103 protein-coding genes, 3 tRNA genes and 1 pseudogene (1 of these 107 only partly in view) are annotated in these 114171 nt (G+C 70.5%); 62 read left to right on the forward strand and 45 right to left on the reverse strand.

Annotated elements, in window-relative coordinates; all coding sequences use genetic code 11:
* Positions 1-182: 182 nt before the first annotated feature.
* Positions 183-1937, reverse strand: a complete 1755-nt coding sequence (gene thiC / locus ACZ61E_RS16790; protein ID WP_469700375.1) for a phosphomethylpyrimidine synthase ThiC — start codon at positions 1935-1937, stop codon at positions 183-185.
* A gap of 211 nt (positions 1938-2148) precedes the next feature.
* Between thiC and ACZ61E_RS16795 the strand changes: the two genes are divergently transcribed.
* Positions 2149-3546 carry a YibE/F family protein gene (locus tag ACZ61E_RS16795; protein WP_469700376.1) on the forward strand — a complete coding sequence of 466 codons (1398 nt, stop codon included), beginning with the start codon at positions 2149-2151 and terminating at the stop codon, positions 3544-3546.
* Positions 3547-3597: 51 nt separating this feature from the next.
* Here ACZ61E_RS16795 and ACZ61E_RS16800 read toward each other — a convergent pair whose 3' ends face one another.
* The 4 genes from ACZ61E_RS16800 to ACZ61E_RS16815 all read right to left on the reverse strand — a co-directional run bounded on the left by ACZ61E_RS16800 (position 3598) and on the right by ACZ61E_RS16815 (position 6001).
* The gene (locus ACZ61E_RS16800) at positions 3598-4032 is read right to left on the reverse strand and encodes an SsgA family sporulation/cell division regulator (RefSeq protein WP_469700377.1); all 435 of its coding nucleotides are present in this window, start codon (positions 4030-4032) and stop codon (positions 3598-3600) included.
* 152 nt (positions 4033-4184) lie between these two features.
* Positions 4185-4961, reverse strand: a complete 777-nt coding sequence (locus ACZ61E_RS16805) for an IclR family transcriptional regulator (protein WP_469700378.1) — start codon at positions 4959-4961, stop codon at positions 4185-4187.
* Between the two features lie 343 nt (positions 4962-5304).
* Positions 5305-5520, reverse strand: a complete 216-nt coding sequence (locus ACZ61E_RS16810) for a DUF5326 family protein (protein WP_469700379.1) — start codon at positions 5518-5520, stop codon at positions 5305-5307.
* A 163-nt stretch (positions 5521-5683) separates the two neighbouring features.
* Complete coding sequence (locus tag ACZ61E_RS16815) at positions 5684-6001, reverse strand: cupin domain-containing protein (RefSeq protein ID WP_469700380.1); 318 nt, start codon at positions 5999-6001, stop codon at positions 5684-5686.
* A 14-nt stretch (positions 6002-6015) separates the two neighbouring features.
* Between ACZ61E_RS16815 and ACZ61E_RS16820 the strand changes: the two genes are divergently transcribed.
* The 4 genes from ACZ61E_RS16820 to ACZ61E_RS16835 all read left to right on the forward strand — a co-directional run bounded on the left by ACZ61E_RS16820 (position 6016) and on the right by ACZ61E_RS16835 (position 9218).
* Complete coding sequence (locus tag ACZ61E_RS16820) at positions 6016-6393, forward strand: phage holin family protein (protein ID WP_469700381.1); 378 nt, start codon at positions 6016-6018, stop codon at positions 6391-6393.
* Between the two features lie 15 nt (positions 6394-6408).
* Positions 6409-7563 carry a cystathionine gamma-lyase gene (locus tag ACZ61E_RS16825; RefSeq protein ID WP_469700382.1) on the forward strand — a complete coding sequence of 385 codons (1155 nt, stop codon included), beginning with the start codon at positions 6409-6411 and terminating at the stop codon, positions 7561-7563.
* A gap of 229 nt (positions 7564-7792) precedes the next feature.
* Positions 7793-8686 carry a LysR family transcriptional regulator gene (locus ACZ61E_RS16830; RefSeq protein ID WP_469700383.1) on the forward strand — a complete coding sequence of 298 codons (894 nt, stop codon included), beginning with the start codon at positions 7793-7795 and terminating at the stop codon, positions 8684-8686.
* Positions 8687-8738: 52 nt separating this feature from the next.
* Positions 8739-9218: an NUDIX domain-containing protein gene (locus ACZ61E_RS16835; RefSeq protein WP_469700384.1), complete on the forward strand. Its 480-nt coding sequence runs from the start codon at positions 8739-8741 to the stop codon at positions 9216-9218.
* Positions 9219-9232: 14 nt separating this feature from the next.
* On the opposite strand, the gene ACZ61E_RS16840 is transcribed toward ACZ61E_RS16835, so the two are convergent.
* Complete coding sequence (locus ACZ61E_RS16840; protein WP_469700385.1) at positions 9233-9910, reverse strand: HAD family hydrolase; 678 nt, start codon at positions 9908-9910, stop codon at positions 9233-9235.
* A gap of 76 nt (positions 9911-9986) precedes the next feature.
* Between ACZ61E_RS16840 and ACZ61E_RS16845 the strand changes: the two genes are divergently transcribed.
* From ACZ61E_RS16845 to ACZ61E_RS16855, 3 genes and pseudogenes are all read left to right on the forward strand, one after another.
* Positions 9987-10526: a DUF2269 domain-containing protein gene (locus tag ACZ61E_RS16845; protein ID WP_469700386.1), complete on the forward strand. Its 540-nt coding sequence runs from the start codon at positions 9987-9989 to the stop codon at positions 10524-10526.
* A 3-nt stretch (positions 10527-10529) separates the two neighbouring features.
* Positions 10530-10685, forward strand: a pseudogene (locus ACZ61E_RS16850) (MarR family transcriptional regulator); the annotation flags it as partial.
* Positions 10686-10695: 10 nt separating this feature from the next.
* Positions 10696-11160 carry a GNAT family N-acetyltransferase gene (locus tag ACZ61E_RS16855; protein ID WP_469700387.1) on the forward strand — a complete coding sequence of 155 codons (465 nt, stop codon included), beginning with the start codon at positions 10696-10698 and terminating at the stop codon, positions 11158-11160.
* Positions 11161-11226: 66 nt separating this feature from the next.
* Here the strand turns inward: ACZ61E_RS16855 and ACZ61E_RS16860 are convergent, their stop codons facing one another.
* The gene (locus tag ACZ61E_RS16860) at positions 11227-12603 is read right to left on the reverse strand and encodes a serine hydrolase domain-containing protein (RefSeq protein WP_469700388.1); all 1377 of its coding nucleotides are present in this window, start codon (positions 12601-12603) and stop codon (positions 11227-11229) included.
* A 198-nt stretch (positions 12604-12801) separates the two neighbouring features.
* On the opposite strand from ACZ61E_RS16860, the gene ACZ61E_RS16865 reads away from it, so the two are divergent.
* The 3 genes from ACZ61E_RS16865 to ACZ61E_RS16875 all read left to right on the forward strand — a co-directional run bounded on the left by ACZ61E_RS16865 (position 12802) and on the right by ACZ61E_RS16875 (position 16191).
* On the forward strand, positions 12802-14097 hold the full coding sequence (locus ACZ61E_RS16865) for a DUF418 domain-containing protein (RefSeq protein WP_469700389.1): 1296 nt from the start codon (positions 12802-12804) through the stop codon (positions 14095-14097).
* A gap of 535 nt (positions 14098-14632) precedes the next feature.
* Positions 14633-15040: a YciI family protein gene (locus tag ACZ61E_RS16870; protein ID WP_469700390.1), complete on the forward strand. Its 408-nt coding sequence runs from the start codon at positions 14633-14635 to the stop codon at positions 15038-15040.
* Positions 15041-15045: 5 nt separating this feature from the next.
* Entirely contained in the window at positions 15046-16191 is a 1146-nt protein-coding gene (locus ACZ61E_RS16875; RefSeq protein ID WP_469700483.1) for an RNA polymerase sigma factor, read from the forward strand.
* A 63-nt stretch (positions 16192-16254) separates the two neighbouring features.
* Here the strand turns inward: ACZ61E_RS16875 and dnaB are convergent, their stop codons facing one another.
* Entirely contained in the window at positions 16255-17733 is a 1479-nt protein-coding gene (gene dnaB, locus ACZ61E_RS16880) for a replicative DNA helicase (RefSeq protein WP_078076239.1), read from the reverse strand.
* A 423-nt stretch (positions 17734-18156) separates the two neighbouring features.
* Here dnaB and ACZ61E_RS16885 point away from each other — a divergent pair, with 423 nt between their 5' ends.
* Entirely contained in the window at positions 18157-19566 is a 1410-nt protein-coding gene (locus ACZ61E_RS16885) for an MATE family efflux transporter (RefSeq protein WP_469700391.1), read from the forward strand.
* A 136-nt stretch (positions 19567-19702) separates the two neighbouring features.
* Here the strand turns inward: ACZ61E_RS16885 and rplI are convergent, their stop codons facing one another.
* The 4 genes from rplI to rpsF all read right to left on the reverse strand — a co-directional run bounded on the left by rplI (position 19703) and on the right by rpsF (position 21410).
* The gene (gene rplI / locus ACZ61E_RS16890) at positions 19703-20149 is read right to left on the reverse strand and encodes a 50S ribosomal protein L9 (protein WP_385051519.1); all 447 of its coding nucleotides are present in this window, start codon (positions 20147-20149) and stop codon (positions 19703-19705) included.
* 18 nt (positions 20150-20167) lie between these two features.
* On the reverse strand, positions 20168-20404 hold the full coding sequence (gene rpsR / locus ACZ61E_RS16895) for a 30S ribosomal protein S18 (protein ID WP_003967857.1): 237 nt from the start codon (positions 20402-20404) through the stop codon (positions 20168-20170).
* 42 nt (positions 20405-20446) lie between these two features.
* Positions 20447-21046, reverse strand: coding sequence for a single-stranded DNA-binding protein (locus tag ACZ61E_RS16900; RefSeq protein ID WP_469700392.1), 600 nt, complete (start codon positions 21044-21046; stop codon positions 20447-20449).
* Between the two features lie 73 nt (positions 21047-21119).
* Positions 21120-21410 carry a 30S ribosomal protein S6 gene (gene rpsF, locus ACZ61E_RS16905; protein WP_023540278.1) on the reverse strand — a complete coding sequence of 97 codons (291 nt, stop codon included), beginning with the start codon at positions 21408-21410 and terminating at the stop codon, positions 21120-21122.
* 272 nt (positions 21411-21682) lie between these two features.
* Here rpsF and ACZ61E_RS16910 point away from each other — a divergent pair, with 272 nt between their 5' ends.
* The 3 genes from ACZ61E_RS16910 to ACZ61E_RS16920 all read left to right on the forward strand — a co-directional run bounded on the left by ACZ61E_RS16910 (position 21683) and on the right by ACZ61E_RS16920 (position 24410).
* On the forward strand, positions 21683-22015 hold the full coding sequence (locus ACZ61E_RS16910) for a hypothetical protein (RefSeq protein ID WP_469700393.1): 333 nt from the start codon (positions 21683-21685) through the stop codon (positions 22013-22015).
* Positions 22016-22123: 108 nt separating this feature from the next.
* Positions 22124-23242, forward strand: coding sequence for a lipid II:glycine glycyltransferase FemX (locus ACZ61E_RS16915; protein WP_469700394.1), 1119 nt, complete (start codon positions 22124-22126; stop codon positions 23240-23242).
* Positions 23243-23378: 136 nt separating this feature from the next.
* Positions 23379-24410 carry an alanine racemase gene (locus ACZ61E_RS16920; protein ID WP_469700395.1) on the forward strand — a complete coding sequence of 344 codons (1032 nt, stop codon included), beginning with the start codon at positions 23379-23381 and terminating at the stop codon, positions 24408-24410.
* 268 nt (positions 24411-24678) lie between these two features.
* Here ACZ61E_RS16920 and ACZ61E_RS16925 read toward each other — a convergent pair whose 3' ends face one another.
* On the reverse strand, positions 24679-26175 hold the full coding sequence (locus tag ACZ61E_RS16925; protein WP_469700396.1) for a glycosyltransferase family 87 protein: 1497 nt from the start codon (positions 26173-26175) through the stop codon (positions 24679-24681).
* 180 nt (positions 26176-26355) lie between these two features.
* Positions 26356-29055: a transglycosylase domain-containing protein gene (locus ACZ61E_RS16930; RefSeq protein ID WP_469700397.1), complete on the reverse strand. Its 2700-nt coding sequence runs from the start codon at positions 29053-29055 to the stop codon at positions 26356-26358.
* 359 nt (positions 29056-29414) lie between these two features.
* Here ACZ61E_RS16930 and ACZ61E_RS16935 point away from each other — a divergent pair, with 359 nt between their 5' ends.
* The 3 genes from ACZ61E_RS16935 to ACZ61E_RS16945 all read left to right on the forward strand — a co-directional run bounded on the left by ACZ61E_RS16935 (position 29415) and on the right by ACZ61E_RS16945 (position 32729).
* A complete protein-coding gene (locus tag ACZ61E_RS16935) occupies positions 29415-30173 on the forward strand; it encodes a PadR family transcriptional regulator (protein WP_469700398.1) in 759 nt (252 codons plus the stop codon).
* 61 nt (positions 30174-30234) lie between these two features.
* Positions 30235-31317, forward strand: a complete 1083-nt coding sequence (locus tag ACZ61E_RS16940; protein WP_469700399.1) for an inositol-3-phosphate synthase — start codon at positions 30235-30237, stop codon at positions 31315-31317.
* A 140-nt stretch (positions 31318-31457) separates the two neighbouring features.
* Positions 31458-32729 (forward strand): MFS transporter, encoded by a 1272-nt coding sequence (locus ACZ61E_RS16945; RefSeq protein ID WP_469700400.1) that lies wholly within the window; start codon positions 31458-31460, stop codon positions 32727-32729.
* 128 nt (positions 32730-32857) lie between these two features.
* On the opposite strand, the gene ACZ61E_RS16950 is transcribed toward ACZ61E_RS16945, so the two are convergent.
* Positions 32858-34324: a CCA tRNA nucleotidyltransferase gene (locus ACZ61E_RS16950; protein ID WP_469700401.1), complete on the reverse strand. Its 1467-nt coding sequence runs from the start codon at positions 34322-34324 to the stop codon at positions 32858-32860.
* Positions 34325-34524: 200 nt separating this feature from the next.
* On the opposite strand from ACZ61E_RS16950, the gene ACZ61E_RS16955 reads away from it, so the two are divergent.
* The 7 genes from ACZ61E_RS16955 (at position 34525) to trxA (ending at position 44574) form a co-directional block, all read left to right on the forward strand.
* A complete protein-coding gene (locus ACZ61E_RS16955; RefSeq protein WP_469700402.1) occupies positions 34525-37089 on the forward strand; it encodes a DUF6049 family protein in 2565 nt (854 codons plus the stop codon).
* Positions 37090-37135: 46 nt separating this feature from the next.
* Positions 37136-39376, forward strand: coding sequence for a murein biosynthesis integral membrane protein MurJ (gene murJ, locus ACZ61E_RS16960; RefSeq protein WP_469700403.1), 2241 nt, complete (start codon positions 37136-37138; stop codon positions 39374-39376).
* 118 nt (positions 39377-39494) lie between these two features.
* Positions 39495-41276: a protein kinase family protein gene (locus ACZ61E_RS16965; protein WP_469700404.1), complete on the forward strand. Its 1782-nt coding sequence runs from the start codon at positions 39495-39497 to the stop codon at positions 41274-41276.
* Positions 41277-41304: 28 nt separating this feature from the next.
* A complete protein-coding gene (gene sigM / locus ACZ61E_RS16970) occupies positions 41305-42090 on the forward strand; it encodes an RNA polymerase sigma factor SigM (RefSeq protein WP_469700405.1) in 786 nt (261 codons plus the stop codon).
* On the forward strand, positions 42087-43100 hold the full coding sequence (locus ACZ61E_RS16975) for an anti-sigma factor family protein (protein WP_469700406.1): 1014 nt from the start codon (positions 42087-42089) through the stop codon (positions 43098-43100). Before sigM ends, ACZ61E_RS16975 begins: the two co-directional genes overlap by 4 nt.
* Positions 43101-43226: 126 nt before the next feature.
* The gene (trxB, locus tag ACZ61E_RS16980) at positions 43227-44201 is read left to right on the forward strand and encodes a thioredoxin-disulfide reductase (RefSeq protein WP_469700407.1); all 975 of its coding nucleotides are present in this window, start codon (positions 43227-43229) and stop codon (positions 44199-44201) included.
* 43 nt (positions 44202-44244) lie between these two features.
* Positions 44245-44574 carry a thioredoxin gene (gene trxA, locus ACZ61E_RS16985; protein WP_469700408.1) on the forward strand — a complete coding sequence of 110 codons (330 nt, stop codon included), beginning with the start codon at positions 44245-44247 and terminating at the stop codon, positions 44572-44574.
* A 119-nt stretch (positions 44575-44693) separates the two neighbouring features.
* On the opposite strand, the gene ACZ61E_RS16990 is transcribed toward trxA, so the two are convergent.
* From ACZ61E_RS16990 to rpmH, 9 genes are all read right to left on the reverse strand, one after another.
* Positions 44694-45311: a GNAT family N-acetyltransferase gene (locus tag ACZ61E_RS16990; protein WP_469700409.1), complete on the reverse strand. Its 618-nt coding sequence runs from the start codon at positions 45309-45311 to the stop codon at positions 44694-44696.
* 304 nt (positions 45312-45615) lie between these two features.
* Entirely contained in the window at positions 45616-46758 is a 1143-nt protein-coding gene (locus ACZ61E_RS16995) for a ParB/RepB/Spo0J family partition protein (protein ID WP_469700410.1), read from the reverse strand.
* Positions 46755-47831, reverse strand: a complete 1077-nt coding sequence (locus ACZ61E_RS17000; protein WP_164251810.1) for a ParA family protein — start codon at positions 47829-47831, stop codon at positions 46755-46757. The genes ACZ61E_RS16995 and ACZ61E_RS17000 overlap by 4 nt, the downstream gene beginning before the upstream one ends.
* 270 nt (positions 47832-48101) lie before the next feature.
* Complete coding sequence (rsmG, locus tag ACZ61E_RS17005; RefSeq protein WP_469700411.1) at positions 48102-48818, reverse strand: 16S rRNA (guanine(527)-N(7))-methyltransferase RsmG; 717 nt, start codon at positions 48816-48818, stop codon at positions 48102-48104.
* 110 nt (positions 48819-48928) lie between these two features.
* Complete coding sequence (locus ACZ61E_RS17010; protein WP_469700412.1) at positions 48929-49441, reverse strand: Jag family protein; 513 nt, start codon at positions 49439-49441, stop codon at positions 48929-48931.
* A gap of 62 nt (positions 49442-49503) precedes the next feature.
* A complete protein-coding gene (gene yidC, locus ACZ61E_RS17015) occupies positions 49504-50769 on the reverse strand; it encodes a membrane protein insertase YidC (RefSeq protein ID WP_469700413.1) in 1266 nt (421 codons plus the stop codon).
* A 3-nt stretch (positions 50770-50772) separates the two neighbouring features.
* The gene (yidD, locus tag ACZ61E_RS17020; RefSeq protein WP_147873162.1) at positions 50773-51138 is read right to left on the reverse strand and encodes a membrane protein insertion efficiency factor YidD; all 366 of its coding nucleotides are present in this window, start codon (positions 51136-51138) and stop codon (positions 50773-50775) included.
* The gene (gene rnpA, locus ACZ61E_RS17025; protein WP_469700414.1) at positions 51135-51506 is read right to left on the reverse strand and encodes a ribonuclease P protein component; all 372 of its coding nucleotides are present in this window, start codon (positions 51504-51506) and stop codon (positions 51135-51137) included. Before rnpA ends, yidD begins: the two co-directional genes overlap by 4 nt.
* Positions 51507-51524: 18 nt before the next feature.
* Complete coding sequence (rpmH, locus tag ACZ61E_RS17030) at positions 51525-51662, reverse strand: 50S ribosomal protein L34 (protein WP_014047156.1); 138 nt, start codon at positions 51660-51662, stop codon at positions 51525-51527.
* A 360-nt stretch (positions 51663-52022) separates the two neighbouring features.
* Here rpmH and dnaA point away from each other — a divergent pair, with 360 nt between their 5' ends.
* The 11 genes from dnaA (at position 52023) to ACZ61E_RS17085 (ending at position 66936) form a co-directional block, all read left to right on the forward strand.
* Positions 52023-53831 (forward strand): chromosomal replication initiator protein DnaA, encoded by a 1809-nt coding sequence (gene dnaA, locus ACZ61E_RS17035; RefSeq protein ID WP_469700415.1) that lies wholly within the window; start codon positions 52023-52025, stop codon positions 53829-53831.
* Positions 53832-54720: 889 nt separating this feature from the next.
* Positions 54721-55851 (forward strand): DNA polymerase III subunit beta, encoded by a 1131-nt coding sequence (dnaN, locus tag ACZ61E_RS17040; RefSeq protein ID WP_078079617.1) that lies wholly within the window; start codon positions 54721-54723, stop codon positions 55849-55851.
* Between the two features lie 167 nt (positions 55852-56018).
* Entirely contained in the window at positions 56019-56954 is a 936-nt protein-coding gene (gnd, locus tag ACZ61E_RS17045) for a phosphogluconate dehydrogenase (NAD(+)-dependent, decarboxylating) (RefSeq protein ID WP_469700416.1), read from the forward strand.
* Positions 56955-57003: 49 nt separating this feature from the next.
* Positions 57004-58140 (forward strand): DNA replication/repair protein RecF, encoded by a 1137-nt coding sequence (gene recF / locus ACZ61E_RS17050; RefSeq protein ID WP_469700417.1) that lies wholly within the window; start codon positions 57004-57006, stop codon positions 58138-58140.
* The gene (locus tag ACZ61E_RS17055; protein WP_469700418.1) at positions 58137-58778 is read left to right on the forward strand and encodes a DciA family protein; all 642 of its coding nucleotides are present in this window, start codon (positions 58137-58139) and stop codon (positions 58776-58778) included. The genes recF and ACZ61E_RS17055 overlap by 4 nt, the downstream gene beginning before the upstream one ends.
* Before the next feature lie 573 nt (positions 58779-59351).
* Positions 59352-61430 (forward strand): DNA topoisomerase (ATP-hydrolyzing) subunit B, encoded by a 2079-nt coding sequence (gene gyrB / locus ACZ61E_RS17060; RefSeq protein WP_469700419.1) that lies wholly within the window; start codon positions 59352-59354, stop codon positions 61428-61430.
* 53 nt (positions 61431-61483) lie between these two features.
* Positions 61484-64111 (forward strand): DNA gyrase subunit A, encoded by a 2628-nt coding sequence (gyrA, locus tag ACZ61E_RS17065; protein WP_469700420.1) that lies wholly within the window; start codon positions 61484-61486, stop codon positions 64109-64111.
* Positions 64112-64199: 88 nt separating this feature from the next.
* Entirely contained in the window at positions 64200-64859 is a 660-nt protein-coding gene (locus tag ACZ61E_RS17070; protein ID WP_469700421.1) for a DUF3566 domain-containing protein, read from the forward strand.
* 116 nt (positions 64860-64975) lie between these two features.
* Positions 64976-65049: transfer RNA gene (locus ACZ61E_RS17075), tRNA-Ile, on the forward strand.
* A gap of 181 nt (positions 65050-65230) precedes the next feature.
* On the forward strand, positions 65231-65365 hold the full coding sequence (locus ACZ61E_RS17080; protein WP_003958712.1) for a DLW-39 family protein: 135 nt from the start codon (positions 65231-65233) through the stop codon (positions 65363-65365).
* A gap of 248 nt (positions 65366-65613) precedes the next feature.
* Positions 65614-66936 (forward strand): hypothetical protein, encoded by a 1323-nt coding sequence (locus tag ACZ61E_RS17085; protein WP_469700422.1) that lies wholly within the window; start codon positions 65614-65616, stop codon positions 66934-66936.
* A gap of 38 nt (positions 66937-66974) precedes the next feature.
* Here the strand turns inward: ACZ61E_RS17085 and ACZ61E_RS17090 are convergent, their stop codons facing one another.
* Both ACZ61E_RS17090 and ACZ61E_RS17095 read right to left on the reverse strand, forming a co-directional pair.
* Positions 66975-68513, reverse strand: coding sequence for a serine/threonine-protein kinase (locus tag ACZ61E_RS17090; protein WP_469700423.1), 1539 nt, complete (start codon positions 68511-68513; stop codon positions 66975-66977).
* An 88-nt stretch (positions 68514-68601) separates the two neighbouring features.
* The gene (locus ACZ61E_RS17095) at positions 68602-69150 is read right to left on the reverse strand and encodes a helix-turn-helix domain-containing protein (RefSeq protein ID WP_078076203.1); all 549 of its coding nucleotides are present in this window, start codon (positions 69148-69150) and stop codon (positions 68602-68604) included.
* Between the two features lie 180 nt (positions 69151-69330).
* Here ACZ61E_RS17095 and ACZ61E_RS17100 point away from each other — a divergent pair.
* Positions 69331-69403: transfer RNA gene (locus ACZ61E_RS17100), tRNA-Ala, on the forward strand.
* Between the two features lie 308 nt (positions 69404-69711).
* On the opposite strand, the gene ACZ61E_RS17105 is transcribed toward ACZ61E_RS17100, so the two are convergent.
* Positions 69712-70338, reverse strand: a complete 627-nt coding sequence (locus tag ACZ61E_RS17105) for a TetR/AcrR family transcriptional regulator (RefSeq protein ID WP_469700424.1) — start codon at positions 70336-70338, stop codon at positions 69712-69714.
* A 226-nt stretch (positions 70339-70564) separates the two neighbouring features.
* On the opposite strand from ACZ61E_RS17105, the gene ACZ61E_RS17110 reads away from it, so the two are divergent.
* On the forward strand, positions 70565-70963 hold the full coding sequence (locus tag ACZ61E_RS17110) for a DUF6344 domain-containing protein (protein WP_469700425.1): 399 nt from the start codon (positions 70565-70567) through the stop codon (positions 70961-70963).
* A gap of 360 nt (positions 70964-71323) precedes the next feature.
* Here ACZ61E_RS17110 and ACZ61E_RS17115 read toward each other — a convergent pair whose 3' ends face one another.
* Positions 71324-72007 (reverse strand): DUF5324 family protein, encoded by a 684-nt coding sequence (locus ACZ61E_RS17115; protein ID WP_469700426.1) that lies wholly within the window; start codon positions 72005-72007, stop codon positions 71324-71326.
* Positions 72008-72292: 285 nt separating this feature from the next.
* Between ACZ61E_RS17115 and ACZ61E_RS17120 the strand changes: the two genes are divergently transcribed.
* Complete coding sequence (locus ACZ61E_RS17120; RefSeq protein ID WP_469700427.1) at positions 72293-72820, forward strand: peptidylprolyl isomerase; 528 nt, start codon at positions 72293-72295, stop codon at positions 72818-72820.
* A 136-nt stretch (positions 72821-72956) separates the two neighbouring features.
* Positions 72957-73850 carry a rhomboid family intramembrane serine protease gene (locus ACZ61E_RS17125; protein ID WP_469700428.1) on the forward strand — a complete coding sequence of 298 codons (894 nt, stop codon included), beginning with the start codon at positions 72957-72959 and terminating at the stop codon, positions 73848-73850.
* A 293-nt stretch (positions 73851-74143) separates the two neighbouring features.
* On the opposite strand, the gene crgA is transcribed toward ACZ61E_RS17125, so the two are convergent.
* Complete coding sequence (gene crgA, locus ACZ61E_RS17130) at positions 74144-74401, reverse strand: cell division protein CrgA (protein ID WP_147873271.1); 258 nt, start codon at positions 74399-74401, stop codon at positions 74144-74146.
* Between the two features lie 142 nt (positions 74402-74543).
* Between crgA and ACZ61E_RS17135 the strand changes: the two genes are divergently transcribed.
* From ACZ61E_RS17135 to ACZ61E_RS17155, 5 genes are all read left to right on the forward strand, one after another.
* Positions 74544-75311, forward strand: coding sequence for a DUF881 domain-containing protein (locus ACZ61E_RS17135; protein ID WP_469700429.1), 768 nt, complete (start codon positions 74544-74546; stop codon positions 75309-75311).
* 191 nt (positions 75312-75502) lie between these two features.
* Positions 75503-75679: a hypothetical protein gene (locus ACZ61E_RS17140; RefSeq protein WP_469700430.1), complete on the forward strand. Its 177-nt coding sequence runs from the start codon at positions 75503-75505 to the stop codon at positions 75677-75679.
* Positions 75676-76317, forward strand: a complete 642-nt coding sequence (locus ACZ61E_RS17145; protein WP_469700431.1) for an aminodeoxychorismate/anthranilate synthase component II — start codon at positions 75676-75678, stop codon at positions 76315-76317. Before ACZ61E_RS17140 ends, ACZ61E_RS17145 begins: the two co-directional genes overlap by 4 nt.
* On the forward strand, positions 76314-77753 hold the full coding sequence (locus ACZ61E_RS17150; protein ID WP_469700432.1) for a class E sortase: 1440 nt from the start codon (positions 76314-76316) through the stop codon (positions 77751-77753). Before ACZ61E_RS17145 ends, ACZ61E_RS17150 begins: the two co-directional genes overlap by 4 nt.
* A gap of 283 nt (positions 77754-78036) precedes the next feature.
* Entirely contained in the window at positions 78037-78696 is a 660-nt protein-coding gene (locus ACZ61E_RS17155; RefSeq protein WP_469700484.1) for a class E sortase, read from the forward strand.
* A 117-nt stretch (positions 78697-78813) separates the two neighbouring features.
* On the opposite strand, the gene pknB is transcribed toward ACZ61E_RS17155, so the two are convergent.
* The 6 genes from pknB to ACZ61E_RS17185 all read right to left on the reverse strand — a co-directional run bounded on the left by pknB (position 78814) and on the right by ACZ61E_RS17185 (position 87038).
* Entirely contained in the window at positions 78814-80826 is a 2013-nt protein-coding gene (pknB, locus tag ACZ61E_RS17160) for a Stk1 family PASTA domain-containing Ser/Thr kinase (protein ID WP_469700433.1), read from the reverse strand.
* A gap of 283 nt (positions 80827-81109) precedes the next feature.
* Positions 81110-82570: a peptidoglycan D,D-transpeptidase FtsI family protein gene (locus ACZ61E_RS17165; RefSeq protein ID WP_469700434.1), complete on the reverse strand. Its 1461-nt coding sequence runs from the start codon at positions 82568-82570 to the stop codon at positions 81110-81112.
* Complete coding sequence (locus ACZ61E_RS17170; RefSeq protein ID WP_469700435.1) at positions 82567-83976, reverse strand: FtsW/RodA/SpoVE family cell cycle protein; 1410 nt, start codon at positions 83974-83976, stop codon at positions 82567-82569. The genes ACZ61E_RS17165 and ACZ61E_RS17170 overlap by 4 nt, the downstream gene beginning before the upstream one ends.
* A 25-nt stretch (positions 83977-84001) precedes the next feature.
* Positions 84002-85528, reverse strand: a complete 1527-nt coding sequence (locus ACZ61E_RS17175) for a Stp1/IreP family PP2C-type Ser/Thr phosphatase (protein ID WP_469700436.1) — start codon at positions 85526-85528, stop codon at positions 84002-84004.
* A gap of 138 nt (positions 85529-85666) precedes the next feature.
* Entirely contained in the window at positions 85667-86182 is a 516-nt protein-coding gene (locus ACZ61E_RS17180; RefSeq protein WP_078076186.1) for an FHA domain-containing protein FhaB/FipA, read from the reverse strand.
* A gap of 10 nt (positions 86183-86192) precedes the next feature.
* The gene (locus ACZ61E_RS17185) at positions 86193-87038 is read right to left on the reverse strand and encodes an FhaA domain-containing protein (protein WP_469700437.1); all 846 of its coding nucleotides are present in this window, start codon (positions 87036-87038) and stop codon (positions 86193-86195) included.
* Between the two features lie 315 nt (positions 87039-87353).
* On the opposite strand from ACZ61E_RS17185, the gene ACZ61E_RS17190 reads away from it, so the two are divergent.
* Positions 87354-87440 (forward strand) — tRNA-Leu (locus ACZ61E_RS17190).
* Positions 87441-87756: 316 nt separating this feature from the next.
* Here the strand turns inward: ACZ61E_RS17190 and ACZ61E_RS17195 are convergent.
* Positions 87757-88371, reverse strand: coding sequence for an FMN-dependent NADH-azoreductase (locus tag ACZ61E_RS17195; RefSeq protein ID WP_469700438.1), 615 nt, complete (start codon positions 88369-88371; stop codon positions 87757-87759).
* A gap of 143 nt (positions 88372-88514) precedes the next feature.
* Between ACZ61E_RS17195 and ACZ61E_RS17200 the strand changes: the two genes are divergently transcribed.
* The 4 genes from ACZ61E_RS17200 to ACZ61E_RS17215 all read left to right on the forward strand — a co-directional run bounded on the left by ACZ61E_RS17200 (position 88515) and on the right by ACZ61E_RS17215 (position 92193).
* Positions 88515-88868 carry a winged helix-turn-helix transcriptional regulator gene (locus ACZ61E_RS17200; RefSeq protein ID WP_469700439.1) on the forward strand — a complete coding sequence of 118 codons (354 nt, stop codon included), beginning with the start codon at positions 88515-88517 and terminating at the stop codon, positions 88866-88868.
* Between the two features lie 192 nt (positions 88869-89060).
* Positions 89061-90521: a DUF2252 domain-containing protein gene (locus tag ACZ61E_RS17205; protein ID WP_469700440.1), complete on the forward strand. Its 1461-nt coding sequence runs from the start codon at positions 89061-89063 to the stop codon at positions 90519-90521.
* A gap of 70 nt (positions 90522-90591) precedes the next feature.
* Positions 90592-91527: a hypothetical protein gene (locus ACZ61E_RS17210; RefSeq protein WP_469700441.1), complete on the forward strand. Its 936-nt coding sequence runs from the start codon at positions 90592-90594 to the stop codon at positions 91525-91527.
* A 321-nt stretch (positions 91528-91848) separates the two neighbouring features.
* A complete protein-coding gene (locus ACZ61E_RS17215; protein WP_469700442.1) occupies positions 91849-92193 on the forward strand; it encodes a rhodanese-like domain-containing protein in 345 nt (114 codons plus the stop codon).
* A gap of 51 nt (positions 92194-92244) precedes the next feature.
* Here the strand turns inward: ACZ61E_RS17215 and paaE are convergent, their stop codons facing one another.
* From paaE to paaA, 5 genes are read right to left on the reverse strand one after another with little or no spacing between them, the layout of a single operon-like run.
* Positions 92245-93309, reverse strand: coding sequence for a 1,2-phenylacetyl-CoA epoxidase subunit PaaE (gene paaE, locus ACZ61E_RS17220; RefSeq protein ID WP_469700443.1), 1065 nt, complete (start codon positions 93307-93309; stop codon positions 92245-92247).
* Positions 93310-93816, reverse strand: a complete 507-nt coding sequence (gene paaD / locus ACZ61E_RS17225) for a 1,2-phenylacetyl-CoA epoxidase subunit PaaD (protein ID WP_469700444.1) — start codon at positions 93814-93816, stop codon at positions 93310-93312.
* Positions 93810-94571 (reverse strand): 1,2-phenylacetyl-CoA epoxidase subunit PaaC, encoded by a 762-nt coding sequence (paaC, locus tag ACZ61E_RS17230; RefSeq protein WP_469700445.1) that lies wholly within the window; start codon positions 94569-94571, stop codon positions 93810-93812. Before paaC ends, paaD begins: the two co-directional genes overlap by 7 nt.
* Positions 94568-94858 carry a 1,2-phenylacetyl-CoA epoxidase subunit PaaB gene (paaB, locus tag ACZ61E_RS17235; protein ID WP_469700446.1) on the reverse strand — a complete coding sequence of 97 codons (291 nt, stop codon included), beginning with the start codon at positions 94856-94858 and terminating at the stop codon, positions 94568-94570. The genes paaC and paaB overlap by 4 nt, the downstream gene beginning before the upstream one ends.
* Positions 94855-95877, reverse strand: coding sequence for a 1,2-phenylacetyl-CoA epoxidase subunit PaaA (paaA, locus tag ACZ61E_RS17240; RefSeq protein ID WP_469700447.1), 1023 nt, complete (start codon positions 95875-95877; stop codon positions 94855-94857). Before paaA ends, paaB begins: the two co-directional genes overlap by 4 nt.
* A gap of 114 nt (positions 95878-95991) precedes the next feature.
* On the opposite strand from paaA, the gene ACZ61E_RS17245 reads away from it, so the two are divergent.
* The 3 genes from ACZ61E_RS17245 to ACZ61E_RS17255 are packed head-to-tail and all read left to right on the forward strand — an operon-like array spanning position 95992 to position 98823.
* The gene (locus ACZ61E_RS17245; protein ID WP_469700448.1) at positions 95992-96747 is read left to right on the forward strand and encodes a DUF5819 family protein; all 756 of its coding nucleotides are present in this window, start codon (positions 95992-95994) and stop codon (positions 96745-96747) included.
* Complete coding sequence (locus ACZ61E_RS17250; RefSeq protein ID WP_469700449.1) at positions 96744-98036, forward strand: HTTM domain-containing protein; 1293 nt, start codon at positions 96744-96746, stop codon at positions 98034-98036. The genes ACZ61E_RS17245 and ACZ61E_RS17250 overlap by 4 nt, the downstream gene beginning before the upstream one ends.
* Before the next feature lie 34 nt (positions 98037-98070).
* Positions 98071-98823: a TrmH family RNA methyltransferase gene (locus ACZ61E_RS17255; protein WP_469700450.1), complete on the forward strand. Its 753-nt coding sequence runs from the start codon at positions 98071-98073 to the stop codon at positions 98821-98823.
* A 53-nt stretch (positions 98824-98876) separates the two neighbouring features.
* On the opposite strand, the gene paaN is transcribed toward ACZ61E_RS17255, so the two are convergent.
* Positions 98877-100586, reverse strand: a complete 1710-nt coding sequence (gene paaN / locus ACZ61E_RS17260) for a phenylacetic acid degradation protein PaaN (RefSeq protein ID WP_469700451.1) — start codon at positions 100584-100586, stop codon at positions 98877-98879.
* A 243-nt stretch (positions 100587-100829) separates the two neighbouring features.
* Between paaN and ACZ61E_RS17265 the strand changes: the two genes are divergently transcribed.
* Together ACZ61E_RS17265 and ACZ61E_RS17270 are read left to right on the forward strand one after the other, a co-directional pair.
* Entirely contained in the window at positions 100830-102362 is a 1533-nt protein-coding gene (locus tag ACZ61E_RS17265; RefSeq protein ID WP_469700452.1) for a 3-hydroxyacyl-CoA dehydrogenase, read from the forward strand.
* Positions 102359-102955, forward strand: coding sequence for a TetR/AcrR family transcriptional regulator (locus ACZ61E_RS17270; RefSeq protein ID WP_469700453.1), 597 nt, complete (start codon positions 102359-102361; stop codon positions 102953-102955). Before ACZ61E_RS17265 ends, ACZ61E_RS17270 begins: the two co-directional genes overlap by 4 nt.
* A gap of 45 nt (positions 102956-103000) precedes the next feature.
* Here the strand turns inward: ACZ61E_RS17270 and ACZ61E_RS17275 are convergent, their stop codons facing one another.
* Entirely contained in the window at positions 103001-103513 is a 513-nt protein-coding gene (locus ACZ61E_RS17275) for an Lrp/AsnC family transcriptional regulator (protein WP_469700454.1), read from the reverse strand.
* 175 nt (positions 103514-103688) lie between these two features.
* Between ACZ61E_RS17275 and pdhA the strand changes: the two genes are divergently transcribed.
* The 7 genes from pdhA to ACZ61E_RS17310 all read left to right on the forward strand — a co-directional run bounded on the left by pdhA (position 103689) and on the right by ACZ61E_RS17310 (position 112095).
* Complete coding sequence (gene pdhA, locus ACZ61E_RS17280) at positions 103689-104870, forward strand: pyruvate dehydrogenase (acetyl-transferring) E1 component subunit alpha (RefSeq protein ID WP_469700455.1); 1182 nt, start codon at positions 103689-103691, stop codon at positions 104868-104870.
* Positions 104867-105898 carry an alpha-ketoacid dehydrogenase subunit beta gene (locus ACZ61E_RS17285; protein WP_469700456.1) on the forward strand — a complete coding sequence of 344 codons (1032 nt, stop codon included), beginning with the start codon at positions 104867-104869 and terminating at the stop codon, positions 105896-105898. The genes pdhA and ACZ61E_RS17285 overlap by 4 nt, the downstream gene beginning before the upstream one ends.
* Entirely contained in the window at positions 105898-107349 is a 1452-nt protein-coding gene (locus ACZ61E_RS17290; protein ID WP_469700457.1) for a dihydrolipoamide acetyltransferase family protein, read from the forward strand. Before ACZ61E_RS17285 ends, ACZ61E_RS17290 begins: the two co-directional genes overlap by 1 nt.
* A gap of 126 nt (positions 107350-107475) precedes the next feature.
* Positions 107476-108432, forward strand: a complete 957-nt coding sequence (locus tag ACZ61E_RS17295) for a DUF6457 domain-containing protein (protein WP_469700458.1) — start codon at positions 107476-107478, stop codon at positions 108430-108432.
* Positions 108429-109937 carry a molybdopterin molybdotransferase MoeA gene (locus ACZ61E_RS17300; RefSeq protein WP_469700459.1) on the forward strand — a complete coding sequence of 503 codons (1509 nt, stop codon included), beginning with the start codon at positions 108429-108431 and terminating at the stop codon, positions 109935-109937. The genes ACZ61E_RS17295 and ACZ61E_RS17300 overlap by 4 nt, the downstream gene beginning before the upstream one ends.
* Positions 109938-109957: 20 nt before the next feature.
* Complete coding sequence (locus ACZ61E_RS17305) at positions 109958-111013, forward strand: potassium channel family protein (RefSeq protein WP_469700485.1); 1056 nt, start codon at positions 109958-109960, stop codon at positions 111011-111013.
* A gap of 95 nt (positions 111014-111108) precedes the next feature.
* On the forward strand, positions 111109-112095 hold the full coding sequence (locus ACZ61E_RS17310; protein ID WP_469700460.1) for an NAD(P)H-quinone oxidoreductase: 987 nt from the start codon (positions 111109-111111) through the stop codon (positions 112093-112095).
* 331 nt (positions 112096-112426) lie between these two features.
* Here ACZ61E_RS17310 and ACZ61E_RS17315 read toward each other — a convergent pair whose 3' ends face one another.
* Together ACZ61E_RS17315 and ACZ61E_RS17320 are read right to left on the reverse strand one after the other, a co-directional pair.
* Positions 112427-112981, reverse strand: coding sequence for a bacterial proteasome activator family protein (locus ACZ61E_RS17315; protein WP_147873304.1), 555 nt, complete (start codon positions 112979-112981; stop codon positions 112427-112429).
* 111 nt (positions 112982-113092) lie between these two features.
* A protein-coding gene (locus tag ACZ61E_RS17320; protein WP_469700461.1) for an FtsX-like permease family protein crosses the window boundary here: on the reverse strand, positions 113093-114171 show its 3' end. The gene runs 1873 nt beyond the window's last position; 1079 of the gene's 2952 nt are visible here — the last part of the coding sequence; the start codon falls outside the window, past its right edge; its stop codon occupies positions 113093-113095.

A 114171-nucleotide genomic window follows, 5' to 3' on the forward strand; every position in this document is an offset into this window, starting at 1 on the left:
CGCGGACGAGATCGCCAACGGCCTGACCGAGAAGGTCGGCGAGATCCTCAGCGGCGAGTAATCCACACCACCACCGAGCAGGGCAGGCCGCTTCCGTCCCCGGCCAGGATGGAACCGGACCTGCCCCGCTCGCGTTCCCCGACCCGGTGCCCTCACGGGACCGTCGGGAGACGCGACGCGCGTCAGTCCGCGATCGGCAGGTACACGCGGTTGCCGTTTGCCGCGAACTCCTGTGACTTGGCCGCCATGCCCGCCTCGATCTCCTCTCGCGAACCGCCGTGGTCACGACGGATGTCGTGGGAGATCCGCATCGAACAGAACTTCGGCCCGCACATCGAGCAGAAATGCGCGGTCTTCGCCGGCTCCGCCGGCAGTGTCTCGTCGTGGAACTCCCGTGCCGTGTCCGGGTCGAGCGCCAGGTTGAACTGGTCCTCCCAGCGGAATTCGAACCTCGCGTCCGACAGCGCGTCGTCCCATTCCCGCGCCCCCGGATGGCCCTTGGCCAGATCCGCCGCGTGCGCCGCGATCTTGTACGTGATGACGCCGGTCTTCACGTCGTCGCGGTTGGGCAGCCCCAGGTGTTCCTTGGGCGTCACGTAGCAGAGCATCGCCGTGCCCCACCAGGCGATCATCGCGGCACCGATGGCGGAGGTGATGTGGTCGTACGCCGGGGCGACATCCGTCGTCAGCGGGCCGAGCGTGTAGAACGGCGCCTCCTCGCAGATCTCCTGCTGGAGGTCGATGTTCTCCTTGATCTTGTGCATCGGGACATGGCCCGGCCCCTCGATCATGGTCTGCACGTTGTGCCGCTTGGCGACGGTGTTCAGCTCGCCGAGCGTGCGCAGCTCCGCGAACTGCGCCTCGTCGTTGGCGTCGGCGATCGAGCCCGGCCGCAGACCGTCGCCGAGGGAGTACGTCACGTCGTACGACGCGAGGATCTCGCACAGCTCCTCGAAGTTCTCGTACAGGAACGACTCCTGATGGTGCGCCAGGCACCACGCCGCCATGATCGAGCCGCCGCGCGAGACGATGCCGGTCTTGCGGCGGGCCGTGAGCGGCACGTAGCGCAGCAGCACGCCCGCGTGGACGGTCATGTAGTCCACGCCCTGCTCGGCCTGTTCGATGACCGTGTCCTTGTAGATCTCCCAGGTCAGCTCCTCGGCCCTGCCGTCGACCTTCTCCAGCGCCTGGTAGAGCGGCACGGTGCCGATCGGGACCGGGGAGTTGCGCAGCACCCACTCGCGGGTGGTGTGGATGTTGCGGCCGGTGGAGAGGTCCATGACCGTGTCGGCGCCCCATTTGGTGGCCCAGGTCATCTTGTCGACCTCCTCCTCGATGGAGGAAGTGACCGCGGAGTTGCCGATGTTGGCGTTGACCTTCACCAGGAACCGCTTGCCGATGATCATCGGTTCGATCTCGGGGTGGTTGACGTTGGCCGGCAGTACGGCGCGGCCCGCGGCGATCTCGTCGCGCACGACCTCGGGCGGGACGCTCTCCCGGAGGGCGACGTACTCCATCTCCGGGGTGATGTCGCCCCGCCGCGCGTACGCGAGTTGGGTGACCGCCTGCCCGTCGCGGCCCCGGCGCGGCTGGCGCGGGCGGCCGGGGAAGACCGCGTCGAGATTGCGGAGGCCACCGCGCGGCGAGGTGTGCTTGAGGCCGTCGTCCTCGGGGCGCACCGGGCGGCCCGCGTACTCCTCGGTGTCGCCGCGGCCGATGATCCAGTTCTCCCGGAGCGGTGCGAGACCGCGCCGTACGTCGGTTTCGACGGTGGGGTCGGTGTACGGCCCCGACGTGTCGTACAGCGTCACGTCGTCGCCGTTGGTGAGGTGCACCTGCCGGACCGGCACCCGGAGGTCGGGGCGCGATCCTTCCACGTATCCCTTGTGCCAGCCGATGGCTCGTGCGGCAGGCGTGCGTGCGTCCTGAACGGTCATATGAGACCTACTCCCTACGCCGGCATTACCCGGTAACAGGTTCGGCGGTCGACGCAGCTCAGGGATCATCCGGGGAAGCCCCGGAACTCCACAGTCAGCGTCCTCTCAGCCCGGTGCTCCGAGCTCCCGCGTGTGTAAAGGCACCACCACGCTAACGCGATGCCGGGCGTGCTGAACAGAGGGCCCCCGCCGTTCTTGCGATGATCGGTCGGTGACCTCACCCCAGCAGACACCCGATACACACGGCCACTCGCACAGCCACGGGCCGGCCGCGCCGGTCTCCAAGCACCTGCGCAAGGTGATCGCCGCGGTGCTGATTCCCTTCGCCACGGCCGTCCTCGTCGGACTCGTCGTGCTGTGGCCGGGCGGCGCCCCGGCGCACGAGCGCACCGGTGTCGGCTTCGACCGGCAGACCGAGCAGGGGCAGGTGGTGAAGATCGAGCAGATCGACTGCAAGGACGTGAACGCCGCTCAGGTCCCGCCGACGGGCGACACGACGACGCCGCAGGGGCGTGAGGCGCAGCGCGCGCAGACCGGGGACTGCGCGAAGGCCACGGTCGAGGTGACGACCGGCAAGGACAAGGGGCGCAGGTTCGTCGAGATCGTCCAGCCGGACGCGCCGAGGCAGTTTCACGTGAAACAGGGCGTTGTGGTGGCATACGCCCCCGACGCGCCCCGGGATCTCCAGTACTCGGTCACGGACGTGGACCGTACGACGCCGATGGCGCTGCTGGCCGGGATCTTCGCGCTCGCGGTGGTCGTGGTGGGACGGCTGCGCGGGCTGATGGCCCTGATCGCGCTGGTCATCTCGTTCGCCGTACTGACGCTGTTCATCCTCCCGGCGATTCTCCAGGGCTCCAATCCGCTGATCGTCGCGGTCGTCGGCTCCAGCGCGATCATGCTGCTCGCGCTGTATCTGTGCCACGGACTGACGGCCCGTACGTCCGTCGCCGTGCTCGGCACGCTCATCTCGCTGCTGCTGATCGGGCTGCTGGGCTCGCTGTTCATCGGCTGGGCGAGTCTGACGGGCAACACGGACGACAACACCGGGCTGATCCACGGGCTCTATCCGGAGATCGACATGAGCGGTCTGCTGCTGGCGGGTGTCATCATCGGATCGCTCGGTGTGCTGGACGATGTGACGGTCACCCAGACGTCCGCGGTCTGGGAGCTGCGCCAGGCCAATCCCGACATGGGGCCGCGCGCCCTCTACCGGGCGGGCATCCGGATCGGGCGCGACCACATCGCGTCCGTGGTCAACACGCTCGTACTGGCTTACGCGGGCGCCGCGCTGCCGCTGCTGCTGCTCTTCTCGATCGCCGAGTCCAGTGTGGCGACGGTGGCCAACAGCGAGCTGGTGGCCCAGGAGATCGTACGGACCCTGGTCGGGTCGATCGGACTGGTCGCGTCGGTGCCGGTGACCACGGCGCTGGCGGCCCTCGTGGTGTCGGCCGACCGGCCGGGGGTGCCGGAGGGGGGCGGGGTGCCGCGGACGGCGACGGGAGCGCCGTCGGGGCCACCCACGGGGCCGCTGCCGAAGGCGCCTTCCGGGCGGCCGTTCGGGGGCCTGCGGACGCGGGGCGGAGGCGGGCGGCGCCGCAAGGCGTAGCCCTCCGCCCGGAGGGATGCCGGAATCAGCCGCTCCTCGGCGGATCCGCGGTCAGCCCGCGTTCTCCTCGGCCAGGATGCGCCCCAGCGTCTCCTCCAGGTTGGTCTCGAAGTGCCCGAGCGTCATCTCCTGGCCGAGTGGGACCAGCCGGTCCGTACGGTCGAGGAAGGCCACCAGCGGGGGTGCGCTGACCCGGAACAGGGCGTGTTCGGCGCCGACCTGGAGCCTGATGTGGACATCGGAGAGCTCTTCGGGCTCGGTCGGTGAGATGTACACGTCACCGTCGCCACTGGGTTCGTTGATGCCGTCGACCAGCAGCTCGCGGCCGAAGGCCCAGGTGACCGGGGCGTCGCCGGGCAGATGGAACGTCATGCGCACCGCGTAGGGGTCCGTCGTCTCGTAACGGAGTTCCACGGGAATTCGGAATGAGAGCTCTTCGGAGACAAGGAAACTCATCAGGACTTCGGCCTGAACCAACTCGCGCATCATGTACCCCGCAGTTGACGACGGAAAGTTACGGAGAGTAAGAAATTCAGAGGGGTTTCGGGGGTTTAGTGGGTGAAACGTCCGATATAGGTGCCCCTTGATCCTCTTCTTAATCGTCCAACACGCAGTTACGGATCACAAGGAGTGATATTTCAGATACTGATAGAGAATTCCAGCGAGCCGCTCAAGTTTCCGATCTCTTTGCAAAGTCGTTCGACATTGGGAAGCAGTTCTGCCTCCTGGTGCAGCGGCACCGACGTCGCGAGCGCCGCGATCGTCCGTCCGTACGGGACGGGTACGGCGGCGCAGACCTGGCCGAGCACGTACTCCTGCCGCTCCAGGAAGGGCCCCGTACGCCCCCTGGCACCGAGGCGCGACAGCAGTGCGCGCCGGTCCGCCACCGAGTAGGGGGTGAGCCGGCCCACCGGATACCGGTCCAGATGGTCCTGGCGGGCGGCGTCGTCGAGCTGGCCCAGCAGACACTGGCCGATCGCGTGCGCGTGCCCGGTCGCACGGAAATCCGCCCATTCGGCGACGGCGGGCGCGGCAGGGCTGTCGGCGACCGCGACGATCTCGATCTCGCCCTCGCGGTAGATCGCGAAATAGACGGGTGCCCCGATCAGATCGCGGCAGTACTCCATCGACTCGGCCATGGTGCGGCGGGCCCCGCCGGTCACCGGGCCTTCGCCGCTCACCAGGCGGTCCACCGCCTCCCCGAGGAAGAACACACCCTTCTCACGGCGCAGATAGCCCTCGTGGGTCAGGGTGCGCAGCAGGTGATAGGCGGTGGGGAGGGGGATGCCGGCCTCACGGGCGAGCTGTTTCGCCGGGGCCCCGTTCGGATGGGCGCCGGCCGACTCCAGCAGACGCAGCGCGCGCCGTACCGAACCGATCAGGGTAGGGGCAGCTGACGTGCTCGCTGTGGCCAAAGGTCACCCCCGGGCGTACCGACGGGCGTGCGCCCGCTCGCGGGGGCCGCCCCCGCGCCTGTCACACCTCCGGGGACCCGAGACAGAGTCTGAGGCCCGGCGCCGGGAACTCACACAATGCATTGGTCAGAACGACCGGCGACGCTGGTTTCGAAGGAGGTGGCAGAGGCTTGCCACTCTAATGGCAGCCTCTGAGGTGGGAGTGGTTTCGTCTCCGCCTTTCCCCCGCGCGGGCTAACGGCCGGGGCGGGGGCGCCCCCGGCGGGGACGGAACGGCGGCGGAACGACAGTACGACGGTACGGCGCGGTACGGCGGTCGAGGAGGGCGCGGAGGGCGCGCGGGCTACCAGCCGCCTCGCGAGGACGACGATGTGAACTTCCGCACCCCGTAGACGAGCCCACCGATCAGGGCCACCAGGATCAGCAGCTTGAAGAGCACTCCGATCACGAATCCGACCACGCTCGCGATCAGCCCGCCGAACACGACGAGCACGACCACGGGCAACGCGATCCACTTCACCCACCAGGGCATTCCCGCGACAATCTCCCGTACCGCCATCGTCCCTACCTCGTTCCGTGAGTACCTGAAGCACGCAGAAGCGTGAATACGTGATGAGCGTTCCCGCTGCTTCCGATGCTAGAGCGGCGCGGGGCGGAGCGGAGGGCCCCGCGGCCCTGGAACTCCCCTGATCCGACCCTGACGCGACCGTGAGGGTCCGGCCTCACCCCTCCGGAGGGGAGAAGACGACCATGACCCGCAGGTCCTCGGTGATGTGGTGGAACTTGTGCGGCTGGCCGGCGGGCACGTAGACGACGCTGCCCCGCCCGACCTGCGTCGTCTCCATGCCCACGGTGATCGCAGCGCGCCCGCTCACGACGAAGTAGACCTCGTCCTGGCTGTGCGGCTGCTGCGGGTCGATGGTGCCGGCGTCGAGTGCGTACAGGCCGACGGACATATTCCGTTCCCGTACAAACTGCAGATACGCCCCGTCGTTGGCGGCACGTTCCGCCTCCAGCTCGTCCAGTCGGAATGCCTTCATGCCACGATCTCACCATGAAGAATTTCGTAGTCAAGACGATCGCCAACGCCGGAGCACTGGCCGTGGCGATCTGGCTGATCAATGACATCACCCTGACCGGCGACAGCACCGGCAAGAAGGTGCTGGCGCTGGTGATAGTGGCGCTGATCTTCGGAGTGGTGAACGTCGTCGTCAAGCCCGTGGTGCAGCTGCTGACACTGCCGCTGTTCATCGTCACCCTGGGTCTGTTCACTCTGGTCGTGAACGCGCTGATGCTGATGCTGACCTCCTGGTTCGCCGACAAGCTCGATCTGAGCTTCCATGTCGACGGCTTCTGGACGGCGGTGCTCGGCGGACTCATCATCTCGATCGTTTCGTGGGCGCTGAACGTCGTGCTCCCCGACGAGGACTGATCCCTCTTGGATCCCGTGAACCCCAGGAACGCCGTGGAGCCCGCGGACAGCGGCCCCGGGGACGGCACCCGCGCCGTCCGGGCCGGGCTGCCCGACCCGGTGAAGTACGAACCGACCATGCCGGGCCCCGTGTTCGCCGCCCACTTCCATCTGCCGGGCGAGCCGACGGGCCCGTACACCTACGGCCGCGACACCAATCCGACGTGGACCCATCTGGAACGTGCCATCGGCGAGCTGGAGGCCCCCGGCCGACGCGTCGAGACCGTCGCGTTCGCCTCCGGGATGGCCGCGATCTCGGCGGTGCTCTTCTCCCAGCTGCGCACCGGCGACGCGGTCGTCCTGCCGGACGACGGCTATCAGGCGCTGCCGCTGCTGCGGGAGCAGCTCACGGCGTACGGCATCGAGGTACGGACAGCGCCCACCGCCGGCGACGCGCAGCTCGGTGTGCTGGCCGGTGCCCGGCTGCTGTGGATCGAGACCCCGTCCAACCCCGGGCTCGACGTCTGTGACATCCGCCGGCTGGTGCGGGCCGCGCACGACCAGGGCACTCTCGTCGCCGTGGACAACACACTCGCCACACCGCTGGGCCAGCGACCCCTGGAACTCGGCGCCGACTTCTCCGTGGCCAGCGACACCAAGGGCACGACAGGGCACGGCGACATCCTCCTGGGCCATGTGACCTGCGAGGATCCCGAGCTTGCCGCGGGTGTCCGCCGCTGGCGCAAGATCGCCGGGGCCATCCCCGGACCGATGGAGGCATGGCTCGCCCACCGCTCGCTGTCCACGCTCCAGCTGCGTGTCGACCGCCAGTGCGCGACCGCGCTGCTGCTGGCGCGGGCGCTGGCCGGACGCGCCGATGTGAGCGGGCTGCGGTATCCGGGGCTGCCCGACGACCCCTCGCACGCCCTCGCGTCGGCGCAGATGCGGCGGTACGGGTGCGTGGTGTCGTTCGTCCTGCCGGACCGCGACCACGCCGAGCGGTTCCTGGACGGGCTGCGGCTGGTGGACGACGCGACGAGCTTCGGCGGTCTGCGCTCGACCGCGGAACGGCGGGGGCGGTGGGGCGGCGACGCGGTGCCGGAGGGCTTCGTCCGGTTCTCCGTGGGCGCCGAGGACCCCGACGACCTCCTCGCCGATGTCCTGCGCGCCTTGGCGGAAGCCGCCGGCTGAACCGGCAGGCGGGACCCGGCGGAACGGACGGTCCGAGCCTCCCCCCTCGTGGCTCGGGCCGTCCACGGGTTCCCGCATCGCGAAGAACCACCACAACAAGGCTAGTTGACTCTGCGTCAGTGTCCAATCACAGTAGCGACAGCCGCCTATCGACTTATTTATAGTTGGACGTTCCGGCGACCGGCCCAGGGACGGGTCCGGACGGGGCCGGAAGTTGAGGAGGGCTGCCATGGACCTGGCCCTGCTGCGTACGTTCGTCACCGTTCACCGCGCCGGATCGTTCACCCGCGCCGCCGCCCTCCTCGGGCTCTCCCAGCCCGCGGTCACCGGCCAGATACGCACGCTGGAGCGCCAGTTGGGGCGCCCGCTGTTCCTGCGCCAGGCCCGTGGCGTCACCCCCACCACCATGGGGGACGAGCTCGCCCACCGTGCCGCGCCCCACCTCGACGCCCTGGTCGAGATCACCGAGACCGGTCTCGACGAGGAGTCCGGCGTACGGACGCTCCATCTCGCCGGGCCGCCGGAGTTCACCTCCGTACGCGCCCTGCCCGCGCTCACCTCCCTGATCAGCCAGGGGCTCGCCCTCCGCGCCTCCTTCTTCGCCGACGCCGAGGAACTCCTGGACGGCCTCGCCGCCGGACACCACGACCTCGCCATCGTCACCGCGCGGCCGCGCGGCGGACTGCTCACCTCGACCCCGCTCTGCGACGAGGAGCACATCCTGGTCGCCTCGCCGCGCTGGGCGGCGCGGCTGGGCCACGACGTGCTGCGCGAGGGTCATGTGCTCCTGGAGCAGCTTCCGGTGGTGGAGGTCCACGAGTCGCTGCCCCTCGTCTCGCGCTACTGGGCGTCGGTCTTCGACTCACGGCCGGCCGCCGCGGGCGCCGTCATCGCACCCGACCTGCGCGCCGTCCTGGAGAGCGCGGCGGCGGGCGCCGGGCTGGCCGTACTGCCCCGCTACCTCTGCGAAGCGGCGCTGGAACGCGGGGAGATAGTCGCTCTCTACGATCCGCCGGTGCCCCCGCTGCGGACGTACTTCCTCGCCGTACGGACCGGCACACTGGCCCTTCCGCACATCGCGCGGGCGCACGAATGGCTGCTGCGTGCTTCGGTCGACTGGTGACGGCGCGCCCCGGGGGAGTTTCGGCACGGCCGTATCGGGCCACGCTCTCTCCATGACCGAACGGCCCGTGGTCAAGCGCACCGCACGCGCCATCCTGCTGGACGGCGACCAGCTCGTCCTGATCAAGCGCACCAAACCGGGTGTGGATCCCTACTGGCTGACGCCCGGCGGCGGGGTGGAGCCCGACGACGCGACCGTCGTGGCCGCGCTCCACCGCGAGGTCGACGAGGAGCTCGGCGCCAAGATCACCGATGTCGTGCCCTGCTTCGTCGACACCGTCGAGCACATCGCGGACGGCGGTGTCACCGGCGTGAAGGTGCAGCACTTCTTCGTCTGCCGGCTCGAATCGCTGGACCCGTCACTGCGGCACGGGCCGGAGGTGGAGGAGCCCTGCGGGGAGTACGAGATCGTCCGGGTGCCGTTCAGCCGGGTCGGGATCGCCGCCGTCCATCTCGTACCGCTGTCGCTGCGGCACTATCTGGACGGCAACATCGAGGGCGTACGGGCGATGCACGCGCCCGACCTGGGCTGACGCGCCGGTCGCTGTCAGCTGTGCGGGCGCGGGCGGGTGCCCAGCAGGTCGAACGCCTCGCGCAGATCGCCGCCCCGGTAGGTGTGCGTGGCGAGCCCGGCCAGATGGTGGTCCGCGTTCACCGCCACGGCGCGGGGGACGGAAGCGAAGATCGCCGCGTCGGACATGGAGTCCCCGAAGGCGACACAGTCACCGAGCCGGACACCGAACCGCGCGCACAGCTCGTTCGCGATCCGGACCTTGGCCGCCGTGTCGAGAATCCCCGTCCGGTCCACCGGCCCGGTGAACGGCAGGGCCGGCCAGCGTGAGCCATGGGTGGCGTGCGCTCCCCACGGCAGCAGCCGCTCGACGAAGAAGTCCGGCGACAGCGTGATCACGGCGCAGTAGTCGCCGCGCGCACGGATGTCCGCCCAGACCTCGCGGATACCGGCCAGCCACGGCGCCCCCTCGAAGGCCGTCTCGACCTGTGCGGTGGTCAGCTCGGCCCACAGCTCCCTGGCCCGGACGGCGAACTCGTCCGGGGCGAGCCCGGCGGTCAGGAACTCACGCTCCAGCTCCGCGATCTCGGCACCCACACCGAGCTGCCGGGAGATCTCCACGGCGGCGGCCGATCCCCGGATCAACGTGCCGTCGAGATCGAACAGATACAGCGTGCGCGGGCGTTCCTGGGCGTTCTCACCGGGGCTCTCCATGTACGCCGAGGTTAGTACGGGCGGTTACTCCCGCCGTCGGACGCCCTCCGCCACGGATCGCGGCACCGTGTTTCACGTGAAACCACTCAAGCGGCCCGTCCGCCGGGCACTCCTCGCCGTCCATGTCGCCGTCTCCGTGAGCTGGCTGGGCCTCACCCTCGGTCTGCTCGCACTCGGTATCACCGCGTACACCACCGGGGACGTCTCACTCACCGAGGCGTCCTACCGTGCGATGAAGGTGTTCGCCGACTGGCTGCTCGCGCCCATTGTCGTGATCACTCTTGTCAGCGGGCTGGTGCTCTCCCTGGGAACGCCCTGGGGACTGGCCCGGTACCACTGGGTCTGGATCAAGTTCTGGCTCACGCTGGTCACCGGCGCGGCCACGGTCTTCGCGCTGCGGCCGGGGATCGGACAGGCTGCCGGGAGCGGCGGTGTGCCCGACATCAGCCTCGTCGCCGCGCCGTCGGTGGCGACCGGCGCGTATCTCTTCATGACCGTCGTCTCGGTACTCAAGCCCTGGGGGCTGACGCGCCGGGGCCGGCGGGTGCGGGCTGCCTCGACCGGGAAACGCGCGGGGCGCGGGGCCGCGGAGAAGCGCCTCAGCACCTCCGCGTGACGGCTCCGGCTTCTCGCCGAGGCGCGGCCGGCCAACGACACCGCGCTGCGAGAGGCCCTGGACACGGACACGGCGGCCGATCCGGGGCCGGGGCCGCTGGTCAGGGCCGTGGAGGAGTTGCGCGCACCCGCGCGGCCGGCCCCGTCGCGACCGGCGTAATCTGCGAGCCATGAGCGATCTACGCATACGGTCGGCCGACGCCGGTGACCTGCCCGAGATCGTGGCGATGCTCGCCGACGATCCGCTGGGCGCGGCACGCGAGTCGCCGGACGACCTCACCCCGTACCGCAGGGCCTTCGCACGGCTCGCCGACGACCCGAATCAGTACCAGGTCGTCGCCGAGCGCGACGGGCGCGTCGTCGGCACGCTCCAACTGACGATCATCGCGGGCATCTCGCGCCGGGGCGCCACGCGGTCGGTCATCGAGGGCGTACGCGTACACGCCGACGAGCGGGGTTCCGACCTCGGCACCCGGCTGATCCGGTGGGCCATCGACGAATCCGGGCGCCAGGGCTGCCAGTTGGTCCAGCTCACGTCCGACGCGACGCGCAAGGACGCCCGGCGCTTCTACGAGCGGCTCGGGTTCACCGCGTCCCACGTGGGCTTCAAGATGAGCCTGGAGACCGAGGGCTGAGGCGACGGACGGCCGCCACATGCGCCCACGCCGGGGCCGGCCGTACGCACGGTTTCACGTGAAACGTCACAGACCGCGCCAGCCCCGCTCGTCCACTCCGCCCGGGACCACGTCCCCCGGCTCGTAGGGCTCGCGGGTGTAGACGAAGGAGCCCAGATCGAGATGGCTCACCCGGCCGTCCGGGCGTCGGACGGCCTTCAGCGTCTCCCCCGTGTAGTAGCCGTCGAGCCCCTGCCACGTACCGTCCGCGCGGGCCACGAACCGGGAGCGCCGTCCGGCGTCGCGCAGCGGCGCGAGGTCCAGTCCGCGGTCCGCCGTCAGGCGCAGGACGTACGGGGTCGCTCCCCAGTACCAGGGACCCGTCAGCTCCAGCAGCGACGGATCGACCTCGGGAAGGGGCCGCCACGGCTCGGGGACACGGGGCTCCGCCTCAGCGACGATATTGATGAGTTCGGCGGCGACGACACCGGTGAGCGGGCCCGAGGTGGCGTTGGCAAGCGCGACGGCGACCAGTCCGTCCTCGACGCTCACCCAGAGCGCGGCGACGAAGCCGGGCAGCGAACCCGTGTGCCCGGCGTAGGTACGGCCGCCCCCGTGGACGAGCTGCACACCGAGCCCGTAACCGCCGCCCCACTGACCGCTCTCGGGAGGCGTGGCGGGAGTCCGGGCCTCCTGTACGGACGCGGCGCTCAGGACCCGGTCGTCTCCCCCGGCGAGGAACGCCCCGAAACGGCAGAGGTCGTCCGCCGTCGACCAGAGCTGGCCCGCCGGGGCCATCAGGCCGAGGTCCTCGGCGGGTTCGGGCAGGATCACGTCCGCCCAGGGATGCACGGCCCAGCCACCGGCCGCCGGGGCGACGGGCCGGGTGGTCGTGCGGCCCATCGACAGCGGCTCCAGGATCTCCCGCCGCAGCACCTCCTCCCAGGGCGCCCCGCGCAGCGCCTCGATCAGTGAACCGAGCAGGGTGTAGCCGGGGTTGGAGTAGTGGTACAGCCGGCCGGCGGGGTGCAGCACCGGGTTCTCGCCGAGCACATCGGCGAGTTCGGGCCGCGTCGTGCCGGGTGTGCGCTCCCACCAGGGGGCCGGCGCCTCGGCCGCCAGCCCCGCCGCGTGGCCCAGGAGCTGGCCGATGGTGACCTTGCCGACCCCGGTGCCGGGCAGATGCCTCTCCAGCGGGTCGGCCAGATCGAGCAGGCCCTCGTCGCGCAGCCGCAGCACCAGTACGGCGGTGAAGCACTTGGTGATCGAGCCGATCCGGTACTGGGTGTCCGCGTCCGGCTCATGACCGTCCACCCCGCCGCGTCCGCCGGACCAGACCGTGTGCCCGTCGCGCGCGACCGCGGCCACGAGCGAGGGGGCGCGCCCTTCGGACTGCGCGGTGGCGACGCGGTGCAGAAGGGCCCGTCGCGTACTGGGGAGGAGTTCTTCGAACGGTGAGGTCATGGTCCACATCTACCGGTCGCGCCCCGCGCCGTCGACCATATTCGGCAACCGGGCCTCCGCCGGCGGAGCCCCCGCCCGGAGCGCGGCACCGCCACTACTTTGGTCGGCCCGGCGGTGACGACGAGCCATACCTTGGGCGGAAACGGCTGTACAGAAGGCGGGTTACCGGCCCCGGAGCCCGTTCCTAGCGTTGGGGGCATGACAGCCGAGACGACGCAGGAGACCGGGCCGGACCCCGAGCCGGCGACCACCACCGGCCCCCCGGCCGTGGCCCCTCGCGGGGCCGTACGGCCTTCGGAACGAGCTCTCGCGCCGGATCTCGCACGCGGACTCATGCTGCTGTTCATCGTGCTGTCGAACACCGCGTTCCATCTGTGGGCGTCGCGGTACGGCCCCTCCGGCTGGCAGCCCGTGAACGGGGGCCCGCTCGACCGGGCCGTCCAGTTCACCATGATCACCGTGCTGGACCTGCGGGTCTATCCGCTCTTCGCGTTCCTCTTCGGCTACGGGATGACGCAGCTGTTCCTCCGTCAGAAGGCCGCGGGAACCGCCGAGCGCGATGTCGTCAGGATCCTGCGCCGGCGCAGTCTGCTGCTGATCGTCATCGGCCTGCTGCACGCCGCACTGCTGATGGCGGGTGACATCGTCGGCTACTACGGACTGTTGAGCCTCGCCCTCGGCCCGCTCTTCCTCCGGCGCGGCGACCGCGCGCTGATGTGGTGGATGGGGATCGGAGCGGCGCTGATGGTGCTCAGCGCCGCGCAGCCGATGGTGACCGTGCTGCTCCAGGGCGATCTGGGCGCCGTCGGCGACGCCGGCGCGGAGCCGGGCGCGGAGGCGTACGCGGCGGGCGAGGAGAGCTGGCTCGCCGCCGCCGGCACCCGCGTGGCCACCGGGGCGTTCGTCACCTTCGTCGCCGCACCCGCGTCCCTGATCGGCGGCGCCTACCTCGTCTTCCTGCTCGGCTTCTGGGCGGCACGGCGCCGGATCCTGGAGGAGCCCGGCCGGCACCTGCGGCTGCTGCGCAGGACCGCGCTCATCGGCATCCCGGTGGGCTGGCTCGGCGGGCTGCCCGCCGCACTGGCGCACATCGGCGCGATCGACGTCCCCGCCGACGCGCAGAGCGAGTCGGGCGTCCTCACCGCGCTCAGGGACATCACCGGCGGCGCCGCCGGGCTCGGGTACGTCGCCGCGGTCGCCCTGTTCGCGCACTGGTGGACCCGCAGATCAGGCCGCCGCGGCGCACGCGCCGTCGGCGCCGTCTCCGCGGTGGGCAGGCGCTCGCTGTCCTGCTATCTCGCACACTCCCTGATCTTCGCCCCGCTGCTGGCGGCGTGGGGCCTCGGGCTCGGCGAGCACCTGACGAGCGCCACGGTGGCGCTCGTGGCCGTCGGGGTCTGGCTGGTCACGGTCGCGGGGGCGTACGCCCTGGAACGCGCCGGGCACCGCGGGCCGGCGGAGACGCTGCTACGCCGGCTGATGTACCGGCCCTGAGCGGCGGCGGGGGTCTGGTGCGTGAACGCAGGGCGGAGGAGGGAGGCATGGCGGAGGCATGCCTCCCTCCTCCGCCGCCAACGCGGCGAGCGTGCGTGCCGGGGCACGCGAGCCCGGCAAGATCCACACGACAGGCCCCAGGGGCGTCCGCGGAGTAGCCCCGTCCGCCGAGCGGGGCCAGGGCCCTCGGAGCGAGGCCCGCGACGTCTGGCGCGGTGCACCGAAGGTGCCGGAGTGGCCGGCCTCCTACCGGAGCTACGTATCGGGCGCACTCGGCCGGATCCGACCACGCCGGGGCCCCTCCCGTCCCCTCTTCGGGTCTACGGGGAGATGCTCCGTGCCGGGCGTCACGTGGCCGGGCGGCACTTCGCGGACGTCCCTGGCGCCCGATGCACAGCGCCTTTCCGGCGGACCCTCGGGGATTCGAAGTCCGCCGGAAACTTTTTCGCGGCAGGATGTCGAGAACCCCGACGCGGCTCCGTCCCAGGGATGAACGCGGCCACACTGGGCCGTACAGCACCGAGGAGAACCGATCATGGCCAAGTACCTGCTGCTCAAGCACTACCGGGGCGCTCCGGCCGCGGTCAACGACGTGCCGATGAACGAGTGGGAGCCGGAGGAGGTCGTGGCCCACGTGCAGTACATGCGTGACTTCGCCACCCGGCTCGAAGGCACCGGCGAGTTCGTCGACGGCCAGGCGCTCTCCGAGGAGGGCACATTCGTCCGCTACGACGGCGAGGGACGGCCGCCGGTCACCGACGGCCCGTTCGCGGAGACCAAGGACCTCATCGCGGGCTGGATGGTGATCGACGTCGAGACCTACGAGCGGGCGCTCGAACTGGCCGCCGAGCTGTCCGCGGCTCCGGGCGCCGGCGGGAAGCCCATCCACGAATGGCTCGAACTGCGCCCGTTCCTCGGCGAGCCCCCGACCGTCACGGAGTGACGCACATGGACGAGGCGCTGCTGCGCGCCCTCACCCCCGCGGTGATCGGGGTCCTCGTCCGGCGCGGAGCGGACTTCGCGTCGGCCGAGGACGCCGTGCAGGACGCCCTGGTCGAGGCCCTGCGCGTCTGGCCGGACGACCCGCCCCGCGACCCCAGGGGCTGGCTGGTCACCGTGGCCTGGCGCAAGTTCCTCGACACCGCCCGCGCCGAGACCTCACGACGGCACCGCGAGGAGCGCGTCGAGAGCGAGCCCGCCCCCGGCGCGGGCGAGGCGGTGGACGACACGCTCCAGCTGTACTTCCGGTGCGCCCACCCGTCCCTGACACCGGCCTCGGCCGTCGCGCTCACGCTGCGCGCGGTCGGCGGCCTGACCACACGCCAGATCGCGCGGGCCTACCTCGTGCCGGAGGCGACCATGGCCCAGCGCATCAGCCGGGCCAAGCGGACCGTCTCCGGCGTCCGGTTCGACCGGCCCGGTGACATCGCCACCGTGCTGCGGGTGCTCTATCTGGTCTTCAACGAGGGCTACTCCGGCGACGTCGACCTCGCCGGCGAGGCGATCCGGCTCACCCGTCAGCTCGCGGCCGGGATCCACCACGAGGAGGTCGCCGGCCTGCTCGCGCTCATGCTGCTCCACCACGCCCGCCGCCGGGCACGGACCGGCCCCGACGGCAGGCTGGTACCTCTCGCGGAGCAGGACCGGGAGCTGTGGGACACGCGTCTGATCGCCGAGGGCGTCGACGTGCTCCAGGCGGCCCTCGCCCGCGACCGGCTGGGCGAGTTCCAGGCCCAGGCCGCCGTCGCCGCGCTGCACGCCGATGCCCGGTCGGCCGAGGAGACCGACTGGGTGCAGATCGTGGAGTGGTACGACGAACTGGTGCGGCTCACCGACAACCCGGTGGCCCGTCTCAACCGGGCCGTCGCGGTCGGCGAGGCGGACGGCGCGCGGGCCGGTCTCGCCGCCCTGGCGGAACTCGACCCCGCCCTGCCCCGCCACACCGCCGTCGCGGCGTATCTGCACGAGCGTGACGGTGCCCCGGAGACGGCGGCCCGCCTCTACGCCGAGGCCGCCCGATCGGCGACCAGCCTGCCGGAGCGCGACCACCTCACGCGCCAGGCCGCCCGGCTCAACGCGATGCTGCGCGGCTGAGCTCCCGCGGTGCCGAGCGGGCGCGGAGGGCTGCGCGGGCGCGCCCCTGCGCGGCCGGGTCGCTCAGGTCTGTGCCATGTCCACGAAGCGTGAGTAGTGGCCCTGGAACGCCACCGTGATCGTCGCCGTCGGGCCGTTACGGTGCTTGGCCACGATCAGGTCCGCCTCGCCCGCGCGGGGTGACTCCTTCTCGTACGCGTCCTCGCGGTGGAGCAGCACCACCATGTCCGCGTCCTGCTCGATGGAGCCCGACTCACGCAGGTCGGAGACCATCGGCTTCTTGTCCGTACGCTGCTCGGGGCCACGGTTCAGCTGGGAGAGCGCGATCACCGGCAGCTCCAGCTCCTTCGCCAGCAGCTTGAGGTTTCGCGACATGTCCGAGACCTCCTGCTGGCGGCTCTCCGCGCGCTTCGAACCGCCGGACTGCATCAGCTGGAGGTAGTCGATGACCACCAGCTTCAGTCCGTTGCGCTGCTTGAGCCGACGGCACTTGGCGCGGATCTCCATCATCGACAGGTTCGGCGAGTCGTCGATGTACAGCGGCGCCTGCGAGACGTCCGGCATCCGGCGGGCCAGCCGTGTCCAGTCCTCGTCCGTCATCGTCCCGGAACGCATGTGGTGCAGCGCCACCCGCGCCTCCGCCGAGAGCAGGCGCATCGCGATCTCGTTGCGCCCCATCTCCAGGGAGAAGATGACGCTCGGCAGGTTGTTCTTGATGGAGGCCGCGCGCGCGAAGTCCAGCGCGAGCGTCGACTTTCCCATGGCGGGACGGGCCGCGATGACGATCATCTGGCCGGGGTGCAGCCCGTTGGTGAGCGAGTCGAAGTCCGTGAACCCCGTCGGCACACCCGTCATCTCACCGCTGCGTGAACCGATCGCCTCGATCTCGTCGAGCGCGCCCTCCATGATGTCGCCGAGGGGCAGGTAGTCCTCGCTGGTGCGCTGCTCGGTGACCGCGTAGATCTCGGCCTGGGCGGAGTTGACGATCTCGTCGACGTCGCCGTCCGCCGCGTATCCCATCTGTGTGATCTTGGTACCGGCCTCGACGAGACGGCGCAGCACCGCGCGCTCGTGCACGATCTCCGCGTAGTACGACGCGTTCGCCGCCGTCGGCACCGACTGGACCAGCGTGTGCAGATAGGAGGCTCCGCCGACCCGGGTGATCTCACCGCGCTTGGTCAGCTCGGCGGCCACCGTGATGGGGTCAGCCGGCTCGCCCTTCGCGTACAGATCGAGGATCGCCTGGAAGACCGTCTCGTGCGCGGGGCGGTAGAAGTCGTGGCCCTTGATGATCTCCACGACGTCGGCGATGGCGTCCTTGGAGAGCAACATGCCGCCGAGGACGGACTGTTCGGCGTCCAGGTCCTGGGGAGGCACGCGCTCGAAACCGGGGGATCCGCCGTCCCACGCGGCGTTGTCCCTGCCGCGCTCGTGCTGCTCGTCGCGGCCCCTTCCCTCACCTCGGCGCTGGCGGGAGACCGGCAGACGATCACCGGGACCGGCTTCGGTCCAGGGGTCGTCCAATGGCTCGGGGATGCTCATCCGGCCACCTCCTCCCGTCCGCTGAGCGGACCTCGCCGTGCCACTCTTTCTACGGCACGACACTGACAAATCGAGTGGCCTGACTCCGGTTCCGGCGCGTCGGACGTCGGTCCACGGTAGGCCCGCCGGGACCGTCCGCCAATCTGGTTATCCACAGGCCATGTGGACGAAGGACCATATGCTGTGGAGAACTCCGGCGAACCTGTGCACGGACCGGGGGACAGCACTGTGGACAACCTCGCGCCGCCTCCACCACACCAGCTCTGAGCTGGGCTTTCTCCATCCACCGGCTGTGGGGGAGAAAAACTTTCCAAGCTGGTCCAAGATCCGAGCAAACGGCGCACAGCAGTGCCCGGATCTCCTCGGCAAGTAAGGATCACAGTCGCGTTGCATCTCTTACCTGTGGAAGATTAGATTGAGCGCATGAAACAGGTCCCCACGGCATCCGGTCCCGGCTCCGACAGCGGTCGGGGCGGCGACCCCGGCGACCGGCTCGACAAGGGACCGGACACGGGTGCCAAGGCCGCCCGGCGGCGTCACGACCGCGAGATCATCGCCCTCGCCGTGCCCGCCTTCGGCGCCCTGGTCGCCGAGCCGCTCTTCCTGATGGTCGACAGCGCGATCGTCGGCCATCTCGGCACTCCGCAGCTCGCCGGACTGGCGATCGCGGCGGCCCTGCTGGGCACGGCCGTCAGCGTGTTCGTCTTCCTCGCCTACGCCACCACGGCGGCCGTCGCGCGCCGCGTCGGCGCGGGTGATCTTCAGGCCGCCATCCGGCAGGGCATGGACGGGATCTGGCTCGCCCTGCTGCTGGGCGCCGCCGTCATCGCCGTCACCCTCCCCCTGGCGCCCTGGTTCGTCGATGTCTTCGGCGCATCGGAGACCGCCGCCCCGTACGCGATCACCTATCTGCGCATCTCCAGCCTCGGTATCCCCGCGATGCTGGTCGTCCTGGCGGCTACCGGCGTCCTGCGCGGTCTCCAGGACACCCGGACCCCGCTGTACGTCGCCATCGGCGGCTTCGGCGCCAACGCCGTCCTCAACGTGGTGCTCGTCTACGGGGCCGGCCTCGGCATCGCCGGTTCCGCCTGGGGCACCGTCATGGCGCAGTTCGGCATGGCCGCGGCCTATCTGGTGGTCGTCGTACGAGGGGCACGCCGCCACGGGGCCTCGCTCCGGCCCGACGCCGCCGGGATACGAGCCAGCGCCCACGCGGGCGTCCCCCTGCTGGTCCGTACGCTCTCCCTGCGCGCGGTCCTGATGATCGCCACCGCTGTCGCGGCCCGTCTCGGTGACGCCGAGGTCGCCGCGCACCAGATCATCCTGTCGCTGTGGAGCCTGATGGCCTTCGCGCTCGACGCCATCGCCATCGCCGGGCAGGCGATCATCGGCCGTTATCTGGGCGCGAACGACCCCCGGGGCGCCAGGGACGTCTGCCGCCGCATGGTGCAGTGGGGTGTGGTCTCCGGCGTGGGGCTCGGGGTGCTCATCGTGCTGGCGCGCCCGATGTTCATCCCGCTGTTCACCGGCGATCAGCTGGTCCAGGACACCCTGCTGCCCGCCCTTCTGGTGGTGGCGGTCACCCAGCCGGTGTCGGGCATCGTCTTCGTACTGGACGGTGTGCTGATGGGCGCGGGCGACGGTCCCTATCTGGCGAAGGCGATGGTGGTGACCCTGGCCGTCTTCGCGCCGGTCGCCCTGCTGGTACCGGTGCTCGGAGGCGGACTCACCGCCCTGTGGTGGGCCATGACGCTGATGATGGCGGTCCGCATGGTGACGCTGTGGCTGCGCACCCGGTCCGGCCACTGGCTGGTCACGGGCGCCACGCGCTGACCGGGGAGTCAGGGCGCCCCGCGTTTCACGTGAAACAGCACGGAGAAACGCCATCGCCGGACGGGCCTGAGCCCGTCCGGCGATGGCGGACGAAACGGCTGCCGGGCGGACCCGGTCAACCAGTCGGGTCAGAACCCTAGGCGGGCACGACCTCGACGCCGAACTTCGCGGCGACCTCGGGGTGCAGACGCACGGACACCTGGTGCGAGCCCAGGGTCTTGATCGGCGAACCGAGCTCGATACGGCGCTTGTCGACCTCCGGACCACCGGCGGACTTGATCGCCGAAGCGAGGTCGGCCGGGGTGACGGAGCCGAAGAGACGGCCGGCGTCGCCGGAGCGAACAGCCAGACGCACCTTCACACCTTCGATGCGGGCCTTGATCTCGTTGGCCTGCTCGATGGTGGCGATCTCGTGGATCTTGCGAGCACGACGAATCTGCTCGACGTCCTTCTCGCCGCCCTTGGTCCAGCGGATCGCGAAACCACGCGGGACCAGGTAGTTGCGGGCGTACCCGTCCTTGACGTCGACGACGTCGCCGGCGGCACCGAGGCCGGAGACCTCGTGAGTGAGGATGATCTTCATGATTAGGTCACCCTCCCCTTATCGCGCGGTGGACGTGTAGGGCAGCAGCGCCATCTCACGGCTGTTCTTGACTGCCGTGGCGACGTCACGCTGGTGCTGCGTGCAGTTGCCGGTGACGCGGCGGGCACGGATCTTGCCACGGTCGGAAATGAACTTCCGCAGCATGTTCGTGTCCTTGTAGTCCACGTACTGGGTCTTGTCCTTGCAGAACGCGCAGACCTTCTTCTTAGGCTTGCGCACAGGCGGCTTCGCCATGGTGTTTCTCCTGTGTGATCAAGAAAGTGGGAGCGAGCTGCCCTAGAAGGGCGGCTCGTCCGAGTAGCCGCCGCCGGAACCGCCGGAGCTTCCGCCCCAGCCGCCTCCGTTGCCTCCGCCACCCTGCTGCTGGCCGCCGGCCGGCGCGCTGGTCGCCCAGGGGTCGTCGGCGGATGCTCCGCCGCCGCCCTGCTGGCCACCACCGGGGCCGCCGCCCCAGTTGCCGCCGCCCTGCTGCTGACCGCCGCCACCGCCGTAACCGCCCTGGGCACCACGACCGGTGGTCTTGGTGACCTTGGCCGTGGCGGTCTTCAGGCTGGGGCCGACTTCCTCGACGTCCAGCTCGTAGACCGTGCGCTTGACGCCCTCACGGTCCTCGTACGACCGCTGCTTGAGCCGGCCCTGCACGACGACGCGCATGCCCCGCTGAAGCGACTCGGCGACATTCTCCGCCGCCTGACGCCAGACCGAGCAGGTGAGGAACAGGCCATCGCCGTCCTTCCACTCGTTGGTCTGCTTGTCGAAGATGCGGGGAGTCGACGCGACACGGAACTTCGCGACCGCCGCACCGGACGGGGTGAAGCGCAGCTCGGGGTCGTCGACGAGATTGCCGACGACCGTGATGACGGTCTCGCCTGCCATTGGGTGAACCTCTCGGCGGGGATTGCTTCTGCTGCTGGCTGCTACTCGGACCCGATGACCGCTGAGCCGAGGCTCAGTGGGTCTCGGGACGGAGGACCTTGGTCCGGAGGACCGACTCGTTCAGGTTCATCTGTCGGTCGAGCTCCTTGACGATCGCGGGCTCGGCCTGCAGATCGATGACCGAGTAGATGCCCTCGGGCTTCTTCTTGATCTCGTAAGAGAGACGACGACGGCCCCAGGTGTCGACCTTCTCCACCTTTCCGTCGCCCTCACGGACGACGGAGAGGAAGTTCTCGATCAGCGGGGAGACTGCTCGCTCCTCGAGATCGGGGTCGAGGATGACCATCACCTCGTAGTGACGCATGTGGAACCCACCTCCTTTGGACTCAGCGGCCACGGTCGTTCCGTGGCAGGAGGGTCGTGATGCGTGAGCAACGGTATCGGCCGCCACTGACAATCGCGCTCGACGAGCGGGAATCGCCCTCTGGCCTGGGCAGACACCGGTGCAGACCGTACAGACTACCTCTTGACCGGCTTCCGGTTGAAATCCGGCCGGGGACGGCCGCACCCTGGACACATCGGGTGTGGGCGACGCTACGGTGCGCCGCCCTCCGGCAAGGCGCCAGGAGGTGCCCCATGGCACAGCAGGCAATGCAACCGACCGCAGGGCGTCGGAAGACGACCGGTTCTCTCTTCGCCTCCGATCACCGGCCCCATCCCGTCCAGGACATCCTGCTCTGGGTGACCGCGGTGGTGGGTGTCACCGCCTTCGTCTCCGGGATGTTCCACAACCTGCATCTCCTCAGCTCCTGGGCGGGGCTCATCGGCATCCTCACGGGCCTGTACGGCCAGTTCGTCTCGGTGACGACCCACGAACGGTTCGCATTGATCATGGGTCTGGGCTCCTCGGCGGTCGGCTTCTACCTCGGGATGGCGCACGGCGGTCTGTTCGGCGGACTGCTGGGCTGAGGCCCGCTCCGCCCCGTGGCCAGCCGGGGCGCTCCTGCGGCAAGTAGGCTTCGGCGCGAGAGCCGGACCCCCTACTCCATGGGGACACATCTGCGAGGAGCGCCCCGCATGACCCTGACGCTGAGCACCATCAGTCGCGAGCAGCATCTGGCGTACATCCAGAGCCTGCCCGCGGCCAGCCACTGCCAGGTCCCCGCGTGGGCGGACGTGAAGACGGAGTGGCGCTCGGAGAGCCTGGGCTGGTTCGACAGGGACGGCCAGATGGTCGGCGCCGGCCTGGTGCTCTACCGCCAGCTGCCCAAGATCAAGCGGTATCTGGCGTATCTGCCCGAGGGCCCGGTCATCAACTGGTACGCCCCGAACCTGGCCGACTGGCTCCAGCCGATGCTCGCGCACCTGCGGAACCAGGGCGCGTTCTCCGTGAAGATGGGGCCGCCCGTGGTGATCCGCCGCTGGGACGCGGCGGCCATCAAGTCCGGCATCCAGGACCAGGACGTCAAGCGGCTCCGCGACGTGGAGGCCACGCACATCGAGCCGCGTGCCTTCGAGGTGGCCGACCGGCTGCGCAAGATGGGCTGGCAGCAGGGCGAGGACGGCGGGGCGGGCTTCGGAGACGTACAGCCCCGCTACGTCTTCCAGGTGCCGCTGGCGAACCGGTCGCTGGACGACGTCCTCAAGGGCTTCAACCAGCTGTGGCGGCGCAACATCAAGAAGGCGGAGAAGGCGGGCGTCGAGGTCGTCCAGGCCGGCTACGACGACCTCGCCGAGTGGCAGCGGCTGTACGAGATCACCGCCGAGCGCGACCACTTCCGGCCCCGGCCGCTCTCGTACTTCCAGCGGATGTGGACCGTCCTCAACTCCGAGGACCCCAACCGCATGCGGCTGTACTTCGCCCGGCACGAGGGCGAGAACGTCGCGGCCGCGACGATGCTCATCGTGGGCGGTCACGTCTGGTACTCGTACGGGGCGTCGGCCAACCACAAGCGGGAGGTCCGGCCCTCGAACGCGATGCAGTGGCGGATGCTCCGGGACGCCTACGCGATGGGCGCGACCGTCTACGACCTGCGCGGGATCTCGGACTCGCTCGACGAGACGGACCATCTGTTCGGTCTCATCCAGTTCAAGGTGGGCACGGGTGGTGAGGCGGTCGAGTACGTGGGCGAGTGGGACTTCCCGCTCAACAAGCTGCTCCACAAGGCTCTCGACATGTACATGTCTCGCCGTTGAACCGTTTTCCGCCCCGCGTTCCCGACGGGTACGCCGACCGGTGTTCCGGCCGGCAATTCGCCCCGTTGGCCCCCAGACCCCCAAGCACGTCCATATCCTTCCTACACCGCAGCCACGAGAAAGGTTCCGGACCGGCATGGCGCTCTCCCTCTACGTCGACACCGCGCGCTGGCGGGCGCACCAGAAGTCGGTCATTGACCAGTTCCCGGGCCTCGTCCCGGTCTGCAAGGGCAATGGCTACGGCTTCGGTCACGAACGGCTCTCCGAGGAGACCTCCCGCTTCGAGTCCGACATCCTCGCCGTCGGCACGATCTACGAAGCCGCCCGCATCAAGGACTGGTTCAGCGGCGATCTGCTGGTCCTGACCCCGTTCCGCCGCGGCGAGGAGCCCGTACCGCTGCCCGATCGCGTCGTCCGCTCCGTCTCCTCGGTCGACGGCGTCTTCGCGCTGGTCGGCGCCCGGGTCGTCATCGAGTGCATGAGCTCGATGAAGCGCCACGGCGTCCGCGAGGAGGAGCTCGGCCAGCTCCACGCCGCCATCGAGGACGTACGCCTCGAAGGCTTCGCCCTGCACCTGCCCCTCGACCGCACGGACGGTTCCGACGCGGTCGAGGAGGTCATCGGCTGGATGGACCGGCTGCGCGCGGCGCGGCTCCCGCTGCACACCATGTTCGTCAGCCATCTGCGCGCCGAGGAACTGGCCCGTCTCCAGAGGCAGTTCCCGCAGACCCGGTTCCGCGCCCGCATCGGTACGCGGCTGTGGCTGGGCGACCACGAGGCGACCCAGTACCGGGGCGCCGTGCTGGACGTGACGCGCGTCGTCAAGGGCGACCGGTTCGGCTACCGCCAGCAGAAGACCGCCTCGGAGGGCTGGCTGGTGGTCGTCGCCGGCGGCACCTCGCACGGGGTCGGGCTGGAGGCGCCAAAGGCGCTGCACGGCGTGATGCCGCGTGCCAAGGGCGTCGCGCGCGCGGGCCTGGCGACGGTCAACCGCAATCTCTCGCCGTTCGTGTGGTCCGGCAAGCAGCGCTGGTTCGCCGAGCCGCCGCACATGCAGGTGTCGATCCTGTTCGTGCCGGCCGACGCGCAGGAGCCCAAGGTCGGTGACGAGCTGGTGGCGCATCTGCGGCACACGACGACTCAGTTCGACCGGCTCGTGGACCGCTAGGTCGTGTCCTCGAAGTAGCGCCGTCCGCCCGCGGGGCGGGGCCCGCGGCGGCCGGTGCGGTGCGTCGCGAGGCGGAGGATCGGTCTCGTACCGGGCGTACCCGGCCTACTCCGACCACGCGGCGATGCGCCGCACGAGGCGTCGCGGGCCAGGCGGGACTTCGAAGACACGGCCCAGGAGCCACATATGCAGGACGCGAACACGAAGGCCGGCCGGCGCCCGCGAAGGGAGCCAGCCGGCCGTCGGTCTGCCGCCCGTGCGCGGGGGCTCAGGCCGCCCCTGGCGGCCGCGCGCCCCACGAGACGCGCTGCGCCTCCTCCACCGTCCGCGCCGTGTACACCGGCGGCCGTGCGGCCCGGCCGAGCACGAACACGTCCGGCGCCCCGTCCAGCACCCCGCCCGACGGATCGTCCGAACCGTCGCGCCGTACACCGTCGCGCTCGGGGAGCAGGACGTCCCGTACGACGACCGCGCACAGGTACAGCGTCCCCAGCAGATGCAGCGCGATGGCGAGCTGGTAGCCCTCGGTCGGCAGCCCCTTGTGGGCGTCCCCGCTGGTCGTGTACGCGAGATACATCCAGATGCCCAGGAAGTACATGACCTCGCACGCCTGCCAGACCAGGAAGTCGCGCCACCGCGGCCGGGCCAGCGCCGCGAGCGGGATCAGCCACAGCACGTACTGCGGCGAGTAGACCTTGTTGGTCAGGATGAACGCGGCGACGACCAGGAAGGCGAGCTGGGCGAACCGGGGCCGGCGCGGCGCCGTCAGGGCGAGCGCCGCGATTCCGGCGCACGCGAGCACCATCAGCGCCATCGACCAGTTGTTGACGGTCTCCACCTCCAGGGACCGCCCCGTGCGCTGCGTGATGATCAGCCAGAACGATCCGAAGTCGACCTGCCGCTCCTGGCTGAACGTGTAGAACTTCTTCCACCCCTCCGGGGCGAACAGCATCACCGGCAGATTCACCAGCAGCCACGAGAAGGCCGTTCCGCCCAGCGCCACCCCGAACTCCCTCAGCCGCCCCGCGCGCCAGCACAGCAGCAGCAGCGGCCCCAGGAGCAGTACGGGATAGAGCTTGGCCGCCGTCGCGAGGCCGATCAGGATGCCGAAGGCCAGCGGACGGCCGCGCGACCACATCAGCATCCCGGCGGCCAGGAGCGCGACGGCCAGCAGGTCCCAGTTGATGGTGGCGGTGAGGGCGAGGGCGGGCGCCAGGGCCAGGAGCAGGGCGTCCCAGGGTCGGTGCCGGTGGGTGCGGGCGACGCTGACGGCGATGATCACCGCGCAGATCATCAGCATCCCCGCGTTGACCATCCAGTACATCTGCTCGCGGTGCTGGATGGAGCCGTCGCCGGGGGTGAACCAGGAGGCGACCTCCATGAACAGACCCGTCAGGACGGGGTACTCCAGATACTGCATGTCGCCGTCGAGCCGGTCGAAGTACGGCACGAGACCGTCCGCGAAGCCGCGGCCGAGGAAGAGATGCGGGATGTCGGAGTAACAGGCGTGCGTGTACTGGGAGCTGGCGCCCCGGAACCAGGCCCATTCGTAGCAGGGCATCTTCTGCACCATGCCGAGCGCGAACATGCCGATCGCCACCAGCGCGACCACCCGTACCGGCGTGAGGCGGCTGGTGCCGTACCAGGCCCAGCGGCCGATGGGACCGCCGATCAGCTCGCTGCCCGCCGCGGCGATCCTGTCCCGCCTGGTGGGCGGTACGACCGGCCGGTCCTTGGGCCCCGCGATGTCTTCTGTGCTCGGCATGGCGCCCATCCTGCCGTACGCCGCCGGGGCACGGCGAAGGCCGCCGCACCGGGCCGTACACGGTGGGTGTACGGACCTGGTGCGACGGCCTTCGGGGCGCTCCCGGGTTCTCACGCGGGTGTCTTCGGAGCCCCCTCCCGGGGCCGGAGGTGTGTGGCACTCCGGCCGGGAGGGGGCGTGTCAGCCTCCCCCGCCTCCGCCTCCGAACAGACCACCGCCGTCGCCGCCCTCGGGATCCCCGGTCTCCGGTGGTGGACTGGTCGACGAGCCGGGATCCCCGATCACTCCGCCGGGATCCTCACCTCCCGGACCACCCGGGCCTCCGGGGCCTCCGTCCTCGCAGCCGTTCCACTGGTCGCAGGACTCGGTCGGGCTCGGGGTCTCGGACGGCTTCTCCGAGGGCGTCTCGGACGGCTTCTCCGAGGGCGTCTCGGAGGGCTGCTCCGTCGGCGTCGGCTCCGGGCTCGTGACACCGCCGCCGTAGACCGCCTCGCCGATCGGCGAGGGCTCGGGGAACTTCAGCGCCTCCTTGCCCTTCATCGCGACCGTCATGTACTCGCGCCAGATGTCGGCCGGGAAGGACGCACCGTGGATCTTGTCCTGGCCGCCGGTGCCGAACATCTCCAGGAACTTGCGGTTCTTGTTCTCGGCGTTGTCGTCCAGCCGGTACATGTCGATGGCGGTCGAGAGCTGGGGGGTGTAGCCCACGAACCAGGCCGACTTGTTGCCGTCGGTGGTGCCGGTCTTGCCGGCGACCTCCCGGCCGTCCGGCAGCTGCGCCGAGGTGCCCGTGCCGCCCTTCTCCATGACCACGGACTTCAGGACGTCCGTCACGTTGTTCGCGATGTCGGCGTCGAACGTGTTCCGCGGCTTCTTGTCGTACTCGAAGACGACGACGCCCTCCTTCTTGACCTCCTGGACGGAGTAGGGCTCACGCTGGGTGCCGTTGTCGGCGAAGGTGGCGTACGAGCCCGCCATGCGGATGGCGCTGGGGTCGGAGATACCGATGGAGAACGACGGGTTGCTGCCGCCCGGAAGGCTGTCCTCCAGCAGTCCGGCGTCGACGGCGGCCTGCCGGACCTGCGGAATGCCCACGTCCATACCGAGCTGGACGAAGGGGGAGTTGGCCGAGACCTTCATGGCCTCGCGCAGGTTGATGTCCTCGAAGTTCTCGTCACCGTCGTTGCGCTGGTGCCACTCCTCGCCCTTCTCGTTGGTCCAGATGTCGCCGTTGTAGTCCTTGATCTTCAGTTTGTTCTTGCCGTTGTACTCGCTCTTGTCCGGCGAGACCTTCGTCCGGGTGTCCGCGCCCTGCTCCGGTCCGAGGTCGGGGTCCCGCACACCGTCACGCATCGCCGCCGCCAGGACGTACGGCTTGAACGTCGATCCGACCTGGGCACCGGTCTGGTCGGCGTTGTTGGTGAAGTGCTTGGTGGCGTCCTGCCCGCCGTAGATGGCGACGATCTTGCCGGTCGACGGCTCCACGGAAGCGCCGCCGAACTGGACGTGGGTGTCCGTCTCCGGGCGCTTCTTCGCGTCGATGTTCGCGTCGTAGATGTCGGTGACGGCCTTGGTGAGCGCGTTGACCTTCTTCTTGTTGAAGGTCGTCTTGATCTCGTAGCCGCCCTCGGCCAGTTTGTCGGCCGTGATGCCCTGCTTGTTGTTGTTGATGAAGTAGGCCTTGGCGAGGTCCACCAGGTAGCCGACCTGGCCGCCGAGCTGCGCGGCCTTCTTGGGCGGGTCGGGCATCGGGAATTCCTTGAACTTCGCCCGGTCCGCCGCGCTCAGATGGCCGTCCTGCACCATCTCGTTGAGGATCCAGGCCCAGCGCTTCTTGGCGCGCTCGGTGTTGGCCTCGGCGCTGGCGTTCGGGTCGATCGAGGGCGCGCCGTTGGGGTCGTAGTACGTCGCGCCCTTCAGGAGCGTCGCCAGGAAGGCGGACTGGCTCGCGTCGAGCTCCCTGGCGTCGACTCCGTAGTACGTACGGGCCGCCGCCTGGATGCCGTAGGCGCCGCGTCCGTAGTAGGAGGTGTTGAGGTACCCGGCCATGATGTCGGGCTTGTCCATCTCCGCGTCGACGCGGATGGAGATGAACAGCTCCTTGACCTTGCGGGTGTAGGTCTGGTCCTGGCTGAGCATGGCGTTCTTCACGTACTGCTGGGTGATGGTCGAGCCGCCCTGTGTCTGACCGCCCGTGGCCATGTTGAACATGGCCCGGCCGATGCCCATGGGGTCGATGCCCGAGTCTTCCCTGAACGTCTTGTTCTCCGCCGAGATCACGGCGTTCTGCATCACCGTGGGGATATTTTCGATCTTGACGATCTGGCGGTTGACCTCACCGCCGGTGGAGACCATCGGCGTGCCGTCGTCCCAGAGGTAGACGTTGTTCTGGGCCTCGGACGCCTCACTCGGATTGGGGAGCCCGACCATGGCGTACCCGATCGTGGCCGCGGTCATCAGACTGCCGAAGAAGGCGATGCACAGGCCGGTCACGAGCTTCCAGGACGGTACCCAGCGGCGCCAGCCGTACTTGCCGTACCGCGGGTAGTCGATCAGCCGCTTCTTGCCGGGCCGCCCGCCGCGGCCCCGGCCGGGGCCGTCGGGACCGCCGCCGCCGCGGCGTCCTCCACCATGGCCTCCGGCGCCGGCGCCGCCCCCCTCGGCGGCACGGCGGCGGCCCCGCTGGGCCGCCCTGCGGGCCTCGGCCCGGCCTCCGTAGGAAGGCTCGGGCTCGTGCGAGCCGGAGTGGGACGCCGTGGGGACTCCACGGGAGGGGTCCGCGCGGCGGCCGGCCGACCGCTGCGCGGCGCGCCTGGCCGCGGCTCGTCCGCCACCCTGGCCACCCTGCGGCTGGGCCTGTTTGCGACGGTGCTCGCTCATCGAACGACTACTCCTCGGGCAGGCGCGAACGCCTGGAAGCGGCAGTTGAGTTCCGGTCCCCCCGAAATGAATACGGACGTGCCCGGCGTCGGGCTCATCCGGCATGCATCCAGAACGACGACGCTCTCACACGTCACGCGGTTCCCGGTGGTCTGCATGCCGCACAGACTACGCAGGGTCAAACCCGCCGAGATCTGAACTTCACCCCAAATCAGGCAAGTTACTCGGGGTGAATCCGTGATGTGACGCCGTTCACCATGGCCCCTCTTGTCCCATCAGCATCGGTGTTCTATCGTCCCGATGTATCGAGTCGATACATCGGGACGGCATAATCAGCCGGGACGGCGGAGGAGGCGAAAGTGAGCAGACGCTCGGGCATCCTCGAATTCGCTGTCCTGGGTCTGCTGCGCGAGTCTCCGATGCACGGCTACGAGCTGCGGAAACGGCTCAACACCTCGCTGGGGATCTTCCGGGCCTTCAGTTACGGAACGCTGTATCCGTGCCTCAAGACGCTCGTCGCCAACGGTTGGTTGATCGAGGAGCCGGGCAGCGCGCCCGAGGAGGCGCTCGCGGCGTCACTCGCGGGCCGCAGGGCCAAGATCGTCTACCGGCTGACGGCGGACGGCAAGGAGCACTTCGAGGATCTGCTGTCCCAGACGGGCCCGGACGCCTGGGAGGACGAGCACTTCGCCGCTCGCTTCGCCTTCTTCGGACAGACGGAGCGCGAGGTACGGATGCGCGTGCTGGAGGGCCGTCGCAGCCGGCTGGAGGAGCGCCTGGAGAAGATGAGCGCTTCCCTGGCCCGTACCCGGGAGCGTCTCGACGACTACACGCTCGAACTTCAGCGGCACGGTATGGAGTCCGTGGAGCGCGAAGTGCGGTGGCTCAACGAGCTCATCGAGAGCGAGCGGGCGGGGCGGGACCAGCGAGAGCCGGGCCCGCGGGACCCCGCCGCCCGGCCGGGCGCCACGCCGGACAGCAAGACCGGCACGACGAACGGTACGACCAGCAGCACAACGGGAGACGAGGACGGCCTGCCCCGGCTCCGGGGGACTTCCGGAGGTTCGCCTCCGGAGACTCCCGGTCGGCCGGATCCGTCCGAGGACACCACCACATGAGGTTCCGCATCGCCGCGGGGCTTCATCGCAACATTGAGATCACACACAGGGAGCAACCAGGATGGGTTCCGTTCGCGTAGCCATTGTCGGCGTGGGCAACTGTGCCGCCTCGCTGGTGCAGGGCGTCCACTACTACAAGGACGCCGATCCGGCCGGCCAGGTGCCCGGCCTGATGCACGTGCAGTTCGGCGAGTACCACGTGGGGGACGTGGAGTTCGTCGCCGCCTTCGATGTCGACGCGAAGAAGGTCGGTCTCGACCTCGCGGACGCCATCGGTGCCAGCGAGAACAACACCATCAAGATCTGCGACGTCCCGAACTCGGGTGTGACCGTCCAGCGCGGCCACACCTACGACGGGCTCGGCAAGTACTACCGCGAGACGATCGAGGAGTCGGACGAGACGCCGGCCGACGTCGTCCAGATCCTCAAGGACAAGCAGGTCGACGTCCTGGTCTGCTACCTGCCCGTCGGTTCCGAGGACGCCGCGAAGTTCTACGCGCAGTGCGCCATCGACGCCAAGGTCGCCTTCGTCAACGCTCTGCCGGTCTTCATCGCCGGCACCAAGGAGTGGGCGGACAAGTTCACCGAGGCCGGTGTCCCGATCGTCGGTGACGACATCAAGTCGCAGGTCGGCGCCACCATCACGCACCGTGTGATGGCGAAGCTGTTCGAGGACCGCGGTGTCGTCCTGGACCGCACGATGCAGCTGAACGTCGGCGGCAACATGGACTTCAAGAACATGCTGGAGCGCGACCGCCTGGAGTCGAAGAAGATCTCCAAGACGCAGGCGGTCACCTCGCAGATCCGTGACCGTGACATGGGCGCCGACAACGTCCACATCGGCCCCTCGGACTACGTGGCCTGGCTGGACGACCGCAAGTGGGCGTACGTCCGCCTGGAGGGCCGCGCCTTCGGTGACGTTCCGCTGAACCTGGAGTACAAGCTGGAGGTCTGGGACTCCCCGAACTCCGCGGGTGTCATCATCGACGCCGTGCGCGCCGCGAAGATCGCCAAGGACCGCGGCATCGGCGGCCCGATCCTCTCCGCCTCCTCGTACTTCATGAAGTCCCCGCCGGTGCAGTACTTCGACGACGAGGCCCGCGAGAACGTCGAGAAGTTCATCAGCGGCGAGGTCGAGCGCTGATCCAGCGGCGCCTCTCCCGGGGGCTCGGATCGGCGGAACACCGGTCCTCCCCGTGAATCGCACCGTGCGAAGGGTCCCCGGGCAGACTGCCCGGGGACCCTTCGCATGTCTCACGCGCGCCGTGTGTGACGCTGATCCACATGTCTGTCGTGCGCGATCTGCGCGTGCTCCTGCGTCTGCCCGACTTCCGCCGGCTGCTGACCGTGCGTCTGCTGTCGCAGGCGGCGGACGGGGTCTTCCAGGTCGCGCTGGCCGCGCACGTCGTGTTCTCCCCCGAGAAACAGACCTCCGCCGGCGCCATCGCGTCGGCCATGGCGGTGCTGCTGCTGCCGTACTCGCTCATCGGCCCGTTCGCCGGGGTGCTGCTCGACCGGTGGCGACGGCGCCAGGTCATCCTGTACGGCAATCTGCTGCGCGCCGTCCTCGCGGCCTGCACCGCCGTACTGATCCTCACCTCCGTGCCGGACTGGCTCTTCTACGTCTCCGCGCTCGCCGTGACGGCCGTCAACCGGTTCGTGCTCGCCGGGCTGTCGGCCGCGCTGCCCCGCGTCGTCGAGGACGGACATCTGGTCGTCGCCAACTCCCTCTCGCCGACGGCCGGCACGCTCGCCGCCACCGCGGGCGGCGGCCTCGCCTTCCTCGTACGGCTGGTCGTCTCCAGCTCCGACGCCGCCGTGGTGCTGCTGGGCGCGGCGCTGTATCTGACGTCGGCCCTGGCGTCGATCACGATGACGCGCGATCGCCTCGGCCCCGATCCGGGGCTGGTGCAGCCGCGGATCGGCGCCGCTCTCGCCTCCACCGCACGCGGGCTCGGTGAGGGGCTGCGCCATTTGGCGGAGCGGCGCGACGCGGCGGTCGCGCTGCTCGCCATGACGCTGATGCGCTTCTGCTACGGAGCGCTGACCGTTATGGTCCTGATGCTCTGCCGCTACGCCTGGTCGGACACCGAGGAGGACGGCATCGCACTGCTGGGACTGGCGCTCCTCGTCTCGGGGGCCGGATTCTTCGCCGCCGCCGTGGTCACACCGTCGGCGGTCGGACGTCTCGGCTCGTTCGGCTGGATGACGGTGTGCGCCGGTTCGGCGGCGGTACTGGAACCGGCTCTGGCGCTGCCGTTCTCTCCCCTCCCGATGCTCGCCGCCGCTTTCGTTCTCGGTCTGACCACCCAGGGCGCGAAGATCTCGACGGACACGGTGGTGCAGACATCGGTGGACGACGCGTACCGGGGTCGGGTCTTCTCCCTCTACGACGTGCTGTTCAACGTCGCCTTCGTGGGCGCGGCCGGGGTCGCCGCGCTGATACTGCCGCCGGACGGCCGCTCGGCGCCGCTGGTACTCGGGGTGGCGGCGCTGTACGCGTGCACCGCGGTGGGACTGTTCCGCTGGAAGGGGCACGCGGCGAAGTACGAGTAGCGCGGGGAGCACATGCGAGGGGGGGCGATGTTTCACGTGAAACATCGCCCCCCTCGTACCGGCCGCCACCCGGCCGGTGTTTCACGTGAAACATCGGCCACCGGACGCGGGCCGCCGCCGCACCGGACTCACTCCTGGGCTGCCCACCATTCCTTCAGCGCGCCCACCGCTTCGTCATGACCCATGGGCCCGTTCTCCAGCCGCAGCTCCAGCAGGAACTTGTACGCGGCTCCGATCACCGGCCCCGGACCGACACCCAGCGTCTCCATGATCTGGTTGCCGTCCAGGTCGGGCCGGATGGAGTCCAGCTCCTCCTGCTCCTGCAACTGCGCGATTCGCTCCTCAAGACCGTCGTAGGCCCGTGAGAGCGCCATCGCCTTGCGCTTGTTACGGGTGGTGCAGTCCGAGCGCGTCAGCTTGTGGAGCCGGTCCAGCAGCGGGCCGGCGTCCCGTACGTACCGCCGCACCGCCGAGTCGGTCCACTCACCCGTGCCGTAACCGTGGAAGCGCAGATGCAGTTCCACCAGTCGCGAGACGTCCTTCACCAGCTCGTTGGAGTACTTGAGCTCGGTCATCCGCTTCTTGGTCATCTTCGCCCCCACCACCTCGTGGTGATGGAAGGAGACCCCGCCGTCCTTCTCGAACCGCCGCGTCCGGGGCTTGCCGATGTCGTGGAGCAGCGCGGCCAGCCGCAGCACCAGGTCCGGGCCGTCCTCCTCCAGGTCGACGGCCTGCTCCAGGACGGTCAGCGAGTGCTCGTACACGTCCTTGTGCCGGTGGTGCTCGTCGCTCTCCAGCCGCAGCGCGGGCAGCTCGGGCAGCACGCGCGCCGCGAGTCCGGTGTCCACGAGCAGTGCCAGGCCCTTGCGCGGGCGGCCGGAGAGGATCAGCTTGTTCAGCTCCTCCCGTACACGCTCCGCCGAGACGATCTCGATGCGCTCGGCCATGGCCTTCATCGCGGCGACGACATCGGGCGCGACCTCGAAGTCCAGCTGCGCGGCGAAGCGGGCGGCCCTGAGCATCCGCAGCGGATCGTCGGAGAAGGACGCCTCGGGGGTGCCGGGCGTGCGCAGCACACCGGCCGCGAGGTCCTGGAGACCACCGTGCGGATCGATGAACTCCTTCTGCGGCAGCGCGACCGCCATGGCGTTGACGGTGAAGTCCCGGCGGACCAGATCGTCCTCGATGGAGTCCCCGTAGGACACCTCGGGCTTGCGCGAGGTGCGGTCGTACGCCTCGGAGCGGTAGGTCGTGACCTCGATCTGGAAGTCCTGCCGGGCGTCGCCGACCCGGCCCTCCTTCTGGGCGCCGACGGTGCCGAAGGCGATCCCGACCTCCCAGACGGAGTCCGCCCAGGGCCGCACGATCTTCAGTACGTCGTCGGGCCTGGCGTCGGTCGTGAAGTCGAGGTCGTTGCCGAGACGGCCGAGGAGGGCGTCCCTCACGGAGCCTCCGACCAGGGCGAGGGTGAAGCCCGCCTGCTGGAATCGGCGCGCGAGGTCGTCGGCGACAGGGGACACCCGCAGCAGTTCGCTGACCGCGCGGCGCTGCACCTGGCTCAGTGCAAGGGGAGTCTCTTCGTTGGCGTTCGGCACAACAGAAAAGGGTACGTGCCCCGGCCGGCCGCGGCGTCCGGGTTTCCGGGGCGCCGGCTCGCACCGCCCCATGAGATTCTTCCGATCATGAAGGGCGGTCCCCGGCACTTCGCCACTGCGCACATCGTTACCATGCGTGGACGCACAATCGACGACGACTATTGACGACGACCATTGACGACAGAGGGACGGGCGGGCGCGTGGCCGAGGCGGCAGACATCCAGGGGATGAAGCACTCTCCTGCCCGCCGATGGCTTGGGCGCACCGGCGCCGTGGTCGCCGGGGTGCCGCTCCTGGCCGGTCTCCTGGGAGGTCTCGCGGCTCCGCGGGCCGCCGCGGCGGACCCGCTCGCCGCGCCCCTCTCCGCGTCCGCCACAGGGGCCGCCAAGGGCTCTCCGGCGAGCGTCACCGCGGAACCGTCCGGCCCGAGCACCGTCTCGGTCGCGCTCGACACACTGGCGCCCAGCGCGCCCAAGAAGGGTGACACCCTCACGATCTCCGGCACGGTGACCAACAAGAGCAAGAAGCCGGTCACCGACGCCCGCGTCGACCTCCGGGTGGGCCCGCAGCTCACCGGTCGCACCGCCATCGACGACGCCGTCGAGCGCTCCAACGACACCACGTACGACCCGCTGCCGGTGGGCGGCAAGTACAAGGTCGAGTTCGCCGAGCTCGCCTCGGGGATCAGTTACGACTTCGCCCTGTCGGTACCGGTGAGCAAGCTCGGCCTCGGGGCCGACGGCGTGTACCAGCTCGGTGTGACACTCACCGGCCGGACGGCGGCCGAACCGTACGACCACACCCTCGGTGTCCGCCGCACGTTCCTGCCGTGGCAGCCGGACGCGGTGGACAAGAAGACCGGGTTCACCTACCTCTGGCCGCTGATCTCCACGTCGCACGTCTCCGCCGAGACCGGATCGGACGACCAGCAGACCCCGGTCTTCGAGAACGACGACCTGGCCGAGGAGCTGGCGCCCGGCGGCCGGCTGGAGCAGCTCGTCTCGCTCGGCAGCCAGCTCCCCGTCACCTGGGTCGTGGACCCGGACCTCCTCGCCACCGTCGAGGCGATGACCGACCCGTACCGCGTCAGGGACGGCAACTCCACGGTCGCGGGCAGGAACCAGCTCGTGGCCAGGAACTGGCTCAACTCCCTGGAGAAGGCCGTCCAGGACAACCAGAACATCGTCGCGCTGCCCTTCGGCGACCCCGACCTGGCGTCCCTGGCCCACGGCGGCGAGAACGTCTCCGGCACCCTCGGCCATCTCCAGAGCTCCAGCGAAGTGGCAGGGAAGACCGTGGAGACCATCCTCCATGTGCCGCCCGCCACCGACTTCGCGTGGCCCGCGGACGGCGCCGTCGACCCGTCGATCGTCGATGTGGCGACCTCCGCGGGCGCCGACAAGGTGATCTCGCGCAGCGACAGCATCCAGGACAACCTGCCGTACACCGCGAGCGCCGCGCGGCCCATCGGCGGCGGTACGACGGCCGTGGTCAGCGACACCCGGCTGTCCACCGCCTTCGAGGGCGATGTGACCAAGGCGGGCAGCTCCACGCTCGCGGTCCAGAAGTTCCTCGCCCAGTCGCTGGCCGTGAACCTCCAGGACCCCTCGAAGCAGCGCAACATCGTCGTCGCACCGCAGCGCACGCCGTCGGCCAGCCAGGCGCAGTCCATGGCCCGCGCCCTCCAGGGGCTGGACGGGGAGCGCTGGACCGAGCCGTCCGACCTGGTCGCCGCCGCAGCCGCGGAGCCGGACACCAACGCCACCACCAAGGTGCCCGGCCCCACGCGGTATCCGGACAAGCTCCGGGACCAGGAACTGCCCGCGGCCGCGTTCGAGGAGCTCAAGGGGATGGGGGAGCGGCTCGGTAAGTTCAAGGCCATCCTCACGCTCCCCGACCGGGTGGCGACACCCTTCGCCAACGCCGTCAACAGGGCGGTCTCCACGTCCTGGCGGGGCGACGCCAAGGGCGCCGACCAGTACCGCGACTCGGTGGACCGCTATCTGACGAGCCTCGCCAGCGAGGTCCAGCTCATCCAGAAGTCGGAGCTGACCCTGTCCGGGCGCAGCGCGACCATCCCGGTGACGGTCCAGAACCAGCTCCTCCAGGGTGTCGACAACCTCGTCCTGCGTCTCCATTCCACGAACGCGACCCGTCTGAAGCTGGACGACGGCAGCGCGGTCGCCGAGCAGCCGATCCGGGTCGACGGCGGACACACCCAGGTGGTGAAGTTCACCGGCGCGGCCAACGCCAACGGCCCGGTGGAGCTCACGGCGCAGCTCTACACGACCGACAACCGGCCGTACGGCGACCCGATGACGTTCCAGGTCAGGGTCTCCGAGCTGACCCCCACCGTGATGCTCGTCATCGCCGGCGGCGTGCTGATGCTCGTCCTGGCGGGGGTGAAGATGTACAGCCAGCGCAAGCGGGCGGTGGCGGCGAAGGCGGCCGAGGACCAGGCCGACGCCGGTGCGCGGACCGGCGGCGACGCCGGGGGCGACGGTGCCGACGGCGGTGACTCCCCCGGCGGCGGCACCGACGGCGGCACCGGTGGCGACGCGTCCCCGGCCCGGGGTCCCGGCGCGGCGGACCCCGCCGGAGACCGGTCGGCGGCGCCCTCCGGGCCGTCCCCGAAGACCTCCGCCACGCCGGAGACCCGGGGCGACCTCGACGGCGCCCGACCTGGGCAGCCGAGTGACCCTGCCCCGGACACCCGTCCGGAAAGCGGGGACCCGTCGGGCAAGGGTGAGAAAGTGGACCGTTGAGCGATGTCGTGGCCGGCCGGCCGGAAACGATGAGGTGGGGTTGACGATGAACGCGCCGTACGACGGTGACCGCGGGCAGGGTGCCGGCGGTGATCCGGCAGGGCATGTTCCGCCCCAGCCACCCGCCGCCGACCCCAACGCCCCCGCGCCCGATCCCGCACGGGATCCGTACGCCCAGGGCCCCTACGGCCGGCCTCCGCACCCCGAGGACCCGTACGCCCGGCCGGAGTACGGCCGGGACCAGTACCCCCGGGGTGGCTACCCCCAGGATCCGTACGCCCAGGACGCCCGCCCCCAGGACTCCTACCGCGCGCAGGGCCAGGTGCCCGGGGCCCAGCAGCCGCCTTCCGGCGCGTCCCCGGAGACGATGCCGCTCTACCAGCAGCCGCCCGCCCAGCAGTACGCGCCCGATCCACGCGTCTGGGCCCAGCCCCCGCCGCCCGAGCCGGACGGGCCGTCGCGCGGCCTTCCGTACGGCGACGACCCGAGGACCACGCAGTTCACCGGCGTCGACGAGCTCGTCACCCGGGCACGCACGGACGAGCCGGAGCCCGACGCGTTCGCGCATCTCTTCCGCGACCAGGAGGGAACGGGCCGGCCCGTGGCCGCCGCACCCGAGGTGGCCCCGGCGCCGCCGGCGGCGGCGAAGAAGGCCGGCGGGCGGGCCTCCGGTCTGCTGAAGTCGAGCGCGGTGATGGCGGCGGGCACGCTGGTCTCCCGGCTCACCGGCTTCGTGCGCTCCGCGCTGATCGTGGCCGCGCTCGGCGCCGCCACCCTCGGCGACACCTTCCAGCTCGCCATCACCCTGCCGACGATGATCTACATCCTGACCATCGGCGGCGGCCTGAACTCCGTCTTCGTCCCGCAGCTCATCCGGGCGATGAAGGACGACGAGGACGGCGGCGAGGCGTACGCGAACCGCCTGCTGACCCTGGTCATCGTCATCCTCGGCTCGCTGACCGCGCTCTCGGTGCTCGCCGCCCCGATGCTGGTGCGCCTGATGTCGGTGAGCATCGCGGACAACCCGGCGGCCAACGACGTCGCCGTCGTCTTCGTGCGCTACTGCCTGATCACCATCTTCTTCATGGGCGTGCACGTGGTGATGGGGCAGATCCTCAACGCCCGCGGCAGGTTCGGCGCGATGATGTGGACCCCGGTCCTCAACAACATCATCATCATCGCCACCCTCGTGATGTTCATCTGGGTGTACGGCACGGCCGAGGACTCCGGGATGACGGTCGCGTCCATCCCGCCCGAGGCGGAGCGCCTGCTCGGCGTCGGCGTGGTGCTCGGCCTCACCGTCCAGGCGCTGGCGATGATCCCCTACCTCCGGGAGACCGGCTTCCGGATCCGGCTGCGCTTCGACTGGCGGGGCCACGGCCTCGGCAAGGCCGCCAAGCTCGCCAAGTGGACCGTGCTGTTCGTCCTCGCCAACCAGGCCGGCGTACTGGTCGTCTCCCAGCTCTCCACGGCGGCGGGCGTCGACTCGGGCACCCAGGGCGCGGGCTACATCGCCTACTCCAACGCCCAGCTGATCTGGGGCATGCCGCAGGCCATCATCACCGTCTCGGTCATGGCCGCCCTGCTGCCGAGGCTCTCCCGCTCCGCGCACGACGGCGACACCGGAGCCGTACGCGACGACATCTCGCAGGGCCTGCGCAACTCGGCCGTCGCGATCGTCCCCGTCGCCTTCAGCTTCGTCGCCCTCGGCATCCCGATGTGCACGCTGATCTTCGGCTCGTCCGGCATCGAATCGGCCCGCTCCATGGGCTACATGCTGATGGCCTTCGGCCTCGGCCTCATCCCGTTCTCCGTGCAGTACGTGGTGCTCCGTGCCTTCTACGCGTACGAGGACACCCGGACCCCCTTCTACAACACGGTCATCGTGGCCGTCGTGAACGCGGCCGCCTCCGCCGTCTGCTTCCTCGTCCTGCCCTCGCGCTGGGCCGTCGTGGGCATGGCGGCCTCGTACGGTCTCGCCTACGCCGTCGGTGTGGGCATCGCCTGGCGCAGGCTCAAGAAGCGTCTGAGCGGCGATCTGGACGGCTCGCACGTGATGCGTACGTACGCCCGGCTGTGCCTGGCGTCCGTCCCCGGCACGATCGCCGCCGGCTCGGTCGGCTATCTCGTGCTCGACAAGCTCGGCAGTGAGGTCCTGGGTTCGTTCACCGCATTGGCGGTCGGCGGCATCGTCCTGTTGGCCTGCTTCTTCGTCGTCGCGCGGAAGCTGCGTATCGAGGAGATGAACGCCTTGGTGGGCATGGTCCGGGGCCGCCTCGGACGCTAGGTCCCGGGGCGGAGCACAACCATCGTCGACCGCCGTGTGTCGTGCATAGCGTCCGACTGTGGGCACAATTGGCGTGGCTGTTGGACAGTGCGCAACGGATGGGGAGGCAGGAGCGACGGTGGTGGAACGGAGCACGTCCGCCGTCGAGGTGGCCGACAACAGCGGTGACGAACCGCGGGCCACCCAGACGGACGAGGCCACCACCGACGGGGTGGCCGACGGGTTGGCGAAAGCCCAGAAGACCGAGGACTCAGCGGCTGGGACCGGGGATTCGGGGTCCGCGAAGCCGGGCTCCCGGGACAAGGGCCCGGCGAAGCCGAAGGGCAAGGAGCGGCCCAGGGCCGCACCGGCCGTGACGGCGCCCGAGTTGCACAGCGGCCACAAGCTCGCCAGACGCTACCGGCTCGAGGAGTGCGTCACCCGACTGGACGGCTTCAGCAGCTGGCGCGCCGTCGACGAGAAGCTGCGCCGCGCGGTGGGCGTGCACCTCCTGCCCGCCGACCACCCCCGTGCCCGCTCCGTGCTGGCCGCGGCCCGCTCCTCCGCCCTGCTCGGCGATCCCCGCTTCGTCCAGGTCCTCGACGCCGTCGAGGAGGACGACCTCGTCTACGTCGTCCACGAGTGGCTGCCGGACGCGACGGAACTCACCGCGATCCTCGCCGCCGGGCCCATGGAGGCCCACGACGCCTACCAGCTCGTCAGCCAGGTCTCCCAGGCGATGGCCGCCGCGCACCGCGAGGGTCTGGCCCATCTGAAGCTGACCCCCGGCGCCGTACTTCGCAGCTCCACCGGCCAGTACCGGATCCGCGGCCTCGCCGTGAACGCCGCCCTGCGCGGCATCAGCGCCGAACGCCCCCAGCGCACGGACACCGAGGCGATCGGCGCGCTGCTGTACGCGGCGCTGACCCAGCGCTGGCCGTACGAGACGGACGCGTACGGCCTCGCCGGGCTGCCCAAGGGTGTCGGTCTGATCGCTCCCGACCAGGTACGGGCGGGGGTCCACCGCGGCCTCTCCGAGCTCGCCATGCGCGCACTGGTCAACGAGGGCGCCACCGCCTCCCGCCAGGACCCGCCCTGCACCACCCCGGACGAGCTGGCCAAGGCCGTGGCCGGGATGCCCCGCGTCCGCCCTCCCGAGCCGACGTTCACGGCGCCGCCCGAGTACCAGCGCACCACCTACCAGCAGGGCTCGTACGCGCGCCCGGTGACTCCCGTCGGGCAGCCCGCCACCCGGCCCGTCCCCCTCCCGCCGCCGCCCCTCCAGAGCCCTACCGGCAAGGCGCTGAAGTGGACGGTCTCCGCGCTTCTCATCGCCGCGCTGGGGCTGGCCAGTTGGCAGGTCGCCGACCACATGCTCAACCGCAAGAGCTCCGACGGGACCACACAGTCGCAGTCGGTGGACGGCGACCAGGAGAAGCCCGCGCCACGGACCCCGAAGAATCTGAAGATCGCCGGGACCGGGGTGTTCGCACCCGACGGCGACGGTGTGAAGGCGGGGGACGTCCATCTGGCCACGGACGGCGACACCGGCACCGCCTGGATCACCCCGAAGTACTCCGGCTACGCGAACTTCGGCAATCTGCCCAACCGTCGGCAGGGCAGCGGAATAATCGTCGATCTCGGCAGCGTGCAGGACGTGTACGGCGTCGACGTGGCCATGTACCGGGGCGGTCAGAAGGCCGAGGTACTCGCCGCGGGCGAGAACGCCTCGTCGCCCGTCGGTCTGTCGGACTTCCCCCAGCGCATCACCGAACTGGGGCAGACCGACAGCAATCTCAAGGCCGCCCTGGACAAGCCGGTGAGAACGCGGTACGTACTGATCCACATCACGGAACTGGCGCCGGACGGATCCGCCAACCAGTTCCGGGGCGGAATCTCGGAGATCAAGGTCATAGGCTGACCCGCGGACCAGGGGAGGGGGCTCACCGTTGGAAGACGCCACACTCGGCGACGTGAACGACCAGGATCTCCTGGCGCGCCATGTCGCGGGGGACCCCGACGCCTTCGGTGAGCTCGTACGGCGCCACCGCGACCGCCTGTGGGCCGTGGCGCTGCGCACGCTGGGAGACCGCGAGGAAGCCGCCGACGCCGTGCAGGACGCGCTCGTGTCCGCCTTCCGCGCGGCTCATACCTTCCGCGGTCAGTCCGCCGTCACGACCTGGCTGCACCGCATCACCGTCAACGCCTGCCTCGACCGGGCGAGGAAAGCCGCGTCCCGCAAGACGTCGCCCGTGGACGACACGGAGCGTCTGGAGCAGCTGCTCGAACCGGAGGAGTCCGCCGAGGTCCCGGCCGAGCGCCAGGACCTCCACCGCCAGCTTCTCGCCGCCCTCGCCAAGCTGCCCGCCGACCAGCGGGCCGCCCTGGTCCTGGTCGACATGCAGGGGTACCCCGTGGCCGAGGCCGCCCAGGTCCTCGACGTACCCGTCGGGACCATAAAGAGCCGCTGCGCACGCGGACGGGCGCGACTGCTGCCGATGCTCACCCATCTGCGGGAGTACACCGGCGGGGCGGGCGGAACCGGCGGGGCGGGCGGAACGGGCGGTACGGACGCGAGAGCCCGCCTCGGACCGCAACGGAACCGGACGGCGGGCACATCCGTCCAATCGGAGCCGGGACCGGACCACAGAGGGCCGGACGCGGGGAGAGAGACCGGACCAGACGCGGGACCACAGGGTCCTGCCGCCGTGAAGGGAGGAGGTGGGCGAGCGTGACAACCACGACGGGCACGAACGAGCACCCCGACGTCTCGGAGATCTCCGACCTCACGGAGGGCCTGCTCTCCCCCGTGCGGAGCGCCGAGGTACGCGAGCACCTGCACGGCTGCGCACTCTGCGCCGATGTGCACGAGTCGCTGGAGGAGATCCGCGGACTGCTGGGCTCACTGCCCGGCCCGCCGCGGATGCCCGCCGACGTGGCCGCGCGGGTCGACGCCGCACTGGCCGCCGAGGCGCTGCTGAACGCGAGCGGCGATGTTTCACGTGAAACATCGCGCACCGACGACACCGATGCCGCGGCCGACGCCGCCTCACACGAGCCCGAGCGGGACTCCGATCCCGGGCGGAGGGCGGACCGAGAGCCCGAGCCCGCCCGTACCACCGTCACGCGCGGCGCCCCGGCGCCCGGTGCCACCGCCGCCGACGCCCCCCGGGCGGACCGCCCCGCAGGGCGCCCACGGGCGGCCACCGGCCCCGGTCGTGGCCGCCGGCTGCGGCGCCGTCGCGGCGCGATCCTCGGTGCCGTGTTCGGGTCGGCCGCGATCGGGGTGAGCGTCCTGCTCTTCCAGACGGCATCGTCCGGCGGCGGCGACTACAAGGCGGACGCGGGAGCGGCGCAGGCCGACAGCAGCGCGGACGCTTTCTCCGGCACCGGGATCCAGGACAAGGTCCACTCCCTTCTCGCCTCCAGCCCCGCCAGCGGTGTGCCACATATGGCGGAGGGCGGGAGCGAGGGCGAGAACTCCACCAGGGAAGGGACCACCACGGCATCGCCGCGGGCCCTGGCCCAGCTGCCGCCCTGTGTCCAGCAGGCGACGGGCCGTACGGACTCGCCGCTCGCCACCGAGAAGGGCACGTACAACGGCGTCGACGCCTTCCTCGTCGTCCTCTCGGATCCCGTCGACGGCAACGTCGTGCGCGCTTATGTCGTGGATGCCTCCTGCGTCGGTGTTACGCCGCCCGTCAAGGGTGACCTCCTGCTGACGAAGACCTATTCCCGCCACTGACAGACTGCCCCGCGTCGCCGGGACCTCGCGGGAATGCGGGGCCCGTAGGATCCGTTGGGTGGGGTGAGAGTCTGAACCGCCCCCGCCGGCAGTAGCAGACAGTCTGCAGAGACGAGGAAGAAACCCGTGAGCGACGTCCGTAATGTGATCATCATCGGCTCTGGGCCGGCCGGCTACACGGCCGCGCTCTACACCGCACGTGCGTCGCTGCACCCCCTCGTGTTCGAGGGTGCTGTCACGGCGGGTGGCGCGCTGATGAACACCACCGATGTGGAGAACTTCCCCGGCTTCCGCGACGGCATCATGGGTCCCGATCTGATGGACAACATGCGGGCGCAGGCCGAGCGGTTCGGCGCTGAGCTCGTGCCGGACGACATCGTCTCCGTCGATCTGACGGGGGAGATCAAGACGGTCACGGACACGGCGGGCACCGTCCACCGGGCCAAGGCCGTGATCGTCACGACCGGCTCGCAGCACCGCAAGCTCGGGCTGCCCCGCGAGGACGCCCTCTCCGGACGCGGTGTCTCCTGGTGTGCCACGTGTGACGGGTTCTTCTTCAAGGACCAGGACATCGCCGTGATCGGCGGTGGCGACACCGCCATGGAGGAGGCGACCTTCATCTCCCGGTTCGCCAAGTCGGTCACCATCGTCCATCGCCGTGACACCCTGCGGGCCTCCAAGGCCATGCAGGACCGGGCCTTCGCCGACCCGAAGATCCGGTTCGCCTGGGACAGCGCGGTCGAGGAGATCCACGGCGAGCAGAAGCTCTCCGGTCTGACCCTGCGCAACACCAAGAGCGGTGAGACGTCGGAGCTCGCGGTGACCGGGCTGTTCATCGCCGTGGGCCACGACCCGCGCACCGAGCTCTTCAAGGGCCAGCTCGACCTCGACGGCGAGGGTTACCTCACGGTCGACGCGCCCTCGACGCGCACCAACCTCACGGGTGTGTTCGCCGCCGGCGACGTCGTCGACCACACCTACCGTCAGGCGATCACCGCCGCGGGCACCGGCTGTTCCGCGGCCCTCGACGCCGAGCGCTTCCTCTCCGCGCTCGCCGACGGCGAGAAGGCCGCCGAGCCGGAGAAGACCGCGTCCGTCTGACCGTCCCTACCGATCCACACCCCGCGAAGTTAAGGAGGCCGCCGTGGCCGGCGACCTGAAGCACGTGACCGACGAATCGTTCGAGCAGGACGTCCTCAAGAGCGACAAGCCCGTACTGGTGGACTTCTGGGCCGCCTGGTGCGGACCGTGCCGCCAGATCGCTCCGTCGCTCGAGGCCATCGCGGCCGAGCACGGCGACAAGATCGAGGTCGTCAAGCTCAACATCGACGAGAACCCCGCCACCGCCGCCAAGTACGGCGTCATGTCCATCCCGACGCTGAACGTGTACCAGAACGGCGAGGTCGCCAAGACCATCGTCGGTGCCAAGCCCAAGGCCGCCATCGTGCGCGACCTGGAGGGCTTCATCGGCTGAGGCTCCTCGGTGAGCATGTGACACCACAAGTGGCTCACACCGCAGCGCGATGTTTCACGTGAAACGGGCCCGTCCCCCTCTGTCAGGGGGACGGGCCCGTCCCTGTCCGATCCGCGCGATCAGAGCGGTCTGAGCGCGGGATCCTTCTGGACCGCTCCCAGCAGCCTGTCCAGCGCGTGCTCGACGTCTTCCTTCCAGGAGAGCGTCGTCCGCAGATCAAGCCTGAGCCGTGGGTACGCGGGATGCGTCCGTACGGTCTTGAAGCCCACCGCCAGCAGATGATCCGCCGGCAGCACACACGCCGACTCCTTCCAGCGGGCGTCGCCGAACGCCTCGATCGCCTTGAAGTCACGTCGCAGCAGATCCTTCGCGACGGTCTGCACCATCACTCGGCCGAGACCCTGTCCCCGGTAACCCGGCATGATCCAGCCGGTCATCAGCTGTACGGCGTCGGGGGAGACCGGACTCGTCGGAAACGCCGTGGCACGGGGCACATACGCCGGAGGCGCGTACAGAACGAAGCCGACGGGCACGTCGTCCACGTAGACGACCCGGCCGCACGACCCCCACTCCAGCAGGACGGCCGAGATCCAGGCTTCCTTCTCCTCCCGGGCCCTGCCGGCGCCTACCGCCGCTTCTCCCCTGACCGGATCAAGCTCCCAGAAGACGCACTCCCGGCATCGCTCGGGGAGATCGGGAAGGTTGTCCAGCGTGAGCGGTACGAGCCGACGCCCCATCGAGGCAGTTCCTCACTTCCTGCGCCTGCCGCGCCACGAGCCGCGGACAGAGCGCTGCGCTCCCGAAGCAGGCTGCCGACGAAGCCGCCGACGACCCCCAGACCGAGTCCGGCGGACACCAGTCTGCTGCGGCTCACCAATCGCATGGCTCCGCCCTTCCTCTGCGATGGATCAAGGTGGATGCGCCATACCAGAACGCATCGTATCCACCCAGAGGTGCCCCGCACACCGGGGGACGGCAAAGGGCGGGCCGTGTTCCGGTACGCACCGGACAAGGCCCGCCCCGATGGCGGTACGCGGAACCTCAGCGCTCGTCGGGCTCCAGCCCGTTCGACCGGTCCGGTCCGTCCAGGCTCTCGGCTTCGTCTTCTGCCGAATCGGCGAGTCCCCGCTCCAGCACCCGCCCCTCACCCGGCGCGAGCGTGCCGAGGATGCGCTCCAGATCGACCAGCGAGGCGAACTCGACGGTGATCTTCCCCTTCTTCTGACCGAGGTCGACCTTCACCCGGGTCTCGAAGCGGTCCGACAGCCGGGAGGCCAGATCGTTCAGCGCCGGCGACGGCAGGGCGCCGGCCCGCGGGCCCTTCTGCCGGGCCGCGCTCTTGGGCCGTGAGCCCATGAGGGTCACGATCTCCTCGACCGCACGCACCGAAAGCCCCTCGGCCACGATGCGGTGGGCGAGCCGGTCCTGCTCGTCGGAGTCGTCCACCGAGAGCAGCGCCCTGGCGTGCCCGGCCGAGAGCACACCGGCCGCGACCCTGCGCTGTACGGGAAGGGAGAGCCGCAGCAGCCGCAGCGTGTTGGAGACCTGCGGGCGGGAGCGCCCGATCCGGTCGGCCAGCTGGTCGTGCGTGCAGTGGAAGTCCTTGAGCAACTGGTCGTAGGCCATGGCCTCTTCCAGCGGATTCAGTTGTGCGCGGTGCAGGTTCTCCAGGAGCGCGTCCAGGAGCAGCTTCTCGTCCTCGGTGGCCCGGACGATCGCCGGGATGGCCTCCAGACCGGCTTCCCGGCAGGCCCTCCAGCGGCGCTCGCCCATGATGAGCTCGAAGCGCTCCGGACCCAACTGCCTTACGACGATGGGCTGGAGCAGTCCCACCTCCTTGATGGAGGTGACGAGTTCGGCGAGAGCGTCCTCGTCGAACACCTCTCGGGGCTGCCGGGGGTTCGGCGTGATGTAGTCCATCGGTACTTCGGCGAAGTACACGCCCTCCGGCGGGGCCACCTCTGCCGGGGCCGGAGTCTCCTGGGCGGGGATCTCCGCGGCGGTCGGCGCGGTCGACTGCGGCAGCGTCGCCACCTTGGCGGCGGCGATACCCCGTTCCGCCGTCATCACCGATGCGGGTCCCGAGGAGGGCGCGTCCCCGGCGGACGACGCCTGCTTCTCCTGTGGAGCAGGGGGGATCAGCGCATTGAGCCCGCGCCCCAAACCTCTACGTCGGTCGCTCACTGCGTCCCCTCCGAAATGCTCTGCTGACTGTTGCCGATCGCGTGGGCATGCTTGACGTCATAGCTCATGCCGACCCCACGCAGGGCGATTTCACGAGCGGCCTCCAGGTACGACAAGGAGCCGCTGGAACCCGGATCATAAGTCAGTACGGTCTGCCCGTAGCTCGGCGCCTCCGAGATACGCACCGACCGGGGGATACTCGTCCGCAGCACCTCCTCACCGAAGTGACCGCGGACCTCGTCCGCCACCTGGGAGGCGAGCCGGGTCCTGCCGTCGTACATGGTGAGCAGAATCGTGGACACATGCAGGGTGGGGTTCAGATGGGCCCGCACCAGGTCCACGTTCCGGATCAACTGCCCCAGTCCTTCGAGCGCGTAGTACTCGCACTGGATCGGGATCAGCACCTCCGCGCCGGCGACCAGCGCGTTGACGGTCAGCAGACCGAGCGACGGCGGGCAGTCGATCAGGATGTAGTCCAGCGGCTGCTCGTACGCCTCGATCGCGCGCTGAAGACGGCTCTCGCGAGCGACCAGTGACACCAGCTCGATCTCCGCACCGGCGAGGTCGATGGTGGCGGGCGCGCAGAAGAGTCCCTCGACGTCCACGACGGGCTGGACCACCTCGGAGAGCGGCTTGCTCTCCACCAGGACGTCGTAGATGGAGGGGACTTCGGCGTGGTGGTCGATCCCGAGCGCCGTGGAGGCGTTGCCCTGGGGATCGAGGTCCACCACCAGGACGCGCGCGCCGTGGAGCGCGAGCGAGGCGGCGAGGTTGACCGTGGTCGTCGTCTTGCCGACGCCGCCCTTCTGGTTGGCGACCACCATGACCCGCGTCTGCTCGGGGCGTGGCAGGCCCTCACCGGCGCGACCCAGTGCCTCCACGGCCAGCTGGGCTGCACGGCCGATGGGGGTGTCGTCCATCGGGGGCGGCGATGTTTCACGTGAAACATCGCCGCCCGACGACTCGGAACGGGGGCCGGGGACCGGATCGGTCATCGGTCCCGCGATGTTGGCGTCGGACCGCAAGGATTCACTCTCCTCGACTTCAGGCTCGCAATGGGAAGAGCCTGCCATGCTTTCGGGGTCAGGAACCAGCGAGGCCCGTGGTTCTGTGGATGAATCCATATCTGTGGCCAACCCTGTACCCCTTACGAGGGGTTTCTTGCCCCGCGGTGCGGGAGCGGCGCGGCCTCGGCCGATGATGCCCTGCAACAGTGAGCGACGTTTCACGTGAAACACGATGCCCTCGCCGCGGGGCTGGACCGTTACGACACTCCGCAGTGGATGGTCTTGGCTGCTTCGATGGAGCATCACCGGCAGACGTCACCGGCGATGCTCCGGACGTCACCGTCGACGGCGTGCCCGGTCCGCTCGGGCGGCCTTGGCGCGCTTGGCGGCGAACCGAACTCCGCCGGGGCTCTCCCCGACCTCCGCCCGCACCACCGTGGCGGGCGGGTCCACCAGACCCTCACCGACCCGCAGTACCGACGCGTCGATCACACCGAGCTTGCTCAGGGCCGACCGGGCGCCCTTCAGCTCCTCCTCGGCCGTATCCCCCTTGAGGGCCAGCATCTCTCCGTACGGGCGCAGCAGCGGTACGCCCCAGCCGGCCAGCCGGTCCAGCGGTGCCACGGCGCGGGCCGTCACCACATGGACGGGCTGAAGCGTGCCGAGGACCTCCTCGGCACGACCGCGTACGACCGTCACATGGTCCAGGCCCAGCAGCTCGACCACTTCCTGGAGGAAGTTCGTCCGCCGCAACAGCGGCTCCAGCAGGGTGATCCGGAGATCCGGCCGCACCAGCGCCAGCGGGATTCCCGGCAGCCCCGCTCCCGAGCCGACGTCACAGACGCTCACACCCTCGGGCACGACCTCGGAGAGCACCGCACAGTTCATCAGGTGCCGCTCCCAGAGGCGCGGCACCTCGCGCGGCCCGATGAGGCCGCGGGTGACCCCCGCGTCAGCGAGGAGCTCCGCGTACCGGACGGCCGCCGGGAAGGCGTCGCCGAACACCGTCCTCGCCTCTTCCGGTGCGGGGGGAAGCTCTTCTGCTTCCGTCACGGGAACCGTCCTTCCGTTCTGAACCACCGGACCGTGGCTCATGGTCACTGTCTCGCTGACAAAGTTCGGCCCCGCCTGTGGACAGACGGGGCCGAGAACCGAGAGAACGCTCAGGCAGGGAGCACGACGACGAAGCGCTGCGGCTCCTCGCCCTCGGACTCGCTGCGCAGTCCGGCCGCCGCCACGGCATCGTGCACGACCTTGCGCTCGAAGGGCGTCATGGGATTCAGCTTCACCGGCTCACCGGTGCGCTTCACCTCGTCGGCCGTCCTGGCGCCCAGCTCGGCGAGCTCCGTGCGCTTCTTCGCCCGGAAGCCGCCGATGTCCAGCATGAGCCTGCTGCGGTCGCCGGTCTCCCGGTGCACCGCCAGCCGCGTCAGCTCCTGGAGGGCTTCGAGCACCTCGCCGTCCCGCCCGACGAGCTTCTGCAGATCACGGCCGCTCACATCGCTGATGATCGAGACAGCGGCCCGGTCGGCCTCGACGTCCATGTCGATGTCGCCGTCCAGGTCGGCGATGTCGAGCAGACCTTCGAGGTAGTCGGCCGCGATCTCCCCCTCCTGCTCAAGACGGGTGAGGGTGTCGCTGCCCTCGGCGGCGGCGGAGATGGTGCCTTCCGACACGGATGGACTCCTTATTACTACGGGCCTGCTACAGGCTGGCCACGGGCTTCGGGGCGCTGCGCTTACTTCTTGGTCGGGTGCTTGGGCCGCTGCTGGCCCTTGCGCGGCCCGGACTTCGCCCGTGCGGCCCCGTTGCCGGTCTTGCGCGCCGGCTTGGGCTGGCCGTCCTGTGGCTCGTCCTTCTGCAACGACGTCTTCGGCGCCTCGTCGATGGCGTCGGAGGTCTTGGCTCCCGACGCCCTGGCCGTGGTCTGCTGACCGCCGGCCTGGCGCTTCGACTTGGGCTGGCGCTTGGGCTGCTGGCGCTTCGTCGCGTGCGACTCGCCCTCGGGCAGCGCCTCGCCCTTGATCACGGTGCCGTCGGCCTGCGCGACAAGCCCACTCTTCGAGAGGCTGTTGATGAACTTGCGCTCGTTGTCGTTGCGGTCGGGGCCCTTGGCCACGATCGCCGAGACGATGTTGCGCCTGCGCTTCGAGCGGACCTCGTTGTGCGCGGTGATGCCCTTGAGCAGCCGCTGGAGGTACTGGTCCTGGGCCTTGCTGCCCGGCGTCGGGTTCTGGTTGATCACGTACATCTGCTGGCCCATGGTCCACAGGTTGGTGGTCAGCCAGTAGACGAGGACACCGACGGGGAAGTTGATGCCCATGACCATGAAGATCACGGGGAAGATGTACATGAGCATCTTCTGCTGCTGCATGTACGGCGTCTTGACCGTCAGGTCGACGTTCTTCGTCATCAGCTGGCGCTGCGTGTAGAACTGCGACGCCGACATCAGGACGATCATGATCGCGGTGACGATGCGCACGGAGGTCAGCGTCGCGTCCAGGTTGGCGACCTTGTCGGCGCTGTCCGTGAACTTGGCCGCGAGCGGGGCGCCGAAGATGTGGGCCTGGCGCGCGCTGTCGAGCAGCGACTGGTTGATGACACCGACCGTCTTGCCCGACGCGATGCTGGAGAGCACGTGGTACAGGGCGAAGAAGAACGGTGACTGCGCCAGGATGGGCAGGCACGAGGAGAGCGGGTTGGTACCCGTCTCCTTGTACAGCTTCATCATCTCTTCGGACTGGCGCTGCTTGTCGTTCTTGTAGCGCTCCTGGATGGCCTTCATCTTGGGCTGAAGGACCTGCATGTTCCGGGTCGACTTGATCTGCTTGACGAACAGCGGGATCAGACAGATCCGGATCAGGACCACGAGGGACACGATGGACAGTCCCCAGGCCCAGCCGGTGTCGGGGCCGAAGATCGCCCCGTACACACTGTGGAACTGGACGATGACCCAGGAGACGGGCGTGGTGATGAAACTGAAGAAACTGGCAATCGTGTCCACTAATCAAGCTCCTTGAGCATTGGACGAGGTCTCTGCGGCCGGACTCGGGGTTTCGGGGGCCGAGGCCGAATCCCCGGAAGGCACGCCGGCGGCGGACTGCCCGCCCTTGGTGCCGCGCCACGCGTTGCGCAGCAGTTCATGCCACCGCGGGCGCTTGCGCGGCGGGACATGGTCCACACCGCCTGGCGACCACGGATTGCACCGCAGAATGCGCCAGGCCGTCAGACCGGTGCCCTTGATCGCGCCGTGCCGGTCGATGGCCGTGTAGCCGTAGTGGGAACACGACGGGTAGTACCGGCAGACGGGCCCGAGCAACGGGCTGATCGTCCACTGGTACAGCTTGATCAGAGCCAGCAGCGGGTACTTCATCGCGCGCCCCCTCCCAGCAGCCGCTCAAGAGCGGCATCCAGGTCTCGGGCCAGCTGTGCATGGTCGGCGTCGCCCGCGCCGGGCAGCGCTCGTACGACAACCAGGCTACCGGGGGCCAGCCGGGGCAGCCGATCGCGTATGAGATGGCGGAGCTTCCGCTTCACCCGCGTCCGTACGACGGCTCCGCCGACGGCTTTGCTTACGACGAAACCCGCCCGCGTCGGGAGGTCACTCTCCCCCGGCGCGTGCGGGCCCGTAGAACCGCTGCGTAGATGTACGACAAGAAGCGGGCGTCCGGCCCGGCGTCCCCGGCGTACCGCGGTCGCGAAATCCTCGCGCCGCCTCAGCCGATTCTCGGTAGGCAGCACGTCATAACCTGTAGACGATCAGGCGGACAGGTTGGCGCGACCCTTGCCACGGCGGTTCGCGAGAATCGCGCGGCCGGCGCGGGTGCGCATGCGGAGCCGGAAGCCGTGGGTCTTGGCACGACGACGGTTGTTCGGCTGGAAGGTGCGCTTGCTCACTCGGGGGCTCCAGAAATGATGGTGGGAAGGCGGCAAATCGCCTGGCTGTCACCGTGCGCCCACGAGTAGCTCGCGATTACGCCCGAGTGCACCGCTTCACGACCACGGATCGTGATCCTTGCCCATCGGAGGCAGGCGGCAGCAGCCATCGACAACTCGACCTGGTCACGGTACGCGCGGCTACGCCATACGGTCAAACCAGCCAGCTGCCACGTTCCATTATGCACAGCCTGTGGACAACAACTTGAACCGCGCGGGTCGGCCTGACTACCGTGACCGGACTCCGGATTCTTTTCCGCCGGTCTTCCCACCCCGTCCCGAGAACCACACATTCGTGGGACCAGCGAGAGAGCGTGCCCTGTGGCTGACGTACCTGCCGATCTTGCCGCAGTGTGGCCACGAGTGCTGGAGCAGCTCCTCAGGGAGGGCCAGCAGGGGGTCGAGCCCAAGGACAAACAGTGGGTCGAGCGCTGCCAGCCGCTCGCCCTGGTGGCCGACACCGCGCTGCTGGCCGTGCCCAACGAATGGGGCAAGCGCGTCCTGGAGGGCCGTCTCGCCCCGCTCATCAGCGAGACCCTGAGCCGCGAGTGCGGCCGGCCGATCCGTATCGCCATCACGGTCGACGACTCGGCGGGCGAGCCCGCGCCGCTGCCGCAGCAGAGCCGCTACCAGAACGCGCGGCACGACGACGGGCGCGATCCACTCGACGCCCGCGACTCCCGGCACGACGACCCGCGTCCGGACGACTCCCGGCACGACGACATGCGCCCGGACACCGGCTACCACCCCTACGGGCGCCGCTCCGACGACGACGGCATGCCGACGGCCAGGCCCGCGTACCCCGACTACCAGCAGCAGCGCCCCGACCCCGGCGCCTGGCCCCGGACACAGGAGGACCTGTCCTGGCAGCAGCAGCGGCTCGGCGGCTTCCACGACCGTGACCCGTACGCGACCGCCCGGCCGCAGCAGCCCCAGCACGACTACCGGCCGCCGCAGTCGGCGGAGAGCAGGCCGTACGAGCAGCAGCGCGCCGAGCGGCACGACCCGGACCCGCAGCAGCCGCGGCACGCCGGCCGGGGCGGGACGACCGGACCGCTCGGCGCGCAGGCGTCGCCGCCGCCGGGACCGGGTGAGCATCACGCGCGCCTCAACCCCAAGTACCTCTTCGACACCTTCGTCATCGGGGCGTCGAACCGGTTCGCGCACGCGGCGGCCGTCGCCGTCGCGGAGGCGCCGGCCAAGGCGTACAACCCGCTCTTCATCTACGGCGAGTCCGGCCTCGGCAAGACGCACCTGCTGCACGCCATCGGTCACTACGCGCGCAGCCTCTACCCCGGCACGCGGGTGCGGTACGTGAGTTCGGAGGAGTTCACCAACGAGTTCATCAACTCCATCCGCGACGGCAAGGGCGACACCTTCCGCAAGCGCTACCGGGACGTCGACATCCTGCTCGTCGACGACATCCAGTTCCTGGCGAGCAAGGAGTCGACGCAGGAGGAGTTCTTCCACACCTTCAACACGCTCCACAACGCCAACAAGCAGATCGTGCTGTCCTCGGACCGGCCGCCCAAGCAGCTGATCACCCTGGAGGACCGGCTGCGCAACCGCTTCGAGTGGGGTCTGACCACCGACGTGCAGCCGCCGGAGCTGGAGACGCGTATCGCGATCCTCCGTAAGAAGGCGGTCCAGGAGCAGCTGAACGCGCCACCGGAGGTACTGGAGTTCATCGCCTCGCGGATCTCGCGCAACATCCGGGAACTGGAGGGCGCGCTGATCCGGGTGACGGCGTTCGCCTCGCTCAACCGGCAGCCGGTGGACCTCGGGCTGACCGAGATCGTGCTCAAGGACCTCATCCCGGGTGGCGAGGACTCGGCCCCCGAGATCACCGCGGGCGCCATCATGGCGGCGACGGCCGACTACTTCGGGCTGACCGTGGAGGACCTCTGCGGATCGTCGCGCAGCCGGGTGCTGGTGACGGCCCGGCAGATCGCGATGTACCTCTGCCGTGAGCTGACCGACCTGTCGCTGCCCAAGATCGGCGCCCAGTTCGGCAACCGCGACCACACGACCGTGATGCACGCGGACCGGAAGATCCGCGCGCTGATGGCCGAGCGGCGCTCCATCTACAACCAGGTCACCGAACTCACCAACCGCATCAAGAACGGCTGACGCGACCGGCCGACGCCTCACGGCCGGCCCTGCGGGCGCTTCGGGACACCGTCCCGGGGCGCCCTTCGTCATGTCCGGCGGTTGATCGGGGCACGACCGGCGCTCAACCGCTGTTCGAATACGGGCCGTCGAGGGCCGTTTCTCCACAGAGAACGGCCCTGTCGGCCGTCCACACCCTGGGGATCGATAAGTTGTCCAGACTGCGTCCACAGGCGGGCCGACCGGGATTGGATCATGCCAGGTCAGACCCCTGGGGATTTGTGGCCAACTCTCCTCCACAGCCTGTGGACAGTTTTCCCGCCCACAGGACCGGCGTCCGGTTGTCCACCGGCGGCCCACAGGCAGCGGCCCGTTGCCCACAGCTTCGGCCCGCTTCTCCACACCGCTGTCCACTGTTCGGCAACGAAACACGTCTGTTCACCGTGTCGAGTGAAAGGCGTCACACCGAGGTTGTCCCGGACCCTGTGGGGAACGTCGGAAAAGCTGGGGACGACCCTGGGGAGAAGTCGGGGTGCCCTGTGCACCGGCTGTGCAGAACTTTCGGCTGTCCACAGAGCGACGGGGTTGTCCACCGTCGGCGCCCACAGGACCGGTGGACAAAAAAGCGGCTCTGAGCTGCGAAAACGACGTTATCCACGGAATCCACAGGCCCTACTACTACTAACACCTGGAGTTACCTGGGAATCCGTTTGGAAGTGGGTGCTGTGCACAACTCGGCGCCGGACCGCGCCCGGCCGGTTGTCGCGACTTGACCCCGAGCAGCACCGAGTGTCGGTGCCGTACGTCAGACTGGTCCCCGGCAACCTCACCCTGCCCACGGCGGAGTGAGCTCATGCCGACGACGTAGAAGGCCGGCAGGGCGAGTCAGCAACAGCAGGAGGCGGTTCCGGTGAAGATCCGGGTGGAGCGCGATGTACTGGCGGAGGCGGTGGCCTGGGTGGCCCGCAGCCTCCCGGCCCGTCCGCCGGCCCCCGTTCTCGCGGGCCTTCTGCTGAAGGCCGAGGAGGGCGCGCTCAGCTTCTCCAGCTTCGACTACGAGGTCTCGGCCCGGGTCTCGGTGGACGCCGAGGTGGAGGAGGACGGCACCGTCCTCGTCTCCGGCCGGCTCCTCGCCGACATCTGCCGCGCCCTCCCCAACCGGCCGGTGGAGATTTCCACAGACGGTGTACGGGCGACGGTGGTCTGCGGCTCCTCCCGGTTCACCCTGCACACACTGCCTGTGGACGAGTACCCGGCGCTGCCGCAGATGCCGACCGCCACCGGCACCGTGCCCGGCGAGGTCTTCGCCTCCGCCGCCGCCCAGGTGGCCATCGCCGCCGGCCGTGACGACACGCTCCCGGTGCTCACCGGCGTGCGGATCGAGATCGAGGGCGACACCGTCACGCTCGCCTCGACCGACCGCTACCGCTTCGCGGTCCGCGACTTCCTGTGGAAGCCGGAGGTCTCCGACATCTCCGCGGTAGCCCTGGTGCCCGCCAAGACGCTCCTGGACACCGCGAAGGCGCTCACCAGCGGCGACACCGTCACGCTGGCGCTCTCGGGCTCCGGCGCGGGCGAGGGGCTGATCGGATTCGAGGGCGCGGGCCGGCGGACGACCACACGGCTGCTCGAAGGCGACCTCCCGAAGTACCGGACGCTGTTCCCGACGGAGTTCAACTCGGTCGCGGTGATCGAGACGGCGCCGTTCGTCGAGGCCGTCAAGCGCGTGGCGCTGGTCGCCGAGCGCAACACCCCCGTGCGGCTCAGCTTCGAGCAGGGCGTGCTCATCCTCGAAGCGGGTTCCAGCGACGACGCACAGGCTGTGGAGAGGGTCGACGCGAAGCTCGACGGCGACGACATCTCGATCGCCTTCAACCCGACGTTCCTGCTCGACGGCCTCAGCGCCATCGACTCGCCGGTCGCGCAGCTGTCCTTCACGACCTCCACCAAGCCGGCGCTCCTCAGCGGGAAGCCGGCGCTGGACGCCGAGGCCGACGACGCGTACAAGTACCTGATCATGCCGGTGCGGCTGTCGGGCTGATCACGTGTCCCGCCGTCCCGCCGGACCGACGGTGCGCCGCCCACGGCCGGGGCGGTGCCGTCGAGCCGTCCCGGCGGGCCCGGCGTAGGCTCGGGCCGGGGCCGCGGCACCGTCGCCGCCCGCCCCGCGCCTGAACGACTGTCGGCTCAACGCTTAAGGAACCATTGATGGAGCTCGGTCTCGTCGGCCTCGGCAAGATGGGCGGCAACATGCGCGAGCGCATCCGCCGCGCAGGCCACACCGTCATCGGATACGACCGGAACGCGGACGTCGCGGACGTCCACAGCCTCGAAGAGCTGGTGAGCACGCTCAAGGCTCCCCGCGTCGTCTGGGTGATGGTCCCCTCCGGTGCGGCGACGCAGTCCACGATCGACGAGCTGGCGGGGCTGCTGTCCCCCGGCGACGTGGTCGTGGACGGCGGCAACTCACGCTGGACGGACGACGAGAAGCACGCCGTGGAGCTCGGCATCAAGGGCGTCGGCTTCGTCGACTGCGGAGTCTCCGGCGGTGTCTGGGGCCTGAAGAACGGCTACGCGCTGATGTACGGCGGCGACGCCGAGCACGTGGCGAAGGTCCAGCCGATCTTCGACGCCCTGAAGCCGGAGGGCGACCGCGGCTCGGTCCACGCGGGCAAGGTCGGCGCCGGCCACTTCGCCAAGATGGTCCACAACGGCATCGAGTACGCCATGATGCAGGCCTACGCCGAGGGCTGGGAGCTGCTGGAGAAGGTCGACTCGGTCACCGACGTCCGCGAGGTCTTCCGCTCCTGGCAGGACGGCACGGTCATCCGTTCCTGGCTGCTGGACCTGGCGGTCAACGCGCTGGACGGCGACGAGCACCTGGACGCCCTCCGGGGATACGCGGACGACTCCGGTGAGGGCCGGTGGACGGTCGAGGCGGCCATCGACCACGCGGTGCCCCTGCCCGCGATCACGGCGTCGCTGTTCGCCCGGTTCGCGTCCCGGCAGGACGACTCGCCGCAGATGAAGATGGTCGCCGCGCTGCGCAACCAGTTCGGTGGCCACGCGGTCGAGCAGGCGGACGAGAGCAAGCCGGGCAAGCCCGGTAAGCCCGTCAAGCCGGCCGGTCCCAAGAACAAGTAGCAGCCGCTCGCACACGCGGCGGCGCCAGAGCGGGAGGTCGGCGCGGTCCATGCACGTCACCCATCTGTCGCTGGCCGACTTCCGCTCGTACGCTCGGATCGAGGTGCCGCTCGATCCGGGCGTCACCGTGTTCGTGGGGGCGAACGGGCAGGGGAAGACCAATCTGGTCGAGGCCGTCGGCTATCTCGCCTCGCTCGGCAGCCACCGTGTCTCCTCGGACACCCCGCTGGTGCGGATGGGCGCGGAGCGCGCGGTGATCCGGGCCGCCGTGACCCAGGGCGAGCGCTCGCAGCTGATCGAGCTCGAACTCAATCCGGGCCGCGCGAACAGGGCCAGGATCAACAGGTCCTCGCAGGTCAGACCGCGTGATGTGCTGGGGATAGTACGGACGGTGCTGTTTGCACCGGAGGACCTGGCGCTGGTGAAGGGCGACCCCGGTGAGCGGCGCCGCTTCCTCGACGAGCTGATCACGGCGCGCTCCCCGCGCATGGCGGGCGTGCGCTCCGACTACGACCGGGTGCTCAAGCAGCGCAACACCCTGCTGAAGTCGGCGGCGATGGCCCGGCGGCACGGCGGCCGCGGCATGGATCTCTCCACGCTCGACGTGTGGGACCAGCATCTGGCCCAGGTGGGCGCGGAGTTGCTGGCGCAGCGGATGGATCTGATCGAGACGCTTCAGCCGCTGACGGACAAGGCGTACGAGCAACTGGCGCCCGGCGGGGGTCCGGTGGCGCTGGAGTACCGCTCCTCCTCCGCCGGTTCCGACGCCGGTGAGGTGCCGCGTTCCCGTGAGGAGCTGTACGCGCGGCTGATGGAGGCGCTGGCGGGGACACGCAAGCAGGAGATCGAGCGGGGGGTCACGCTGGTGGGTCCGCACCGGGACGAACTGCTGCTGAAGCTCGGCCAGTTGCCGGCCAAGGGGTACGCGAGCCACGGCGAGTCCTGGTCGTACGCGTTGGCCCTGCGGCTGGCCTCGTACGACCTGCTGCGCGCCGAGGGCAACGAGCCGGTGCTGGTCCTCGACGACGTCTTCGCGGAACTGGACGCGCGGCGCCGGGAGCGGCTGGCGGAGCTGGTCGCGCCGGGTGAGCAGGTGCTGGTCACGGCCGCGGTGGACGACGACGTGCCGGGGGTTCTGGCCGGGGCGCGGTACACGGTGGCCGACGGCACCGTGGAGCGGACATGAAGGGCCCCGAGCGCCCGGAGCGGCCCGCGGGGACCGGTGTGCCCGCCACGCCGCCCGGTCCGGCCGCCGGGAGCGCGGGACCGCCGCCGGTGCCCGGTCCGGCCGCCGAGTCGGTGCCCGCCGAGTCGTCGGGCACCGAGTCGTCGGGCGTCGATCTGGCCCGGGTGGCGCTGCGTGCGGCGAAGGAGCAGGCGCGGGCCCGTGGCGCGGCGGCCCAGCAGAAGAAGCAGGCCCGCCGGGGCGGCGGTCTGCGCTCGGGCTCGGGGGCCGACGGCCGCGATCCGCTGTCGCTGGGTGCCGCGATCAACCGGCTGATCACCGAGCGCGGCTGGGAGACGCCCGCAGCCGTGGGCGGTGTGATGGGCCGCTGGCCGCAGATCGTGGGCGACGACCTGGCCAAGCACTGTGTGCCCGAGCGGTACGAGGAGGACGAGCGGATCCTGACGGTGGTCTGCGACTCGACGGCCTGGGCGACACAGCTGCGGCTGCTGGCCCCGCGCCTGGTGGCCCGGCTGAACGAGGATCTGGGGCACGGCACGGTGAAGGTGATCAAGGTGCGCGGTCCGGGCGGCCCTTCGCGGCGCTTCGGCGCGCTGCGGGCGCCCGGCAGCAGGGGTCCGGGGGACACGTACGGCTGAGCGCGCCCCCGCTCACGGGGGCGTACGGCTCACGCGGGCCCGCGCCGGGACCGCCGGTGGCCGGGCGGGCCCGTACGGCTGAGCGGGAGCGCGCCGCCGTCCGCCCCCTCGCGCCGTCGCCGCCCCTTCGGCCACGCCGCCGCCCATTCCCGCCGTCCGGAGCCGTCCCGACGGGCGCCGACGGGGCGCCCGGAAAGCCCCAACAGCCCCTCCAGGGGCCCCACTTCACACCAGTGCCACCAAGTCACTCCGCCTCTCCGCGGAGAGCCCTCCGACCTCGTCCTGCGCCCACGGAGCGTGAGGTGTCCCGCACCGTAGCCGGAGGTTGACAGCCCGAAGCGCTCAAAGCCGGTGTGAGCCTCTTGGAGCCCCTGCCCGAATATGGGGAGTCGGCAGCCGCCGGTTCAGGGCGGCACATGCGGACTCAGGTACCTGCAAACCCCCATTCGGGTCGCCGCTACCGGTAGACTGATGAAGAATCCCGCCTCTCAGGCGGGAGTCGCCTACCAAGACTGTCAAACACTGTCGCAAGCCGAACGACGCAGCCGCTCCCGCCTGCCCGGAGAACGGCCTGTGCTGTGCCAGAAAGGGCGCTTCGTGGCCGATTCCGGCAACCCCAACGACAACACTCCGTCCGTAGCCACCGGTGAGAACGGCGAGGCAACGGGCTCGTACAACGCCAGCGCCATCACGGTGCTGGAGGGCCTGGACGCGGTCCGTAAGCGTCCCGGTATGTACATCGGCTCGACCGGTGAACGTGGCCTTCATCACCTGGTGACCGAGGTCGTCGACAACTCCGTCGACGAGGCCCTGGCCGGGCACGCGGACACCATCGACGTCACGATCCTCGCCGACGGCGGCGTGCGCGTGGTCGACAACGGCCGCGGTATCCCCGTGGGCATCGTCCCGTCCGAGGGCAAGCCGGCCGTCGAGGTCGTGCTGACGGTGCTGCACGCGGGCGGCAAGTTCGGCGGCGGCGGTTACTCCGTCTCCGGCGGTCTGCACGGCGTGGGTGTCTCCGTGGTGAACGCGCTCTCCACGAAGGTCGCCGTCGAGGTCAAGACCGACGGCCACCGCTGGACGCAGGACTACAAGCTCGGGGTGCCGACGGCGCCGCTGGCGCGCAACGAGGCCACGGACGAGACGGGCACGACGGTCACCTTCTGGGCCGACCCGGACGTCTTCGAGACCACGGAGTACTCCTTCGAGACGCTGTCGCGGCGGTTCCAGGAGATGGCCTTCCTCAACAAGGGCCTGACCCTGAAGCTGACCGACGAGCGCGAGTCGGCGAAGGCCGTCGTCGGAGCGGACATCGCGGGTACGGACTCGACCGAGACCCCCGGCGAGGAGCCGGTGCGCAGCGTCACGTACTTCTACGAAGGCGGCATCGTCGACTTCGTGAAGTACCTGAACTCCCGCAAGGGCGAGCTGATCCACCCCACGGTCATCGACATCGACGCCGAGGACAAGGAGCGGATGCTCTCGGTGGAGATCGCGATGCAGTGGAACTCGCAGTACAGCGAGGGTGTGTACTCCTTCGCGAACACGATCCACACGCATGAGGGCGGTACGCACGAGGAGGGCTTCCGCGCGGCGATGACCGGCCTGGTCAACCGCTACGCGCGCGAGAAGAAGTTCCTGCGCGAGAAGGACGACAACCTGGCGGGCGAGGACATCCGCGAGGGTCTGACGGCGATCATCTCGGTGAAGCTCGGCGAGCCGCAGTTCGAGGGCCAGACGAAGACCAAGCTCGGCAACACGGAGGCGAAGACCTTCGTGCAGAAGATCGTGCACGAGCACCTGACGGACTGGTTCGACCGGCATCCCAATGAGGCGGCCGACATCATCCGTAAGGCGATCCAGGCGGCCACGGCCCGGGTCGCGGCCCGTAAGGCGCGGGACCTGACCCGCCGCAAGGGCCTGCTGGAGTCGGCGTCGCTGCCCGGCAAGCTGAGCGACTGCCAGTCGAACGACCCGGCCAAGTGCGAGATCTTCATCGTCGAGGGCGACTCGGCCGGCGGCAGCGCGAAGTCCGGCCGTAACCCGCAGTATCAGGCCATTCTGCCGATCCGCGGCAAGATCCTGAACGTCGAGAAGGCGCGGATCGACAAGATCCTCCAGAACACCGAGGTGCAGGCGCTGATCTCGGCGTTCGGCACGGGTGTGCACGAGGACTTCGACATCGAGAAGCTCCGCTATCACAAGATCATCCTGATGGCGGACGCCGACGTCGACGGCCAGCACATCAACACGCTGCTGCTGACCTTCCTCTTCCGCTTCATGCGCCCGCTGGTCGAGGCCGGGTACGTCTATCTGTCGCGCCCGCCGCTGTACAAGATCAAGTGGGGCCGGGACGACTTCGAGTACGCGTACTCCGACCGGGAGCGCGACGCCCTGGTGGAGCTGGGCAAGCAGAACGGCAAGCGGATCAAGGAAGACTCGATCCAGCGCTTCAAGGGCCTCGGTGAGATGAACGCCGAGGAGCTGCGCATCACGACGATGGACGTCGACCACCGGGTGCTCGGCCAGGTCACGCTCGACGACGCGGCGCAGGCCGACGACCTGTTCTCGGTGCTGATGGGTGAGGACGTCGAGGCCCGGCGCTCGTTCATCCAGCGCAACGCCAAGGACGTCCGCTTCCTCGACATCTGAGTCGGCCCCCCGCTGACCGCCATCGAAATGGCCGAAAGGAACTTTGACCAGCAATGGCCGACGAGAACACTCCTGTGATGCCCGAAGAGGTGCCCGCCGTCGAAGGCGTGGGCATGCGTGTCGAGCCCGTGGGGCTCGAGACGGAGATGCAGCGCTCCTACCTCGACTACGCGATGTCCGTCATCGTGTCGCGCGCGCTGCCCGACGTACGGGACGGTCTGAAGCCCGTGCACCGCCGGGTGCTGTACGCGATGTACGACGGCGGGTACCGGCCCGAGAAAGGCTTCTACAAGTGCGCCCGCGTCGTCGGTGACGTCATGGGCACCTACCACCCGCACGGCGACTCCTCGATCTACGACGCGCTGGTCCGCCTCGCGCAGCCGTGGTCGATGCGGATGCCGCTGGTGGACTCCAACGGCAACTTCGGCTCTCCCGGCAACGACCCGGCCGCCGCCATGCGGTACACAGAGTGCAAGCTGATGCCGCAGTCGATGGAGATGCTCCGGGACATCGACGAGGAGACCGTCGACTTCACGGACAACTACGACGGCCGCAACCAGGAGCCGACGGTCCTGCCGGCGCGCTTCCCGAACCTGCTGATCAACGGCTCGGCCGGAATCGCCGTCGGTATGGCCACCAACATCCCGCCGCACAATCTGCGGGAGGTCGCCGCGGGCGCGCAGTGGGCGCTTGAGCACCCGGACGCCTCGCACGAGGAACTGCTGGACGCCCTGATCGAGCGGATCAAGGGCCCGGACTTCCCGTCCGGCGCGCTGGTCGTGGGCCGCAAGGGCATCGAGGAGGCGTACCGCACCGGCCGTGGCTCGATCACGATGCGCGCGGTCGTCGCGGTCGAGGAGATCCAGAACCGGCAGTGCCTGGTCGTCACGGAGCTGCCGTACCAGGTCAACCCGGACAACCTCGCGCAGAAGATCGCCGACCTCGTGAAGGACGGCAAGATCGGCGGGATCGCCGACGTCCGTGACGAGACGTCCTCGCGCACGGGGCAGCGGCTGGTGGTCGTGCTCAAGCGCGACGCGGTCGCCAAGGTCGTGCTGAACAACCTCTACAAGCACACCGAGCTCCAGACCAACTTCGGCGCCAACATGCTGGCGCTGGTGGACGGGGTGCCGCGCACGCTGTCGATCGACGCGTTCATCCGGCACTGGGTGACGCACCAGATCGAGGTCATCGTCCGGCGCACCAGGTTCCGGCTGCGCAAGGCCGAGGAGCGCGCGCACATCCTGCGCGGTCTGCTCAAGGCGCTGGACGCGATCGACGAGGTCATCGCGCTGATCCGGCGCAGCGACACCGTCGAGACCGCGCGCGGCGGTCTGATGCAGCTGCTGACGATCGACGAGATCCAGGCGAACGCCATCCTGGAGATGCAGCTGCGCCGGCTGGCGGCGCTGGAGCGGCAGAAGATCGTCGCCGAGCACGACGAACTCCAGGCGAAGATCAACGAGTACAACGCGATCCTCGTCTCGCCCGAGCGGCAGCGGCGGATCGTCAGCGAGGAACTGGCCGTCATCGTCGACAAGTTCGGCGACGACCGGCGCTCCAAGCTGGTGCCGTTCGACGGTGACATGTCCATCGAGGACCTGATCGCCGAGGAGGACATCGTCGTCACCATCTCGCGTGGCGGCTATGTGAAGCGGACGAAGACGGACGACTACCGCTCGCAGAAGCGCGGCGGCAAGGGCGTGCGCGGCACGAAGCTCAAGTCGGACGACATCGTGGACCACTTCTTCGTGTCGACGACGCACCACTGGCTGCTGTTCTTCACGAACAAGGGCCGGGTGTACCGGGCGAAGGCGTACGAGCTGCCGGACGCCGGGCGGGACGCCCGCGGCCAGCACGTGGCCAACCTCCTGGCGTTCCAGCCGGACGAGAAGATCGCGCAGATCCTCGCCGTACGGGACTACGAGGCGGCGCCGTACCTGGTGCTGGCCACCAAGGCCGGTCTGGTGAAGAAGACGTCACTGAAGGATTACGACTCGCCCCGCTCCGGCGGTGTGATCGCGATCAACCTCCGTGAGACGGACTCGGGCGCGGACGACGAGCTGATCGGTGCCGAACTGGTCTCGGCCGAGGACGATCTGCTGCTCATCAGCCGGAAGGCGCAGTCGATCCGATTCACCGCGACGGACGACGCGCTGCGCCCGATGGGGCGTGCGACATCGGGTGTGAAGGGGATGAGCTTCCGCGAAGGGGACGAACTGCTCTCGATGAATGTCGTCCGGCCCGGTACGTTCGTGTTCACTGCTACTGACGGCGGTTACGCGAAGCGGACCAACGTCGACGAGTATCGGGTTCAAGGACGTGGCGGCCTCGGTATCAAGGCCGCGAAGATCGTGGAGGACCGCGGTTCGCTGGTCGGTGCGCTGGTGGTCGAGGAGACGGACGAGATCCTCGCCATCACCCTGGGCGGCGGTGTGATTCGTACGCGAGTCAACGAAGTCAGGGAGACGGGCCGTGACACGATGGGTGTCCAACTGATCAACCTGGGCAAGCGCGATGCCGTCGTCGGCATCGCTCGTAATGCCGAGGCCGGTCGTGAGGCCGAAGAGGTCGAAGGGGTCGTCGGCGATGATGCCGGTGACGGACCGGCGACCGAAGCGGCCGCGCCTGCCGAGGACGCTGAGGGCACCCAGCCCTCGGTAGCGGAGCACGAGGAGTAGAAGCGTGAGTGGAGCCACGGGCGCCGGATCGGCCGATTCCGGAGGGAACGGTGCTCGTGGCCCTGCCACGGACTCCCAGGGGGTTACGGTGACCGGCACCCGGGGGCAGCAGCCCCCTTACGACACATACGGATCCGAGCAGCAGCCGCAGCAGGCGGCGCAGCCGTATCACCCGCCGCAGGCGTATCCGACGCCGCAGGGCGGGGGAACACAGGGCGGACAGCAGCGGGCGCAGGCGCAGCCGCATGTCCAGGTCGGACAGGGACAGGGGCAGGGCGTGGGGCCGGGGCAGCCGGGACAGACACACCAGGGCGGCGTCCGGCAGCCCACGTCGGCGGGCGTCCGCCTGCCGCGCACGGGCGCGCGCACGACCCCGCGCACGCGCAAGGCGCGGCTGCGGGTGGCGAAGGCCGACCCGTGGTCGGTGATGAAGGTCAGCTTCCTGCTCTCCATCGCGCTCGGTGTGTGCACGGTCATCGCGGCCGCGGTGCTGTGGATGGTCATGGACGCGATGGGCGTCTTCTCGACGGTGGGCGGGACGATCAGCGAGGCGACGGGCTCGAACGAGAGCAACGGCTTCGACCTCCAGTCGTTCCTCTCGCTGCCGCGGGTGCTCATCTTCACCTCGGTGATCGCCGTGATCGACGTGGTGCTCGCGACCGCGCTGGCGACGCTCGGATCGTTCATCTACAACCTGTCCGCCGGCTTCGTGGGGGGCGTCGAGTTGACGCTCGCCGAGGACGAGTAGGACGCCCTTCCACCAGGCTCGACACGGGGCCGGACGGTGGACGGGCGGTGCGGAGCACGGCCCCGGTATCGATTTTGGGACTGGCCCTGGAGTGCGCTAATCTTCAGGGGCAGCGCGGGGCTATAGCTCAGTTGGTTAGAGCGCATCCCTGATAAGGATGAGGCCACAGGTTCAAATCCTGTTAGCCCCACAGCGCCGATCCGCCCGGACAGAGAGTCTTCTGTCCGGGCGGATCGCTTTGTACCGCAGGGGTGTTGACCGGTCGTCGTGGCCCCTCAGCCGGGGCGCACGCAGGTCACCGATCGGTATCGGCCGGTGTGTATAGTCGGGCGCCAGAAGGCCCCAAGGACAAGGAAAGACGAGGTCGCGCGGTGAAGAAGCTTCTCCTGGTCGCACTGGCCGCCATCGGCGGGCTCCTCGTGTACCGCCAGATCCAGGCGGATCGCGCCGAGCAGGACCTGTGGACGGAGGCGACCGACTCCGTGCCCGCAGGTTCGGGTGTCTGAGACCCACTAGTCGGTTCGCGAAGCCCCGGCCGCCGAGACGGCCGGGGCTTCGCGCTGTCCCGGGGAAGTCGGACCGCGAGTTCACCTGAGCGAATAATCTGGTTGCTTCTGTGAAATTCCGGGCCGGTCGCGGGTGATGGGGGCGTTACGGATCGGCTGCCCGCGCAGACACGGGCCGGACCGGCGGGGCAGGATGGGCGGGCTGTTGGTGGTGGGCGGCGGGGCCGCCGGACGACAAGGGGACGCTCGTGAAGAGGCTGCGCAGCAGGGGCCGGGTCGCGCTGGTCGCGGCGGCGGCGATGTGCGCGGTGGTGGCGCAGCCGGGGGCGTCCGGCGGCCCCGTCCTCACCGGCCTGCCTGGACTGTCCGGCACGGCCGCGGCCGCCGGGAGGCCGACCGCGTACGAGATCGACAAGGACGCCCGGACTCTTGAGGGCGGGACGGGCACCGGCGACGCGGGGCAGCTCGACGAGGGCTCCACGTACCGGTATTCGATCGAGCCGGGCAAGAAGCTCTACTACCAGCTCGAACTGGACGACGCGGAGAACGCGTACGTGTCGGCGACCGCCGTGCCCGGGCTGGATTCGGTGCTGGACTACGGCGACAAGATCACGGTCAGGATGCAGGACGGCGAGGGCAAGGACTGCGACTCGGAGCAGGCCAGGGTGCTGCCGACGGGCGACTACCCCCAGCCGCTGACCGCGTACGTGTCCCGGACTCTCACCGGCAAGCAACACGGGGCCTGCCGGGGGGCCGGTACGTACTACGTGGTCCTGGAGAGGGAGTCGAAGCCGATGTCCTCGCAGGAACCGTGGGACCTGGAACTGCGGTTCCTGTCCGAGCCCGCGGTGAAGGCCGGCGGGTCCGCCGACGCTCCCGAGGCCTGGCCGAGCGCCTCCCCCGGGCCGCCGTCCGGCGGCACCGGGGAACGGGCGGGCGGCGCCGGCTTCAGCGCGGCCACGACCCTGGGCGACGGGGAGTGGACGGCGGAGATCGATCCCGGCGAATCCCTCTTCTACCGGGTGCCCGTCGACTGGGGCCAGCAGCTGTTCGCCGCCGCGGAGCTGGGGGGTTCGGACGGCAGCGGCCTGGTCACCGGAGCGATGTCCCTCGCCGTGTACAACCCGGCGAGGGGGCTGGTCGACAGCACCGACACGATGTCGTACAAAGGCGAGCCGAAGGGGACGTCGACGGATCCGGCGCCACCCGTGTACCACGGGAACCGCTTCAGCTCCACCCCCGCCAAGAAGGCGATGCGCTTCGCGGGCTGGTACTACCTGCGCGTGAGCCTCAACCCGGAGGTCGGCGAGAAGTTCGGGCCGGGGCCGTACAGCCTGACGGTGCGTGTGAATGTCGAAGGCACGGCGGTGGACGGACCGGAGTACGCGGGGCCGGCCGGGGAGTTCACCGTGCCGGACGGGGACGGCGCCGGCGGCGAGAGCCCGGGTGACGCCGGGGACAGCGGCACGATGACGCTGGTCGCGGCCGGCGGGATCGGTACGGGGACGGTGCTGGTACTGGGGCTCGGGGGATGGGCGCTGCTCGCTCGGCGCCGGGACGCGGGGCGGTAGCGGAACGGCGGAAGCGGCGGAAGCGGCGGGGCGGCCCGTCAGATCTGGGAGAGGGCCCAGAACCCCACACCGAAACAGACCAGCGCGAGCAGCAGGACCGGGATCGCCACCTTGGGTGGCGGTCCCGGCCGTCGTCCGCGCGAGGCGGGGGCGGGCGCCGTGTCGTCGAACGCGCGGGGAGCCGGGGGTGCGGCGGGGGCGACGGGAGCGTACGGGGCCGGTGGGTACTGGGTGGGAACCCCGGGCTGCTGAGCGGTGTACCGACGGGTGTGCGGCAGGTCGTGCGGCACCGAGGTGGTGGGTGCCTGCGACAGATCGGGCGCGGCGGAGGGAGGGGGCGTGAGCGGATGCGCGGGCGCGGTGCGGGAGGCGGTGGGCGGGGACGGCTGCGACGGGTGCGGCCCGGACGGGGGTTGGTAGGGCTGCTGTGGTGATGGCTGGTGAGGGTCCGGCTGGGGCGGCGGCGGGAGGTGGAAGCTGCCCGTCTCCGACATGGAGGTCCGCGGGCCGGGCTGCGGCTGTCCGCCGGTCACGCCGTCCGGCCGGCCGCCCGCCGGGTCGCCGGCCGCTCCCCCGGCGGCCCCGCCCGTGACGCCCGTGACGCCCGGGTCGGGCGGAGTGGCGCCCGTGATGTCACCGGTGGGCTCGTTCGCGTACGACGGCGACTTGAGGGCGTGCCGGCCCGAGCCCGGGGCCGCGACGGGCCCCTCGGGGCCGAACGGGCTCGGCAGCGGCCCGAGTTGGTCGAAGACCTCGACGGGCTCGTCGTCGTCCGTCTCGTCTGGCAGCATCTCGGCGGCGGTCGTCAGCGCCTTGCGGGCCCCCGTCGCCGTACGGAACCGGGCGTCCGGATCCGGCTGGAGCAGTCCGGCGAGGACCTGCCACAGCGGCTCGGGAATCCCCTGCGGCGCTCCGGGGGTGCCGTGCGCGGTGAAATACTCCACCAGGGCCTTGGAGTCGGGTTTCTGGCCCTGGAGCAGATAGAGCGCGACCAGGCCGACGGCGAAGAAGTCGGCGGGGAAGTCCGGCTCCGCGCCCATCATCTGCTCCGGTGCGAAATAACCGGGCGTGCCCACCACGTAGTTGGTCTCCGTCAGACGCGGTTCGCCCTTGCGCATGGAGATACCGAAGTCCGACAGCTTCAGATGCGGCCGGCCCGTCCCGGTGGCGTCCAGGAGTATGTTGGCCGGCTTGATGTCGCGGTGGACGACTCCCTCCGCGTGCACCGCCGCGAGACCGGAGAGCAGCTGGTCGAGCAGGGTGCAGACGAAGCGCGGGGGCAGCGGGCCGTAGTCGCCGATCAGATGGGCCAGTGATCCGCCGCCCACCAGGTCCATGGTGAACAGGACCTTGTCGTCGTCGGCGGCCCAGCTGGCCGGTGCGAGCACATGGGGGTGATCGATCCGCAGGGCCTGCTCGCGTACGAAACGCAGCAGCGTGTGGGCGTCGCTCTGCTGGAGCACCTTGGCCGCCACGTACCGGCGCCGCCGGTGGTCCCAGGCACGCCAGACGGCGCCCACACCGCCACGTCCGATCGGGTCGACCAACTCGTACCGACCAGCGAAGACCTCACCCATTGCGCCGCGCTCGCTCCCAGTCGTCCTGTCCGGCGGACCGTCGCCCTCGGCCGCGTTCTGTGTCGTGCCTGCCGTGCCCGGCTCCGGCCTAGTTCTGGTGCGCCTCGTAGTGCGCGACCGCCTCGGCGGTGCGCCCGGCTCCGTACACCCGGAGGAACTCTGCCAGCTCGGGGTGGCTCGGTGCGAGGGAGTCCGCCGCGTCGATGATGTCACCGGCGGCCGCTACCGACCGCAGCAGTGACTGGATCTCGCGGACGACCCGCCGCACGGTCGGCGCACCGGTGCTGTTGGTCGTCTGGCTGGTGCCGGTCAGGACGGAGCCCCCCTGAGACTTCTTGACCTCGTCCATCCTGGCGGTCGCCTCGGCGGCGCTGACGCTGCCGTCGGCGACCTGTCCCGCCAGGTCCTGGAGCGCCTGGACGCGCTGGACGACGGCGGGGTTCCCGATCTTGGCGCGCTGGCCGCTCATCAACTGCGAGAGCATGGGCGCCGACAGACCGAGGACCGCGGCGAGCCTGGCCTGATTCAGACCCAGGTCGTCGATGAGTCGGCGGAAGAGAGCGCCGAGCGGCTCTCCGTACCAGCTGCGCTGAAGTTCTCTGGCTCTTGCTGTCGATTCCTGCTGTGCGGCGTCCATTCGCGTCTCCCCATCGCTTCCCCAGGCGGCAGCTTCGCTGCTGCGAACCTCTGGGGCATCCTACGGAGCGGGGTCGCGCACCGGGAGTCCCAATCCTTTTGCGAGATCACGGGGGACACCCGGTACTCTGGTCCCCGGCGGTCGGCGAGACGTCTCGCGGCACCGTCGTACACCCCTTCCGGGGCCTTAGCTCAGTTGGTAGAGCGCTGTCTTTGCATGGCAGATGTCAGGGGTTCGACTCCCCTAGGCTCCACTCCTTGAAATCCCCTCCGACCAGCGGAAACGCGGGTCGGAGGGGATTTTTGCGAGGGTGCGCGCAGCCTTCGGGGCCGGCGGTCGCGGCCGGCGTGCCGGGGCGGCGGGTGCGGAGGCGCCAGGGCGAAACCGGCCAGGGCCGCGGTGCCGGCCGCCGGGCCGGCCGGCCGGCGACCTCTTCGGATCAGTGGGCCCGGTGGGCCCACCGCGCGCTCGTCCCGGCCGTTCGGGCCCAACCGGTGGGCCCATGGCCGGGACCGGGTGACGGGGATCTGCCGGGCGTCGCACCAATGGACTGACGTGACCTCAGGAATCCTCCGCCGTGGGGGCGTAGAGGCCGATGAGCTGGGCGAGGTGACGCCCGGCGGTCAGCAGCGGGCGCTCGCTGCGGGACACCTGGGCCGCCAGTTCGGCGCCTTCCAGGGTGCTGATCACCGTATGGGCGAGATCGTGGGCGTCCTCCTCGGCGACGCCGGCGCGGCGAAGTCGCGCGTACACCAGGTCGCGCCAGTTCGCGAACGCGGCAGCCGCGGCCTCCTGGATGTCGGGTGCGGGGCCCGCCGTACCGAGGGCGGTGGAGGTGACCGGGCAGCCCTCGACCCAGCCGGACTCGCGCAGCCCCTCCGCGAGGCGGTGCGCGCAGTCGATCACCGCCTGGGCGGGGTCCGCGGCGCCGTCGAGGGTGTGGCGCAGTTCGTCGGCGAACTCCCGGTCCCCGTGCTCGATCGCGGCGACGGCCAGCTGCCGCTTCCCGCCGGGGAAGAAGTGGTAGACCGAACCGAGGGTGGCCCCGGCCTCGGTGGAGATCTGTTTGATCCCCGTGCCGTCGTAGCCCTGGCGCCGCATCAGCAGGGAGGCGGCCCGGACGATCCTCTCGCGCGTGCCGACCGGGCGTTCCGCGTCCGCGGTGTGGTTCTGCTCCGCCGTCCTCACGGCGGAAGCCTACTGGATAGAACGCTCGCTCTACTTTCGGGAGGGCCGGACGGCCGCCTGACGCGGCACGACAAACGATTAACCGCACTCGTTGCACCGTATGGGTGGTGTTCATCAGAAGAACTGCGCAGCGACGGCGTTGGTCCCTCGATTCCCGAGATGCGTACACATCATGAGGAAGGTATGTAGATCGCTCAACCCGAGCGCAACCTGAAAGCGAGGGGCCATGGCCGCCTTCAAGGTCAAGAATCTGTGGACCGTCTTCCTGACCGCGTTCTTCGCGGTGCTCGCCACCCTGGGGCTGACCGCCCCCGCCGCCGCGGCGGACGCCGCCGTACAGCAGCCCGCCGAGCAGCCCGCGAAGGGCGACCGCTCCCCGGTGACCGCCGAGTCGCGGGGAGGAGGTGCGGAGGAGGCACCCGCTGTGCAGCGGGCACGGGCCCTGCCGGACAGCGCGCGGCCGGCGAACACCTCCCGCCCGCCGACCATCGAGCAGCGTATCCGCGCGGAGGCTCACGGCTCGTCACCCTCGGTCCGCCGCCTGCCCGTCGACACCCGTACGGACGCCGCCGTGGCACGCGACAACGAGCGCGCGGCCGACGCGGCGCTGGCGGCGGCGGCGTGAGGAACCGGGATTCCGTCAGGATTCCCGGCGCTCGCACCACGTACGGCACGTACGGCGCCCGCACCACGTACGGTGCGCGCCTCGCGGACCGTGTCAGTGTCGCGGCAGACGGCGCCCGCGCCACGCGGGGCGTGCCTGACACCGCCTCAGCCGTAGCGGTACCCACCGCGGCGGAACCGGCCGGCGTCACCCGCGGCACCCGGATCACCGGCAGTACCCGAATCACCCGCGGAGCACGCGGTACCCGCCGTACCGGACCGGCCGGGCCGTCGCATCACCTGCGCCGGCCGCGACAGTCGTCGTACGGCGAGAGCACCACGGTCCCGCGGATCACCCGTCCATCGGATCACCGATCACCCGTCACGGGCGGTCGTCGCGATTCCTCGCCTCTTCTTCCTCCGCCTGCTTGGCCTGCACCTCGGGGTCGAGCGCACCCTGGCTGCCGTCGACGGACGACAGCGTCGCGTTGTGCTCGGAGACCTCGGTAGGGGCGGGCGGCTCCACCAGCCAGTCGGGATTGGCCTGCTTGTCCCACCACTTCCACGCGGCGAAAGCGCCACCGGTCAGTACACCGAGGACCACCAGGCCCTTGGCGAGCCGTCCGGCCTTGGCCCGTCGCTCATGTTTCCTCACAAGCTTCTGGACCTCCTTCACCGTGATCTGACCGCGCAGCGCGGCGATGGCGGCAGCGGAACGTGCCGCTGCCTCACCGGCGACCGGCTGTGCGACGGATACCGCGTGCTCGACGCGCGGCACCGTGTAGCCGGCGGCCTGACGCGCGGCCTTCCGCGTCCGTGCCGCGGCACGCTGTGCGGCCTCGTCGACCTTCGGGGGTACATGCGGCGCCACGTGCGCGCCGTACTGAACACGAGCCTGCTTCGCGGCCTTCGACACCTTCGGTGCGAGCCGGACGCGGGCCTCTTCGGCGTACAACGCGGCCTGTTCCTTGGCCGTGTCGGCGTAGGGCGCCACCGCTTCCGCGGCGTGCAGCACGCTCTCCCTCGCCGAATCGGTAGCGGCGCGCACGCTGTCCATGCGGGTCACAGGATCCTCCTCCTCGGTGGCGGTCAGGGGGTTGGGGGTTTCCCCCGTTAACTGGACAAAGATCCGCCTGTCCACCCAGATCGAAATCATGCCTGCCGCACGCCGGACCGGCATGCGGTGCGGGCATCCGGGTCAACGCCCTGTCCGCCCCGCTTGTGCCCCGACGACGGCCGCTGATTCCCCGTCACCGGACCCGAGGAGCGGTTGAGGGGTACGGGGCGGACGGCCGGCCCGCCGTCCGTGCGAGGATCGACAGGGTCAGAGCAGACTCACGGAAGGCAGATCGTGGCCGAGCAGCTTTACGCCACCCTGAAGACCAACCACGGCGATATCGAGATCCGGCTCCTGCCGAACCACGCGCCGAAGACGGTCAAGAACTTTGTGGAGCTCGCCAAGGGCGAGCGCGAATGGACCAACCCGGCGACCGGCAAGAAGTCCAGCGACCGTCTGTACGACGGCACGGTCTTCCACCGCGTCATCAGCGGTTTCATGATCCAGGGCGGGGACCCGCTGGGTAACGGCACGGGCGGTCCGGGCTACGAGTTCGAGGACGAGTTCCACCCGGACCTCGCCTTCGACAAGCCGTACCTCCTGGCGATGGCGAACGCGGGACCGGGCACCAACGGCTCGCAGTTCTTCGTCACCCTGGCGCCCACCACGTGGCTGACCCGCAAGCACACCATCTTCGGTGAGGTCACCGACGAGGCGAGCAAGAAGGTCGTGGACGCCATCGGGTCCACCCAGACCAACCCGCGCACCGACCGCCCGGTCGAGGAAGTCAGGATCGAGTCGGTCGTCGTCGAGTCCCGCTGAATCATCGGACGCGTCACGACGTCTCGGATTCCCGTTCGGGGAACCATCCCGCCCTGCCCGTCCGTAGTGGTTACATACCGGACGGGGAGGGCGGTGCGCTGTGCTCCTCCCGCCGCAACGAGCACCGAGGGGACCGATGGACCAGCAGCCCGGGGGCCCGGACCGGCCCGCAGCCGACGCGACACCCCACTGTTACCGGCACCCCGACCGTGAGACAGGCATCCGCTGCACCCGCTGCGAGCGGCCCATCTGCACGGACTGCATGATCAGTGCCTCCGTCGGATTCCAGTGCCCGAACTGCGTACGGGAGGCGAACGGCTCGGGCATGTCCCCGACCTCCACCCGGCCGCGCACGATCGCCGGCGGCACCATCGCCGCCGATCCCCGTCTCATCACGAAGATCCTGCTGGGGCTCAATCTCGCGGTCTTCGTCGCCGTCCTCGCCAGTGAGCAGCGCGTCGTGGGTGAGCTGGATCTCATCGGGCTCGCCTTCAACACCGACATCGGCCAGATCGTCGGCGTCGCCGACGGGGAGTGGTACCGCCTGCTCACGTCGGTGTTCCTGCACCAGGCCGTGTGGCACATCGCGTTCAACATGCTGGGGCTGTGGTGGCTCGGCGGTCCGCTGGAGGCGGCGCTGGGACGGGTGCGCTTCCTCGCGCTGTACCTGATCTCCGGGCTGGCCGGCAGCGCCCTGACCTATCTGATCGCGGCGCCGAACCAGCCGTCGCTCGGTGCGTCGGGAGCCATCTTCGGCCTGCTGGGCGCCACCGCCGTGCTGATGCGCCGGATGAACTACGACATGAGGCCGGTCTTCGCGCTGCTGGCGCTGAACCTGCTCTTCACGTTCACCTGGTCCGGGATCGCCTGGGAGGCGCATGTCGGCGGTCTGGTCGCGGGTACGGCGATCGCCGTCGGCCTCGTGCACGCGCCGCGTGAGCGCCGGGCGCTGGTCCAGTGGGGCACGTGCGCGGTGGTGCTGCTGGCGACCGTGGCGATCGTCGTGATCAGGACCGGCCAGCTCACCTGAGACACCCGAGAGGGCGCCCGAAGTCCGCCGGAGCCCCTCGAAGCGCACAGTTGTCCACAGCGTGTGCCGGATCTTGTGCATTCTGTGTGGAACATCAGTGCCCCTTGTCGCTGATCTGGGTTTTCCCAGCAGGGACAAGGGGCGAGACGCTTCATCACATCGGCCGAGGCGGGTCTTCCAGTCACACCGGCGTCAACCTGTCGTGGAGTTATCCACAGATGGTCTGACCTTTTCCCCCGGCTGTGGACAGCACTGTGGATAAGTCTCTGGGCAGAGCTTGACGCGGGCCGCCGCTACTTCCACTGCGTGGAGACGCCGAAGCCGGCGGCGATGAAGCCGAAGCCGACCACGATGTTCCAGTTGCCGAAGGCGTCGATCGGCAGCGAGCCCTCGGTCACATAGAAGACGACGATCCAGGCCAGCCCGATGAGGAACAGGGCGAGCATGACCGGCGCCACCCAGCTCCGGTTGGACAGCCTTATGGTGGTCGACTGCTTCGCCGCGGGAGGCGGCGTGAAATCGGCCTTCTTGCGGATACGTGACTTCGGCACGAGGGACTCTCCTGTCGATGCGCTGCGTGACCGCGCAGGTAACTGAAACGGTGTGCCGGGGGTGAGAAGCAGGGGGAACGCCGGCTCTCCCGGGCGTCCGTTAGCGTAGTGCTTCCGTGGCGCCTAAGGAGATAAGGGTACGTTGAGCAATTCTGCCGACTCCCCCGAAGGGCCGGTCCGCCGACCGATCTGGCGGCCGGTCCGGCTGCTCACGGCCGGGGTCTTCGCCCTGGCCGGTCTCATCTTCGTCACCAGCTTCAACACGGCGAAGGGCACCAACCTCCGTACGGACGACTCCCTGCTCAAGCTCTCGGACCTGATCCAGGAGCGCAGCGACAGGAACGCCGCGCTGGAGGAGTCCACCGGGGCCGTCCGGAAGAACGTCGACAGCCTCGCCAGCCGTGACGCCGGCTCCACGGAGGCCGAGGACGCCCAGCTGCGCGGTCTGGAGAACGCGGCCGGTACGAAGAAGGTCTCGGGCCGGGCCCTCACCGTCACCCTCGACGACGCCCCGCCGGACGCCACGGCCAATCCGGGGTACCCGGAGCCGCAGCCCAACGACCTGGTCATCCACCAGCAGGACCTCCAGGCCGTCGTCAACGCGCTGTGGCAGGGCGGCGCGAGCGGCATTCGCGTCATGGACCAGCGGCTGATCTCCACCAGCGCGGTGCGCTGCGTCGGCAACACCCTGATCCTCCAGGGCCGCGTCTACTCGCCGCCGTACAAGATCACCGCGGTGGGGGACCAGGACAGGCTCCGCGAGGCGCTCGCGGACTCGCCCGCGATCCAGAACTACCAGCTGTACGTGGACGCGTACGGGCTCGGGTGGAAGGTCGACGAGCACGGCGAGACCACCCTCCCCGGCTACACGGGCACCGTGGACCTCCACTACGCGAAGCCGGTGGAATAGCCCGCCCGGAACCGCCCGGTCCGGCCGCCCTCCCTGAGACACGGGCCGCCCTTTCCTAAGAAGGGAGGGCAACGGCACACCTGGCCCGTGTGCCGCCCACGTGACCCCCCGGCCCCTTAGTCTGGTCCGGTGTCGCGCACGCCGGTCCGCCGGTGCGGGCGCGGATCGAGTACGGAACGGAAAGGGACAGCATGTACGGCTGGATCTGGCGGCATCTGCCGGGCAACGTGTGGGTGCGGGCGGCCATCGCGCTCGTGCTGGCGCTGGCGGTCGTCTTCGTGCTGTTCCAGTACGTCTTCCCGTGGGCGGAGCCGATCCTCCCCTTCGGGGACGCCACGGTGACCGGCGCGGCGGGAGGCAGGTCATGAGCGGTGCCCGTGTCCTCGTCGTGGACAACTACGACAGCTTCGTCTTCAACATCGTCCAGTACCTGTACCAGCTCGGCGCGGAGTGCGAGGTGCTGCGCAACGACGAGGTCTCGACGGCGCACGCCCAGGACGGCTTCGACGGCGTCATGCTCTCCCCCGGGCCCGGCACGCCCGAACAGGCCGGTGTCTGCGTCGACATGGTGCGCCACTGCGCCTCGGCCGGCGTCCCGGTCTTCGGCGTGTGCCTCGGTATGCAGTCGATGGCGGTGGCGTACGGCGGTGTGGTGGGCCGCGCCCCCGAACTGCTGCACGGCAAGACCTCGTTGGTGACGCACGAGGGCAAGGGCGTGTTCGCCGGGCTGCCCTCGCCCTTCACCGCGACGCGCTACCACTCGCTCGCCGCCGAGCCCGCGGAGCTGCCCGACGAGCTGGAGGTCACCGCGCGCACGGCCGACGGCATCATCATGGGCGTCCGCCACCGGGAACTGGCCGTCGAGGGCGTGCAGTTCCATCCCGAGTCCGTCCTGACCGAACACGGTCACCTGATGCTGGCCAACTGGCTGGCGCAGTGCGGTGATCCGGGCGCCGTGGCCCGCTCGGCGGGCCTGGCGCCGGTGGTGGGCAAGGCGGTCGCGTGACCGCACTCCGCCCCGAACACGACGCGGGACACGGCGCCTCGTACGAGCAGCGGGAACCGTACGAGGAACCGGGCGCGTTCGAGGCGGCGGTGGACGGACTCGCGGATCCGCTGAACGATCCGCTCCCCGGGCAGGGCGCCCCGCCGCCTCCCCGGCACCCCTCCCACGCCTCGCCTTCCCCCGCGCCCGGCCCCTGGGCGGCGGCGGGGGACGGGATATCGGGGCCGCCGCGGGCGGAGCGGGAGTGGTCGGGTTACGGGCCGTATCCGTACGCGGAGCGGACGCCCGCCCAGTACGGGCGGGACTGGGCCTCGCAGGTTCCGCCCGAGTCGGTGCGGGCGGCACCGCACACGTCCGCGCCCGTGCCGGAGCCCAGGGCGACGCCCGGTGCGGCGGCCTCGCCCGCCCCCGGTACCGCCCCCGGCCAGCCGTACGTCGCCGCCCCCGCCCCCGTCCGGGGCGACGGGGCCGCCGGGCTCCGTACGGAGGACACCTCCCGCACCCACGCGAGCGCCGGGGGCGCCGAGGACGCCACGGCCCTGCTGCCCACCGTCTCGGGGGTCGACGCGCAGGACGTGCCGCGCCCGGCGCCGCCGGGACCGGCCGTCGGAGGCCGTGCGGAGCGCCGTAGGGCGGCCAAGGGGGGCCGTGGGCGCGGTCGCAGGCGCTCGGAGGGTCCCGGACGCCCCCAGGGCACCCCGGACGCCTCAGCGCCCGTCAGGCCCCTCTCCCGCGTCGAGGCGCGCCGCGCCGCCCGTGCCCTCAAGGACAGTCCGGGAGTGATCCTCAGCCGCGCGGTCGGTGAGGTCTTCATCAGCCTCGGCGTGCTGATGCTGCTGTTCGTCGCGTACCAGCTCTGGTGGACGAACATCCAGGCCGATCTCTACGCGGGCAAGGAGGCGGACAAGATCCAGGAGGGCTGGGCGAAGGGCCGTCAGCCCGGAGCCTTCGAGCCCGGCCAGGGGTTCGCGATCATGCACATCCCCAAGCTCGACGTCGTCGTGCCGATCGCCGAGGGCATCGACAAGGCGAAGGTCCTGGACCGCGGCATGGTCGGCCATTACTCCGAGGGCCGGCTCAAGACGGCGATGCCGTCCGACAAGCAGGGCAACTTCGCGGTCGCGGGACACCGCAACACCCACGGTGAACCGTTCCGGTACATCAACCGGCTGAAGCCCGGCGACAAGATCGTCGTGGAGACGCAGGACTCCTACTTCACGTACGACATGGCGAGCATCCTCCCGCAGACCGCGCCGTCGAACATCGGTGTGATCGGGCCCGTGCCGCCCGGCTCCGGATTCTCCGAACCCGGGAGATACATCACGTTGACCACGTGTACGCCGGAATTCACCAGTACGTATCGAATGATCGTGTGGGGCAAGATGGTTGAGGAACGGCCACGGGGCAAGGGGAAGCCCGACGCTCTCGTCGGCTGAACGGATCGCGGCGGAGACCAGGGACCAGGGGACGGGTGCTGTGGCAGCGGGAACAGGGCACGACGACGGGCGTGCGAGCACACCCGGAGCAGAAGGAAAAAACGATACATCCGCGACATCCACGACAACTGGCGTGGCCGAGCCGGATGCCGAGCCGGATACCGGCACTCCGGAGCCGGAGCCGGAGCCGGAGCCGGAGTCCGAGCCCGCCCCGGTCACGAGTCCGGCCGCCGAACCCCCCGCGACACCGGCCCGCCCGAGGCGCGGCCGGGCCGCCGCCGCCATCAGTGTCCTCGGTGAACTGCTCATCACCGCGGGCCTGGTACTCGGTCTCTTCGTCGTCTACTCGCTGTGGTGGACGAACGTCCTGGCCGACCGCGAGGCCACGAAGCAGGGCAACGAGGTCCGTGACGGCTGGGCCGACGGCCGCGGCGGCCCCGGCGCCCTCGACGTGAAGAACGGCATCGGCTTCCTGCACGTGCCCGCGATGACCGGCGACGAGATCCTCGTGAAGAAGGGCACGGACCCCAAGTCCCTCAACAACGGCGTGGCCGGCTACTACACCGACCCGGTGAAGTCCGCGCTGCCCCAGGACAGGACGGGCAACTTCTCGCTGGCCGCGCACCGCGACGGGCACGGCGCGAAGTTCCACAACATCCACAAGCTCAGGTCCGGTGACTCGGTCGTCTTCGAGACGAAGGACAACTGGTACGTCTACAAGGTCTTCAAGGACCTCCCCAAGACCTCGAAGTACAACGTGGACGTGCTCCAGCCGGTTCCCAAGGAGTCGGGAAAGAAGAAGCCCGGCCGCTATCTGACCCTCACGACGTGCACGCCCGTCTACACCTCCGACTACCGCTACATCGTCTGGGCCGAGCTGGAGCGCACCGAGAAGGTCGACGCGGAGCGGACGAAGCCGCCGGAGCTGCTCCGGGCCGGCTGAGCCCTCGCGGCACCGGCGGGTCCGAGCGGCCCGTGACACGGCGAAAGCCCCGGCGTCCTCTTCAGGATGCCGGGGCTTTCGCCGTTCGACGGTGACTCTCCCTGGGGGGAGGCGACCTCAGTCCTGGTCGCCTCTCCCGCCGGGGCCGCCGATGAAGCCCCCGTTGTCCCCGCCTCCGTTGTTGCCGCCGCCGCCCGTTGGGGCGACGAACAGCGTCACCGTGCTGCCCTTGTCGACATCCTGGCCGCCCGGCGGATTGGTGGCGAGGACCCGGGCGTTGGGGTCGTCCGGCGAGTTCGGCGCCAGCGCGACCACCAGCCCCAGACCCTCCAGCTGGGCCTTCGCCTCGGCGACCGTCTTGCCGCCGACGTCACCGGGGATCTTCACCTTCTCCGGCTGCGCGGGACCCTTCGACACCTGGAGCGTGACCTGACTGCCCTTGGCCGCCTTGGCGTTGCCCTCCGGGGTCTGGCCGACGACGGTGTTCGCCGGCTTCTCGGAGTCCACCTCGGTCCGCGCGACCGTGAAGCCGAGCGTTTCGAGCTGGCTCTTCGCCGCGTCGAAGTTCTGGTCGACGACGGACGGCACCGTCTGCTGCGCCTGCTTGGCGACGGAGAGCGTGACGGTCGCGCCCTTCTCCGCCTCGGAGCCGCCGGCCGGCTTCTGCGAGACGACAGTTCCCGGGTCCTGGTCGCTCTCGACCTGCTTGGTCTCGACCTTGAACTCGGCTTCCTGGAGAGTCTTCGTCGCGTCCTCGACGGTCTCGTCCGCGACGTCGGGCACCTGGACCTTCGGCGCGCCCTCGGAGACGACGACCTGGATGGTGTCGCCCTGGTTCATCTCCCCGCCGGACTCGGGGCTCTGGGAGCAGATCGCGCCCTTGGGCTGGTCGCAGCGCTCCGTCCCGGACTGGGCGACCTCGACCGACGCGTTGCCCGCCAGCACCTTCGCGTCCTTCAGCGTCTCCCCCACGAGCTGCGGCACGGCGACCTGCTCCGAGCCGCCCGAGTCCTCGCCGAAGACCGCCTTGCCGATCAGGACGGCTCCCGCGAGCACCAGGATGCCCGCGATGACCAGCAGGATCGTCGAGGTGTTGGACTTCTTCTGCCGGCGCCGGTCGGGACGGTCGTCGTAGTTGCCGTAGCCCCCGTCGTCGGGGTTGACCGGCGGCATCATCGACGTCTGGCCGCCGCCGGGCGGGGCCGTGCGCAGCGCCGTGGTGGGCTGGTCGTCGGAGCCGTAGCCGCCCGCGTAGCCGACCGCGCCCATCGCCGCCGTGGCCGCGACGGGCTGACCGTCGAGGCACGCCTCGATGTCGGCGCGCATCTCGTCCGCGGACTGGTAGCGGTAGTCCGGGTCCTTGACGAGCGCCTTCAGCACGATCGCGTCCATCTCGGGCGTGATCTCGGGGTCGAAGGTGCTCGGGGCCTGCGGCTCCTCCCGAACGTGCTGGTACGCGACGGCCACCGGTGAGTCACCGATGAACGGCGGGCGCACGGTCAGCAGCTCGTAGAGCAGACAGCCGGTCGAGTACAGGTCGGACCGCGCGTCGACCTGCTCGCCCTTGGCCTGCTCGGGGGAGAGGTACTGGGCGGTGCCGATGACCGCGGAGGTCTGGGTCATCGTCATGCCGGAGTCGCCCATGGCGCGGGCGATGCCGAAGTCCATGACCTTGACCTGGCCGGTGCGCGTCAGCATGACGTTGGCCGGCTTGATGTCGCGGTGGACGATCTGGGCGCGGTGCGAGTACTCCAGCGCCTGGAGGATCCCGACGGTCATCTCCAGCGTGCGCTCGGGCAGCAGTCTGCGCCCGGAGTGCAGCAGTTCACGCAGGGTGGACCCGTCGACGTACTCCATCACGATGTACGGGATGGACACCCCGTCGACGTAGTCCTCGCCCGTGTCGTAGACGGCGACGATCGCGGGGTGGTTGAGCGAGGCGGCCGACTGGGCCTCTCGGCGGAACCGGGCCTGGAAGGACGGGTCGCGGGCGAGGTCGGCCCGGAGCGTCTTCACGGCGACGGTGCGGCCGAGCCGGGTGTCGTGCGCGAGGTACACCTCGGCCATGCCACCACGGCCGAGCACCGAGCCCAGCTCGTACCGGCCGCCGAGGCGACGCGGCTCTTCCATACTGTTCCAGCCCTCTCCGTCTGTCCCGACCGCACCGGTGTGCGGTCCGGCGGTGTGCTGTTCGCGCATACGCTACCGGGCACGCCGCATCCGGTCCGACCGTCCCTGGTAGCTGATACAGGACTGGTACTTGAATGGTCACATATCGGTCGTTATCGCTCGCCGCCCGGAAGGTGGGCCAGGTCACTGCGGGGCCCTCCACCGGGCCGGTGTTCCGGCCCGGGTCCGACGATGGCCCGGCCAGCGTCAACAGCTGTCCGGGCCACCGGGGGGAACGTCCTGACTACTTCTTGCTGTCGATCACGGCCTTCATGACGTCCTTGGCGATCGGGGCGGCGAGACCGCCACCGGAGATGTCGTCGCGGGTGGCGTCGCTGTCCTCGACGACGACCGCGACCGCGACCGGCGACCCGTTCTCGCCCTTGGCGTAGGAGATGAACCAGGCGTACGGGTTCTTGCTGTTGTTCTCGCCGTGCTGCGCCGTACCGGTCTTTCCGCCGACGGTCACATTGGGGATCTGCGCGTTCCTGCCGGTGCCCTCGTCGACGACCGTCTCCATCATCTCCTGGAGCATCTGCGCGTGCTCCTGGCTGAGGGGCTGGCCCATCTCCTCGGACTCGGTCTTCTTTATGACGTCCAGGTTCGGCGCTTCCAGCTGGTCGATCATGTACGGCTTCATCAGCTTGCCGTCGTTGGCGACGGCGGAGGCGACCATGGCCATCTGGAGCGGGGTGGTGCGGGTGTCGAACTGGCCGATGGAGGAGAGCGCGGTCTGCGAGTCGTTCAGCTCCTCGGGGAAGATCGAGGCGTTGGCGCGGACCGGGACGAACTGCTCGGCGTTGAAGCCGAACTTCTTCGCCGTCTCCAGCATCTTGTCCTTGCCGACGTTGTAGCCGAGCTTGCCGAAGACGGTGTTGCAGGAGACCCGCAGCGCTTCCCTGAGCGTGGCGTCCTTGCAGGGGATGTTGCCCTCGTTCACCAGCTCCGTCGTCGTGCCCGGCATGGTCCACGGCAGCGGGGAGTCGGTCTTCGAGTCGATGTCGTCGACGACACCGTGCTCCAGCGCCGCGGCGGCCGTGACGACCTTGAACGTGGAGCCGGGCGGATACGTCTCGCGCAGCGCGCGGTTCAGCATCGGCTTGTCGGCGTCCTTGCCGAGCGTGTTCCACGACTTCTCGTCCTTGGCGCCGTAGCCGGCGAAGGAGGAGGGGTCGTACGAGGGGGTGGAGGCCAGCGCGAGGATCTTGCCGGTCCCGGGCTCCAGCGCGACGACGGCGCCCTTCTTCTTGCCCAGCCCCTCGAAGGCGGCCTTCTGCGCGGCGCCGTTGAGGGTCGTGACGACATTGCCGCCCTTGGCCTCGTCGCCGGTGAACATCGCCATGGTGCGGTCGAAGAAGAGCTGGTCGTCGTTGCCGGTGAGGATGCCGTCCTCGATGCTCTCGATCTGCGAGGCGCCGAAGGCCTGCGAGGCGTAGCCGGTGACCGGTGCCCACATCGGGCCGTCGAGGTAGGTCCGCTTGAACGCGAAGTCGGTGTCCTTCGTCTTCGCCGATCCGGTGATGGGCTTGCCGTCGACCACGATGTTGCCGCGCTCGGTCGCGTACCGCTCGATCAGGACGCGGCGGTTGCGCTCGTGGCTGTTCAGCTCGTCCGCCTCCACGTACTGGAGCCAGTTGGTGCGCAGCAGCAGGGCCAGGACGAGCAGTCCGCAGAAGATCGCGATGCGTCGCAGGGGCTTGTTCACGGTCGGACCACCTGGGTCATCTCGGCGTCGGGTGACGGGGCGGGCGCCGGGGCCGGGCGGCGCGCGGTGTCGCTGATCCTGATGAGGATGCCGATCAGCGCCCAGTTGGCGATCACCGACGAACCACCGGCCGCGACGAACGGCATCGTCATACCGGTCAGCGGGATGAGGCCCATGACGCCGCCCGCGACGACGAACACCTGGATGGCGAAGGCGCCGGAGAGGCCGATCGCCAGGAGCTTGCCGAAGGGGTCCCGGGCGGCGAGCGCGGTCCGTACGCCGCGCTCCACGATCAGGCCGTAGATCAGCAGGAAGGCCATCGTGCCCGCGAGCCCGAACTCCTCGCCGACGGTGGAGAGGATGAAGTCGGAGTTGGCCGCGAAGCCGATCAGGTCGGAGTTGCCCTGCCCGAGTCCGGTACCGAGCGTGCCGCCGGCGCCGAACGACATCAGCGCCTGGCCGACCTGTTCGCTCTGGTCCCAGGTGGCCTGGGCGAAGGGGTTGAGCCAGAACTCGACGCGCTGCTGGACGTGCGGCTCGAACGTGGCGACACCGACGGCGCCCGCGGCCGACATCACCAGACCGAAGATGATCCAGCTCGTGCGCTCGGTGGCGACGTACAGCATGATCACGAAGAGGCCGAAGAACAGCAGCGAGGTGCCGAGGTCGGTCTCGAAGACCAGGATCAGGATGGACATGGCCCAGACCATCAGGATCGGTCCCAGGTCACGTCCGCGCGGCAGGTAGATGCCCATCACACGGCGGCTGGCCAGTGCCAGGGCGTCGCGCTTCACCATCAGGTAGCCGGAGAAGAAGATCGCGATGATGATCTTCGCGAACTCTCCCGGCTGGACGTTGATGGGGCCGAGGCTGATCCAGATCTTCGCGCCGTTCCTCGCCGGGAAGAACATCGGCAGGATCAGCAGGACCAGGGCCACGGCCATGGAGATGTACGTGTAGCGCTGGAGGATGCGGTGGTCCTTGAGCAGCAGCAGCACGGCCACGAAGAGCGCGATCCCGATCGCCGAGTACATCAGCTGCTTGGGAGCGTCCGGTGAGAACGCTCCGTACAGGTTGGTGGCGCGGGCGATCAGCCGGGGCGACTGGTCCAGCCTCCAGATGAGGACGAGACCGAGGCCGTTGAGCAGCGTGGCGAGCGGCAGCAGCAGCGGATCGGCGTACGGGGCGAACTTGCGCACCACGAGATGGCCGACACCGGCCAGCAGCCCGATGCCCAGGCCGTACCCGATCATGCCGCTGGGCACGGTGCCGTCGAGGGCCAGCCCCACGTTCAGGTAGGCGAAGAGCGGGATGGCGACGGCGAAGCCGAGCATCGCGAGCTCGGTGTTGCGGCGGCTCGGTGCTTCGATCGCGCCGATGGTGGTCGTGTTGGTGACAACGCTCATGGTGGTGAAGGCCCCCTACGGCCGGCTACTGCTTACCGCAGTTCGAGGCCAGCTTCTGCTCCTCCTCCGAGAGGCTGGGGCCCGGAGAGGGAGTCGCTGTTTTCAGCGCTTCTGGCTTGGAGATGGTGCTGTCGCTACCGGTCTGCGGCTTCGTCCCGGTCGTACCGCCGGCCTCGCCCTCGCCGGTGATCGCGTTCGCCGCGCGCTCGGACTCACGGCGCTGTTCGTCCTTCTTGCACGCCGCCGCCTGCTTGGACAGGTCCTCGATCTTGGTGTGCGCGGATGCCTTGCTGCCCTCGGCGATCGTGTCCTCGACCTGCTTGCGCTGGTACGGCGGCAGGTACTTGAGTTCGATCTTGGTGAAGTCCTCTTCGACCTTCGACAGCGAGACCCACGCCAGGTCCTGGCTGATGCCCCGGTAGAGCGCGACGTGCTCGTCGTTGGCCCCGACGTAGTACTGGGTCTGGGTCCAGCGGTAGCCGCCGTACAGCCCGCCGCCGACGACCGCCAGCGCGAGCACGATGTAGAAGGACCGCTTGAACCACCTGCGGCCGGAGCGCTGCTTGACGAAGTCCTCGTCGCTGTAAGCCCCGAAGCCGGCGTCCGGCGGCATGCCGCCGTAACCGGCTCCGTCACCGCTGCCCGGCGGGCCGAAGCCCCCCGGAGGGGGCTGGTGCTGCTGCGGTACGGGGCGCCCCAGACCGGCGGCGCGGCCGGCCGGCGTCTGCATCGACGGGTCGCTCTCGGCGGCGTGCAGCTGCTGGTTCTCGGCGACGGCGCCGACGACGACCGGGGTGTCGCTGAGCTGCCCGGCCAGGGTGTCGTTGGACTCGACGTCCAGGACGTCGGCGACGATGCAGGTGATGTTGTCGGGACCGCCGCCGCGCAGGGCGAGCTGGATGAGGTCCTGGATGGTCTCCTGCGGGCCCTGGTAGCTCGCCAGGGTCTCTTCCATCGTCTGGTGCGAGACGACGCCGGAGAGACCGTCCGAGCAGATCAAGTACCGGTCGCCCGCGCGGACTTCACGGATCGAGAGATCGGGCTCGACATGGTCGCCGCTGCCCAGCGCCCGCATCAGCAGGGAGCGCTGCGGGTGGGTCGTGGCCTCTTCCTCGGTGATGCGCCCCTCGTCCACGAGGCGCTGCACCCAGGTGTGGTCCTGGGTGATCTGGGTGAGCACACCGTCGCGCAGGAGGTAGGCGCGGGAGTCGCCGACGTGCACCAGGCCGAGGCGCTGGCCCGTCCACAGGAGGGCGGTGAGCGTGGTGCCCATGCCCTCCAGCTGGGGGTCCTCCTCGACCATCACACGCAGCTGGTCGTTGGCACGCTGGACCGCCGTGCCGAGCGAGGTGAGGATGTCCGATCCCGGCACGTCGTCGTCGAGCTGCACGAGCGTGGAGATCACCTCGGACGAGGCGACCTCACCGGCGGCCTGGCCGCCCATGCCGTCGGCGATGGCCAGGAGCCGGGGACCGGCGTAGCCGGAGTCCTCGTTCCCCTCCCGGATCATGCCTTTGTGCGACCCGGCGGCGAAGCGCAGGGAAAGACTCATGCGCGCCTCTCCTGTCGGTTCGCCAGCCGAATGTGGCGCCAGCCGGTCTCGAGCCACACTGCCCACCCTCCGGTCGGGAGCCTGCGGTCCCACGTCGGGACCGCCGCGGCTCGCTCGCTCCGCTCGCTCATTGTCGTACTACTTCCGCAGCTCGATGACAGTCTTGCCGATGCGGATCGGCGCGCCGGGCGGAATCGGTGTCGGCGTGGTGAGCCGGGTCCGGTCGAGATACGTGCCGTTGGTGGACCCGAGATCCTCGACGATCCACTGGCCGTCTCGGTCCGGGTAGATCCTGGCATGCCGGCTGGACGCGTAGTCGTCGTCCAGCACGATCGTCGAGTCGTGCGCCCGGCCCAGGGTGATGGTCTGCCCCTGCAGGGCCACCGTGGTGCCGGTGAGGATCCCCTCCGAGACGACCAGCTTCGTGGGCGCCCCACGGCGCTGGCGCCCGCCCTGCTGCCGCTGCGCGGGCGGTCCCGCGTTCTGGCGGGCGGCGCCCTGCGGCGGCCGTGTGTCGGCGTTGCGGCGTGAGCCGCGCTGCGTGACACGCGTGCCGAACAGATCGCTCCGAATGACCTGGACGGCCACAATCACGAACAGCCACAGAACGGCTAGGAAACCTAGCCGCATGACCGTCAGGGTCAGCTCTGACATTGCCCCCGCTTCACCCTTCGGCTTGCCGGTAAACGATGGTGGTTTGGCCCACGACGATCCGCGAGCCGTCGCGGAGCGTAGCGCGGGTGGTGTGCTGTCCGTCTACCACGATGCCGTTGGTGGACCCGAGATCCTGGATCGTCGAGGGCGTTCCGGTCCGAATCTCGCAGTGCCGACGGGAGACACCGGGGTCGTCGATCCGCACGTCGGCGTCGGTGCTGCGGCCCAGCACCAGCGTGGGGCGCGAGATCTGGTGGCGGTTGCCGTTGATCTCGATCCACCGGCGGACCTGGGTGCCCGGCATCGCGCCCGGGGGCGGAGTCGAGGGCTGGGCCGGCTGTCCCGGCCGCCCGGCGCCCGGCGGGGGCGACGGCGGCATGGGGGGCGGGGACGAGGGCGGGTAGCCGTAACCACCGGAGGGCGGGGCCGCGGGGGGCCCGCCGGGTGCGGGGCCGGGACCGTGCTCGGGTCCCTGTGACGTACTCGACGCCAGGGTGCGGCTGCGCACCCGGTACAGACCGGTGTCGAGGTCGTCGGCCTTCTCCAGATGGACCTTGATCGGGCCCATGAAGGTGTAGCGCTGCTGCTTCGCGTAGTCGCGGACGAGCCCGGAGAGTTCGTCGCCGAGCTGACCCGAGTACGGGCTGAGGCGCTCGAAGTCGGGCGCGCTCAACTCGACGATGAAGTCGTTGGGGACGACGGTCCGCTCGCGGTTCCAGATCGTTGCGTTGTTGTCGCACTCACGCTGAAGGGCGCCGGCGATCTCCACGGGCTGCACCTCGGACTTGAACACCTTCGCGAAGGTGCCGTTGACCAGACCTTCGAGTCGCTGCTCGAAGCGCTTCAGGACTCCCATGGGGCACCTCCTCCGTCGTTGCCGTCCTGGTACTGCTTACTGATCGTATCCACGCGTCGGGAAATCGGCTGGTTCCCCTTGTCTGCCCCGTCGATGAGTGTCACCTCTCACACGGATCGTAGAGGCGGCCTCAGGACAGTGTCCCGCACCCGGGGTGCACTCCGGAGGAGTGGGGGGAGGCCGCTCGAGGTTGCTTGTTCCCCGGCCGGGTCGCCGAGAAAAACGGATGTGATTCCACGCTCCGCAGCGTGCTAATCTTTTCGATGTCGCCAGGCGATCACACCAGCAGGTGAGAGGCCGGACGGCACACCCAATGCGCGGGTGGCGGAATAGGCAGACGCGCTGGATTCAGGTTCCAGTGCCCGAAAGGGCGTGGGGGTTCAACTCCCCCCTCGCGCACCAGGAGAACCGACGAAACGGGTCTCCGCCAGAGACGAAAGTCCTGGCGGAGGCCCGTTTCTCGTATGCCCTGGTCCGGTGCGGCGTACCGTGCCGCGACTTGGCTTGTTGTGGACCCCGAGCGGGGCGGGGCGCGGTGCGCGTGGTCCGGCGTGTGCGGTGACGCATGTCACCGGGCGGGGGCGTGCGTTCACGATCCGACCCGCACACGTACTGCTCGGGGTGCGGGTCGGGCTGTGCCGGCCGTGTGTGCCGTTCGCGGTCCGGGTGCGGGTGCCGGTGCGGGGCCGGGGTCCGGGTCCGGGGTGCGCGGGCCGGGTCAGGCGGCGAAGCGGGAGGCCAGGGCCTTGGCCTTCTGCGCGGCCTCTTCCCGCGCCCTGGCGCGGGACGCCTCGGCGAGCGGGATCAGCTCGGCCATGGCGGGCACGGAGTGGGCGAGGGTCAGCTCGGGGACGATGAAGTCGACGTCCTTGACGCCGAACATGCCGGTCAGCACCTTCTCCAGATAGTTCTGGACGAACTCGAAGTCCGCGCGCGGGGTGCCTGCGACGTACGAACCGCCCCTGCTGGCCACGACGGTGAACGGCGTGCCGGTGACGGGGCTCTCCTCAAGGGCGTTGTAGCCAAGGATGATCACGTGATCCAGCCATGCCTTCAGCGTGGACGGAATCGTGAAGTTGTACATCGGGGCGCCGATGAGAACGGCGTCCGCGGCCGCGAGCTCGGCGGCGAGTTCGGCGCGCAGAGCGTTGCCCGCGCCCGCCGCGGCGGCGGCGATGTCCAGGTGCGGCAGCGGCGCCGCGGCGAGATCGCGGTAGACGACCTCGCCCTCGGGGTGCTGCTCCCGCCAGCTCTCGACGAAGGCGGCGGTGACGTCGCGCGAGGCGGATCCCTGGGGGGAAACGGCGGAGTCGATGTGCAGCAGCGTGGCCATGAGGGTCTCCATGAGGAACGGAAGGGGTGGGTCTCGGCACGGCGGACGACCGATGCCGGGTCTGCATTTTCGTACGTGACTATTGATAACACAGGAGCTTACTTTTTTTCATCACCTCATGGCTTCGCAGTACTCTGGGTGCCATGGAGGGAAACGGGGATCCGTGCAAGCCGGTGGACGTGGGGATGACGCGCGTCTTCGAACTGTTCGGCAAGAGATGGACCGGGCTGATCGTGTCCGTCCTGATGCAACGGCCCGTGCACTTCGCGGAGTTGCGGCGGGCGATCCCCGGCATCAGCGAGCGGATGCTGTCCGACCGGCTGACGGAGCTGGCGGGCGCGGGGCTGGTGGTGCGCGAGGTCGACGAGGGGCCGCCGCTGCGGGTCGCGTACCGGCTCACCGACGCGGGGGCGGCGATGGAGCCCGCGCTGCGGGAGCTGGGGCGGTGGGCCGAGAAGCACCTGGCGGGCGACAGCGGCTGCACGGAGCACGGCTAGCGGGTGTCCTGGCCCCGGCGACTGTCCGGCGCCTCCGCGATCGGGCGCCTCCGCGACCGGGGGCGATGAGGGCTGTCCGGGCGGTGGGAGCTGGGCTTTCGCGGGTTGTCCACAGGGGGCGACGGTTGTCGGGGCACGGCGGTAACGTCATGGGCGGTTGATGTCGGACGAGTGCGGGGGAGGCGGCGCGCCATGGGCGAGGCCGGTGCGGTGATGGCGGACGAGCGCATTCCGGTCGTGCCCGGGTTCGCGGGGCGCGCGGGGGCGGGCCGTGGGCGGGGGACGCCGAAGGCCGCGGGGAAGGCCCTGCGGGAGCGGGTTCCGAGGTCTTCGCACGATTCGCTGGTGCTCCCGGCCGCGCGGCCGGACGCGGTGCGGGCCGTCGAGGAGTCGAACCGGGACCGGGTGCCCGAGCTGGCGCCGCTGCGGGTGGGCCGCATGGCCGCGACGCCGTTCGCGTTCCTGCGGGGCGCGGCCGGACTGATGGCGCACGACCTGGTGGGGACGCCGGTGACCGGCGCCGCGGCGCAGATCTGCGGGGACGCGCACGCGGCGAACTTCGGACTGTACGGGGACGCGCGGGGCCGGCTCGTCATCGATCTGAACGACTTCGACGAGACGGTCGTCGGCCCCTGGGAGTGGGACGTCAAGCGGCTCGCGACCTCGCTGGTGCTCGCCGCGCGTGAGGCCGGTGCCGACGAGGACACGTGCCGCCGCGGTGCCCAGGACGCCGTGGGTGCCTACCGGCGCACGATGCGGCTGCTGGCGAAGCTGCCGGCGCTGGACGCGTGGAACGCGATCGCCGACGAGGAACTGGTCTCCCACACCGACGCCCGCGACCTGATGGGGACGCTGGAGCGGGTGTCGGAGAAGGCACGCAAGAACACGAGCGCGCGCTTCGCCGCCAAGTCGACGGAGATCGTGGACGGTGACGGGGGGGCCGGGGGAAGCGGGCGCGCGGGTGCCGCGCGGCGCCGCTTCGTCGACGCGCCGCCGGTGCTGCGGCGGGTGCCGGACGGGGAGGCCGCGGCGGTCGCGGCCTCGCTGGGTGACTATCTGGGCACGCTCTCGCCGGACCGGCTGCCGCTGCTCGCGCGGTACGCGATCCATGACGTGGCGTTCCGGGTGGTCGGCACGGGCAGCGTCGGGACGCGGTCGTACGTGGTGCTGCTGCTGGACCACCGGGGCGAGCCGCTGGTGCTTCAGGTGAAGGAGGCGCGGACGTCGGCGCTGGTGCCCCATCTGGCGGCGGCGGGCTTCGAGGCTCCGGTCGTGGAGCACGAGGGGCGCCGGGTGGTGCGCGGGCAGAAGCGGATGCAGGTCGTCAGCGACAATCTGCTGGGCTGGACGACGGTGGCCGGCAGGCCGTATCAGGTGCGGCAGTTCAGGAACCGCAAGGGCAGTGTGGATCCGGCCGAGCTCCCGGCCGACCAGGTCGACGACTACGCGCGGATGACCGGCGCGCTGCTGGCCAGGGCGCACGCGCACAGCGTGGATCCACGGCTCGTCGCGGGGTACTGCGGCAAGAACGAGAAGCTGGACGAGGCGGTCGCGGCCTTCGCCGTGGCGTACGCGGACCGGACCGAGGCGGATCACGCGGAGCTGGTGACGGCCGTCAAGAGCGGCCGGATCGCCGCCGAGCTGGGGGTGTGAGGCAGGGCTCGCCGGGGCGCGGGACCCGGTATGTGAGGGAGGAGGCCGCGTTCGCCCGTACGCTGGACGGGTGACGCAGGAAGCCCCCGGGGAGCCGACGATCCGTAACGACGACGAGCAGGACGTGCCAGACGTGCCGGACGCCACGACGGAGGCCACCGCGGACACCGCGGACGCCGCGGACGCGGCGGGAGCGGCGGACGGGGGTGCGGGAGCCGGACCGGGGCCCGAGCGGCCGGAGGCGCGGCTCGAGCGGGCCGTGCGCGCCGCCGAGCAGGCGCTGATCGAGTTCGAGATCGCGCTGGAGACGTTCCGCGTCGAGGTGGAGAACTTCTCGCGGCTGCACCATCAGCGGCTGGGACCGATGTACGCGCGGCTGGACGAACTGGACGCGATGATCGCCGAGGCGCGCGCGTCCCGGTCGGGTGACCCGGAGGATCTGCGCAAGGCGCGCGAGGCCCGCGCCATGGTGCAGCCGATGCCGGGGATCGAGGAACTGTTCCACGACTGGCTGGACTCCGACGGTCTGTCGGCGGAGGCCGCGGCGATGCTGACCGACCAGCCCGTGCAGCCGCCGAAGCGGGTGCGGCCGACCGACGAGGTGCGCAGGCTCTACCGCGACCTGGCCCGCAAGGCGCACCCGGACCTGGCGCAGGAGGAGACCGAGCGGGCCCGGCGCGAGGAGTTCATCACCCGTGTGAACGCGGCCTACGGGCGTGGGGACGAGGGGCTGCTCAGACAGCTGGCGGAGGAGTGGGCGGCGGGGCCGGCCCCGCAGGAGCCGCGGCTGAGTGAGAGCGAGGAGCTCTACGCCCGGCTGGAGTGGCTGGCCCAGCGCAAGGAGCTGCTGACGCTCCTGGCACAGGAGCTGGAGCAGAGCGCGATCGGCGCGATGCTCCGGATGGCGCCCGACGACCCCGACCGGCTGCTGGATGAGATCGCCGAGCAGCTGCTCGCCGAGGTCTCCGGACGCGAGTCGGAACTGGCCAGGTTGGGGCAGTCGTAGGTCGTGTCTTCAGAGTCCCGCCCGGCCCGCGACGCCTGGCGCGACGCCTCGCCGCGTGGTCGTAAGCCGGCCGGGTACGCCCCGTGCGAGACCGGTCCTCCGCTTCGCGGTGCACCGCGCCGGCCGCCGCGGGCCCCGCCCTGCGGGCGGACGGCGCTACTTTGAAGACACGACCCAGGGCCGGTCGTTCGGATCAGGCCGGATCAGTGGCCGGGGCACGCGAGCCCGGCAAGATCCGAACCACCGGCCCCAGATGGTCCCGTGCGCCAGGCTGTATCCGTCGCACCCGCATACGCACACGTACGAGAGAAGGCACATCACATGAGTTTCGCGCAGCTGCCCACGGTGGATGTCGCGGCCGTCCCGTCCGACGCCCTGGTGCTCGACGTCCGAGAGGACGACGAGTGGGCGGCCGGACATGTCGAAGGCGCGCTGCACATTCCGATGAGCGAGTTCGTCGGACGTCTCGGTGAGGTGACCGAGGCGGTGGCCGACGGGCGCAGGGCCTATGTCATGTGCCGGGTCGGCGGCCGGTCCGCGCAGGTCACGCAGTACCTGGTGGGCCAGGGCGTCGACGCGGCGAACATCGACGGCGGCATGCTGGCCTGGGACGGCGCGGGCCGGCCGATGGTCACCGACAACGGCAGCCCCGCGCTGGTGCTCTGACGAACCGTCGGCCGCGCCGGGGCCCGCCCTCTGAAGGGGCGGGCCCCGGGGTCAGCGGTCGAAGTCCAACTCGACCTCGGCGGTGGCCGGGTGGGACTGGCAGGCCAGTACGTAGCCCGCCTCCGTCTCCTCCGGCTCCAGGGCGTAGTTGCGGTCCATCCGCACCTCGCCCGAGACGAGGAAGGCCCGGCAGGTCCCGCAGACGCCGCCCTTGCAGGCGTACGGCGCGTCCGCCCGGTTGCGCAGCACCGTCTCCAGCAGGGAGTCGCCGTCCTGGACGGGCCAGCTGCCGGAGCGTCCGTCGAGCGTCGCGCTGAGTTTGCTGCCGCCGGGGGCTGCCGTGGCGGCGGCGGCCCTGGCTGCCGAGGCCACGCCCGGCACGCCGTCGTCGACATGGAAGATCTCCTGGTGGACGGCCTTCCGCCCGACGCCGAGGGCGCGCAGCGCCCGCTCCGCGCCCATGACCAGACCGAGCGGCCCGCACAGGAACCAGCCGTCGACACTCTCCACCGGGAGCAGCGCGGGCAGCAGACCCGCCAGCCGTTCCTCGTCCAGCCGGCCCGAGGGGAGCCCGGTCTGCTGCTCCTCCCTGGACACCACCGTGACCAGCTGGAAACGGTCCGGATGGCGGTCCTTGAGGTCGGCGACCTCCTCCAGGAACATCGTCGAGGCCACCGTGCGGTCGCTGCGGATCAGACAGAACCGGGCGTCCGGACGCTGTTCGAGGAGCGTCGAGGCGATCGACAGCACCGGGGTGATGCCGCTGCCGCCGACGATCGCGACGAAGTGCCCGGCGCGCGGCTCCAGCCGGAAACGGCCGGTCGGCGCCATCACGTCGACCGTGTCGCCCACGGCGAGTTCCTTGACGGCGTACGTGGAGAACTCGCCGCCCTCGACCAGCCTGATGCCCACCCGCAGTACGGGCCGCTCGCCGGCGGGCGTGCAGATCGAGTACGTACGGCGGATCTCCTCGCCGTTCACGACCCGGCGCAGCGCGATGTGCTGTCCGGGGGTGTGCCGGAACGTCTCGTTCAGCTCGGGCGGTACGGCGAAGGTGACGGTCACCGAGTCGTCCGTGAGCCGCTCGACCTCGCTGACACGGAGCGGATGGAACATCTACAACTCCTTGAAGTGGTCGAACGGTTCACGGCAGGCCGCGCAGCGGCGCAGCGCCTTGCACGCGGTCGAGGAGAACCTGCTCAGCAGCTCGGTGTCCGTCGAGCCGCAGTGCGGGCAGCGGATGGCGAGCGTGAGCGGCACGGGCCCGTCCGTGCTGTGGGGGCGGGGCGGCGCGATCCCGAAGTCCGCGAGCTTGCGCCGTCCTTCGGCGCTGATGTCGTCCGTCGACCAGGCGGGGGAGAGCACCGTGACGACGGAGACGTCCGGTATCCCGTGCTCGTGCAGGATCCGCTCGATGTCCGAGGACATCGTCTCGATCGCCGGGCAGCCGGTGTACGTCGGGGTCAGCTCGACCTCGACCCGGCCGGGGCCGGAGACATGGACGCCGCGCAGTACGCCCAGCTCCTCCAGCGTCACCACCGGCAGCTCCGGGTCGGGCACGGAGCCGGCGATCGCGCGCAGTTCGCTCTTCAGCGCCGTGGGGCTGCCGGTGCCGGTCACCATGACGCCCCCGGGTGGCTGCGGTGCAGGTGCTGCATCTCGGCGAGGAGCCGGCCGAACGACTCGGTGTGCAGGCCCTGTCTGCCAGCGCCCGCCGCCCATGCCCCCGAGCGCGGTCCGTCGGGCACGGTCAGCGTCGCGCGCTCCAGGACGGCGGTGATCGAGGAGAGCCAGCTCTCCTCCAGCTCCCGCCGGTCGACCCCGTCCAGCCCGTTCCCCGCGTCGCCGTCGCCGTCGCGGCCGATCGGTTCGAACATCTCGCCGGTGAACCGCCACAGCGCCGTACAGGCCCGCCGCATCCGCTCATGGCTCTCGGCGGTGCCGTCACCGAGCCGCAGCGTCCACTGCTCGGCGTGGTCCCGGTGGTAGTCGACCTCCTTCACGGCCTTGGCGGCGAGTCCGGCGAAGGGACCGTCACCGGCCGCCAGGGCGGCGTACAGGAGCCGCTGGTAGGTGGAGAAGTAGAGCTGGCGCGCGATCGTGTGCGCGAAGTCGCCGTTCGGCTGCTCGACCAGCTGGAGATTGCGGAAGGCGCGCTCCTCGCGCAGGAAGGCCAGCTCGTCCTCGTCCCCGACGAGGGAGTACAGGACCCGGGCCTGGCCCAGCAGGTCCAGCGCGATGTTGGCGAGGGCCACGTCCTCTTCCAGCTCGGGCGCGTGTCCCGCCCACTCCCCCAGCCGCTGCGCCAGGACGAGCGCGTCGTCGGCCAGGGCGAGGGCCGCGGTGTCGGTCCCGGTGCGGGTCGGGGTGCCGGTCACAGGTGACGCACCCCCTCGGGGATCTCGTAGAACGTCGGGTGGCGGTACGGCTTGTCGGCGGCCGGTTCGAAGAAGGAGTCCTTCTCGTCCGGCGAGGACGCGGTGACCGAGGCGGAGGGGACCACCCAGATCGACACCCCTTCGCTGCGGCGGGTGTAGAGATCGCGTGCGTTGCGCAGGGCCATCTCCGCGTCCGGGGCGTGCAGGCTTCCCGCGTGGGTGTGCGACAGACCGCGGCGGGACCTGACGAACACCTCCCACAGAGGCCACTGGGTCGATCCGCTCATGCCGTCGCCTCTTTCTCCACGTGCCCGGCCGTGTCCCCGGCCGGGCTCTTCCCGGTGTGCTTCGCCGCGTACGCCGTCGCCGCCTCGCGCACCCACGCGCCCTCCTCGTGGGCGCGGCGCCGCTGGCCGATCCGCTGTTCGTTGCAGGGGCCGTTGCCCTTGAGGACCTCCCGGAACTCAGTCCAGTCGATCGCCCCGAAGTCGTGGTGGCCCCGCTCCTCGTTCCACTTCAGGTCCGGGTCGGGGAGCGTGAGTCCGAGCGTCTCGGCCTGGGGGACGCAGATGTCCACGAACCGCTGGCGCAGTTCGTCGTTCGAGTGCCGCTTGATCTTCCAGATCATGGACTGCACGGAGTGCGCCGACTCGTCGTCCGGGGGGCCGAACATCATCAGCGACGGCCACCACCAGCGATTCACCGCGTCCTGCGCCATCTCGTGCTGCGCGGGGGTGCCCCGGCTCAGGGCGAGCAATGATTCGTACCCCTGACGCTGGTGGAAGGACTCCTCCTTGCAGATACGGACCATCGCGCGGGCGTACGGGCCGTAGGAGCAGCGACAGAGCGGGACCTGGTTCGTGATCGCGGCGCCGTCCACGAGCCAGCCGATCGCGCCGACGTCCGCCCAGGTCAGCGTCGGATAGTTGAAGATCGACGAGTACCTCTGGCGGCCGGTGTGGAGCTTGTCGAGCAGCTCGTCACGGCTCGTGCCCAGGGTCTCCGCGGCGCTGTAGAGATACAGCCCGTGTCCCGCCTCGTCCTGCACCTTGGCCATCAGGATCGCCTTGCGCCGCAGCGAGGGCGCGCGCGTGATCCAGTTCGCCTCCGGCTGCATGCCGATGATTTCCGAGTGCGCGTGCTGGGCCATCTGGCGGACGAGCGATGCGCGGTAGTCCTCCGGCATCCAGTCGCGGGGCTCGATGCGCTCGTCGGCGGCCACGGCGGCGTCGAACGCCGCCCGGGCCTCCTCCACCGTCGCTTCCACCGTTGCCTCCACAGCCGTCCCCGCGGTCACTGCCGTCATCCGGACCCCCTACCGACCGATCGTTCGGTTCATGGACTTCAATGGTCGGTCGGCGGCCCGTAGGGTGTCAACCCTGTGGATAACCGACGGTGGAAAGACGGGGATCGGGGCGGGATGGATTCGTACGACGCCAAGGGTGAGAACCCGGCACCAGAACCGGGTCCACCAGCGGGTCCACCGAGGGGGATAGCCGGGCTCTCCTTCCCCTACCAGGTGGCCGCCGCCGTCGCCCTCGCCGTCGTCGGACTGGTCGCCATGGGCCATGTGGCCATGGTGTTCCTGCACGTCGCGCCCGACAACACGATCTCCAAGGAGTACGGCGAGGAAGTGGGCGACTGGGTGTTTCCGGAGTTCGAGCAGAACTGGAAACTCTTCGCGCCCAACCCCCTCCAGCAGAACATCGCCGTCGAGGTCCGCGCCGAGGTGGACCGCGCGGACGGATCGCGCGGTACGACCGGCTGGATCAACCTCACCGAGGAGGACGCCAGGTCGATCCGCGGCAACCCCCTCCCCAGCCACGTCGACCAGAACGAGCTGCGCAGGGGCTGGGACTTCTACGTCGACTCCCATGACGAGAAGGCGCGCCCCAACGGTCTGCGCGGGCAGCTCTCCGAGAGCTACATACGCCGGATAGTGATGCTGCGGCTGGAGGCGCACGATCTCGGCGGTCCCGTCGAACGCATCCAGCTCAGGTCCGTCACACGTGCGGTCGCCGCGCCCCCGTGGAGCGACGAGAAGACCAACACCAAGCCCGGCTACCGGGTCTTCCCCTGGTGGACCGTGACCTCCGACGACCTGCCCGAAGGGGTCCGGAACGAAGGCGTGGGCACCGGCGCGCGCGAGGATGCCCGTTCGGAGGCCCACCGATGAGCCGCCCCGCCCACGAGCTGCCCGCCGGCCGCAAGGCCGCGCTCGCCCTCCAGCGCGTCACGTCCCGGTCGCTCGGCCCCTACCAGAGCGCCGTCGTCCGTATCGGCTTCGCCGCCGCCTGGCTGCTGTTCCTGCTGCGCGAGCTGCCGAACCGCCGTGAGCTGTACGGGCCCGGCAGCCCGTGGAGCTGGGACATGGCCCAGCAACTGATCGCGGGCAACGACGCGTTCACCACCCTGATGTGGTCCGACAGCGGCGTCTGGTTCGAGATCGTGTACGCCGTCGCCGTACTGTCCAGCGCCCTGCTGATGCTCGGCTGGCGCACCCGCACCATGTCGGTGCTCTTCATGGTCGGCGTCCTGTCCCTTCAGAACCGCAGCATCTTCATGGGCGACGGCGGCGACAACGTCATCCATCTGATGGCGATCTACCTCGTCCTCACGCGCTGCGGCCAGGTCTGGTCGCTGGACGCCCGCCGGCGGGCCCGCGCCGAGCGCGTCGTGGCGTCGGGCGGTACCGCGCCCGCCGACCGGGTCGGGCCGGTCCTGTGGGTGGTGCTCGGCGTGGCCCTGCTGGGCACGCTGCTGGACACGACCGGCGGCGAGTGGTGGGTGATCGCGCTGCTGTGGACGCTGTGGATCTCGCAGGGCGTGTGGTGGGCGGTCAACCGCTACGCGCCCAGGAGCGAGCAGCGCGCGCTGCTGGACGTCCTCGCCAACCTCACGCACAACGCCACGCTCGTCGTGATCATGGTCGAGGTCTGTCTGATCTACGCCACGGCCGGCTGGTACAAGATCCAGGGCTCGCGCTGGCAGGACGGCACCGCGCTGTACTACCCGCTGAATCTGGACTACTTCGCGCCCTGGCCCGCGCTCTCCGACATCCTGGCGTCCAGCGGCGTGATGGTGATGGTGCTGACGTACGGCACGGTCATGGTGCAGGTCGCCTTCCCCTTCACGCTCTTCAACCGGCGCGTCAAGAACGTGCTGCTGGTCGTGATGATGCTGGAGCACGCGGGCATCGCCGTGCTGCTCGGGCTGCCGTTCTTCTCGCTCGCCATGATCGCCGCCGACGCCGTCTTCCTGCCGACGAACTTCCTCGTGCGGGTCGGCGACATGGCGGCGCGGAGCGCGCGGCTGCTCCCCCAGCGGGCGGCTGAGGACACCGCACCCGACCGGCGTCAGGGGGACGGCTCCGAGAAGCCGGGTGCGGAGGCGGGGGCCGGGACCGGCACCGAGGCCGGCCCGGGCACCGACGCCGCCGGTGCGGACCCTTCGCTCGTCCGGTGACGGCACACCCCGTCCCCCCGCCTACGCTGGCGCGATGAACGATGTCGATCCCGCCGGCGCCGTGCGGCTGTGGCACGAGGCGGCTCCCGGCGCCGTGGTGCTCGACGGCTTCCACGCGCTGAAGCACGCGTTGCGGTTCGGGGCGCGGGTGTCGCTCGTCCTGACGAGCGACAAGGAGTCCGTACTCGCCCTCGCGGCCGAACTCGCCGACGATCTGACCGGCACGCTGCGGCGCTCCGTCGTCGAAGTGCCGGCGGACGAGCTGCGGCCGCTGGTGCCGAAGGTGCACCCGACGCGGGTGGTGGCCCTGGCCGTCAGACGGGGCCGGGCGGACAATCTGGCCGAGCTGGCGGCGGCGCCCCGGCGCTCGCCGGTCGTCGTGCTCGACAATCCGCGCAATCTCGGGAACGTCGGCGCCGTGGTGCGGCTCGCGGCCGGTTTCGGGGCGACAGGGGTGGTGACGACCGGGGATCTCGACCCGTGGCATCCGAACGCCGTCCGCGCGGGCGCGGGGCTGCACTTCGCCACCGCCGTGGAGCGGCTGGCCCTCGACGCGTTCCCCCCGGGCCCGCTGTACGCGCTGGACCCGGAGGGCGACGACATCCGCTCGGTGACCGTCCCCGACGGCGCGCTGCTGGCCTTCGGCTCCGAACGGCACGGTCTCTCCCCCGAACTGCGGGAGCGGGCCGACGCGTTGCTGGCCCTGCCGATGCGGCCCCAGGTCTCCAGCTACAACCTCGCCACCAGCGTGGCCATGACCCTCTTCCACTGGGGCGGCCCGAACTGACCCGCGCCCGGCCGCCGTTGGACGGCCGGGCCCGGATCGTGTCCGGCCGGGCGTCAGCCCTGGCGGCGGACCTCGACCGTGCGGAAGCGGTTGGCCACGAAGGCGGCGTCGCACAGTGCCGCGTTCGCCGCCGGGTTGCCGCCGGAGCCGTGGAAGTCGGAGAAGGCCGCCGTCTGGTTCACATAGACGCCGCCCGTCAGATTCAGGGAGAGCTGGGCCAGCTCCTCCAGACAGACGTCCTCGACGGCGCGCTCCGTCCCGGCCGAGGTCGTGTACGCGCCGACCGTCATCGCGCCCTTGTCGCGCACCGTGCGGCGCAGCAGTTCCAGCGCCTCCTCGGTGGAGTCCACGGCGACGGCGAACGAGACCGGTCCGAAGCACTCGGCGAGATACGGCGCCTCGGGGCCGTTCGCCCCCTCCGCCGCGTCCCACTGCTTGCGCGAGCCGTCGGACTTCACGATCGCGGGCGTGCGGACCACCGCGTCCGGGAAGTCCGGGTTGGCGATCTCGCGCGAGGCGAGCGCCACGTCGCCCAGCTCGGCGGCGGCGTCCAGCCTCGCCTTCACGTCCGGGTTGACCAGGGCGCCCAGCAGGCCGTTGGCGCGGGCGTCGTCGCCGAGCAGACCGCTCACCGAGGCCGCCAGGTCGGCGACCACCTCGTCGTACGACTTCGGGCCCGCGTCCGTCGTGATGCCGTCGCGCGGGATGAGCAGGTTCTGCGGGGTGGTGCACATCTGGCCGCTGTAGAGGGAGAGCGAGAAGGCCAGATTGGCGAGCATGCCCTTGTAGTCGTCGGTGGAGTCCACGAGGACCGTGTTGACGCCGGCCTTCTCCGTGTAGACCTGCGCCTGGCGGGCGTTGGCCTCCAGCCAGTCGCCGAACGCGGTGGACCCCGTGTAGTCGATGATCCTGACCTCGGGCCGGACCGCCAGCGTCTTGGCGACGCCCTCGCCGGGGCGCTCGGCGGCCAGCGCGACGAGATTCGGGTCGAAGCCGGACTCGGCGAGCACCTCGCGGGCCACCCGCACCGTGAGGGCGAGGGGCAGCACCGCGCGCGGGTGCGGCTTGACGAGGACCGGATTGCCGGTGGCCAGCGAGGCGAACAGGCCCGGATAGCCGTTCCACGTCGGGAAGGTGTTGCAGCCGATCAGCAGCGAGACGCCGCGCGGGGCGGCGGCGAAGGACTTCCGCAGCTCCAGGGGGTCGCGCTTGCCCTGCGGCTTCGACCAGTCGGCCTCGGCGGGGGTGCGGGTCTGTTCCTGGTACGCGTACGCCACCGCCTCCAGGCCGCGGTCCTGGGCGTGCGGCCCGCCCGCCTGGAACGCCATCATGAACGCCTGCCCGCTGGTGTGCATCACGGCGTGGGCGAACTCATGGGTGCGGGCGCTGATCCGGGCCAGGATCTCCAGGCAGACCAGGGCGCGTGTCTCCGGTCCCGCCGCGCGCCAGTCGCCCATGCCCGCGCGCATGGCGGGCAGCAGGACGTCCGGGTCGGCGTGCGGATACTCGACGCCGAGCTCCGGGCCGTACGGCGAGCGCTCGCCGCCCGTCCAGCCGTCGGTGCCGGGCTGGTCCAGATCGACACGGGTGCCGTGCAGGGCTTTGAACGCGGCCAGCCCTTCGGCCGGCGCGCTCTCGCCGTACGCCTTCGGGTGCTCGGGGTGCGGCGACCAGTAGGCGCGCGTACGGATCGCGTCGAGGGCCCGGTCGAGCGTGGGCCGGTGCTTCTCGTTGAGCTGCTGGGGGCTGAGCTGGGCGGCCATGACTGACCAACTCCTCGTCGAGCTGGGCGGGAGGGGGACACGTGGGACAGCGGGACACGGGCAACGGACAGAGTTAGAGTAACCGAACGATCGGTCGGGACAAGGGGGGCTGTGGAAAACCCGTGTTTTCCCGCCGTCGTGGAAGGTCCCGTTCCGGTCAGTCCGGGCTGATCGGCGCCCGGGACCGGACTCCTTGCGGAGGTCCCGTACCGCGGCGGAAGTTCATACAGGAGGATCGGTTTCATGACTGCAATCGAGCGCTCCCGCGTCGTCGCGGTGGTCGGCACCGGCACGATGGGACAGGGAATCGCCCAGGTGGCCCTGGTCGCCGGCCATCCCGTGCGCCTCTACGACGCCCTGCCGGGCCGCGCCCAACAGGCGGCCGAGGCCGTCGGAGCCCGGCTTGACCGGCTGACCGAGAAGGGCGGGCTGGACGCGGGGGACCGCGACAGCGCCAAGGCCCGGCTGCTGCCCGCCGCCGAACTGTCCGAGCTCGCCGACGCCGCGCTCGTCGTGGAAGCCGTACTGGAACAACTGGCGGCCAAACAGGAGCTGTTCGCGGCGCTGGAGGACATCGTCGCCGACGACTGCCTGCTCGCCACCAACACCTCCTCCCTCTCCGTCACGGCCGTCGCGGGCGCCCTGCGCCACCCGGGCCGCGTCGTCGGCCTGCACTTCTTCAACCCCGCGCCCCTCCTGCCGCTCGTCGAGGTCGTCAGCGGCCACGCGACGGAGGAGACGGCGGCCACGCGCGCGTCGGCGACGGCCACGGCGTGGGGCAAGACACCCGTGAGCTGCGCCGACACCCCGGGTTTCATCGTGAACCGGGTCGCCCGCCCCTACTACGCCGAGGCGCTGCGCCTGTACGAGGAGCGGGCCGCCGACCCCGCGACCATCGACGCCGTGCTGCGCGAGTCGGGCGGCTTCCGGATGGGTCCCTTCGAACTGACCGACCTCATCGGCCAGGACGTCAACGAGGCGGTCACCCGCTCCGTCTGGGAATCCTTCTTCCAGGACGCGAAGTTCACGCCCTCGCTCGCCCAGCGGCGCCTCGTGGAGTCGGGCGGCCTCGGCCGCAAGTCGGGCCGGGGCTGGTTCTCCTACGAGGACGGCGCCCCCGCCCCCGTACCGCACACCGCGCCGCCCGCCGATCCGCCGTCGTCCGTGGTCGTCCAGGGGGAGCTGTTCGCCGCCGGCGTGCTGCCCGAACTGATCGAAGCCGCCGGGATCGAGGTCATACGCAAGGAGGACGCCGTCCCCGGATTCCCTGGCTGGCTCGAACTGCCCTGCGGCACACGGCTGTTCCTCACGGACGGCGAGGCCGCGGACAACTCCGACCTCCGGCTGATCCACTTCGACCTCGCGCTCGACTACCGCACCGCGACCCGGATAGCCCTGGCGCCGTCCGCGACGGTGGCCGAGGAGTCCCTCCGTACGGCCGTCGGCCTCTTCCAGGCGCTCGGCAAGGCGGTCAGCGTGATCGCCGACGTCCCCGGCATGATCGTGGGCCGCACGGTCGCCATGCTCGTCGACTTCGCGCTCGACGCCGAGGCACGCGGCGTCGCGTCGGCCGAGGACATCGACACCGCGATGCGGCTCGGGGTCAACTACCCGCGCGGGCCGCTCGACTGGGGCGCGGAGCTGGGGGCCGACCGCACGCTGTACCTGCTGGAGCGGATGCACGAGGAGTACCCGTCGGGCCGGTACGCCGCCTCGCAGGCGCTGCGCCGGCGCGCCGCCGCCGAGGTCGCGCCGTCGGAAGGGGCGGGCTCGTGACGACCGCCAAGCGGGACACCTACACCCCGGAGACCCTGCTGACCGTCGCGGTCGGCGTCTTCAACGAACGCGGCTACGACGGCACGTCCATGGAGCATCTGTCGAAGGCCGCCGGTATCTCCAAGTCCTCGATCTACCACCATGTCGCGGGCAAGGAGGAACTGCTGCGGCGCGCGGTCAGCCGGGCCATCGACGGTCTCTTCGGGATCCTCGACGAGCCGGGCGCCGGGCGGGGCAGGGCCGTCGAGCGGGTCGAGTACGTGACGCGCCGCACGGTCGAGGTCCTGATGGCGGAGCTGCCCTATGTGACGCTCCTGCTGCGGGTGCGCGGGAACACCAGGACCGAGCGCTGGGCGATGGAGCGGCGGCGGGAGTTCGACCAGCGGGTCGCCGACCTGCTCAAGGCGGCGGCCGACGACGGGGACCTCCGCGCGGACATGGACATCAGGCTGGCGACCCGGCTGCTGTTCGGCATGGTCAACTCGCTGGTGGAGTGGTACCGGCCGCAGGCGGCCGGCGGCTACGACAGCGACCAGGTGGCCGAGGCGGTCGTACGGATGGCGTTCGACGGACTCCGTACGGAGGCGCCGTAACGCCTCCGGGCGTCCCCGCGGGGGCCTGGCCCGCCCGCCGCCCGGTCAGGGCGCGGGCGGAGCCGCCTGGTCGAGGTCGGTCTCCTCGAAGACCAGCAGGGTGCGCGTGGACAGCACCTCGGGGATCGACTGGAGCCGTGTGAGGACCAGCTCGCGCAGCGTCCGGTTGTCCGGGGCGTGGACCAGCAGCAGCACGTCGAAATCACCGCTGACCAGGGCGATGTGTGTGGCTCCCGGCAGCTCCTGGAGCTGTTCGCGCACGGTGCGCCACGAGTTCTGCACGATCTTCAGCGTGATGTACGCGGAAGCACCCTGACCTGCCCTTTCATGGTTGATCCTGGCACCGAAACCGCGGATGACACGGTCCTCGACGAGCCGGTTGATGCGGGCGTAGGCGTTGGCGCGCGAGACATGGACCCGCTCGGCCACCGACCGTATCGAGGCGCGGCCGTCGGTCTGGAGGATGCGCAGGATGTCCCGGTCGATCGCGTCCAGCGGCCGGGGCGGGAGCTCCTGCGCGGCGCGCTCCCAGTCCTCGGCCATTTGTTCAGCCGCCATGTCCCCCACCTTTCCGCTCGTGGACGCCTTGTGCCCATCTCAGGCTGTGCAGAACCGTTTGTCCACAGGCTGAAGCCGCCAGTAGCCAAAATGGCTCGGCAACCGAACAATCGGTAGGTGAGGCGCACCACACTCATGCGCCGCCCATGCCCGCTCCCATGAGGAGGTGCACGCGTTGAAGAAGAGCAGCACGACGGTCCAGGAGCCCCCGGGTGCCGTCGTCCACCGGTCCACCCCGCCCCCGGCGTGGCAGCCCCGCACGGACCCCGCCCCGTTGCTCCCCGATCGCGAGCCGTACCGCGTGCTGGGTACGGAAGCCGTGGCGGACACCGACCCCGAGCTGCTGCTGAGGCTCTACGCGGAGCTGGTCCGCGGTCGCCGTTTCAACGCGCAGGCCACCGCCCTCACCAAGCAGGGCCGACTGGCCGTCTACCCGTCGAGCACCGGCCAGGAGGCCTGCGAGGTCGCCGCGGCCCTGGTGCTCCAGGAGCAGGACTGGCTCTTCCCCAGCTACCGCGACACCCTCGCCGTCGTGGCGCGCGGCCTCGACCCCGTCCAGGCCCTCACGCTGCTGCGCGGCGACTGGCACACGGGCTACGACCCGCGCGAGCACCGTGTCGCCCCGCTCTCCACACCGCTGGCCACCCAGCTGCCGCACGCCGTGGGGCTCGCGCACGCGGCGCGTCTGAAGGGTGACGACGTGGTCGCGCTCGCCATGGTCGGCGACGGCGGCACCAGCGAGGGCGACTTCCACGAGGCGCTGAACTTCGCCGCCGTGTGGAACGCCCCGGTCGTCTTCCTCGTGCAGAACAACGGCTTCGCCATCTCCGTCCCCCTCGCCAAGCAGACCGCGGCGCCGTCGCTGGCCCACAAGGCCGTCGGCTACGGAATGCCGGGAAGACTGGTCGACGGGAACGACGCGCCGGCCGTGCACATGGTGCTCGCCGAGGCCGTGCGCCGGGCCAGGAGCGGTGGCGGCCCGACGCTCATCGAGGCCGTGACCTACCGCATCGACGCCCATACGAACGCGGACGACGCGACGCGCTACCGCGGTGACGCCGAGGTCGAGGCGTGGCGCGCGCACGACCCGATCCGGCTGCTGGAGCACGAGCTGACGCGGCGCGGGACGCTCGACGAGAGCGGGATCAGGGAGGCGGCCGAGGCCGCCGACGCGATGGCCGCGCGGCTGCGCGACCGGATGAACGCCGACCCCGAGCTGGACCCCATGGACATCTTCGCGCACGTCTACGCCGAGCAGACCTCGCAACTGCGCGAGCAGTCGGCCCAGTTGCGGGCCGAGCTGGACGCGTCGGCCGAGCCGGCCGGCGACGCACCCGGGCAGGGAGACGCGCGATGACCACCGTTGCCGCCACGGCCGCGAAGACCGCCAAGGCGGCCAAGCCCGCCACCATGGCCCAGGCATTGCAGCGCGCGATGCGCGACGCGATGGCCGAGGACCCGACCGTGCACGTCCTCGGGGAGGACGTCGGCGCGCTCGGCGGAGTCTTCCGGGTCACCGACGGACTCGCCGCCGAGTTCGGCGAGGACCGCTGCACGGACACACCGCTCGCCGAGGCCGGCATCCTCGGGACCGCCGTCGGCATGGCGATGTACGGGCTGCGGCCCGTCGTGGAGATGCAGTTCGACGCCTTCGCCTACCCGGCGTTCGAGCAGCTGACCAGCCATGTCGCCAAGATGCGCAACCGCACCCGCGGCGCGCTGCCCATGCCGATCACCATCCGTGTGCCGTACGGCGGCGGGATCGGCGGCGTCGAGCACCACAGCGACTCCTCCGAGGCGTACTACATCGCGACGCCCGGTCTCCACGTCGTCACCCCGGCGACGGTCGACGACGCGTACGGGCTGCTGCGAGCGGCCATCGCCTCCGACGACCCGGTGGTCTTCCTGGAGCCCAAGCGGCTGTACTGGTCCAAGGCCCAGTGGTCGCCCGAGGCGCCCGCCACCGTGGAGCCGATCGGCCGGGCCGTCGTGCGGCGTACGGGGCTGAGCGCCACGCTCGTCACGTACGGCCCCTCCCTCACCGTCTGTCTGGAGGCGGCGGAGGCGGCGCGCGCGGAGGGCTGGGACCTGGAAGTGGTCGACCTGCGCTCACTGGTGCCCTTCGACGACGAGACGGTCGTCGCCTCCGTACGGCGCACGGGCCGCGCGGTGGTCGTCCACGAGTCCACCGGCTTCGGCGGGCCCGGCGGGGAGATCGCCGCCCGGATCACCGAGCGGTGCTTCCACCATCTGGAGGCGCCGGTCCTGCGGGTCGCCGGATTCGACATCCCGTATCCGCCGCCGATGCTGGAACAGCACCATCTGCCGGGTGTGGACCGGGTGCTCGACGCGGTCGCGCGGCTTCAGTGGGAGGCGGACAGCTGATGGCCCAGGTGCTCGAATTCAAGCTGCCGGACCTCGGTGAGGGACTGACCGAGGCGGAGATCGTCCGCTGGCTGGTGGCGGTCGGCGACGTCGTCGCGATCGACCAGCCGGTCGTCGAGGTCGAGACGGCCAAGGCGATGGTGGAGGTGCCGTGTCCCTACGGGGGCGTGGTGACCGCGCGGTACGGCGAGGAGGGCACGGAGCTGCCGGTCGGCGCGCCGCTGCTGACGGTGGCGGTGGGGGCGTCGGAGTCGGCGCCGGCCGCCGCCACGGGTTCGGGTTCGGACGCGGCGCCCGGTCCGGGGACGGTCCCGGCGGGCGACGCGGCCGCAACGGCCGAGACGTCGGGCAATGTACTGGTCGGATACGGTACGGGCGCGCCCGCCGCGCGGCGGCGCCGGGTCCGCCCGGCCACCTCGCCGGTCGCCTCGGCGCCCCCTTCCGTGATCGTCGATCCGGCGCCCGCACCGACGAAGGCACCCGCGGAGACGCCCGAGCCGACGCCCGCGTCGGCGTCGGCTTCCGCTTCCGCTTCCGAGCGGTCGGGGCCCGTCCCGGTCATCTCGCCCCTGGTACGGCGGCTGGCCCGGCGGAACGGGCTCGATCTCAGGGCGCTGGCCGGCTCGGGCCGGGACGGGCTGATCCTGCGGTGCGACGTCGAGCTGGCCATCGAACGGATCGAGCGGGCCGGGCAGGCACCCGCCGCACCGGCCCCCGCTCCCGCCGTGAACGGCACGTCCGCCGGATCCGCCGCCGGGGCCGTCACCGAGCGCGTACCGCTGCGCGGTGTGCGGGGCGCGGTCGCCGACAAGCTCAGCCGCAGCCGGCGCGAGATCCCGGAGGCGACCTGCTGGGTCGACGCGGACGCGACGGAGCTGATGGCGGCGAGGGCCGCGGCCAACGCGGCGGGCGGCCCGAAGATCTCCCTGATCGCCCTGCTGGCGCGGATCTGCACGGCCGCCCTCGCGCGGTTCCCGGAGCTCAACTCCACGGTGGACACGGAGGCCAGGGAGATCGTGCGGCTGCGCGACGTCCATCTCGGCTTCGCCGCCCAGACGGATCGCGGACTGGTCGTCCCCGTCGTACGGGACGCGCAGAACCGTTCCGCGGAGTCCCTGAGCGCGGAGTTCGCCCGGCTGACGGAGGCGGGCAGGTCGGGGACGCTGACGCCCGGCGATCTGACCGGCGGCACGTTCACGCTGAACAACTACGGCGTGTTCGGCGTCGACGGATCCACGCCGATCATCAACCACCCCGAGGCGGCCATGCTCGGCATCGGCCGGATCGTCGCCAAGCCATGGGTGCACCGGGGCGAGCTGGCCGTACGCCAGGTCGTCCAGCTCTCCCTCACCTTCGACCACCGGGTCTGCGACGGCGGCACTGCGGGCGGCTTCCTCCGGTACGTGGCGGACTGTGTGGAGCAACCGGCGGTGCTGCTGCGCACGTTGTAGGACGGCCGCGGTTCGGGCGCCCCGCGCCGTGGACCGCGCTCCCGGCCACGTTCCCGGACCGCGGCCGGAGATCACGGTCGGACATCACAGGGTCCGGGACGCGCGATCGCGGACCATACTTCAGGCATGACCACGACCGCCCATGACGCCATCGTGCTCGCCGGAGGTGCCGCCAAGCGGCTCGGCGGAGTCGACAAACCCGCCGTCAGCGTCGGCGGCCGGGCACTGCTCGACCGGGTGCTCGGCGCGTGCGGCGGCGCCGGGCACACCGTGGTCGTGGGCGGTCGGCGCCCCACGATCCGGCCCGTGCGCTGGGCGCGCGAGGAGCCGCCCGGCGGTGGCCCGGTCGCCGCGCTCGGCGCGGGGGTCCGGCATGTCGAGGCGGACACGGTGCTCGTCCTGTCCGCGGATCTGCCGTTCCTGACGCGGGAGACGACATCGAGGCTGCTGGACGTGCTGGTGGCGGGCGGGGAGCGCGAGGGCGCGATGCTCATCGACGCCGACGGCCGCGACCAGCCACTGGTCGCGGCGTACCGCACGGAACCACTGCGCCGTGAGATCGCCCTCCTCGCCGCCGAGCACGGCAATCTCGTGGGGCTGCCGCTACGACTGCTGACGCATGAACTCGACCTCGCCCGTGTCCCGGCGGATGCCGACCCGCTCGCGTCGTTCGACTGCGACACCTGGGAAGACATCTCCACGGCGCGGGCACGCATCAGGGAGCATGGGACCGTGCTGGACGAATGGATCACCGCAGTCAAGGACGAACTCGGCCTCGAACTCGACGTCGACATCAGAGTCCTCCTCGATCTCGCCCGCGACGCCGCGCACGGTGTCACCAGGCCCGCCGCGCCTCTGACCACCTTCCTGGTCGGGTACGCGGCCGGCCGGGCGGCAGCCGGTGGCGGCGGCCCCGAGGCGGTGGCCGAGGCGTCCCGGAAGGCCGCGGCGCTCGCCCTGCGCTGGGCCGACGAGGCGGACGCGACACCGGACACAAGCGGTACCGGCGGGAGCGGCACGGGCGGCGCGCGTACGGACAAGGGGCCCGGGGCCGGCGGGTCCGAGGGGGCCGACGCCGGATGACGGCTCAGGACCGCGACGTCGACGGCGTCGAGGACGTCCTCGCGCTGTTCGGCAGGCAGCCGGACGGGGGGTCCGGCGATGAGCCGGAGACCGGCCGGGCCGCCACCGCCCAGGCCCCCGCCGGCCGCGACCGTGGACCCGGGCCCGACGCCGCGCCCCCGAAGCGCCCGGCCGGTGACCGCGGGCATCGCGCCACACCGTGGGCCGAGGCCCGCGCGATCGCCGCCCGGTCCGGCCGGTCGGCGGCCACCGCCCCGGCCCCCGGGCAATCACCGGGCACCGCCCCCACCTCCGCACAACTCCCGGCCACCGCCCGCACCCGGCGTGTCCCGCTCGAACAGGCCCTGGGCCATGTCCTCGCCGAGCCCCTGGTGGCGCTCACCGACCTCCCGTCGTTCGACACCTCCGCGATGGACGGCTGGGCGGTCTCGGGACCGGGCCCCTGGTCCGTACGCCCCGGCCGGGCCGGCGAGCCCGACCCCTCCGACCCGTCCACCCCCGGCATTCTCGCCGGGCACACCCCCACCACCCCGCTCCCCGACGGCACGGCGGTACGGATCGCCACCGGCGCCCGTATCCCGCCCGAGGCGACGGCCGTGGTCCGCAGCGAGCACGCCCGTACGGACTCCACCGGCCATCTCCACGCCGAACGCGCGGTGGTCCAGGGCCAGGACATCCGCCCGCGCGCCCAGGAGTGCCGCTCCGGTGACCGGCTCCTGCCCGCCGGCGCGGTGGTGACCCCGGCGGTGCTGGGGCTGGCCGCCGCCGCCGGTTACGACGAACTACTCACCGCCCGTCGCCCGACCGTCGACGTCCTGGTACTCGGCGACGAACTGCTGGTGCGCGGACTGCCCCGCGACGGCCTCATCCGCGACGCGCTCGGCCCGATGATCGCGCCCTGGCTGAGGGCGCTGGGCGCGGATGTCATCGATTCCCGCCGGGTCGCGGACGACGCGCACGCCCTGTTCCGGGCGGTCACCGAGTCCGAGGCCGATCTGATCCTCACCACGGGCGGTACGGCCGCAGGCCCCGTGGACCATGTCCACCCCGTGCTCGCCAGGGCGGACGCCGAACTGCTCGTGGACGGTGTCGCCGTGCGCCCCGGCCATCCGATGCTGCTGGCCCGGCTTGCCTCCGGCCGCCATCTGGTGGGCCTGCCGGGCAATCCGCTCGCGGCGGTCTCGGGGCTGCTGACACTCGCCGAACCGCTGCTGCGTACGCTCGGGGGGCGGGCGCCACAGCCCGCGTACCACGCGCCTGTACGGGACGAGGTGCACGGCCATCCGTACGACACCCGGCTCGTGCCCTTCGTCCACCGTGACGACCGGCTCGTGCCCCTGCGTTTCAACGGTCCCGCCATGCTGCGGGGGATCGCCGTCGCCGACGGACTCGCGGTCGTGCCGCCCGGTGGCGCGCGTCGGGGAGACGAGCTGGAAGTCCTCGACCTGCCCTGGGCGGCCTGGGCCGATGCCTCCGCCTCCACCGATGACGGGTGTTTCACGTGAAACTTCCCGGTCACGACGCGATGGCGCGTCATGCCGATGAACACCTGGTCACCAGCCGGGTGAAACTGCCGCGGCGGATCGTCGACCGTCCGCTGCGACAGGTGAGCAAGCGACTGCTGATGGCGCTCGGGGTGCTGGCCGTCACGGTCTTCATCGTCTGGATCGACCGCGCCGGCTACCACGACAACTCCGACGACTCCGTCGACTTCCTCGACTCCGTCTACTACGCCACCGTCACGCTCTCCACGACGGGTTACGGCGATATCGTCCCGTACAGCGACGGGGCCCGGCTCATCAACGTCGTGCTGGTCACGCCCCTGCGCGTGCTCTTCCTGATCATCCTGGTCGGCACCACTCTCGAGGTCCTCACGGAGCGCACCCGGGAGGAGTGGCGGCTGAACCGCTGGAGGTCCAACTTGCGTGACCACACCGTCATCGTCGGCTTCGGCACGAAGGGGCGGTCGGCGATGCAGACCCTCTGCGCCACCGGGCTGAAGAAGGACCAGATCGTCATCGTCGACCCGAGCGCGAAGGTGATCGAGGCGGCCAACGGGGACGGGTTCGTGGGCGTCATCGGTGACGCGACCCGGAGCGATGTGCTGCTGCTGGCCGAGCTCCAGCGGGCACGACAGATCGTGATCGCCACACAGCGCGACGACACCGCCGTCCTGGTGGCGCTGACCGCGCGCCAGCTCAACCGCGGGGCGAAGATCGTCGCCGCCGTGCGTGAGGAGGAGAACGCGCCGCTGCTGCGCCAGTCCGGCGCGGACGCCGTCATCACCAGCGCCAGCGCGGCGGGCCGGCTGCTCGGTCTCTCGGTGCTCAGCCCCGTCGCCGGCACGGTGATGGAGGATCTGATCCAGCAGGGCAGCGGCCTCGACCTCATCGAACGGCCGGTGATAAAGGCCGAGGTGGGGCGGAGCGTACGGGAGACGGACGATCTGGTGGTCAGCGTCCTGCGCGGGCACCGGCTGCTCGGGTACGACGACCCGGCGGCCAGCCCGCTCCAGCTCACCGACCGGCTGATCACGATCGTGCGGGCGGACCCCAACCCGGAGCAGGGCAACGGCGTCTGACCCGGCCCGACTCACCCGGCCGCCGCGCCCGCCGGCACCGGTACCGGGAATCCGCGTCGGCACTACGAGCGGGACCCGGGGGTAGCCTCCCGACCATGTATGCGATCACGATTCCGGAACCCGGTGGCCCCGAGGCGCTCGTCTGGGCCGAAGTGCCCGATCCCGTACTCGCCGAGGGTGAAGTCCTCGTCGATGTCGTGGCGAGCGCGGTCAACCGCGCCGATCTGCTGCAACGGCAGGGTTTCTACGACCCGCCGCCCGGCTCGTCCCCGTACCCCGGACTGGAGTGCGCGGGCCGCGTCGCCGCGCTCGGGCCCGGCACCGAGAACTCCGGTTGGTCGGTCGGTGACGAGGTGTGCGCGCTGCTCGCCGGCGGCGGTTACGCGGAGAAGGTCGCCGTGCCCGTGGGCCAGCTGCTTCCCGTACCCGACGGCATGGACCTGGCGACGGCCGCCGCGCTTCCCGAAGTGACCTGCACCGTCTGGTCGAACGTCTTCATGATCGCCCATCTGCGCCCCGGCGAGCTGCTGTTGGCGCACGGCGGCGCGAGCGGCATCGGCACGATGGCGATCCAGCTCGCCAAGTCGGTCGGCGCGCGGGTCGCCGTCACGGCGGGCGGGCCCGAAAAACTGGCGCGCTGCGCCGAGTTGGGCGCGGACATCCTGATCGACTACCGGGAGCAGGACTTCGTCGAGGAGCTCGGGAAGGCCACGGACGGTGCGGGCGCGGATGTCATCCTCGACATCGTGGGCGCGAAGTACCTCGACCGCAATGTGCGGGCCCTGGCCGTCAACGGGCGGCTCGCCGTGATCGGGCTCCAGGGCGGGGTGAAGGGCGAACTCAATCTGGCCGCCCTCCTGGGCAAGCGCGCGGCCGTCACGGCCACGTCGCTGCGGGGGCGCCCGCTCGGTGAGAAGGCGTCGATCGTCGCGGCCGTGCGGGAGCACGTCTGGCCGCTGGTCGGCGCGGGGCAGGTGCGGCCCGTGGTGGACCGTACGTTCCCGCTGCCCGAGGCGGCCGACGCACACACCGCGCTTGAGGCGGGCGACCACGTGGGCAAGATCCTGCTGCTGCGCCCATAGGGCCTGTCTTCAGAGCCCCGCCTGGCCCGCGGCGTCTGGCACGGCACCTCCCCCGTGGCCCCGAGGGGGCTCGCGAGGCGCCCCCGCGCTGGGTAGGTCGGCCGAGTACGCCCGGTACGAGGCCCATCCTCCGCCTTGCGAGGCACCGCACCAGCCACCGCGTGCTCCGCCCGGCGGGTGGACGGCGCCACTTCGCGGACACCCCCCCCCAGGGCATGTCCGTGAAGTCCCGTCCGGCGCACACACACGCCCTGGCGGTCCGTTCTCGCGGAAAACGCCGGACGGGCCGCCACCGCGGCCCGTCCGGCGTCTTCTTCCGACAGCCGGGGGATCAGAGATACGGGCCGGAGCGGATCGCGCCGTGGGCGCCCGGGTCCTCGCCGTCGTCGCCCTCGTGGGACGCGCCCGGCGGCAGCGCCCGCCGCATCTGCTCCAACTGCGCCCGCGCCGCCATCTGCTGGGCGAACAGCGCCGTCTGGATCCCGTGGAAGAGTCCCTCCAGCCAGCCCACCAACTGGGCCTGCGCGATGCGCAGTTCGGCCTCCGAGGGGATCGCCTCGTCGGTGAAGGGGAGCGACAGGCGCTCCAGTTCGTCGACGAGTTCGGGAGCGAGACCGTCCTCCAGCTCCTTCACCGAACCGGCGTGGATCTCCTTGAGCCGTACCCGGCTCGCCTCGTCCAGCGGAGCCGCCCGCACTTCTTCGAGCAACTGCTTGATCATGCTGCCGATACGCATGACCTTCGCGGGCTGTTCGACCATCTCCGTCACCGGGATCTCGCGCGGCTCGTCGTCCCCCTGCCCGCCGCCGAGCGCCATCCCGTCCTGCCCCACCACGAGGACATGGGGGTTGCTCTCCTGAGACCGTTCGTTTCTCGGCATTTCCATACCCTCATTGTCTCGCACCCGGGTCCCGATGCGCGGTGAGCCCCCGTAAGAGAGTGGTCCACTCCCCCGCAGGGGCCCGATCGCCCTCCGGGTCCGGTCTCCCGGTGTGCGTCAGATCGCCGCCCGGCGGGCCAGCGCGCCCCGTGAGCGGGTGACCAGCGCGGCCAGCAGCGCCGCGCCGAGCGGGACGGCGACGAGCAGGACGCCCAGCGTCTCCCAGGGGATCACCACGGGCACGAACGGCGCCGTGGACTCGGAACCGCCGGCCCAGCCCGCGTCGAGCATCTGCTCGTACATCCGGTCCTCCGCGCGGCGTTCGGTGAAGCGGAGTCCGATCGCGGGCAGGATCCCCGACGCCGAGCCGAGCAGCACACCCATCGCGGCCACCACCCCGCACTGGAAACCGCTGAGGGCCTTGCGGACCCCGGGCGGTGCCCCGACGGCGGCGAGCGTCTTCAGATCGGCCTCGGCGTCCGCCTGGGCGAGCCCGGTGGCGATACCTGCGGCCCCGATGGTGATCAGCCCCGCGAAGACGGCGAGCGCCACCAGGGTGGTGCTGTTCTCGGGGGTGAAGCCCTTCTCCACGGTCAGCCAGGGGTCGCCGCCCGTCTTGGCGAGTTCGCTGTTGAGCTTCTGTTCCTCCGCGTCGCTCGGCAGCCGCTCGGTCGAGAAGAAGGCACCCAGCGGTACGGTCGTGAAGCCCGCCTTCCGAGCCGCGTCCGGAGGCACGATCATCGTGACGCCGTACGCGTTCTGACCGGCGGCGATCTGGCGGGCGGGGATCGAGGTGACGGTGCCGGGGGGCTCCTTGCCCGCCATGCCCGCCGCGTCGGCCTCGTCCGTCTCGGCGGCGGTGATGACACGGATGTCGATCGTCCCCTCCGCGCCCGCACGCGGGCCGCCCTTCACCGGGACCACGCCGCCCCGCGCGCCGCCCCCGGTGTCCCGGCCGTCCGCGCCCGCGGGGTTGAGGTTGCGGTTGACGAAGGAGACGGCCTGCCCGTTCGTCAGCGCCTTCTCCGCGGCCGGGTCGCTGATCCTCAGCACCTTGAGCAGCTTCTCGTCACCGATCAGGATCTCGCCGGCGGCACTGCCGAAGCCGCCGTCCGGCTCGGAGCAGCGCCAGTCCGTGGCGAGCTCGCGCCGCTCGGCCTTGGAGAACTTCGAGGCGGGGTCCTCATCGGTGTTGT

The organism is Streptomyces sp. NPDC104581, from assembly GCF_055583685.1.

Excerpts from the sequence above, each read along its gene's own strand:
- ACZ61E_RS17285 (WP_469700456.1), top strand. The coding sequence starts at position 104,867 with ATGACCACCGTTGCCGCCACGGCCGCGAAGACCGCCAAGGCGGCCAAG.
- ACZ61E_RS16835 (WP_469700384.1), top strand. The coding sequence starts at position 8,739 with ATGACCGAACGGCCCGTGGTCAAGCGCACCGCACGCGCCATCCTGCTG.
- ACZ61E_RS17110 (WP_469700425.1), top strand. The coding sequence starts at position 70,565 with ATGGCCGCCTTCAAGGTCAAGAATCTGTGGACCGTCTTCCTGACCGCG.
- ACZ61E_RS17125 (WP_469700428.1), top strand. The coding sequence starts at position 72,957 with ATGGACCAGCAGCCCGGGGGCCCGGACCGGCCCGCAGCCGACGCGACA.
- ACZ61E_RS16855 (WP_469700387.1), top strand. The coding sequence starts at position 10,696 with ATGAGCGATCTACGCATACGGTCGGCCGACGCCGGTGACCTGCCCGAG.
- ACZ61E_RS16920 (WP_469700395.1), top strand. The coding sequence starts at position 23,379 with ATGGCGCTCTCCCTCTACGTCGACACCGCGCGCTGGCGGGCGCACCAG.
- paaE (WP_469700443.1), bottom strand. The coding sequence starts at position 93,309 with ATGTTCCATCCGCTCCGTGTCAGCGAGGTCGAGCGGCTCACGGACGAC.
- gnd (WP_469700416.1), top strand. The coding sequence starts at position 56,019 with ATGGAGCTCGGTCTCGTCGGCCTCGGCAAGATGGGCGGCAACATGCGC.
- ACZ61E_RS17205 (WP_469700440.1), top strand. The coding sequence starts at position 89,061 with ATGGGCGAGGCCGGTGCGGTGATGGCGGACGAGCGCATTCCGGTCGTG.
- ACZ61E_RS16870 (WP_469700390.1), top strand. The coding sequence starts at position 14,633 with ATGGCCAAGTACCTGCTGCTCAAGCACTACCGGGGCGCTCCGGCCGCG.
- ACZ61E_RS16810 (WP_469700379.1), bottom strand. The coding sequence starts at position 5,520 with ATGGCGGTACGGGAGATTGTCGCGGGAATGCCCTGGTGGGTGAAGTGG.
- ACZ61E_RS17315 (WP_147873304.1), bottom strand. The coding sequence starts at position 112,981 with ATGGAAATGCCGAGAAACGAACGGTCTCAGGAGAGCAACCCCCATGTC.
- ACZ61E_RS17305 (WP_469700485.1), top strand. The coding sequence starts at position 109,958 with ATGGCGCGTCATGCCGATGAACACCTGGTCACCAGCCGGGTGAAACTG.
- rpsF (WP_023540278.1), bottom strand. The coding sequence starts at position 21,410 with ATGCGTCACTACGAGGTGATGGTCATCCTCGACCCCGATCTCGAGGAG.
- ACZ61E_RS16885 (WP_469700391.1), top strand. The coding sequence starts at position 18,157 with ATGAAACAGGTCCCCACGGCATCCGGTCCCGGCTCCGACAGCGGTCGG.
- ACZ61E_RS17215 (WP_469700442.1), top strand. The coding sequence starts at position 91,849 with ATGAGTTTCGCGCAGCTGCCCACGGTGGATGTCGCGGCCGTCCCGTCC.
- ACZ61E_RS16940 (WP_469700399.1), top strand. The coding sequence starts at position 30,235 with ATGGGTTCCGTTCGCGTAGCCATTGTCGGCGTGGGCAACTGTGCCGCC.
- ACZ61E_RS16930 (WP_469700397.1), bottom strand. The coding sequence starts at position 29,055 with ATGAGCGAGCACCGTCGCAAACAGGCCCAGCCGCAGGGTGGCCAGGGT.
- thiC (WP_469700375.1), bottom strand. The coding sequence starts at position 1,937 with ATGACCGTTCAGGACGCACGCACGCCTGCCGCACGAGCCATCGGCTGG.
- ACZ61E_RS17300 (WP_469700459.1), top strand. The coding sequence starts at position 108,429 with ATGACGGCTCAGGACCGCGACGTCGACGGCGTCGAGGACGTCCTCGCG.
- ACZ61E_RS17095 (WP_078076203.1), bottom strand. The coding sequence starts at position 69,150 with ATGGACGCCGCACAGCAGGAATCGACAGCAAGAGCCAGAGAACTTCAG.
- rplI (WP_385051519.1), bottom strand. The coding sequence starts at position 20,149 with ATGAAGATCATCCTCACTCACGAGGTCTCCGGCCTCGGTGCCGCCGGC.
- ACZ61E_RS17265 (WP_469700452.1), top strand. The coding sequence starts at position 100,830 with ATGACTGCAATCGAGCGCTCCCGCGTCGTCGCGGTGGTCGGCACCGGC.
- murJ (WP_469700403.1), top strand. The coding sequence starts at position 37,136 with ATGAACGCGCCGTACGACGGTGACCGCGGGCAGGGTGCCGGCGGTGAT.
- ACZ61E_RS17290 (WP_469700457.1), top strand. The coding sequence starts at position 105,898 with ATGGCCCAGGTGCTCGAATTCAAGCTGCCGGACCTCGGTGAGGGACTG.
- paaB (WP_469700446.1), bottom strand. The coding sequence starts at position 94,858 with ATGAGCGGATCGACCCAGTGGCCTCTGTGGGAGGTGTTCGTCAGGTCC.
- ACZ61E_RS17055 (WP_469700418.1), top strand. The coding sequence starts at position 58,137 with ATGAAGGGCCCCGAGCGCCCGGAGCGGCCCGCGGGGACCGGTGTGCCC.
- yidD (WP_147873162.1), bottom strand. The coding sequence starts at position 51,138 with ATGAAGTACCCGCTGCTGGCTCTGATCAAGCTGTACCAGTGGACGATC.
- ACZ61E_RS16925 (WP_469700396.1), bottom strand. The coding sequence starts at position 26,175 with ATGCCGAGCACAGAAGACATCGCGGGGCCCAAGGACCGGCCGGTCGTA.
- ACZ61E_RS17200 (WP_469700439.1), top strand. The coding sequence starts at position 88,515 with ATGGAGGGAAACGGGGATCCGTGCAAGCCGGTGGACGTGGGGATGACG.
- ACZ61E_RS17170 (WP_469700435.1), bottom strand. The coding sequence starts at position 83,976 with ATGAGCGTTGTCACCAACACGACCACCATCGGCGCGATCGAAGCACCG.
- ACZ61E_RS16945 (WP_469700400.1), top strand. The coding sequence starts at position 31,458 with ATGTCTGTCGTGCGCGATCTGCGCGTGCTCCTGCGTCTGCCCGACTTC.
- ACZ61E_RS17250 (WP_469700449.1), top strand. The coding sequence starts at position 96,744 with ATGAGCCGCCCCGCCCACGAGCTGCCCGCCGGCCGCAAGGCCGCGCTC.
- ACZ61E_RS16840 (WP_469700385.1), bottom strand. The coding sequence starts at position 9,910 with ATGGAGAGCCCCGGTGAGAACGCCCAGGAACGCCCGCGCACGCTGTAT.
- ACZ61E_RS17195 (WP_469700438.1), bottom strand. The coding sequence starts at position 88,371 with ATGGCCACGCTGCTGCACATCGACTCCGCCGTTTCCCCCCAGGGATCC.
- ACZ61E_RS17180 (WP_078076186.1), bottom strand. The coding sequence starts at position 86,182 with ATGTCAGAGCTGACCCTGACGGTCATGCGGCTAGGTTTCCTAGCCGTT.
- dnaB (WP_078076239.1), bottom strand. The coding sequence starts at position 17,733 with ATGAGCATCCCCGAGCCATTGGACGACCCCTGGACCGAAGCCGGTCCC.
- ACZ61E_RS16900 (WP_469700392.1), bottom strand. The coding sequence starts at position 21,046 with ATGGCAGGCGAGACCGTCATCACGGTCGTCGGCAATCTCGTCGACGAC.
- ACZ61E_RS16865 (WP_469700389.1), top strand. The coding sequence starts at position 12,802 with ATGACAGCCGAGACGACGCAGGAGACCGGGCCGGACCCCGAGCCGGCG.
- rpsR (WP_003967857.1), bottom strand. The coding sequence starts at position 20,404 with ATGGCGAAGCCGCCTGTGCGCAAGCCTAAGAAGAAGGTCTGCGCGTTC.
- gyrA (WP_469700420.1), top strand. The coding sequence starts at position 61,484 with ATGGCCGACGAGAACACTCCTGTGATGCCCGAAGAGGTGCCCGCCGTC.
- recF (WP_469700417.1), top strand. The coding sequence starts at position 57,004 with ATGCACGTCACCCATCTGTCGCTGGCCGACTTCCGCTCGTACGCTCGG.
- ACZ61E_RS17175 (WP_469700436.1), bottom strand. The coding sequence starts at position 85,528 with ATGAGTCTTTCCCTGCGCTTCGCCGCCGGGTCGCACAAAGGCATGATC.
- ACZ61E_RS16815 (WP_469700380.1), bottom strand. The coding sequence starts at position 6,001 with ATGAAGGCATTCCGACTGGACGAGCTGGAGGCGGAACGTGCCGCCAAC.
- ACZ61E_RS16800 (WP_469700377.1), bottom strand. The coding sequence starts at position 4,032 with ATGCGCGAGTTGGTTCAGGCCGAAGTCCTGATGAGTTTCCTTGTCTCC.
- ACZ61E_RS16875 (WP_469700483.1), top strand. The coding sequence starts at position 15,046 with ATGGACGAGGCGCTGCTGCGCGCCCTCACCCCCGCGGTGATCGGGGTC.
- ACZ61E_RS16915 (WP_469700394.1), top strand. The coding sequence starts at position 22,124 with ATGACCCTGACGCTGAGCACCATCAGTCGCGAGCAGCATCTGGCGTAC.
- ACZ61E_RS17255 (WP_469700450.1), top strand. The coding sequence starts at position 98,071 with ATGAACGATGTCGATCCCGCCGGCGCCGTGCGGCTGTGGCACGAGGCG.
- paaA (WP_469700447.1), bottom strand. The coding sequence starts at position 95,877 with ATGACGGCAGTGACCGCGGGGACGGCTGTGGAGGCAACGGTGGAAGCG.
- ACZ61E_RS16910 (WP_469700393.1), top strand. The coding sequence starts at position 21,683 with ATGGCACAGCAGGCAATGCAACCGACCGCAGGGCGTCGGAAGACGACC.
- ACZ61E_RS16820 (WP_469700381.1), top strand. The coding sequence starts at position 6,016 with ATGAAGAATTTCGTAGTCAAGACGATCGCCAACGCCGGAGCACTGGCC.
- ACZ61E_RS17000 (WP_164251810.1), bottom strand. The coding sequence starts at position 47,831 with ATGGCAGGCTCTTCCCATTGCGAGCCTGAAGTCGAGGAGAGTGAATCC.
- ACZ61E_RS17275 (WP_469700454.1), bottom strand. The coding sequence starts at position 103,513 with ATGGCGGCTGAACAAATGGCCGAGGACTGGGAGCGCGCCGCGCAGGAG.
- ACZ61E_RS16990 (WP_469700409.1), bottom strand. The coding sequence starts at position 45,311 with ATGGGGCGTCGGCTCGTACCGCTCACGCTGGACAACCTTCCCGATCTC.
- ACZ61E_RS16860 (WP_469700388.1), bottom strand. The coding sequence starts at position 12,603 with ATGACCTCACCGTTCGAAGAACTCCTCCCCAGTACGCGACGGGCCCTT.
- ACZ61E_RS17090 (WP_469700423.1), bottom strand. The coding sequence starts at position 68,513 with ATGGGTGAGGTCTTCGCTGGTCGGTACGAGTTGGTCGACCCGATCGGA.
- ACZ61E_RS17145 (WP_469700431.1), top strand. The coding sequence starts at position 75,676 with ATGAGCGGTGCCCGTGTCCTCGTCGTGGACAACTACGACAGCTTCGTC.
- ACZ61E_RS17295 (WP_469700458.1), top strand. The coding sequence starts at position 107,476 with ATGACCACGACCGCCCATGACGCCATCGTGCTCGCCGGAGGTGCCGCC.
- ACZ61E_RS17310 (WP_469700460.1), top strand. The coding sequence starts at position 111,109 with ATGTATGCGATCACGATTCCGGAACCCGGTGGCCCCGAGGCGCTCGTC.
- paaD (WP_469700444.1), bottom strand. The coding sequence starts at position 93,816 with ATGGTGACCGGCACCGGCAGCCCCACGGCGCTGAAGAGCGAACTGCGC.
- paaN (WP_469700451.1), bottom strand. The coding sequence starts at position 100,586 with ATGGCCGCCCAGCTCAGCCCCCAGCAGCTCAACGAGAAGCACCGGCCC.
- ACZ61E_RS17185 (WP_469700437.1), bottom strand. The coding sequence starts at position 87,038 with ATGGGAGTCCTGAAGCGCTTCGAGCAGCGACTCGAAGGTCTGGTCAAC.
- ACZ61E_RS17245 (WP_469700448.1), top strand. The coding sequence starts at position 95,992 with ATGGATTCGTACGACGCCAAGGGTGAGAACCCGGCACCAGAACCGGGT.
- ACZ61E_RS17140 (WP_469700430.1), top strand. The coding sequence starts at position 75,503 with ATGTACGGCTGGATCTGGCGGCATCTGCCGGGCAACGTGTGGGTGCGG.
- ACZ61E_RS16830 (WP_469700383.1), top strand. The coding sequence starts at position 7,793 with ATGGACCTGGCCCTGCTGCGTACGTTCGTCACCGTTCACCGCGCCGGA.
- pknB (WP_469700433.1), bottom strand. The coding sequence starts at position 80,826 with ATGGAAGAGCCGCGTCGCCTCGGCGGCCGGTACGAGCTGGGCTCGGTG.